This window comes from Stenotrophomonas sp. (assembly GCF_032099025.1).
Classification (GTDB): Bacteria; Pseudomonadota; Gammaproteobacteria; order Xanthomonadales; family Xanthomonadaceae; genus Stenotrophomonas.
On the sequence record NZ_DAMCID010000017.1, the window covers coordinates 1 to 91089 of the forward strand.

89 protein-coding genes and 1 tRNA gene are annotated in these 91089 nt (G+C 66.5%); 45 read left to right on the plus strand and 45 right to left on the minus strand.

Features of this window, described 5'->3' with window-relative positions:
- Positions 1 to 29: 29 nt before the first annotated feature.
- Positions 30 to 713 carry a response regulator transcription factor gene (locus tag RT456_RS12910; protein WP_313347281.1) on the plus strand — a complete coding sequence of 228 codons (684 nt, stop codon included), beginning with the start codon at positions 30 to 32 and terminating at the stop codon, positions 711 to 713.
- A 22-nt stretch (positions 714 to 735) separates the two neighbouring features.
- Positions 736 to 2160, plus strand: coding sequence for a sensor histidine kinase (locus RT456_RS12915; protein WP_313347282.1), 1425 nt, complete (start codon positions 736 to 738; stop codon positions 2158 to 2160).
- A gap of 29 nt (positions 2161 to 2189) precedes the next feature.
- Here RT456_RS12915 and RT456_RS12920 read toward each other — a convergent pair whose 3' ends face one another.
- Both RT456_RS12920 and RT456_RS12925 read right to left on the minus strand, forming a co-directional pair.
- Positions 2190 to 2972: a zinc-dependent peptidase gene (locus tag RT456_RS12920; RefSeq protein WP_313347283.1), complete on the minus strand. Its 783-nt coding sequence runs from the start codon at positions 2970 to 2972 to the stop codon at positions 2190 to 2192.
- Entirely contained in the window at positions 2939 to 3214 is a 276-nt protein-coding gene (locus tag RT456_RS12925) for a hypothetical protein (protein ID WP_313347285.1), read from the minus strand. Before RT456_RS12925 ends, RT456_RS12920 begins: the two co-directional genes overlap by 34 nt.
- A 132-nt stretch (positions 3215 to 3346) precedes the next feature.
- Between RT456_RS12925 and birA the strand changes: the two genes are divergently transcribed.
- The 4 genes from birA to RT456_RS12945 all read left to right on the plus strand — a co-directional run bounded on the left by birA (position 3347) and on the right by RT456_RS12945 (position 5980).
- On the plus strand, positions 3347 to 4312 hold the full coding sequence (gene birA, locus RT456_RS12930; protein ID WP_313347286.1) for a bifunctional biotin--[acetyl-CoA-carboxylase] ligase/biotin operon repressor BirA: 966 nt from the start codon (positions 3347 to 3349) through the stop codon (positions 4310 to 4312).
- The gene (locus tag RT456_RS12935; protein WP_313347288.1) at positions 4309 to 5046 is read left to right on the plus strand and encodes a type III pantothenate kinase; all 738 of its coding nucleotides are present in this window, start codon (positions 4309 to 4311) and stop codon (positions 5044 to 5046) included. Before birA ends, RT456_RS12935 begins: the two co-directional genes overlap by 4 nt.
- A gap of 9 nt (positions 5047 to 5055) precedes the next feature.
- Entirely contained in the window at positions 5056 to 5865 is an 810-nt protein-coding gene (locus tag RT456_RS12940) for an SPOR domain-containing protein (protein ID WP_313347289.1), read from the plus strand.
- A gap of 39 nt (positions 5866 to 5904) precedes the next feature.
- A tRNA-Thr gene (locus tag RT456_RS12945) sits at positions 5905 to 5980 on the plus strand.
- Positions 5981 to 6190: 210 nt separating this feature from the next.
- Here the strand turns inward: RT456_RS12945 and RT456_RS12950 are convergent.
- The 4 genes from RT456_RS12950 to RT456_RS12965 all read right to left on the minus strand — a co-directional run bounded on the left by RT456_RS12950 (position 6191) and on the right by RT456_RS12965 (position 8652).
- Positions 6191 to 6730: a GTPase gene (locus RT456_RS12950; protein ID WP_313347291.1), complete on the minus strand. Its 540-nt coding sequence runs from the start codon at positions 6728 to 6730 to the stop codon at positions 6191 to 6193.
- A complete protein-coding gene (locus RT456_RS12955; RefSeq protein ID WP_313347293.1) occupies positions 6727 to 7683 on the minus strand; it encodes a hypothetical protein in 957 nt (318 codons plus the stop codon). The genes RT456_RS12950 and RT456_RS12955 overlap by 4 nt, the downstream gene beginning before the upstream one ends.
- Positions 7684 to 7760: 77 nt before the next feature.
- A complete protein-coding gene (locus tag RT456_RS12960) occupies positions 7761 to 8120 on the minus strand; it encodes a hypothetical protein (RefSeq protein WP_068848577.1) in 360 nt (119 codons plus the stop codon).
- A 79-nt stretch (positions 8121 to 8199) separates the two neighbouring features.
- A complete protein-coding gene (locus tag RT456_RS12965; protein WP_313347295.1) occupies positions 8200 to 8652 on the minus strand; it encodes a roadblock/LC7 domain-containing protein in 453 nt (150 codons plus the stop codon).
- Positions 8653 to 8961: 309 nt separating this feature from the next.
- Between RT456_RS12965 and rocF the strand changes: the two genes are divergently transcribed.
- The 3 genes from rocF to RT456_RS12980 all read left to right on the plus strand — a co-directional run bounded on the left by rocF (position 8962) and on the right by RT456_RS12980 (position 10726).
- Positions 8962 to 9885: an arginase gene (rocF, locus tag RT456_RS12970; RefSeq protein ID WP_313347297.1), complete on the plus strand. Its 924-nt coding sequence runs from the start codon at positions 8962 to 8964 to the stop codon at positions 9883 to 9885.
- A 234-nt stretch (positions 9886 to 10119) separates the two neighbouring features.
- The gene (locus tag RT456_RS12975) at positions 10120 to 10257 is read left to right on the plus strand and encodes an entericidin A/B family lipoprotein (RefSeq protein ID WP_313347299.1); all 138 of its coding nucleotides are present in this window, start codon (positions 10120 to 10122) and stop codon (positions 10255 to 10257) included.
- 247 nt (positions 10258 to 10504) lie between these two features.
- Positions 10505 to 10726 (plus strand): CsbD family protein, encoded by a 222-nt coding sequence (locus RT456_RS12980; protein ID WP_095362579.1) that lies wholly within the window; start codon positions 10505 to 10507, stop codon positions 10724 to 10726.
- Between the two features lie 93 nt (positions 10727 to 10819).
- Here the strand turns inward: RT456_RS12980 and RT456_RS12985 are convergent, their stop codons facing one another.
- Complete coding sequence (locus RT456_RS12985; protein ID WP_313347301.1) at positions 10820 to 11644, minus strand: hypothetical protein; 825 nt, start codon at positions 11642 to 11644, stop codon at positions 10820 to 10822.
- 108 nt (positions 11645 to 11752) lie between these two features.
- On the opposite strand from RT456_RS12985, the gene RT456_RS12990 reads away from it, so the two are divergent.
- The 4 genes from RT456_RS12990 (at position 11753) to RT456_RS13005 (ending at position 16239) form a co-directional block, all read left to right on the plus strand.
- A complete protein-coding gene (locus tag RT456_RS12990) occupies positions 11753 to 13048 on the plus strand; it encodes a tryptophan--tRNA ligase (protein WP_313347302.1) in 1296 nt (431 codons plus the stop codon).
- 126 nt (positions 13049 to 13174) lie between these two features.
- Positions 13175 to 13513, plus strand: coding sequence for a hypothetical protein (locus RT456_RS12995; protein WP_313347418.1), 339 nt, complete (start codon positions 13175 to 13177; stop codon positions 13511 to 13513).
- A 57-nt stretch (positions 13514 to 13570) separates the two neighbouring features.
- Complete coding sequence (locus tag RT456_RS13000; protein WP_313347304.1) at positions 13571 to 14503, plus strand: MBL fold metallo-hydrolase; 933 nt, start codon at positions 13571 to 13573, stop codon at positions 14501 to 14503.
- An 83-nt stretch (positions 14504 to 14586) separates the two neighbouring features.
- Positions 14587 to 16239, plus strand: a complete 1653-nt coding sequence (locus RT456_RS13005; RefSeq protein WP_313347420.1) for a M28 family metallopeptidase — start codon at positions 14587 to 14589, stop codon at positions 16237 to 16239.
- A gap of 118 nt (positions 16240 to 16357) precedes the next feature.
- Here the strand turns inward: RT456_RS13005 and RT456_RS13010 are convergent, their stop codons facing one another.
- Positions 16358 to 17692, minus strand: coding sequence for an MFS transporter (locus RT456_RS13010; protein ID WP_313347306.1), 1335 nt, complete (start codon positions 17690 to 17692; stop codon positions 16358 to 16360).
- Positions 17693 to 17906: 214 nt separating this feature from the next.
- On the opposite strand from RT456_RS13010, the gene yedA reads away from it, so the two are divergent.
- The 3 genes from yedA (at position 17907) to RT456_RS13025 (ending at position 20738) form a co-directional block, all read left to right on the plus strand.
- Entirely contained in the window at positions 17907 to 18809 is a 903-nt protein-coding gene (gene yedA, locus RT456_RS13015) for a drug/metabolite exporter YedA (protein WP_313347307.1), read from the plus strand.
- Complete coding sequence (gene rarD, locus RT456_RS13020) at positions 18806 to 19720, plus strand: EamA family transporter RarD (protein WP_313347309.1); 915 nt, start codon at positions 18806 to 18808, stop codon at positions 19718 to 19720. Before yedA ends, rarD begins: the two co-directional genes overlap by 4 nt.
- Before the next feature lie 160 nt (positions 19721 to 19880).
- Positions 19881 to 20738 (plus strand): hypothetical protein, encoded by an 858-nt coding sequence (locus RT456_RS13025; RefSeq protein ID WP_313347310.1) that lies wholly within the window; start codon positions 19881 to 19883, stop codon positions 20736 to 20738.
- A 67-nt stretch (positions 20739 to 20805) separates the two neighbouring features.
- Here RT456_RS13025 and RT456_RS13030 read toward each other — a convergent pair whose 3' ends face one another.
- The 4 genes from RT456_RS13030 to RT456_RS13045 form a co-directional block, all read right to left on the minus strand.
- Positions 20806 to 22116: an ABC transporter permease gene (locus RT456_RS13030; RefSeq protein ID WP_313347312.1), complete on the minus strand. Its 1311-nt coding sequence runs from the start codon at positions 22114 to 22116 to the stop codon at positions 20806 to 20808.
- A gap of 15 nt (positions 22117 to 22131) precedes the next feature.
- On the minus strand, positions 22132 to 23289 hold the full coding sequence (locus tag RT456_RS13035) for an FtsX-like permease family protein (protein ID WP_313347314.1): 1158 nt from the start codon (positions 23287 to 23289) through the stop codon (positions 22132 to 22134).
- Positions 23290 to 23302: 13 nt separating this feature from the next.
- On the minus strand, positions 23303 to 23992 hold the full coding sequence (locus RT456_RS13040) for an ABC transporter ATP-binding protein (RefSeq protein ID WP_313347315.1): 690 nt from the start codon (positions 23990 to 23992) through the stop codon (positions 23303 to 23305).
- Between the two features lie 110 nt (positions 23993 to 24102).
- Positions 24103 to 25347 carry an efflux RND transporter periplasmic adaptor subunit gene (locus tag RT456_RS13045; RefSeq protein ID WP_313347317.1) on the minus strand — a complete coding sequence of 415 codons (1245 nt, stop codon included), beginning with the start codon at positions 25345 to 25347 and terminating at the stop codon, positions 24103 to 24105.
- A 303-nt stretch (positions 25348 to 25650) separates the two neighbouring features.
- Here RT456_RS13045 and RT456_RS13050 point away from each other — a divergent pair, with 303 nt between their 5' ends.
- Entirely contained in the window at positions 25651 to 26883 is a 1233-nt protein-coding gene (locus tag RT456_RS13050; protein WP_313347319.1) for a sensor histidine kinase, read from the plus strand.
- Positions 26880 to 27482, plus strand: coding sequence for a response regulator transcription factor (locus RT456_RS13055; RefSeq protein WP_313347321.1), 603 nt, complete (start codon positions 26880 to 26882; stop codon positions 27480 to 27482). Before RT456_RS13050 ends, RT456_RS13055 begins: the two co-directional genes overlap by 4 nt.
- Before the next feature lie 68 nt (positions 27483 to 27550).
- Here the strand turns inward: RT456_RS13055 and RT456_RS13060 are convergent, their stop codons facing one another.
- The 9 genes from RT456_RS13060 to RT456_RS13100 all read right to left on the minus strand — a co-directional run bounded on the left by RT456_RS13060 (position 27551) and on the right by RT456_RS13100 (position 35708).
- Positions 27551 to 28099, minus strand: coding sequence for a cytochrome b/b6 domain-containing protein (locus tag RT456_RS13060; RefSeq protein WP_313347322.1), 549 nt, complete (start codon positions 28097 to 28099; stop codon positions 27551 to 27553).
- Complete coding sequence (locus tag RT456_RS13065; RefSeq protein ID WP_313347323.1) at positions 28096 to 29208, minus strand: catalase family peroxidase; 1113 nt, start codon at positions 29206 to 29208, stop codon at positions 28096 to 28098. Before RT456_RS13065 ends, RT456_RS13060 begins: the two co-directional genes overlap by 4 nt.
- Positions 29209 to 29415: 207 nt before the next feature.
- Complete coding sequence (locus RT456_RS13070; protein ID WP_313347324.1) at positions 29416 to 30783, minus strand: leucyl aminopeptidase family protein; 1368 nt, start codon at positions 30781 to 30783, stop codon at positions 29416 to 29418.
- A gap of 23 nt (positions 30784 to 30806) precedes the next feature.
- Positions 30807 to 31517 (minus strand): HAD-IA family hydrolase, encoded by a 711-nt coding sequence (locus RT456_RS13075; RefSeq protein ID WP_313347325.1) that lies wholly within the window; start codon positions 31515 to 31517, stop codon positions 30807 to 30809.
- Positions 31518 to 31561: 44 nt separating this feature from the next.
- Complete coding sequence (locus tag RT456_RS13080) at positions 31562 to 32584, minus strand: AI-2E family transporter (RefSeq protein ID WP_313347421.1); 1023 nt, start codon at positions 32582 to 32584, stop codon at positions 31562 to 31564.
- Between the two features lie 219 nt (positions 32585 to 32803).
- The gene (locus RT456_RS13085) at positions 32804 to 33274 is read right to left on the minus strand and encodes a protein sip-5 (protein WP_313347327.1); all 471 of its coding nucleotides are present in this window, start codon (positions 33272 to 33274) and stop codon (positions 32804 to 32806) included.
- The gene (locus tag RT456_RS13090; RefSeq protein WP_313347328.1) at positions 33271 to 33777 is read right to left on the minus strand and encodes a phage holin family protein; all 507 of its coding nucleotides are present in this window, start codon (positions 33775 to 33777) and stop codon (positions 33271 to 33273) included. Before RT456_RS13090 ends, RT456_RS13085 begins: the two co-directional genes overlap by 4 nt.
- Positions 33778 to 33783: 6 nt before the next feature.
- Positions 33784 to 34146 carry a hypothetical protein gene (locus RT456_RS13095; RefSeq protein ID WP_313347329.1) on the minus strand — a complete coding sequence of 121 codons (363 nt, stop codon included), beginning with the start codon at positions 34144 to 34146 and terminating at the stop codon, positions 33784 to 33786.
- Between the two features lie 134 nt (positions 34147 to 34280).
- A complete protein-coding gene (locus RT456_RS13100) occupies positions 34281 to 35708 on the minus strand; it encodes a Do family serine endopeptidase (RefSeq protein ID WP_313347330.1) in 1428 nt (475 codons plus the stop codon).
- A 260-nt stretch (positions 35709 to 35968) separates the two neighbouring features.
- On the opposite strand from RT456_RS13100, the gene RT456_RS13105 reads away from it, so the two are divergent.
- The 4 genes from RT456_RS13105 (at position 35969) to RT456_RS13120 (ending at position 41957) form a co-directional block, all read left to right on the plus strand.
- The gene (locus RT456_RS13105; RefSeq protein WP_313347331.1) at positions 35969 to 39250 is read left to right on the plus strand and encodes an LAGLIDADG family homing endonuclease; all 3282 of its coding nucleotides are present in this window, start codon (positions 35969 to 35971) and stop codon (positions 39248 to 39250) included.
- 181 nt (positions 39251 to 39431) lie between these two features.
- Positions 39432 to 40400, plus strand: coding sequence for a histone (locus tag RT456_RS13110; protein ID WP_313347333.1), 969 nt, complete (start codon positions 39432 to 39434; stop codon positions 40398 to 40400).
- Positions 40401 to 40490: 90 nt separating this feature from the next.
- A complete protein-coding gene (locus RT456_RS13115) occupies positions 40491 to 41264 on the plus strand; it encodes an NrdJb (protein WP_313347335.1) in 774 nt (257 codons plus the stop codon).
- Positions 41265 to 41279: 15 nt separating this feature from the next.
- On the plus strand, positions 41280 to 41957 hold the full coding sequence (locus RT456_RS13120) for a hypothetical protein (protein ID WP_313347336.1): 678 nt from the start codon (positions 41280 to 41282) through the stop codon (positions 41955 to 41957).
- 45 nt (positions 41958 to 42002) lie between these two features.
- On the opposite strand, the gene RT456_RS13125 is transcribed toward RT456_RS13120, so the two are convergent.
- On the minus strand, positions 42003 to 42365 hold the full coding sequence (locus RT456_RS13125) for a DUF1428 domain-containing protein (RefSeq protein WP_313347338.1): 363 nt from the start codon (positions 42363 to 42365) through the stop codon (positions 42003 to 42005).
- A 699-nt stretch (positions 42366 to 43064) separates the two neighbouring features.
- On the opposite strand from RT456_RS13125, the gene RT456_RS13130 reads away from it, so the two are divergent.
- From RT456_RS13130 to RT456_RS13200, 15 genes are all read left to right on the plus strand, one after another.
- Complete coding sequence (locus tag RT456_RS13130; protein ID WP_313347340.1) at positions 43065 to 43637, plus strand: Ax21 family protein; 573 nt, start codon at positions 43065 to 43067, stop codon at positions 43635 to 43637.
- A gap of 93 nt (positions 43638 to 43730) precedes the next feature.
- Positions 43731 to 44024 carry a hypothetical protein gene (locus RT456_RS13135; protein WP_313347342.1) on the plus strand — a complete coding sequence of 98 codons (294 nt, stop codon included), beginning with the start codon at positions 43731 to 43733 and terminating at the stop codon, positions 44022 to 44024.
- 225 nt (positions 44025 to 44249) lie between these two features.
- Positions 44250 to 44750: a hypothetical protein gene (locus tag RT456_RS13140; RefSeq protein ID WP_313347344.1), complete on the plus strand. Its 501-nt coding sequence runs from the start codon at positions 44250 to 44252 to the stop codon at positions 44748 to 44750.
- 331 nt (positions 44751 to 45081) lie between these two features.
- Positions 45082 to 45561, plus strand: a complete 480-nt coding sequence (locus RT456_RS13145; protein WP_313347346.1) for a hypothetical protein — start codon at positions 45082 to 45084, stop codon at positions 45559 to 45561.
- A 141-nt stretch (positions 45562 to 45702) separates the two neighbouring features.
- The gene (locus tag RT456_RS13150) at positions 45703 to 47298 is read left to right on the plus strand and encodes an RHS repeat-associated core domain-containing protein (protein ID WP_313347348.1); all 1596 of its coding nucleotides are present in this window, start codon (positions 45703 to 45705) and stop codon (positions 47296 to 47298) included.
- Positions 47295 to 47597 (plus strand): hypothetical protein, encoded by a 303-nt coding sequence (locus RT456_RS13155; RefSeq protein WP_313347350.1) that lies wholly within the window; start codon positions 47295 to 47297, stop codon positions 47595 to 47597. Before RT456_RS13150 ends, RT456_RS13155 begins: the two co-directional genes overlap by 4 nt.
- 338 nt (positions 47598 to 47935) lie before the next feature.
- A complete protein-coding gene (locus RT456_RS13160; protein WP_313347352.1) occupies positions 47936 to 49402 on the plus strand; it encodes an RHS repeat-associated core domain-containing protein in 1467 nt (488 codons plus the stop codon).
- 352 nt (positions 49403 to 49754) lie between these two features.
- Complete coding sequence (locus RT456_RS13165) at positions 49755 to 50234, plus strand: hypothetical protein (protein WP_313347354.1); 480 nt, start codon at positions 49755 to 49757, stop codon at positions 50232 to 50234.
- Between the two features lie 502 nt (positions 50235 to 50736).
- Positions 50737 to 51012: a hypothetical protein gene (locus RT456_RS13170; protein ID WP_313347355.1), complete on the plus strand. Its 276-nt coding sequence runs from the start codon at positions 50737 to 50739 to the stop codon at positions 51010 to 51012.
- 348 nt (positions 51013 to 51360) lie between these two features.
- A complete protein-coding gene (locus tag RT456_RS13175) occupies positions 51361 to 51912 on the plus strand; it encodes a hypothetical protein (protein WP_313347356.1) in 552 nt (183 codons plus the stop codon).
- Complete coding sequence (locus tag RT456_RS13180; protein WP_313347357.1) at positions 51909 to 52433, plus strand: hypothetical protein; 525 nt, start codon at positions 51909 to 51911, stop codon at positions 52431 to 52433. The genes RT456_RS13175 and RT456_RS13180 overlap by 4 nt, the downstream gene beginning before the upstream one ends.
- Positions 52434 to 52739: 306 nt before the next feature.
- Positions 52740 to 52955: a hypothetical protein gene (locus RT456_RS13185; RefSeq protein WP_313347359.1), complete on the plus strand. Its 216-nt coding sequence runs from the start codon at positions 52740 to 52742 to the stop codon at positions 52953 to 52955.
- Positions 52956 to 53017: 62 nt separating this feature from the next.
- On the plus strand, positions 53018 to 53497 hold the full coding sequence (locus RT456_RS13190; RefSeq protein WP_313347361.1) for a hypothetical protein: 480 nt from the start codon (positions 53018 to 53020) through the stop codon (positions 53495 to 53497).
- Between the two features lie 64 nt (positions 53498 to 53561).
- Positions 53562 to 53975: a hypothetical protein gene (locus RT456_RS13195; RefSeq protein ID WP_313347362.1), complete on the plus strand. Its 414-nt coding sequence runs from the start codon at positions 53562 to 53564 to the stop codon at positions 53973 to 53975.
- 764 nt (positions 53976 to 54739) lie between these two features.
- On the plus strand, positions 54740 to 55165 hold the full coding sequence (locus tag RT456_RS13200; RefSeq protein ID WP_313347364.1) for an NUDIX domain-containing protein: 426 nt from the start codon (positions 54740 to 54742) through the stop codon (positions 55163 to 55165).
- A 10-nt stretch (positions 55166 to 55175) separates the two neighbouring features.
- Here RT456_RS13200 and RT456_RS13205 read toward each other — a convergent pair whose 3' ends face one another.
- From RT456_RS13205 to RT456_RS13230, 6 genes are read right to left on the minus strand one after another with little or no spacing between them, the layout of a single operon-like run.
- On the minus strand, positions 55176 to 56279 hold the full coding sequence (locus tag RT456_RS13205) for a sugar kinase (RefSeq protein ID WP_313347365.1): 1104 nt from the start codon (positions 56277 to 56279) through the stop codon (positions 55176 to 55178).
- Positions 56276 to 57457 (minus strand): GDSL-type esterase/lipase family protein, encoded by a 1182-nt coding sequence (locus RT456_RS13210; protein ID WP_313347367.1) that lies wholly within the window; start codon positions 57455 to 57457, stop codon positions 56276 to 56278. Before RT456_RS13210 ends, RT456_RS13205 begins: the two co-directional genes overlap by 4 nt.
- Before the next feature lie 30 nt (positions 57458 to 57487).
- Positions 57488 to 58243 (minus strand): glucose 1-dehydrogenase, encoded by a 756-nt coding sequence (locus tag RT456_RS13215; protein WP_313347369.1) that lies wholly within the window; start codon positions 58241 to 58243, stop codon positions 57488 to 57490.
- Positions 58244 to 58278: 35 nt separating this feature from the next.
- Positions 58279 to 59568 carry an MFS transporter gene (locus RT456_RS13220; RefSeq protein ID WP_313347371.1) on the minus strand — a complete coding sequence of 430 codons (1290 nt, stop codon included), beginning with the start codon at positions 59566 to 59568 and terminating at the stop codon, positions 58279 to 58281.
- Entirely contained in the window at positions 59565 to 61802 is a 2238-nt protein-coding gene (locus RT456_RS13225) for an oligoalginate lyase (protein ID WP_313347373.1), read from the minus strand. The genes RT456_RS13220 and RT456_RS13225 overlap by 4 nt, the downstream gene beginning before the upstream one ends.
- Entirely contained in the window at positions 61799 to 64006 is a 2208-nt protein-coding gene (locus tag RT456_RS13230) for a polysaccharide lyase 6 family protein (RefSeq protein WP_313347375.1), read from the minus strand. Before RT456_RS13230 ends, RT456_RS13225 begins: the two co-directional genes overlap by 4 nt.
- 358 nt (positions 64007 to 64364) lie before the next feature.
- Between RT456_RS13230 and RT456_RS13235 the strand changes: the two genes are divergently transcribed.
- Positions 64365 to 67256: a TonB-dependent receptor gene (locus RT456_RS13235; RefSeq protein WP_313347377.1), complete on the plus strand. Its 2892-nt coding sequence runs from the start codon at positions 64365 to 64367 to the stop codon at positions 67254 to 67256.
- 44 nt (positions 67257 to 67300) lie between these two features.
- Positions 67301 to 68044 (plus strand): FadR/GntR family transcriptional regulator, encoded by a 744-nt coding sequence (locus tag RT456_RS13240; protein WP_313347379.1) that lies wholly within the window; start codon positions 67301 to 67303, stop codon positions 68042 to 68044.
- A 2-nt stretch (positions 68045 to 68046) separates the two neighbouring features.
- On the opposite strand, the gene RT456_RS13245 is transcribed toward RT456_RS13240, so the two are convergent.
- The gene (locus tag RT456_RS13245; protein ID WP_313347381.1) at positions 68047 to 68436 is read right to left on the minus strand and encodes a DUF6165 family protein; all 390 of its coding nucleotides are present in this window, start codon (positions 68434 to 68436) and stop codon (positions 68047 to 68049) included.
- Positions 68437 to 68652: 216 nt separating this feature from the next.
- On the opposite strand from RT456_RS13245, the gene RT456_RS13250 reads away from it, so the two are divergent.
- A complete protein-coding gene (locus tag RT456_RS13250; protein WP_313347383.1) occupies positions 68653 to 69318 on the plus strand; it encodes a TorF family putative porin in 666 nt (221 codons plus the stop codon).
- Positions 69319 to 69439: 121 nt separating this feature from the next.
- On the opposite strand, the gene RT456_RS13255 is transcribed toward RT456_RS13250, so the two are convergent.
- Positions 69440 to 69910 (minus strand): DUF1456 family protein, encoded by a 471-nt coding sequence (locus tag RT456_RS13255; RefSeq protein ID WP_313347385.1) that lies wholly within the window; start codon positions 69908 to 69910, stop codon positions 69440 to 69442.
- Between the two features lie 155 nt (positions 69911 to 70065).
- Here RT456_RS13255 and RT456_RS13260 point away from each other — a divergent pair, with 155 nt between their 5' ends.
- Positions 70066 to 70551, plus strand: coding sequence for a hypothetical protein (locus RT456_RS13260; protein ID WP_313347387.1), 486 nt, complete (start codon positions 70066 to 70068; stop codon positions 70549 to 70551).
- Positions 70552 to 70622: 71 nt separating this feature from the next.
- Complete coding sequence (locus RT456_RS13265; protein ID WP_313347389.1) at positions 70623 to 71372, plus strand: SDR family NAD(P)-dependent oxidoreductase; 750 nt, start codon at positions 70623 to 70625, stop codon at positions 71370 to 71372.
- On the opposite strand, the gene RT456_RS13270 is transcribed toward RT456_RS13265, so the two are convergent.
- The 9 genes from RT456_RS13270 to RT456_RS13310 all read right to left on the minus strand — a co-directional run bounded on the left by RT456_RS13270 (position 71373) and on the right by RT456_RS13310 (position 78359).
- Complete coding sequence (locus tag RT456_RS13270; protein ID WP_313347391.1) at positions 71373 to 71729, minus strand: VOC family protein; 357 nt, start codon at positions 71727 to 71729, stop codon at positions 71373 to 71375.
- 406 nt (positions 71730 to 72135) lie between these two features.
- Entirely contained in the window at positions 72136 to 72984 is an 849-nt protein-coding gene (locus tag RT456_RS13275; RefSeq protein ID WP_313347393.1) for an SPOR domain-containing protein, read from the minus strand.
- An 18-nt stretch (positions 72985 to 73002) separates the two neighbouring features.
- A complete protein-coding gene (gene argS, locus RT456_RS13280) occupies positions 73003 to 74691 on the minus strand; it encodes an arginine--tRNA ligase (RefSeq protein ID WP_313347394.1) in 1689 nt (562 codons plus the stop codon).
- Positions 74692 to 74844: 153 nt separating this feature from the next.
- Entirely contained in the window at positions 74845 to 75543 is a 699-nt protein-coding gene (radC, locus tag RT456_RS13285; protein ID WP_313347395.1) for a DNA repair protein RadC, read from the minus strand.
- Between the two features lie 221 nt (positions 75544 to 75764).
- Positions 75765 to 76028, minus strand: a complete 264-nt coding sequence (locus RT456_RS13290) for a hypothetical protein (protein ID WP_313347397.1) — start codon at positions 76026 to 76028, stop codon at positions 75765 to 75767.
- A gap of 73 nt (positions 76029 to 76101) precedes the next feature.
- Positions 76102 to 76503, minus strand: a complete 402-nt coding sequence (locus tag RT456_RS13295; protein ID WP_313347399.1) for a DUF5655 domain-containing protein — start codon at positions 76501 to 76503, stop codon at positions 76102 to 76104.
- Positions 76504 to 76635: 132 nt separating this feature from the next.
- Positions 76636 to 76761, minus strand: a complete 126-nt coding sequence (locus RT456_RS13300) for a hypothetical protein (RefSeq protein ID WP_313347401.1) — start codon at positions 76759 to 76761, stop codon at positions 76636 to 76638.
- Positions 76758 to 77168 carry a hypothetical protein gene (locus RT456_RS13305; RefSeq protein ID WP_313347403.1) on the minus strand — a complete coding sequence of 137 codons (411 nt, stop codon included), beginning with the start codon at positions 77166 to 77168 and terminating at the stop codon, positions 76758 to 76760. Before RT456_RS13305 ends, RT456_RS13300 begins: the two co-directional genes overlap by 4 nt.
- A gap of 303 nt (positions 77169 to 77471) precedes the next feature.
- Positions 77472 to 78359, minus strand: a complete 888-nt coding sequence (locus tag RT456_RS13310; RefSeq protein ID WP_313347405.1) for an aspartyl protease family protein — start codon at positions 78357 to 78359, stop codon at positions 77472 to 77474.
- Between the two features lie 276 nt (positions 78360 to 78635).
- Between RT456_RS13310 and coaBC the strand changes: the two genes are divergently transcribed.
- From coaBC to RT456_RS13325, 3 genes are read left to right on the plus strand one after another with little or no spacing between them, the layout of a single operon-like run.
- Positions 78636 to 79892 carry a bifunctional phosphopantothenoylcysteine decarboxylase/phosphopantothenate--cysteine ligase CoaBC gene (gene coaBC / locus RT456_RS13315; RefSeq protein WP_313347407.1) on the plus strand — a complete coding sequence of 419 codons (1257 nt, stop codon included), beginning with the start codon at positions 78636 to 78638 and terminating at the stop codon, positions 79890 to 79892.
- Complete coding sequence (gene dut / locus RT456_RS13320) at positions 79889 to 80362, plus strand: dUTP diphosphatase (RefSeq protein WP_313347408.1); 474 nt, start codon at positions 79889 to 79891, stop codon at positions 80360 to 80362. Before coaBC ends, dut begins: the two co-directional genes overlap by 4 nt.
- Positions 80363 to 80376: 14 nt before the next feature.
- Positions 80377 to 82713, plus strand: a complete 2337-nt coding sequence (locus RT456_RS13325; RefSeq protein WP_313347410.1) for a phosphomannomutase/phosphoglucomutase — start codon at positions 80377 to 80379, stop codon at positions 82711 to 82713.
- Positions 82714 to 82770: 57 nt separating this feature from the next.
- Here the strand turns inward: RT456_RS13325 and RT456_RS13330 are convergent, their stop codons facing one another.
- Genes RT456_RS13330 through RT456_RS13355 form a run of 6 tightly spaced genes read right to left on the minus strand, consistent with a single transcriptional unit; the run spans position 82771 to position 90699 of the window.
- Positions 82771 to 83490: a response regulator transcription factor gene (locus tag RT456_RS13330; protein WP_313347412.1), complete on the minus strand. Its 720-nt coding sequence runs from the start codon at positions 83488 to 83490 to the stop codon at positions 82771 to 82773.
- Positions 83471 to 86131: a sensor histidine kinase KdpD gene (locus RT456_RS13335; RefSeq protein ID WP_313347413.1), complete on the minus strand. Its 2661-nt coding sequence runs from the start codon at positions 86129 to 86131 to the stop codon at positions 83471 to 83473. Before RT456_RS13335 ends, RT456_RS13330 begins: the two co-directional genes overlap by 20 nt.
- Positions 86132 to 86168: 37 nt before the next feature.
- Positions 86169 to 86807, minus strand: a complete 639-nt coding sequence (gene kdpC / locus RT456_RS13340; protein WP_313347414.1) for a potassium-transporting ATPase subunit KdpC — start codon at positions 86805 to 86807, stop codon at positions 86169 to 86171.
- Positions 86804 to 88855, minus strand: coding sequence for a potassium-transporting ATPase subunit KdpB (gene kdpB, locus RT456_RS13345; RefSeq protein ID WP_313347415.1), 2052 nt, complete (start codon positions 88853 to 88855; stop codon positions 86804 to 86806). The genes kdpC and kdpB overlap by 4 nt, the downstream gene beginning before the upstream one ends.
- Before the next feature lie 26 nt (positions 88856 to 88881).
- A complete protein-coding gene (gene kdpA, locus RT456_RS13350; RefSeq protein WP_313347416.1) occupies positions 88882 to 90594 on the minus strand; it encodes a potassium-transporting ATPase subunit KdpA in 1713 nt (570 codons plus the stop codon).
- 12 nt (positions 90595 to 90606) lie between these two features.
- The gene (locus tag RT456_RS13355) at positions 90607 to 90699 is read right to left on the minus strand and encodes a potassium-transporting ATPase subunit F (RefSeq protein ID WP_313347417.1); all 93 of its coding nucleotides are present in this window, start codon (positions 90697 to 90699) and stop codon (positions 90607 to 90609) included.
- Positions 90700 to 91089 lie beyond the last annotated feature (390 nt).

Consider the following 91089-nt stretch of genomic DNA (forward strand, 5'->3'; position numbering starts at 1 on the left):
GGCCACACCCAGGACACTAGGGAGATTTCATGCGTATCCTTCTGGTCGAAGACGAAGCCCCGCTGCGGGAAACCCTTGCAGCCCGGCTCAAGCGCGAAGGCTTTGCCGTCGATGCCGCACAGGACGGTGAGGAAGGTCTGTACATGGGCCGCGAAGTGCCGTTCGACGTAGGCATCATCGATCTGGGCCTGCCCAAGATGTCGGGCATGGAACTGATCAAGGCCCTGCGCGACGAGGGCAAGAAATTCCCCGTGCTCATCCTCACCGCCCGCTCGAGCTGGCAGGACAAGGTCGAAGGGCTCAAGCAGGGCGCCGACGATTACCTGGTCAAGCCGTTCCATGTCGAAGAGCTGCTGGCACGCGTCAATGCGCTGCTGCGCCGCGCGGCGGGCTGGAGCAAGCCGACGCTCGAATGCGGTCCGGTTGCGTTGGACCTTGCCGCACAGACGGTCAGCGTCAGCGGCAGCAACGTGGACCTCACCAGCTACGAGTACAAGGTGCTCGAGTACCTGATGATGCATGCCGGTGAACTGGTCTCCAAGGCCGATCTCACCGAGCACATCTATCAGCAGGATTTCGACCGCGACTCGAACGTGCTGGAAGTGTTCATCGGCCGCCTGCGCAAAAAGCTGGACGCGGACGGCGACCTCAAGCCGATCGAAACGGTGCGCGGACGCGGTTATCGTTTCGCGATTCCGCGCAACGAGGGCTGAGCCGTAATCCGGCGATTGGATGATGTCAGGCCGTCTGTGGTTCTTTAGACGCTGGCGGCCGCGCTCCCTGCAGGCGCGCCAGCTGCTGGCCGCCAGTGTGAGTCTGGTCGCCTTCCTGGCGATTGCAGGCTATGCACTGGATGCCGCGTTCGCCGATACGGCGCGCGCCAACCTGCGTGAGCGCCTGAAGAACTACGCCACCGCGTACGCGGCCGGCATCGACTTCACCCGCGACCGCTCGCTGTATATCCGCGAGCAGCCGCCGGATCCGCGCTTCGACGTTCCCGGCAGCGGCCTGTACCTGCAGGTGGTGATGCCGGACGGCAAGGGCAATTCCATGTCGGCCGAAGGCCCGATGCTGCCCACCGTGGGCGGTGGGCTGCTGGCACCGCGCCAGGAAGTGTTCGAAGGTCCGCTGCCGATGATCCAGATCGACGGCAGCCAGGGCTCGGTGTACCGCTACGGCCTTGGCCTGGTGTGGGACGCCGATGCGGACCCCGCCACCGAATTCCCGTACACCATCTACGTGATGGAAGACTCGCGTGCACTCGGTGCACAGCTGCGTGTGTTCCGTGGCCGGGTGTGGTTCTGGATGGGCGGTGCCGGCCTGATCCTGCTGCTGCTGCAGACCGTCATCCTGCAGTGGAGCCTGCGCCCCATGCGGCGCGTGATCACTGAACTGACCAAGGTGCAGCGCGGCGAGACCGAGCGCATGAGCGAGCGCCACCCGCGCGAACTCGAACCGCTTACCGACAGCATCAACGCCTTCATCGAAAGCGAGCGCGAGAACCTCGAGCGCCAGCGCAACACCCTGGCCGATCTCGCGCACAGCCTGAAAACACCGCTCGCGGTGCTGCGCACCCAGCTCGACAGCGGTGCGCAGGACCAGGACCTGCGCGAGGAATTCGACGTGCAGCTGCGGCGCATGAACAACCTGGTGTCCTACCAGCTGGCGCGTGCGGCATCGTCCGGGCACAAGCTGTTCTCCGCACCGCTGCCGATCGAGTCCAACGCCGAGGAGATCGTGCGCGGGCTGGAGAAGGTGTACGCCGGCAAGGGCGTGCTGTGCGAATTCGACATCGACGAGGCGGCACGCTTCCATGGCGAACCGGGTGACCTGCAGGAACTGCTGGGCAACCTGCTGGAGAACGCTTTCAAGTGGGCCAACCGCCGCGTGCTGCTGACCGCCAAGCCTTTCAGCGCGCCCGGCATGCGTCGCGCCGGACTGGTGTTGTCGGTGGATGACGACGGCCCGGGCATCGCGCCCGACGACATCGCCAAGGTGCTGCAGCGTGGCGTGCGCGGCGATGAGCGTGTGCAGGGCCATGGCATCGGCCTGTCGATCGTGCAGGACCTGATCAAGGATTACCGTGGCGAACTGCAGGTCAAGCGGTCCGCCGAACTGGGTGGCGCACGGTTTGAAGTGACGTTGCCGCCCGGACCGTGATTGGGTCGGTTGCCGACCAACAGTCGGCACTACAGCGCCGGCGGCACCCCATAAAACCGTCGTAGATGCGCGGCCACCACCGGCATTTCCTGCTCCAGCAGGTCCGGCGCGGAGAAGTGGTATTCGGTGGCCACCGCGAAGAACTCGTCCGGCGCCTCGGCCGCATACGGGTCGATCACCGTCTCGTGCCCGGCATCCACCTGCGCGCAGAGCGCGTCGAAGGCCTGCTGGAAATCGGCGGCCCATTGCTGCTGCCACGCGCGCGGCAACGGCGGCGTGCCATCGAGCACACCATCCAGCACGTCGATCCGGTGCGCCATCTCGTGCACGACCACGCAGGCCCCTTCGTGCGGGTGCTTCAACTCCGCCTGCACGTCATGCCAGGACAGCAGCAACGGCCCGTTGTGCGAGACCTGGCCGATCGCCTCTTCCTCCCACTCGTGCAGCACCCCGTCTTCATCCATTTCGCTCTGCGGCACGATGAAGCCCTCGGGGTACACCAGCACCTGCGACCAGCCGCGCAGCCCGGGCTCGCCCAGTTCCAGCAGCGGCAGGCAACACAGCGCGGCGATCAGTACCGCATCGTCATCGCCGAGCTGCAGCCCACCGATGGGCGTAATGGTCTTGTCGTGCAGGAAGGCCGCCGCCAATCCGCGCAGGCGCTGCACGCGCTCGGACGGCAGCCCGCGCAACCAGGCGACGCGTTGGCAGGTGTGCTGCCAGGCGATATCGGGAATCGGGCGCGGTGACGGCCGCAGCCAGCGCAACAACGACTGGATCAGCGGAACATGCCCGGCAGGAAGCTGTGCCATTTCGGCGCGCGCAGGCGCGGCAGCACGTCATCGTCGCCACCGCCGCCGGTACTGCCGGGCGCGCTCGCGCTGGGCGTCACGGCGGACGGGGCGGTGGCGGCCGGCGTTGCCGGCTGGCTCGTGCGCTCACCTTCGGCGGGCGAGTACACACAGCCACCCCTGGCCGATCCGGTCACCGCATCGGAAGCATGCGCGGCCAGCGGGGCCATCAGCAGGAGCAGGCAATGGGCGAACGGGCGCATCGTCAACATCCGGAGGGGCAAAGGGGTCAATCTTCGATTCTAGCCCGATTCAGCGCCTCAATTGGAAGCCCGCGGCGGGCGCGGGCGGTCGCTTTCCCGCATAATTTTCCCCATCAACCGATGGAAGCTGCCGTGGACGACCGCCAACTGCTGGCCAAACTGGGCGCCGGGCGACTGTCCGGCGACGCGCTGGCCCGCGAGCTGGGCCAGACCCGTGCGGCAATCTGGAAGCGAATTCAAGGACTTAGGGCAGCCGGCATCCAGATCGATGGGCGCGCGGGCGATGGCTACCAGCTGCAACAGCGGCTGGAGCTGCTCGACGCCCAGCGTATCCAGGCGCAGCTGCCGCCGGGGCTGGCACCGCTGCTGGACGCCCTGGAGGTCGGCTGGAGCGTGGGTTCCACCAACAGCGAATTGCTGCAGTGCAGCGCGCCGTCGCGCGGCTCACGGGTCCTGCTGGCCGAGCGCCAGACCGGCGGCCGCGGTCGCCGGGGCCGGAGCTGGGCCTCGCCGCTGGCCGCGCATGTGTACCTGTCGGTGCTGCGCGGATTCGCCGGCGGTCTGTCGAAGCTGGGCGGCTTGAGCCTGGTGGCGGGCGTGGGGGTGGCCGAGGCGCTGCGCGACCACGGGGTCGGCCAGGTGGCACTGAAGTGGCCCAACGACATCGTGGTGGACGGGCACAAGCTGGGCGGCCTGCTGGTGGAAGGCGGCGGCGAGTTTGCCGGCCCGGCGCGCGCGGTCATCGGGCTGGGCATCAACGTGCACATGCCGCCGGCCTTCGCCGCGGAGATCACCCAGCCGTGGACCGACTTGGCCACGCTGCTGGGCGACGACATCAGCCGCAATGACGTGGTGGCCTGGCTGCTGGCGGCGCTGCTGCCTGCGCTGGAGACCTTCGAGGCCGACGGGCTGGCGCCGTTCCTGCCGCGCTATGCCGCGCTGGACTGCCTGGCGGGCCGCAGCGTACGGGTCGAAGATGGCGGCACGCTTTACGAAGGGGAGGCGCTGGGCCTGGCCGACGATGGCGCACTGCGCGTGCGCATCGACGGCAGCGAACGGGTCTTCCATGCCGGCGAAGTCAGCGTGAGGGCGCAATGAGCGACTGGTTGTTCGATCTGGGAAATTCGCGCTTCAAGTTCGCGCCGCTGCAGGGCGTCCGTGCCGGCGATGTGCAGGCCTGGCCGCACGGCGCCGAAGCCATGCCGGCCGATGCGCTCGCGCAGCTGCCCAGCGGTGGCACCGCGTATGTGGCCAGCGTGGCGGCGGCCGCGCTTACCGCCAGCATGCTCGAGGTGCTGCGCGCGCGCTTTGATCAGGTGCGGGTCGCGCGTACCGAAGCCAGCTGCGCGGGCGTGCGCATCGCCTACGCGGACCCGGCGAAGTTCGGCGTTGATCGCTTCCTGGCACTGCTCGCCGCCGCCGAACGCGGCGAGCCGGTGCTGGTGGCAGGCGTCGGCACCGCGCTGACCATCGACCTGCTCGACGCCGGCGGCCAGCACCATGGCGGGCGCATCGCGGCCTCGCCCACCACCATGCGTGAAGCACTGCACGCGCGCGCGGTGCAGTTGCCCGCGCAGGGCGGTGACTACAGCGAATTCGCCAACGACACTGCCGACGCGCTCGCTTCGGGGTGCGATGGCGCCGCCGTGGCATTGATCGAACGCAGCCGGGTGCATGCGGCCGAGGTGCTGGGCACGCTGCCGGCGCTGCTCGTGCATGGCGGCGGCGCGCCGGCGTTGATGCCGTTGCTGGGCGATGCGCGATTCCAGCCGGCGCTGGTGCTCGATGGACTGGCACGCTGGGCGGTGCACCAGCCACCGGCGGCGCGGTAGGATCGCCGCATGCTTACCCGTGCCCTGATCGTCGTGCTGGCCATCCTCAACGTAGGTGTTGCGCTGTGGTGGATGCTGCGCGGCGAGCCCGCGCCCGTACCGCCCGCCATGCCGTCCGGCGTGGCCAGGCTGCAGCTGCTCGATACACCGCCCGCGGCGGCCCCCGCCGCAGCGCCTGCCGCCCGGAGCGCAGCGTTGGACGACGTTACGCCAACACCGCCAACATCCGCTCCCCCAGCGACCGCTGAGGTAGCGCCGGGCGCTGCCCGGCCGCCTGCAGCGACCGCAGCGGCCGCAACGCCAGCCTCGATCCCGGCGCCAACACCGCCAGCCGCCCCTGCGACGCCGGTCGCCCTGCGCTGCATCAGCCTGGGCCCGTTTGCTGATCGCGACACTGCGATGGCTGCCCAAGGCAAGGCCGGGGCACTGGTCCAGCGCTCGCGCCTGCGTGAAGTGCCCAAGCCGGGCGCCAGCAGCACCTACCGGGTGATGATGCCGGCCGCGGCCAGCCGCGACGAAGCGCAGGCGATGGTCAAACGCATCGCCGCCGCAGGCATCAGCGATTACTACATCATGGGCCAGGGCGATGACGCCAACGCCATCGCGCTGGGCCAGTACCGCAACCGCGAGGGCGCCGAGCGCCGCCTGGCCGCGCTCAGCGCGGCCGGTTTCACCGCCCGGCTGGTCGCCAGCGGCGGTGCCGAGGGTGCGCAGTGGTGGATCGATGCGGCTCTTGCCGACACCGCCAGCGCCGGCACGACCCGCCAGCGCAGTGGCGCGGCCCAGCAGCGCTCGCTGGAATGCGCAGGCTTGCGCTAGAATCGCCGTCCGCGTCGGCCATGCCGTCGCCGTGCCTTTGCCGGCATAGCTCAGTTGGTAGAGCAACCGCCTTGTAAGCGGTAGGTCCCCAGTTCGAATCCGGGTGTCGGCACCAAACGCTCAACCGTAGTGCCGGCCGCTGGCCGGCTCTTCGGCGGTGCCAGGCAACATGCAGAGCCGGCCAGCGGCCGGCACTACCCAGGTTGCAGGCGGCATGCGGAGCCGGCCAGCGGCCGGCACTACCTGGGGTTGCCAGAGCCGGCCAGCGGCCGGCACTACCCCGGTTGTCAGGCGGCATGCAGAGCCGGCCAGCGGCCGGCACTACCTAGTTGGTTTCCGCGTACCGGTACGACAGCAGCGACTTCACCAGGAACGTCACCTGCGTGGCCGAACGCGCATCCACGCGCATGACCGGCAGGCGGTGGCCGGCGTCGAACAGCGCGTTGCGGAAGTCTGGAATCATCAGCGCCGGATACTCGTCGGCACGGGTCACGCCGACCGCAAGGCTGGCCTGCGGGGCGATCTTCGAGAACTCCTGCAGCAGTTCCACCGTCGATGCGACCGGATCGGGATGACCGGCGCTGACCAGCACGATCACGCCGAGCGCGCCTTCGCAGACCATCGGCCACATGAAGTCCAGGTAGCGCTGGCCCGGCACGCCGTAGACGTGCAGCAGCTCGCCGTCGTCCAGCTCGATCGAGCTGTAGTCGAGCGCCACCGTGGTTTCGACCTTCTCGCCCATCGCGTCGCCGCTCATCGGCATTTCAGTGCTGACCGGCTCCACGTCGGAGATCGCGCGGACGGCGGTGGTCTTGCCGGCACCCATGCTGCCGACGAAGACCAGCTTGTTGGCGGGCATGCTCATGACGCGGCTCCCTGGAACAGATTCAGGCCGAAGCGGCGGGCCACCCACGAGAAGAAACGTGAGTCGCTGGCGTCTTTGCGGCGTTGCGTACTGGGCACGGCGGCGTCCTGGTTCAATGCGAGGCCACTGGCAACAGCAGCGCAGAAGAGCGATTGCACCGTGTGGCGCGGCATATGGCAAGCCGTAGCGAGCGCAGCGGCCTGCCAGGGCCGCGCGTGCAGGCACGCAATGGCCAGCAGCCAGGTGCCCGGCACGTCGTCGGCGTTGAGGTCCGGCCAGTGCCGCAGCTTCAGCGGCGCCTGTTCGGCGGGCATCGGCAGCAACTCGGGGCGGTAGCGCGCGATGCAGAAGTACAGGGCTTCGAACGAATGCCGTTGCGGCAGCCGGTAGGCGTACTGGTGCTGGAAGGTCGGCGCATCGATGGCGCTGGCCGACCACGCCACGTCGTCCAGCTGCGCCACCACCTCGGCCAGCGTGGTCGACGGCGGCAGCGCGATGCTGCGGGTCGCCGTGTCCACCAGCAGGGTGATCGCGCCGCGCTGCAGCAGATGCAGTGCCGGGGCACCGCCGGTGGCGGCCGCCAGCTGCAGCAGCAGCGGCGTACCCACTGCCGCGCGCTCCACGGTGGGCGCGGCCAGCAGCAGGCTGGACAGCTGTTCGTTGATGTCGCGCACGGTGGCACCGTGCGGCAGGCGTCCCGGTGCGGGCTCGGCGTAGCGGCGCGCGATCGACAGCATCGGCACGTTGACCGCATTGGCCTCGCTAAGTGCGCGGGCTGCGTCGGGATGGTCCAGGCCGATCACCAGCAGGTCGCAGCCATCGCTGTTCCATGGCTGCAGCGCCACGTCCATGCGCTCGGCGAGCAGCATCGAACAGGCCAGCTTCAGGCGGGTCTGGTGCAGCACGTCCAGCCCGATGGCGGAAATGCGGAAAGAACGTGTGGGGGTATTCATGGCGGGTGTCACGCGAAACGCCGACGCGGGCCGCAACGCGCCCGGTCAGGGGCGCGGCGCGGCCGGGTCGCGTGCGATCAGCTGAAGTCCAGGGTCTTTTCGAAGGCCTTCAGTTCGTGGCGCGACATGGCCAGGTTGGCCTTGCTGCGGTCCATCACCACGTACAGGAACAGCAACGGGTTGCTTTCCAGCGGGCGGATCAGGTGGTACTGGGTGGTCAGCGTGATCAGCAGGTCTTCCAACGTGTCCGACAGGCCCAGCTGCTCGGCCACGCGACGCTTGGCGCGCACCACTTCGGTGTTGCCGGCCGCCGCCAGTTCCAGGTTGATGTTGCCGCCGCCGACCATGGCCAGGGCCATGCCGCTGTCACCGTCGACCAGGGCCGCACCGACGAAACCAGCCAGCGAGTTGAGCTTTTCCAGATTGAGATTGGGCACGTAAATCCTTTTTGCTTCAGGCAGTGGGAGGGCAGGCCAGGGGCCTGCCGGAAGGGCACAACGAAAGGGGCGAAGCGGCTCAGCTGGCGCGCGGGCGCAGCACGGCGTCGAGGCGGGTGGCGCATTCGCGCGCATGGAACAGCAGCACGGCCATGTTGACCTCGTGACTGGCCACGGCGGTCAGGGTCAGCGGCTTGTCGGCCTGGATGCGGATCAGCACCACATTGCCCAGCTTGGTGCAGATGGTGGCGTAGTCGGCCTCGCTCAGCGCCAGCTCGCGGGAAACGGTCTCGCCCAGGGTCAGGAACGAATTGGCCATGGCCGCCAGGCGGCGACCGTCCACGCCCAGCGTGGAATCCTCGGCAACGGCGCGGCCGTCGGCGGTGGACAGCATCAGCAGGCTGAGGCCGCTCTCGCGCTCACGCGCGTGCTTGAAGGCCTGTTCGATGGCGGAAACGTCGTACATCTGGCGGGCCGGCTGGCTCTCGCCACTGGCATTCCGGACGATCTGGTGGATGCTGCTGCGCTGCACGTACTGCCCCCTGGAACACGACAAAAACGGACCAACCCCGATGGGGTTAGTCAATCAGTACTGCGAAGAAGTGTGAAATGTAGCACGTAAAATTTGCCAATATTGCCAACGTAAGCTAAACCGAGTCCCCCTTTCGTCTGTGTCAAAGCATTGACGCGCAAGGCTTTCCTGGCCTCCGTCGAGATGCGACGCAGTGGGGCAGGGAGCGTCGTTGCCGGTCACGGGGGACGGTCCACTGCTGCGTCGCCGCGAGTGTGCGGGGCGCGGGATGACTAGACTGGTCGGATTTTCCGTGTGTGTGGAGTCAGCATGAGCAAGCGTCAACCTGCGGTGTCCCTGATTGGCGTGCCGACCGATATCGGCGCCGGTCACCGGGGTGCCGGCCTGGGCCCGGAAGCCCTGCGTATCGCCGGGCTGGCCGAAGCGCTGGGTGCGCGCGGCGTGGATGTACGTGACTGCGGCAACCTGGATGGCCCGCGCAACCCGTGGACCCCGCCCGAGCAGGGCTACCGGCACCTGGACGAAGTAGTGGCCTGGAACCGCGCCCTGATGGACGCCACCTATGCCGAGCTGCAGGACGGGCGGATGCCGATCATGCTGGGCGGCGACCACTGCCTGGGCATCGGCTCGATCACCGCCGTGGCACGCTGGTGCCGCGAACAGGGCCGCACCCTGCGCGTGCTGTGGCTGGACGCTCACTCGGACTTCAATACCAGTGAGGTGACCCCCTCCGGCAACGTGCACGGCATGCCGGTGGCCTGCCTGTGCGGCCTGGGCCCGGACGCGTTGACCCGGCTGGGCGGCGACGCCCCGGCGATCTGCCCGCAGCAGGTGCGCCAGATCGGCATCCGCTCGGTGGACCAGGAAGAAAAGCGCCTCATCAAGCAGCACAAGGTGGATGTCTACGACATGCGCTACATCGACGAGGCCGGTATGAAGCGCACGGTGGAGGCGGCGCTGGAAGGCATCGACGAGAACACCCATCTGCACGTCAGTTTCGACGTGGATTTCCTCGACCCCAGCATCGCCCCGGGCGTCGGCACCACCGTGCCGGGTGGGGTGAACTACCGCGAAGCGCAGCTGGTGATGGAGATGATTGCCGACACCGGCCGGATGGGCTCGCTGGACATCGTGGAGCTGAACCCGCTGATCGACACCCGCAACGCGACCGCCGAGCTGGCGGTGGATCTGGTGGAAAGCCTGTTCGGCAAGTCCACCCTGATGCGCGATTGACCAGGACGGAGGGCGATTCCTGCGCGTGGCTGAACAGCCGCGCGCTGCGTTCACATCGATTGCACGCCGTAGCCGCCAGATTGCAACTCACGCGGCGGCAATGCCAGTAACGGCGGCGACGTCACCGCGATCAGGAAGAGGAGCACACGACGAAGCGGGTCACGCGCAACGTCATGCTCATCTGACAGGTGGGACCGGATTTCGGTAACGATTTGAATCACACAGGAGAACCCCATGAAGCGTGTTATTGCACTGATGCTGTTGTCGATGTTCTCGCTGGCCGTGCTGTCTGGCTGCAACACCGTTGCCGGTGCCGGCAAGGACGTGCAGAAGGCAGGCGAGTCGGTGGAAGACGCTGCCAAGGGCAACTGATCCACACCCTGCGTGACGGCCGATGGCCGACACGCGCTGGGCAACTGCTGAACGCTGTTCGGCAGGCACTTCAAGAAACGGCCGGGATGCTTCCCGGCCGTTTCTTTTTGCGTTGATGGTGTCCGCGCGATCTGAGCCGTTCAATGAAGTGAGCATGCGCTTCATCCATGCTTGACCGCCGCCGAACACCCGCTGCTGCACTCTGCATGTGCGGCGAAGGTGCCGTTGCAATCAAGGACGCGAACCCATGAACAAAGACATCATTTCCGGCAAGTGGACGCAGCTCAAGGGCAAGGCGCAGGCAAAGTGGGGCGACCTGACCGACGACGATTTCAAGGTGGCCGAAGGCAATGCCGAATATCTGGCGGGCCGCCTGCAGGAACGCTATGGCTGGGCGCGTGATCGCGCTGAAACCGAGGTCAAGGACTTCGAAGCGGCCATGCGCAAGGACTATCCGGACTTTCACTGACACCCATACGGGTGGCAGCGCGGCTTAGGGCCGCAGGGGTATGAAACCAGACGGGCCGCATTGCGGCCCGTCTGTTTTTGCGCGGATCAGGATTCAGCGCCCGCCGTAACCCGGCGGGTCCGGCACGAACGACTCCGGAAATGCCTGCGGGCCGGCATCACGGTGCGGCAGGCGCGCCGGCAGGATGCCGCGCGCGATCAGGTTGCGCTCGCTGTCATAGCGCACGTCCAGGCGCTGCGCAGGGGCGGTGCTGGCGCGCTCGAACCCGGTGCTGCCCGAATACGACTGCTCGCGCCGGCCGTGGCCCGTGCCCAGCGCCGGGGCGGGAGCGGCGGCCACCGAGCCGGTGGTCTTCGCCGAGGACATCGCGGCGTCGGCGGTCTCGCTCGCCTGCGGCTGCGGCTGCACGCGGCTGCCGGAACGCGCGACCGGCGGCGCGGGCCGCGCCAGCGCCACGTACCGCCGGGCCTCGTTGAAGACCGCAATGCCCACCACACCGATGTTGTCCGGCCGGTCGGTCCGGCCGGCATAGCTGCGGCCCGGGTCGGTGAAGACGAACTGCGCCACTTCCTGGGACGATTTGCGCCAGCCGGTGATGTCCGCGCTCTGCCAGGGGTCGAGCACGTAGCCGGTCTGGTTGGGGGCGGCCACATCGCCGGTGATCACGTTCAGCCCGTCCACCGACAGCACCACCAGCACGCGCGCGTCGCTGTTGTTGCGCAGGCGCACTGCATAGGGATGGCCCTGGCGGCCGGCCACCCAGCGCTGGCCACGGTGTGGGTAGGTGGGCAGTTCGAGGTCCTGGTCGCGGTCGACGATGCTCAGCGACACCGGTCCGGGATCAGCGCGAGGGGGCGCAAAAGGCTTGAAACCGCACAGGGCCAGCACGGCAAGCAGGGGCAGGGTCAGGTGCTTCATGGTGGGGCATCCGGGGTTGGGTACGGTGTTGAACGCACCGGGCCGGCCAACGGGGTTGCGCGGGGACAGGTAAACTGGGGGCGTTCAACTGTCCGTAATGATTCCCACATGACCACCCGCGTTCTTACCGGCATCACCCCCTCCGGCACGCCCCACCTGGGCAACTACGTGGGCGCCATCCGTCCGGCCATCGCGGCCAGCCAGGCGTCCGACATCGAGAGCTTCTTCTTCCTGGCCGACCTGCACAGCCTGATCAAGGCGCAGGAGCCGGAGCGGACCCAGCGTTCGACCCTGGAGATCGCGGCAAGCTGGCTGGCGTGTGGCTTGGACCCGGACAAGGTCTGGTTCTACCGCCAGAGCGACATTCCCGAGACCACCGAGCTGATGTGGTTCCTCACCGCCATTGCCAGCAAGGGCATCCTCAACCGTGCCCATGCCTACAAGGCGGCGGTGGACAAGAACCGCGAGGAACAGCTGGACGAAGACGCCGGCATCAGCGCGGGGCTGTTCATGTACCCGGTGCTGATGGCCGCCGACATCCTCATCTTCAAGGCCAACCATGTGCCGGTGGGCCGCGACCAGATCCAGCACATCGAAATGGCGCGCGACTTCGCGCAGCGCTTCAACCATGTGTACGGCAAGGAGTACTTCCCGCTGCCGGAGGTGGTGATCGACGAGCAGGTGGCGACGCTGGCCGGCCTGGACGGCCGCAAGATGAGCAAGAGTTACCACAACACCATTCCGCTGTTCGCGCCGCGCGCGGAGCTGAAGAAACGGGTGTTCTCGATCCTCACCGACTCGCGCGCGCCCGGCGAGCCCAAGAGCACCGACGGCTCGGCGCTGTTCCAGATGTACCAGGCGTTCGCCACGGCGGAACAGACGGCGGCCTTCGCCCAGGCGTTTGCCGATGGCATCGGCTGGGGCGATGCCAAGCAGCAGCTGTTCGAGCGCATCGATGCAGAGCTGACCCCGCTGCGCGAGCGCTACGACGCGCTGATGGCCGAGCCGGAGAAGATCGAGGCGGTGTTGCGCCGCCGCGGCCAGCAGCTGCGCGAGCAGTACGCCGTGCCCCTGCTGAAGGAGCTGCGCCATGCGGTGGGCCTGCGTGATCTTTCCAGCGCAGGCGACATCGCGGCCGAAGAGGGCGGCGTGGCGCGCGCGGCACCGCCGCTGTTCAAGCAGTACCGTGACAAGGACGGCCGCTTCTACTTCAAGCTGCTGGCCGGCGACGGCGCGCTGCTGATCCAGAGCGAAGGTTTCGATTCGCCGCGGGATTCGGGCCAGCTGATCGGCGTGCTCAAGCAGACCGAGCACGGTGATGGACTGCAGAGCGAACTGTTCAAGCTGGACGCCGAGGTGGATACGGTGTTGGCGGCATTGCAGGAACTGCGCGAGCAGGCCTGACACAACGGCGTACCGACCCACGGTCGGTACCTGCCGGAAACGCGGCAACCGCCGGCGAACGCCCGGTGGAACGAAACAGTGGTAGCCATCGACCGTGGGTCGATGGACACGTCAACGGAGGACACGATGGCCTGGTTGTCGTTGTTGTTGTTCCTGCCCTGGTTTCTGCTGCTGGGCACCCTGTACTGGCTGTTTCCGCGCCAACCGCGTGATGCCGCGCGGCGCCTGTTCGACGGCGCTGCGCTGCTGCTCGCCTTCGTCCTGAGCATCCTCGCCATGCTGTGGGGCCACCATATCGGCGTGGTGCAGAGCGATGCCGGACCGATCTGGCGCCAGGTGCTGGCCGTGCTGTACGCCTACGGTGCGTTCCTCGCGGTGATGACCGTCGCCATCCTGTTGCGTGGCTCCTGGCTGGCGCAGCGTGCGACCAAAGCCGCATCGAAGTCGCCGGGCCAGCGGGCCTAGAATTGGCGTGTATCGACCCACGGTCGCTACCTGCCCAACGCCGCCAGGGATGAGCCGATGTCCTCCGACCCCAGCATCTTCACCATCGATACCGCGTTCCAGCGCAGCGATTTCGATGCCGCTTACCTGATCGTCGAAAACGGCCGCGCCGCCTTCATCGACTGCGGCACCGGCCTGGCCGTGCCGGCGATGCTGGCCGCGCTGGACCGCGCCGGTTGCACGCCTGACCACGTCGATTGGCTGATCCTGACCCATGTGCACCTGGACCATGCCGGCGGTGCGGGCCTGCTGATGCAGCAGCTGCCCACCGCGCAGCTGCTGGTGCACCCGCGCGGCGCGGCGCACATGATCGACCCCACCCGGCTGATTGCCGGTGCCACCGAGGTCTATGGCGAGGCCGAGATCGCGCGCAGCTACGGACCGGTCCTGCCGGTGCCGGCCGCGCGCGTGGTGATCGCCGAGGACGGCCACAGCGTCGACCTGGCCGGGCGCGCGCTGCTGTGCCTGGACACCCCGGGACACGCCCGCCACCACCTGTGCGTATGGGACGCGCGCAGCCGCAGCGTGTTCACCGGCGATACCTTCGGCCTGTCCTACCGCGAGCTGGACAGTGACCGCGGCGCCTTCATCATTCCCACCTCGTCACCCGTGCAGTTCGATCCCGAACCTCTGAAGCACTCCATCGCGCGCCTGCTCGCGCTGCAGCCACAGGCCGCCTACCTCACCCACTACGGGCGCGTGGAAGGCGTCGCCACGCTGGGCGCCGACCTGGTCGAGCAGATCGATGCGATGGTGGACATCGGCCGCCAATGCGATGGTCGCCCCGATCGCCATCGCTGCTTGGTGGCCGCGCTCACCGCGCTGTATCTCGAACGCGCGCAGGCGCATGGCTGCCGGCTCGATGATGCAGCGGTGGTGCAGGTGCTGGCGATGGACATCGAGCTCAACGCGCAGGGCCTGGCCTGCTGGCTGGACCGCGACCGCCGCTGAGCCACGGCCTGCGTGCACGGTAACCGGAGTGTCACGTTACACTCTGGCATTCCGTTTTCCGCCTGGTGTCTGCCGTGAATCCGATGCGCATGCTGCTGTTGTCGTCCTGTCTGTTCGTGGGCGGCCTGGCCCACGCCGCCAATGACCTGCCCGGCGGTGGCATCGACCCGCAGGCACTGTCGCGGCACGTACGCATCCTCGCCTCGGACGAATTCGAGGGGCGCGCCCCGGCCTCGGCCGGCGAAGAGCGCACCGTGCAGTACCTCATCGAAGAGTTCGGCAAGTACGGTCTGCAGCCGGGCGGCACCGATGGCGGCTGGGTGCAGCCGGTGCCGATGGTGCGCGCGCAGGTGGACGGCAAGGCCCGCGTGCAGCTGCGCCAGAAGGGCGCGTCGCGCGACCTCAGCGTGGGTGAGGACGTTACCGTGCAGAGCCTGCGCCCGCAGGACGCGGTGGACATCCGCAACGCGCCGCTGGTGTTCGTCGGCTACGGCATCGATGCCCCCGAGCGCCAGTGGAACGACTACAAGGACCTGGACCTGCACGGCAAGATCGCCGTGGTGCTGATCAACGACGCGGATTTCGAGGCCGACCAGCCGGGTGCGTTCGATGGCAACGCGGTGACCTATTACGGCCGCTGGACCTACAAGTTCGAGGAAGCCGCGCGGCGCGGTGCGCAGGGCGTGCTGATCGTGCACGAGACCGCGCCGGCCGCCTACGGCTGGGCCACCGTGCGTGCATCGGGCACCTCGCCGCTGTTTGATATCGAGCGCCCGCGCGACCAGGCCCTGGCCCAGCACGTACCGCTTCGGGGCTGGCTGGCACGCAGCCAGGCCGAGCAGCTGTTCCGCGATGCGGGCCTGGATTTCGACGCGGAGAAGCGCAAGGCGATGAGCCCGGCGTTCAAGCCGGTCGCCCTGGGCGATGCCACCTTGTCGGCACAGTTCAAGCTCAAGCGCGAGCAGGTGATCAGCCGCAACGTGGTGGCCAAGCTGCCCGGTGGCGCGCATGCCGACGAGGCGGTGATCTTCTCCGCCCATTGGGACGCCTTCGGCATCGGCCAGCCCGATGCCAAGGGCGACCGCATCCGTCGCGGCGCGATCGACAACGCCACCGGCGTGGCCACGGTGCTGGAACTGGGCCGGGTATTCGCCGCCGGCCCGCAGCCGCAGCGCACGCTGTACTTCGTGGCGCTCACCGCCGAGGAGAAGGGCCTGCTCGGTGCCAGCTACTACGCCGCGCACCCGCTGGTACCGCTGGAGAAGACCGCCGCGGTGATCAACATCGAGATGTTCAGTCCAGACGGTGCCACCCGTGACATCGCGTCCTGGGGCAAGGGCCGGGTTTCGCTGGAAGGCGACCTGGAGCGCGTGGCCAAGGCGCGCGGGCGCAGCTACACGCCGGACCCGAACCTTGAAGCGGGCTTCTTCTACCGCGCCGACCACTTCGCCTTCGCCCGCCTGGGCGTGCCGGCGATCACCATCGGGCCGGGGCTGGACACGCTGGACGGTGGCGTGGAGGCCGGCAAGGCGCTGCGCGAGAAGTACTTCGCCGACTGCTACCACCAGGCCTGCGACGCCTGGACCCCGACCTGGGACCCGGCCGGGCACGCCGCCGACACCCTGCTGGTCTACGACCTGGGCGTGGAACTGGCCAACACCCGCCGCTGGCCGCAGTGGGAAGACGGCTCGGAGTTCCGCAAGGCGCGGGAACAAAGCGACGCAGCGCGCCGCTGATCGCGCGGGGTCACGACCAACGGTCGTGACGCGTGCAGCGTGACCCCACAAAAAACGCCGGGCAATGCCCGGCGTCATGGTGTGCGGCGGTTGCCGGCCAGCGGCCGGCACTACGCGGTCATTTCAGCGTGCCATCCAGATAGTTCGCGCCCTTGTTCTTCAGGAAGAACACGTACACGAACAGCGACACCGCGATGATCGCCGTGACATAGATGGCGAAGTCGCCCACGCGGCCGGTCTTCAGCGCACCCTGGTACAGCAACGGTGCGGTGCCGCCGAACAGCGAGTTGGCCATTGCGTAGCCAAAGCCCACGCCCAGCGCACGCACGTGGGTGGGGAACAGCTCGGCCTTCACCACGGCGTTGATCGAGGTGTAGCCGGTGAGGATCACAAAGCCCAGCGCCAGGGTCAGGAACGCGATCAGCGGGTCATGCTGGTTCGGCAGCTCGGTGATCAGGTACCAGCTGTACAGCACGCCGCCCACGCCGAAGAACACCAGCAGGCTCTTGCGGCCCACGATGTCCGACAACCAGCCGCCAATGGGCTGCAGCAGCATCAGGAAGGTCAGCACGCCCAGGTTGATCAACGTACCGGTCATCACGTCGGTACCGGCGAACGCGCTCTGGATCATCTTCGGCCCGTTGACCGAATAGGTGTAGAAGGCCACGGTGCCGCCGGCGGTGATCAGGAAGCACAGCAGCAGCGGACGCCACTGGTGCACGAACAGCTCGTACATCGAGCCGGAGGCCTTGGCGCGGCCTTCGCGTGCGGCTTCGATCGATTCCTGGCCGAGCGATTCGTCCATGGAACGACGCAGCCAGAACACCACGATCGCGGCCAGGCCGCCGATACCGAAGGCGATGCGCCAGCCCCAGGCCGAGATTTCCGGCTTTTCCCAGAACAGCAGCATGGTGAACAGCGTCAGCTGCGCCAGCACGTGGCCACCCACCAGGGTGACGTAATGGAACGAGGACAGGAAGCCGCGACGTCCGGGCAGCGCCGCTTCGGACATGTAGGTGGCGCTGGTGCCGTACTCGCCGCCCGTGGCGAAGCCCTGCAGCAGGCGGGCGAACAGCAGGATCAGCGCGGCCCAGCCACCGATGGACGCGGCGGTGGGCGTCAGCGCGATCATGAACGAGCAGGCCGCCATCATCGTCACCGACACGGTCAGCGCCAGGCGGCGGCCATAACGGTCGGCGAAGCGACCGAAGTACCACGCGCCGATCGGGCGCATCAGGAAGGTGGCCGCGAAGATGGCCCACACGTAAATGGTGGAGTTCTTGTCGGCGGCCGAGAAGAACTGCGACTCGAAATAGACCGCGAACACCGAGTAGACGTAGACGTCGTACCACTCGACAAGGTTGCCCGCCGACCCCTTCAGGGTGTTGGAGATCGAGCGTTTGAGCGCGGCCTTGTCGGTGGCGGGCGCGGAAAGGGAGGGGGAAATGCTCATGCTGGAAAACGGTCCTCGCGGTGGAGCGGTGATTCTGGACAGCGCCTGCCCGGTTCAGGATCCCGGGGCACCTGCTTTTTACCTTACCTCACGTGCATGACGGGTGGGCATTGCACCTTATGACTAGCCCCCTGCACGACAGCGTGCCAACGCGGTGCATGCTGGCCCGGCGGCAAACGCCTAGAATCGCCTCTCCCCCGCCTGCTGGTCGTGTATGGCCGTCTCCCCTGCAACCCCGCCGGCCGCTCCCCGCAGCGGCCTGGTCGTCCTGGCCCTGCTGCTGGTCTACGTCGTGTGGGGGTCCACCTATCTGGGCATCCGGCTGGCGCTGGAGGGCGGTGCACTGCCATTGACGACAGTCTCCGGGGCGCGCTTCATCATCGCCGGCACGCTGATGTACGCGGTGCTGCGCTGGCGTGGCATGCCGGCGCCGACACGTCGCCAATGGCGCAATCTGGGCATCATGGGCCTCACCATGCTGGTGCTGGGCAACGGCATGGTGGTACTGGCCGAACGCACGGTGTCCTCGGGCCTGGCCGCCACCGCCGTGGCCTCGGTGCCGCTGTGGATGGCGCTGTTCGGCGCCTTGCGCGGGCAGCACGCCAGCCGGGGCGAATGGCTGGGCATCGCCATCGGCTTCCTCGGGGTGGTCTGGCTCAATGCCGGCAGCAGCCTCACCGCCTCGCCGCAGGGCCTGATCCTGCTGCTGATCGCGCCGGTAGGCTGGGCCCTCGGCTCGGTCTGGGCGCGCAGCCTGGACCTGCCCAGCCCGTTCATGACCGCCGCCGGGCAGATGCTGTGCGGCGGGGTGATGCTGGTCGCGCTGGGCCTGGCCACCGGTGAGCGCCCCACTACCTGGCCCAGCATGGACGGCCTGCTGGCCGTGGCCTACCTGTGCATGTTCGGCTCCATCGTCGCGTTCACCGCCTACGTGTGGCTGCTGCAGAACGTGCGGCCGGCGCTGGCGGCCAGCTATGCCTACGTCAACCCGGTGATCGCGGTGATCCTGGGGGCGCTGATCGGCCATGAGCAGTTCGGCGCGCATGACCTGCTGGCCATGGGCGTGATCCTGGCCGGTGTGCTGGTGCTGACCCTGGCACGGACCCGCGGCCGATGAGCGCCGTGGACAGCACGACCCTGCAGGAGCAACGCCGGGGTCTGGCCATCACCGCCTTCACCTTCACCCTGTGGGGGCTGGTGCCGGTCTACTGGCATCTGCTGAAAGCGGTGCCGTCGCAGCAGATCATTGCCCACCGCATCATCTGGAGCACCGTGCTGGTGGTGGCCTGGCTGCTGCTCAGCAGCGGCACCGGCTGGTGGAGGCAGATCGCCGCGCAGCCGCGCGCGCTGCCCACGCTGGCGCTGAGCAGCCTGGCCATCGCGTTCAACTGGGGCCTGTACATCTGGGCGATCAATGCCGGCCACGTGATCGAAACCAGCCTGGGCTACTTCATCAACCCGCTGGTGAGCGTGGTGCTGGGCGTGGTGGTGCTCAAGGAGCGCCTGCGTGGCCTGCAGTGGCTCGCCGTGGCCTGCGCCGCGGCCGGTGTGGCGTGGCTGACCATCGACGCCGGTACGCCCCCGTGGATCGCGCTGGGGCTGGCCTGTTCGTTCGGCCTGTACGGCCTGCTGCGCAAGCTGATCTCGGTCGACCCGGTGGCCGGGCTGGGCATCGAAAGCCTGTACCTGTTCCTGCCGGCGATGGGCTTCGCGCTGTGGAGCGAGACCGGCCATGGCGGCGGCTTCTTCGGTGGTTGGGGCTGGCGCAACGACCTGCTGCTGATCGTCGGGGGCGTGGTCACGGCCCTGCCGCTGATTGGCTTCGCCTATGGGGTCAAGCGCATCCCGCTGTCGCTGGTGGGCATCCTGCAGTACATCGCCCCCAGCCTGGGCCTGCTGCTGGGCGTGTTCTTCTTCCGCGAACCCTTCGATACCGCCAAGGCCGTGGGCTTCGCCGCGATCTGGACCGGGCTGTTGCTGTTCATTGGCGACAGCGTGTGGCGTTCGCGGCAACCCATCGGGCGCTGACGCATTGCGCAGCCACGCAGGGCGTGGCTCTACCGAATGCATGATTGCGGTGGGTGTAACTGATCCTGCCCATTTCGCCGGATTCCGATAGGCGCATGCCCCGCCGCCTGCTGAACTGCCGGTGCCCGCGCGTGCGGGCTGTCAGGAGGAGAAGCAGATCATGAAACAGCTAGGCTGGTTGCTGCTGGCCGCGTTGCCGTTCCAGGGCATGGCCGAGTCGAGAATGGAAGATCCCGTTGCCATGGTGTGCTACTTCTGCACGCCTGATGAGATGTACGCGCGTGCACGATCGCTCGGGGTGGGGGAGCACTACATCTACGACGGCGAAAGCCAGACCAACATCCAGGGCTTCCGGGTCACCAGCGAGGGCGGGCAGCTCGTTGCCACGCATTTCGTGCCGCCGGCCTGGTTGAGGACGCAGTACACCGCGATGATGAGAATCTATTACAAGAGCCGAGGCGAGTTTGTCGACCAATGGGGCTCGGTATCGCTGCAGGCCCCCGGCTCGCCGCACGTGCTCAACGAGCAGGTGCAGAGCAACACGGTGCTCTGGGGCCACCATCTCACCGACCTGAATCCCCGGCACCTCGAGGCCAGGGAAATCGTGCGCCGCTTCGTGACGCCGGCACGGCGCTTCGAGTTTCTAAGCGCAGATACCGAGCACGGCCGCATCCTTCGCTTTGAATCGCAGCGGCTTGGCCACGCGCCCTTGATATCGCGGCTCAACACCGACAGCTCGCTGGGTTATATGGAGTCCTTCTTCGACTATGAAACCCGCCGATGGGAGTACCTGCGCTCCGGGGATAGCCTCACCACGATCCAGGAGAAGGCCGAAGACTTCCTGTACCCCGATGGCGGGCCGCGCGTGATGCGCTATCCACGCTCGCTGGTACCGTTCTTCAAGCAGCGCGCCGACTGGGCCGGGGTGGAGGTCATCGGGATGCCGGTGCCCGACGGCGGCGAAGTGCAGTACTACTGCGGCCGTGCCGCGGAAAAGATCCAGTGCCGCCTCCTCTGAAGTCCCTGGCCGCACCCTTCGTGTAATACCCCACCGTGTCCCTCCCGGGGCACGGTGGGTGTCCGCATCAGGTCTCACGCAGCGCCGTGGTGATCGGCAACCGCGCCGCGCGCAGCGCCGGGAACAGCCCGCCGACCAGGCCGATGCCCAACGCCCACTTCAAGCCGCTCCACAGCAGGTCCGGCGAGACCTTGAACTGGAAGACCACCTGGCTGAAGTTGCTGCCGATGGTGGACACGCTGTAGCCGTTGAAGATGGCCCACGCCACCAGCCCGCCCAACACCCCGCCGATCAAGGCCAGCAGCATGGTTTCCAGCATGATCGCGGTGACCACCGGCACGCCACGGAAACCGATCGCGCGCATGGTGGCAATCTCGCGCGCACGCGTGGCCACGGCGGCGTACATGGTGTTGAGCGCGCCGAACACCGCGCCGATGGCCATGATCGCGCCGATCACCGTCCCCAGCACACTGATCAGTTTGTTCAGGCCGCCGCCCTGCTTGGCGTAGTAGGCCCGGGTGGTTTCCACGTCCAGCTTCAGGCGCGGGTCGGCCGCCACGGCCGTCTTGAACTGCTCGAACCCGGGCGTTCCTTCGGTACGCACGCTGATCGACTGCCAGGCGCTGCGCTGGTAGGTCGTGGCCAGGGTCTGCGCGTCGGTCCACAGCTCCGAATCATGCGCATCGCCCGAATTGAACACGCCTACCACCGTCCAGTCCTGGTTGCCGAGCACCAGTGTGTGGCCCACCTCCAACCCGCGGAACTGGCCCTGCGCGCCCTTGCCGACCACGATCTCGCGCAGGCCGGCGTTGAAGCGGCGGCCCTGGGTGATCTTGACCTTGTCATGCACCGCCCACGCCATTTCACCCACGCCGCGGAACTGCGCGTTGACGTCGGTGCCGTCGCCCTTGGAAACCAGGTTGACCACCTGCGACAGCTCCGGCGAGATCAGCGCACGGCCGCGCTCGTCCTTGGCCACGCCGGGCAGGGTGGACAGCAGCGGCACCTGGTCGCGCATGATCACCGAGTTGGTTTCCGCCTGCGAGCCGCCGCGCAGCACGATCGCCGTGGTGTCATCGCCGGTACTGTTGAGCGTGGCCTGGAAGCCCTCGCCCATGGCCAGCATGGCGACCAGTACGCCGACCACGCCGGCAATGCCCACCACCACCACCGACGAGGCGCCCCAGCGCTGCGGCAGGCTGGCGATACCGATCCGCGTGGCCGCCAGCGCCAGCCGCCCACTGCGGGTGAGCAGCAGCCACAGCACCAGCAGCACCGCCACTACCAGCACGCCGATCCACGGCAGTGCAATCCAGATCCCCAGGCCAATCGCCAGCAGCAGGATCGACAGCGCATTTCCCAGCCATTGCTTCTTCATGTCGTTCTCCCGGGCTCAGCGGCCGGCCAATGCATCGACGATCTTCAGCCGCTTGGCGCGCAGCGCCGGCAGCAGGCCCACCACGATGCCGATCACCACGATCAGCCCGATCCCCATCATCCAGGTCTGCACCGGCACCTGCGGCGGCAGCAGCCCCATGGTCCTGGGCGCCAGCACCGGCAGGATCATCGCGGCCAGGCCCATCCCGATCGCACCGCCCAGGCCGATCAGCAGCACCGCTTCGATCATCACCAGCACCAGCACCGTGCGGTCGTGGAAGCCCAGCGTCTTCAGCGTGGCCAGTTCCGGCACGCGCTCGCGCACCGCCTGGGCCATGGTGTTGCCGGTCAACAGCAGCAGGGTGAAGAACACCGCGCCCATGATCGAGGTGACGATCAGGCCGATATCGGCGAACTGCTTGACGAACGCCTGCTGGAACGCCGATTCGGTCTGGGTCTTGGTTTCATGGTCCGAATTGGCCGAGATCGCATCGATGGCCTGGGCCACGCGCGAGGCATGGTCGGGGTTGTCGAGCGTCACCGTGTACCAGCTCACCTGGTTCTTGATGTAGTCGTTGGACTCATCGAAGTATTTCCAGTTCATCATCAGCTGGCGCTCTTCGTTGGCCGCCAGCGTGCGGTCCTTGGAGCGGTAGATGCCCACCAGCTGCAGCGGCCAGTCGTTGCTGCCGCCCCGCGGGAAGATGGTGGCCTGCAGCGGAATGGTGTCGCCGATCTTCCAGCCGAACTCCTTGGCCAGTGTTTCGCCGACCACCGCACCCGTGCGCGTGTCCTGGAAGGCCTTGGCCTGGTCTGGCGGCAACTGCAGCTCGCGGTACACGTCGAAGTAGTTCGGCGCCACCGAGAAGTTGGCGAAGAAGTTCTTCGGGTCGCGGTAGATGCCGCCGAACCACATGCCGTAGGTGACGTCCTTGACCCCGGCCACCTGCCGTACCTGCGGTTCCAGTCGGATGGGCAGGGACTGGGTGATGGACAGGCGCGAGGCGACGATCAGGCGGTTCGCCCCTTCCACGCTTCCGCCCGAGCTGAAGGCCACGCGTACCGAATCGAGCATGCCAAACAGCAGGAAGGCAGCCACCACCGAGAGCAGGGTCAACAGGGTCCGCGTCTTGCTGCGGAACAGCTGTGCCCAGATCAGCGAGAAATACTTCATCGCGGCATCTCCTTCAGTGGGCAGCGGGTGTTTCGGCCAGCTCACCCTTGTCCAGGTGCACCGTATGGGTGGCGTACTCGGCGGCCTTGGGGTCGTGGGTGACCATGATGATGGTCTTGCCGTGTTCGCGGTTGAGCTGCTGCAGCAGCCCCAGGATCTCTTCGGCGGACTGGCGGTCCAGGTCGCCGGTCGGCTCGTCGCAGATCAGGAAGGTCGGGTCGGAGACGATCGCGCGGGCAATCGCCACGCGCTGCTGCTGGCCGCCGGACAGCTCATTGGGGCGGTGGCTGCGGCGGTCGGCCAGGCCTACCAGGGTCAGCGCGATCTCGGCATTGCGCTTGCGCTGCGCCGCACCCAGGTGGGTGAGCAGCAGCGGCAGTTCAACGTTCTTCTGCGCGGTCAGCATCGGCATCAGGTTGTAGAACTGGAACACGAAGCCGACGTGGTGGCTGCGCCAGGTGGAGAGCTGGCCACCGGACATGCGGTCGATGCGCTCACCTTCGATCTCGATCTCGCCGCCGGTGGGCGTGTCCAGTCCGCCGATCAGGTTGAGCAGGGTGGTCTTGCCCGAGCCTGAGGGGCCCATCAGCGCGACGAAATCGCCGCGCTCGATGTCCAGGTCGATGCCGTGCAGCACCTGCACCTTCTCGGGGCCGCGCTGGTAGGTCTTGGTGATGTTGCGGAGCGAAACCAGGGTGGACATGGGTGGTTCTCCGTAGGCGGAAAGGCACGCACGACCAACGGTCGTGCGCTACCGGTGGAACGAATCAGTGGAACCCCCCGACAGGACACGACCGTTGGTCGTGTCGCCGGTTACGGTGCTTGTTTCTCCACCACCGCGCTGCCATCGCGCAGCTCCGGCGGCGGGTTGGTCACCACCTGTTGCCCGGCGGTGAGGCCGGCGGTGACCTGGCGGTCGTTGTTCAATGCCACGCCCACGGTGACCGGTACCTGCTGCACGCGGCGGTCGTCGGCCACCACGAAGGCCACCGTCTTCTGGTCACGTTCGACCAGCGCCGAGGCCGGTGCACGCACGCCCTTGGGCGCCGCCGCCTGGGCCGGCGTGGCCGACTCCAGGAAGCTCACCCGCACGCCCATCTCCGGCACGATGCGCGGGTCCTTGGTCTTCAGTGCCACGCGCACCTTGACCGTGGCCTTGCCGCGGTCGGCGGTGGGGATGATGGCGATCACCTCGGCCGGAATCTTCCAGTCCGGGTAGGCATTGAGCGTGGCCTCGACCGGCATCTTCGGCTGCACGCGGCCGATGAAGGCTTCGCCCACCTCGACTTCGATCTCCAGCGAATCCATGTCCACGATGGTGCCGATGCCGGTGCGGGTGAACCCGCCGCCGGCCGACAGCGGCGACACGATCTCGCCCGGCTGCGCGGCCTTGGCGGTGACCACGCCGGAGAACGGCGCGCGCACCACGTTGTTGTCCACGCCCAGGTCGGCGATGGCCAGCGCGTCGCCAGCCACGCGGGTATTGCGCTGCGCGGTGCGCAGCTGCGCGCGCAGGCTGTCGCGCTGGGCCATGGCCAGGTCGTACTGCGAGCGCGAGACCAGCTGCTGGCCGACCAGTGTCTGCAATCGCCCGGCTTCGGCATCGGCCTGGGCCACCTGCGCCTGCAACCCGGCGAGCTGGCTGCGGGCGGCTTCCAGCTGCGAGGCCGAGAGACTGCGCTGTGCGTTGGCATCGATGGGGTCCAGGGTGGCCATGACCTGGCCTTCCTCCACCCGCATGCCTTCCTCGATCATCACTTCGCGCACCTTGCCGGTGATCTTGGCCGACACGGTGGCCATGCGCCGGGCCACCACGTAGCCGCTGGCGTCGAGCACCGAGCTGCTGGACGTGCCCTGCTGGATGGCCACCACCGGCGCGGTGGTCACTTCGATGGGGCGTTGGCGACCGAACACGAACCAGGCAATGCCGCCCAGCACCAGCAGGACGATCACCGCCATCACGATCCACAGGCCGCGGCGTGGCGAGGACGGCGGCGGGGCCGACGCCTTCTTGCGGTCGATGCGGAGTTCCTTCAGAAGTTCAGCGGATGCGTTCATCATGACTCTGGGACGTGGAATCGGGCCGAGTGTGACCGCAACCCGGGTCGCGGGCAAACCGGCTGGGGAGTGGCTGGGGCACAGCATGCCCGTAGACCGGGCCTTCCGGGCAGTGACAGCTGTCACCTGCTTGAGGTGAGGCGCGACACTGGATGTGCCAATGCCGACCCGGGATCGTAGGGACACGCCGCGCGTGTCTGCCCTTCGCGTCGGGCCATGTGCACCCCGGGCACCGCGCAGCCACGCAGGGCGTGGCTCTACCTGGGAAACAACGCTGCATCCATTCCTGCTGAGGAAGCTGCCATGATCGCGCCTGATTACCCGCCACCGGAACCGACCGTGCTGCCCCACTGGCTTGCTGCATTGCTGCGCCCCGCCCCGGATTCGGCCGTGGCCGACAACCTGCGGCGCGGCAAACCGGCCTGGTCCGACGCCGTGCACCTGCTGTGGACCGGCTGGGTGTTCTTCACGCCCATCTTCGGCAGTGGCTACAGCCTCACCTGGCTGTGGCTGACCGTGCTGACCTACCCGGTGTTCGTAGCGCTGTTTGCCCGCCAGCTGCTGGCACCGCGCCGGCACGCACCGCGCTATGCACTGGCCATGGTGGTCATGGGGTTGGCGCTGCTGCCGTGGTACCCGTCGGGCATCAGCTATTTCATCTTCGGCTGCGTCACGCTGCGGGTGTGCCGCACCGGCAGCGTCCGGCGTTACCTGGCGCAGCTGCTGGTGCTCAATGCCCTGTTCGTCGGCATCGCGTTGTCGCTTGGCTACCACTGGCAACTGATGGTGTGGATTCCCTCGATGACCTTCATCATCGGCGTCATCATCACCGTGGAAAGCATCAACAAGGACCGCGATGCGGCGTTGAAGCTGTCCCAGGACGAGGTGCGCCGGCTGGCCGCCACCGCCGAACGCGAGCGCATCGGGCGCGACCTGCACGACCTGCTGGGCCACACGCTGTCGCTGATCACCTTGAAGCTGGAGCTGTCGCGCAAGCTGTTCGACCGCGACCCGGACCGCGCGCGGTTGGAGGTCACCGAAGCGGAGGGCATTGCCCGCCAGGCGCTGGCGGAAGTGCGCAGTGCGGTCACCGGCATCCGCGCCAGCGACCTGACGGCCGAACTGGCGGCCGCGCGGCTGCTGCTGGAATGCCAGCACGTGCACCTGGACTACGCCCCGCCACCGCCGATGCCGGTGGAGGTCGAACGCGCGCTGGCGCTGGTGCTGCGTGAGGCGGCCACCAACATCGTGCGGCATGCGCAGGCCAACCAGGCCTGGGTGCAGTTCGAGCAGGACACGCGCACGCTCAGCATGCAGATCCGCGATGACGGCCGTGGCGATGTGCAGTCCGACGGCAACGGGCTGACGGGCATGCGCGAACGCGTGGCCGCGTTGCGCGGTACGTTGCAGGTGCGGTCGGCGCGCGGGCAGGGCACCACCGTGACCGTGCAGGTACCGCTGCCGGCGGCCACCACGGTGGTACCGGCGCCGCCCCACGAACGCGTCGCGGCGCTGCCAGGCGGGGTGCTGCCATGATCCGCATCGTGCTGGCCGAAGACCAGGCGATGGTGCGCGGTGCGCTGTCGGCGCTGCTCGGGCTGGAGCCGGACATCGAGGTGCTGGGTGCGGCGGCCGATGGCGAAGCCGCGTGGCGGATGCTGCAGCAGCTGCAGCCGGACATCCTGGTCACCGACATCGAGATGCCGGGACTTTCCGGTCTGGAACTGGCCCAGCGCATCACCCGCCAGGGCCTGCCGATCAAGGTGGTGATCGTGACCACCTTCGCGCGCTCGGGATTCCTGCGCCGCGCGCTGGAGGCTGGCGTATGCGGCTACCTGCTCAAGGATGCGCCCGCCGAGAAGCTGGCCGATGCACTGCGCCAGGTACAGCACGGCGGTCGCGCCATCGACCCGCAGCTGGCACTGGATGCGTGGTCGCAGGCCGACCCGCTCAATGACCGCGAGCGTCAGGTGCTGCGGCTGTCCGGCGACGGCCGTTCGGCCGGTGAGATCGCCGCCCAGCTGGGGCTGTCGCACGGCACGGTGCGCAACTATCTATCCGAATGCATCGGCAAACTGGGCGTGGCCAACCGCATCGAGGCCTACCGCCTGGCCCGGCAGAAAGGCTGGCTGTAGAGCCACGCCCTGCGTGGCTGCGCGATGTCAGGCAACCCAGAAGCAGCCACGCAGGGCGTGGCTCTACGTTACTTGCCGGTGCTGTTGGGGCCCTTCGCCATGGCCTGGAACACCCCATCGCGCCGCACCCACAGATGGAACAACGCCGCACTCAGGTGCGCCACCACCGTGGCAAACAGCACATACGCCAGCAGGCTGTGCGCGCTGCGCAGTGCCGCATACAACGCCGGGTCATGCGGCACGATGGGCGGCAGGTGCACCCCGCTCCACATCTGGATGGGGTAGCCGCCGGCGGACAGCATCGCCCAGCCCACCAGCGGCATGGCCAGCATCAATCCATACAGCACCCAGTGCGAGGCATGCGCGGCAGCGGCCTGCCAGGCCGGCAGGTCGGCCGGCAACGGCGGCGGACGGTGGCGAAGGCGGTTGACCAAGCGCAGCAGCGCCAGCAGCAGGATCGCGATGCCCAGCGGCCGGTGCAGGTCTACCAGCATCGGCCGCCACTGCAGCGACGCCACCATGGTCACGCCCACGAACAACATGGTCAGGATCAGCGCGGCCATCAGCCAGTGCAGCACGCGCGCGGTGAGGTTGAAATGGCCCGTATCGCGGTTCATCGCGCCTGCTCCTTGCCGGTGGCCTGCTCGGCGGTGCCGCTGGCCACTTCGCGCTCGCGGCGGTTGAAGGAGACCGAATACACCGCCGACCGCGCGGCCAGGATGGGATCGTCGGTGCCGGCGATACCGCTGGGCAGGATCAGCGGATCGAAGTTGACGTTGTTGCACGCACCGCCGGCCTGCGGCTGCATCGCAGCCAGGCTCAGCGTGCCCACCTTCACCTGCCGGCGCGCGTCCGGCCAGGGAATGGACGGGTCGTTGATGGCATCGCCGTCGTCGGCAATGGTTACCCACATGTCCCAGCGCACCGGGCCTTGGGCCAGCCGCTGGCCGAATTCGTCGGCCAGGTAATCCAGGCTGGCCTGCGCGCGCTGCTCGGCGCTCATCGCTTCAAACGGCGCCTGCGGACGCATGCTCCAGCGCACCACCTGGGTCTTTCCGTCTGCCGCGGTGAAGCGGAAGCTGTTCACGCCGTTGTAGTCCGTGTTGGCCCAGCTGGTGGACCACGGCGCGGTCTTGGCCCACGCCCCGAACGCGCGCGCGGAGGGGTACTTGGCCGCGATGGCCGCCATCTTCGCCGGGTCCGGCTTGCCGGTGGCCGGGTCGGGAATGCCGGCGCGGGTCTGCTCGAGGAAGGCCTCGGTCGTGGGCACGGCAAAGAACGGGAAGCTGTTCATCGCGGTGCGCCATTCCTGCCCGTCATCGGTGACCAGCTGCAGGGCCATGCTGCGCACCCGTGCATTGGCATCGGGCCCGTGCGGATCGGCGCCGCCGATCGACAGCCGGCCCAGTACCGGCACCTGCTGCTGGCGGAAGACCCGCGCCGAGCTCAGTGCCGCGCCTGCCGGCGTACCGGCGAACGTGCCGCTCACGCACACGCCCTTGCTGTGCGCACGGCGGAAGCCGGGGTGGTTGGCGCCGGTGGCTTCGATGGTGTCGGTGAAGGTCTGCGCGGTGGCGCGGTCGCGGCCGATCCAGCCGGCCAGCCAGGCGAAGGCCAGCACCAGCAGGCCGGCAATCAGCGCGATCACCGCCAGCCAGAACAGCGGCGAATGCGGGCGCGGGGCGTCCGGCTCACGGCCGGCACGGGTGTAGCGGAAGAGCGACATGGGCGGATACCTGCCTTCACGAACCGTGAGTGGGTGGGTTGCCAGCGCATGGTGTCAGAACCATCCGCATGCCGATATTCACATTTTCGACAAGGTTTAACGGCAGATCCCCGCCGGGGCGGGGATCTGCGGGCGTAACGCACGCCGGGCAGGGCCCGGCGCTTCGGTCTCAGCACGTCGTAGGTCCGGCCGCTGGCCGGACACCCATTACGCGTAGCGACCCTTCAACATCGCCCACGCCGACCGCAACGCCAACGCCTCACCCCCGGCCGGACGGCCCGGGCGCTCGCCGTCATTCCAGGCGTACACATCCAGATGCGCCCACACCTGGCCTTCGCCGATGAACCGCTCCAGGTACAGCGCAGCGGTGACCGAACCGGCCATGCGCGAACCGGCGTTGGCCAGGTCGGCAATGCCGCTGTGCAGGTAGCGCAGGTACGGCCGCCACAGCGGCATGCGCCAGACCGGGTCGCGGCTGCTTTCACCGGCCTGCAGCCACTGCTGGGCGAGCGTGTCGTTGTTGCTGAACAGCGCCGGCAGGTCCGGGCCCAGCGCGATGCGCGCCGCGCCGGTGAGCGTGGCGAAGTCCAGCACGATCTCCGGCTGCTGCTCGCTGGCATAGGTGAGCGCATCGCACAGCACCAGGCGGCCTTCGGCGTCGGTGTTGTCGATCTCGATGCTCAGGCCCTTGCGCGTGGCGATCACTTCGCCCGGGCGGAATGCATCCGGCCCGATCGCGTTTTCCACGGCCGCGATCAGCAGGGTCAGCTGCACCGGCAGCTGCTGGGCCATGACCAGCCCGGCCAGGGCCAGCGCATGCGCGGCACCGCCCATGTCCTTCTTCATGTTGCGCATGCCGTCGGCCGGCTTGATGTCCAGCCCGCCGGTGTCGAAGCACACGCCCTTGCCGACCAGTGCCACGTGCGGCTGACCCGCCTGGCCCCAGCGCAGCGCGATCAGGCGCGGCGCACGGTGCGAGGCGCGGCCCACGGCGTGGATCGCCGGGAAGTTCTGCTCCAGCAGCGCATCGCCGGTGATCACCTCGACCTGCGCGCCATGCGCGGCGGCCAGTTCGCGTGCGGCGTCTTCCAGCTGCTGCGGGCCCATGTCTTCGGTGGGTGTGTTGACCCAGTCGCGCACGCGCAGGCTGGCGGCGATCACATCACGCACTTCCGCGGACGGCGTGGCCAGCAGCTGGGCCGGCGCGCGGTTGGGTTTGCGGTAACGCGCGAAGCGGTAGCTGCCCAGGCCCCAGCCCAGGTGCAGCAGGGGTTCGATGTTGGCCGGCAGGGCGCCTTCCACCCGCCACACGGTGCCTTCCGGCAGGGCGAACGGCGCATGCGCGTAGGCGTAGGCATCGCCTGGGTCACCCACGCCGACGACTGCCCCGGCCAGGCCGTGTTCGCCGGGCAGCAGCACCACGCTGCCGCCGCTGCCGTTGAAGCGCTGCGCATCCAGCCAGGCCACCACGGCCGGCGACTGCTGCGTGCGCCATGCGGCGAACTGCTCGCGTTCCATCACATGCAGGGGCAGGGCCCTGCTGGCATCGGTGGTGAAACCATTGATCTGGGTCATGCGCAATGAGGCTCCGTGCGTGGTCAGGCGTGCTGGGCCGATGCGTTCGCATCCAGCCAGTCGGCCAATCCGGTCAGGGTGTCGAACTGCAGGTCGGGCTGCAGCGAAGGATGGGTCCAGGTGTGCTCGACGCGGTTGATCCAGCAGCCGCGCAGGCCGGCCTGCATGGCGCCCACCACGTCCATGTCGACGTGGTCGCCCACGTGCAGCACCTGCGCCGGCGGCACGCCGAGGCGTTCGCAGGCGGCGTGGAAGATGCTGGCGGCCGGCTTGGCCGCGCCGTGTTCGCGCGAGCCCAGCTGGAAGGCGAAGTGATGGGACAGCCCGATCCGCTGCAGGTCGGCGTTGCCGTTGCTGAGCGCGGCCACCGGCACCCGCGCGGCGATGCGCGCAAGCGCCTCCAGCGCGTCCGGGTAGCACTCCACCTGGTTGCGCGCGGCGTAGAACGCCTCGTATGCCGGTTCCAGCAGGGCGAGGTCGGCGCCGCTCTTCTCCAGCGCTTCGCTCAGCGTGAGCCGGCGCAGCGCGCTCAGGTCGTGGTGCAGCTGCGGGTTGTCATGGAAGGAGCGCTCGCGCAGTTCGCGCATCGCCGCCACCGGGTACATCGCGGCGGTGGCGGGGCTGTGCTGGAGCATCCACTCGTACAACACCTGGTCAATGCGGGCGCCGATGGGGGCGAACGGCCACAGGGTGTCGTCGAGGTCGAGGGTGATGGCTTGGACTGGGAAATTCACCCGGGCATTCTACGCCTGTGGGGTCAGCCACGCAGGGCGTGGCTCTACTCCAACAGCTTGGCCCAGCCCTGGGTACCGTCCAGCCGCGCCAGCACCAGCTTGATGCACACCAGCAGCGGCACCGACAGCAGCAGCCCGACCATGCCCCAGAGCCAGCCGAACAGCATCAGCGCCAGGATCAGGATCAGCGGCGAAATCGCCATCTGCCGGCCCAGCACGATGGGGGTGACGATCTGCCCCTCGATGGTATGCAGGGCCAGGTAGCAGGCGGCGGGCAGCAGGGCCTTGAACGGGTCGCTGAACTCCACAAAGCCCATCAGCAGCATCAGCGTCACCCCGATCAGCGGGCCGACGTACGGCGCGAAGTTCAGCAGGGCGGCCACCGTGCCCCACAGCAATGCCTCCTGCAGGCTGATGCCCAACAGCAGCAGCACTCCTGAAAAAATCAGGCCCACCAGCGCGTTGATCACGGTGATGGTCAATACATAGCGCGAGACCTCGCGTTCGATCGACCGCAGGATGTCGGTGGTGAAGCGCTGCTGCTGGCGGCTGGGGAACAGTGCGATGGCGTGCTTCTGCAGGCTCTGCCCGTAGATCATGAAGAACAGGGTCAGCAGCACCACCGCCAGCACCGAGGCGGCCAGGCGTGGCGCGCGGGTGAGTACGCGGTAGGGGTCATCGAGCTGGGTACGCACCACCTGCACCTTGCGGCTGCTTTCACCGCCGGCCACCCGCGCGAAGTTTTCCGCGGCCAGGTTGGCCTGCTGCACCGGCTTGGTCAGGTTCTGCACCTGGCGGGCCACCTTGCGCAGCTGCTGCGGCGCTTCCTGCGCCCATTCCATGGCCGGGCCCACCAGCTGCACGCCCAGCGCGGCCGCACCACTCAGCCCGACCCCGATCACCAGCACGGCGGCCAGGAAACGCGGGACCCACAGGCGCCCGAGGAAGCGCAGGATCGGGTTGCCCACCAGCGCGAAAAACATCGCCAGCAGCACCGGCAGGATCACCTCCTGCGCGGCCCACAGCGTAAAGCCCACCGCCAGCGTGGCCAGCACCACCAGCGACATGGGCGCGCGCGGGCGCGGTGGAGTCGGTGCCGCCACCGTAACGGCATCGGCATCGACGGGGGAAGGCGCAGGGACGCTCATGCTGATCGCACGCTGGAGAGGAGACGCATTATTGGGTAACCCGGGTGCGTGCGGCGTGTTGAACCATCGGGAGCAGCGTTACCCGGTAAAGGGCGTCCAGATACATCGGTAGCGCCCTACCGTGGGTAGGGCGACCCCCTATCGCTCGGAAACATCCGTAGCCGCTTCCGCCGGTTGCGGCTGTGCCGCCTGCAGCGTGGCGGTCACGTTGGCACGCGGCGCGGCGGGCCGTGCAATGGGTGCCGCCGGCGCAGCCGACGCCTGCGCCACCGTCTCGCTGGCTTCGTCCACCTTGTCGGCGGCTTCTTCGGCGGTGTCCGCCGCCTCGCTGGCCTGCATCGAGGCGAACGCGGCCTGCGCGCTGGCCACCAGGTTGGAGGCCGAACCGATCATCTGCAGCCAGCGCGCACCGTGGAAGCGTGCGTTGCCGGGCTCCAGCTTGCCGGCCAGGAAGCCGCCGGCCATGCCGACGGTGATGATCCGCAGCGGGGTCCAGCCTTCGCGCCAGACCTGGCTCAGCGTGAACCAGTTGCACTGGGTCTCGTTGGCCCGGATCGAGACCACCTGTTCGGCGCGCTTCACGCGATGTCGCAGGGCTTCGAACTTCATGGCGTACGCTCCGTGGGCCCGACATGCGCATCGGGGTCCTCGTCGGTGGGCTCGTCAAACAACCCCAGCCGCGACAACTGGCGGCGGGTGGCGTGCATGCCGGTGTGGCGGAAGAAGAACGACACCCGCCAGATGGCGTAGCCGGTCATCGCCAGGCTCACCAGCGAGGTAATGAGCAGCGAATGGAACCACGACAGGCCCCAGCGCTGCATCAGCGCGATCAGCGTACCGGCCAGCAGCAGCCAGGCCGAGGCACCGAACACGATGGCCACGCCACTCCACGCCAGCGCCCGCCCGAACGCGCTGCGTGCCAGCGCGAACTCGAACGAGGCGAGGCGGCGCAGCGAGCGCAGCGTGTGCTTGGCCGAATCGACCGTGGCGCGGCCGGCCTGGCCGACCTCGCGAATGCTTTCATCAAGACGCGGTGCCTTGGGCGCCGCATCGCCCTCGGGTGGGGGCGTTGCCGCCCCACCGTCGGGCGTCGACTGTGCTTGATCGCTCACGCCGACTTACTTGTCGCTGCCGCGGGCCAGCTTGGCGATGATCCAGCCGGCCGCGAAGGCCACGCCGAACGAGGCCAGCGGGCGCTCACGGATCAGCTCGGCCGCACTGTCGACCAGGTCCTTGCCCTTGTCCATCAGCGCATCGACCTGTTCCTTGGCGGCGGCACCGCCGAACTCGGCAGCGGCCAGGCCGGACAGCGCGGTGTCGGACAGTTCGGCCTTGACGTTGGCCTTGCCGATGCGCAGCTCGTCGGTCGCGGCACCGGCCGCGCTCTTGATCGCGCCGCCAGCAGCGCTGGTGGCCGACTTCAGGTGCGAACCGGCTTCACCCAGGTGGTCCTTGAGGTTCTCGGTATTGGTGGGGCTCATCGTGTATCTCCTGTGTAAGCGATGGGGAAGGTGACCGCGGACGAACCCGTGGCAACGAACACAAGGTAATAGCATCGGCGGGGTGTAGAGGGTGTTAGCTGCCGTGAGCTGCGCGCGAAGGCCGGCTGAGCGGTTCAGCGCATGACCAGTTCGCCGCGCGCGTTGCCGCGCACGATGCGCAATACCAGCTGGGTGGGGCGTTGCTGGAAGTTGGCGCGCCAGCTGGCCAGGTCGGCGAATTCACCGGCGCTGGCGTCGGTGACCACGTCGCCGGCGGCCAATCCCGATGTCGCCGCGCGGCTGCCGCGCTTGACCTCGCTGACCTGCACGCCGCTGAAGCCCGCCTGGCGCATCGATTCGGGCAGGTCCACGAACGTGGCGCCGGTCAGGCGCGGGTCCAGCGATTCGCCGCTGACCGCACGCGCCTGCTCCTTCAGCGTGGCCTTGAGCTGCAGTGGCTTGCCATCGCGGCGCACCTCCAGGCTCAGCGCGCTGCCCACCGGGGCCAGCCCTTCCACGTTGTGCAGCGCCTGCGCGCTGTCCACCCGCTGGCCGTTGGCCGTGACCACCACGTCACCCGGCTTGAGTCCGGCCGCCGCCGCGCCCGACCCGGCCAGCACGCGCGTCACCAGCGCACCGCGGGTCTCGCTCAGCCCCAGGTTCTGCGCCAATGCGAGGGTCAGGTTCTGCGCCTCGATGCCCAGCGTGCCGCGCACCACCACGCCATGCTTGACCAGCTGGTCCACCACGTCGCGGGCCAGGTTGGACGGAATGGCCAGGCCCAGGCCGATGTTGCCGGCCATGCTGCCCTGCGGATTGAAGCTGGCGGTGTTGATGCCCACCAGCTGGCCCTGCAGGTTGACCAGTGCACCGCCGGAATTACCCGGATTGATCGAGGCGTCAGTCTGGATGAAGTTCTGGTAGCCCAGCCCGCGGATGCCGCTGCGGCCCACCGCCGAGACGATGCCCGAGGTGACCGTCTGGCTGAAGCCGAACGGGTTGCCGATGGCGACCACGAAATCGCCCACGCGCAGCTGCGTGCTGTCGCCCAGCTTGATTTCGGTCAGGTTGCCGGTGGGGATGCGGATCAGCGCGATGTCGGTGTCGGCATCCGAGCCGAGGAACTCGGCCTTGACCGTGCGCCCGTCCGACAGCGTCACCTGCACGTCGTCGGCGTTGTCGATGACGTGGTGGTTGGTCAGCACCAGGCCTTCGGCGGCGTCGATGATCACCCCCGAGCCCAGCGACTCGTTGATGCGCTCCTGCGGCACTTCCGGGAACAGGCGGCGGAAGAAGGGGTCGTTGAAGAACGGGTTGCGCACCCGCACCACCTGCTTGGTGTTGACGCTGACCACCGCCGGCATCACCCGCTCCAGCATCGGCGCCAGCGACGGCACCGGCTGCCCCGCCACGGAGGCCGGCAACGCGGCCGTGGCCGGAATGCCGATGGTGGCCGGCGCGGCTTCGGCGCGGTTGTCCAGGTGCGCGTTGATGGCGGAGGCGACGAAGCCACCGAAGGCGGCGGCAAGCGCAAGCGTGAGCAGGGTCGGGAGCGGTCGCATGGGGTTCGGCGGGTTCGGTGGAAACACGCATACGGTAAATCAAGCTGAATGAGTCTGTCCGTCCCGGCCGTGAACCGGCGACCGGATCGTCCGCGGCGGACCCCGCCCCTGCGACCATCGGGACCGTTGACACGCCCCGGTGCCGGCGTAAGCTGCAACCGTGTCGTCCACTAGATGTAGCGGTGACGACCGGGAGTGCCCCAAGTTGTTGGGTCTGCTTGCGGGCACACACACTGGCTACCCGATGGAGCCTGCCTGCCATGAGCACGCTGCGACTGGACGCGATCCGCACTGGCCTGCCGGACGGGCAGGTGCCGATGCAGCCGGCCTCCCAGGACATCTGGGACCGCAAATACCGGCTCAAGACCAAGCACGGCGAGCCGCTCGATGCCGATATCGACGCCACCTACCTGCGTGTGGCCAAGGCGCTGTCCGAGGCCGAGGTCACCGCCGAGCAACAGCAGTACTGGATGGAGCGCTTCACCTGGGCGCTGCGTCGCGGCGCCATCCCGGCCGGCCGCATCACGTCCAATGCCGGCGCGCAGGCGCACAAGCCGGCCACCAGCACCATCAACTGCACCGTCTCGGGCACCATCGAGGATTCGATGGACGACATCCTGCAGAAGGTCCACGAAGCCGGGCTGACCCTCAAGGCCGGCTGCGGCATCGGCTATGAATTCAGCACGCTGCGCCCGCGCGGTGCCTTCGTCGCCGGTGCCGGGGCGCACACCTCCGGCCCGATGTCCTTCATGGATATCTTCGACAAGATGTGTTTCACCGTGTCCTCGGCCGGCGGCCGACGCGGCGCGCAGATGGGCACGTTCGACGTCTCGCATCCGGACGTGCGCGAGTTCATCCGCGCCAAGCGCGAAGACGGCCGTCTGCGCCAGTTCAACCTGTCGCTGCTGATCACCGACGGCTTCATGCAGGCGGTGGAGCAGGACGCCGAGTGGCCGCTGGTGTTCCCGCTCAGCCGCCAGGAGGCCAGTGAGTTCGACCTGGCCGATCCAGCCCGCGTGCAGTGGCGCGATTGGCCCACCCAGCGCAATTACATCGTCCGCGAGGACGGCCAGGTCGCGTGCCGCGTGTACGGCCAGGTCCGCGCCCGGCATCTGTGGGACATGATCATGGTGTCCACGTATGACTATGCCGAGCCCGGTTTCATCCTGATCGACCGGGTAAACGAAATGAACAACACCTGGTGGTGCGAGGACATCAGGGCGACCAATCCCTGCGTCACCGCCGATACCTGGGTGCACACCGCCGACGGTCCACGCCAGGTGGCCGAGCTGATCGGGCAGGGGTTCCACGTGCGCGTGGAGGGGGAGGACCATGCCACTACCGATGCGGGGTTCTTCCGCACGGCGCGCAAGCCAGTGCTGGCCCTGCAGACCCGCGAAGGCCATCGCCTGCGGCTGACTGCGGACCATCGGGTTCGCCGTGTCACCCGCCGCACCCGCTGGGAGGTGCAGAGCGAATGGTGCGAGGCTGGCCAGCTGCGCCCGGGGGATGAGGTGCTGCTGCAGGACCATCGTGCTGCGTCGCACTGGCCGGGTGCGCTGGCGCATGAGCAGGGCTATCTGCTGGGGTTGTTGGTGGGCGACGGCACGCTCAAAGCGGAGGCGGCCGTGCTCTCCGTGTGGAGCCAGGCGGCAGTGGCCAATGGTGAGCCGGCGACGCCTGCGCCCGGCGTTCGAGCGCTGATGGGCGAAGCACTCCGTTGCGCGAAGACCTTGTCGCATCGCGCGGACTTCAATGGCTGGTCCGAGGTTGGCGGTCGACGCGAATGGCGGTTGAAGTCAGCGGCCCTGCGCGACCTGGCCCAACAGCTGGGCATGTCCGCCGGCCAGAAATCCATCACCCCGGCACTGGAAAAACTCTCCAGCGATGCCTGCCGTGGCTTTCTGCGCGGCCTGTTCGACGCCGACGGCAGTGTGCAGGGAACCCAGGGCAAGGGCGTATCCATCCGGTTGGCGCAGTCTGATCGCTCGCGTCTGGAGGCCGTGCAGCGCATGCTGCTCCGGCAGGGCATCCCCAGCACGCTCTACGCTCGCCGCGAGGCCGGGCACGCGGTGCTGCCGGATGGCCGCGGCGGACAGCGTGCCTACCCCACCCTGGCCCAGTTCGATCTGGTGATCAGCGGCGAGGGCGTGGCCCGCTACGACACGCTGATCGGGTTTGCCGACACGGACAAGGCCGCGCGGCTGACCCGAACCCTGGCCGCCTACCGCCGCGCGATGAACCGCAGCCGCTTCTTCGCCACCGTCGAAAGCGTGGATCCCGACGGGGAGGAAGACGTCTATGACGTCCAGGTGCCTGGCCTCAACTGCTTCGACGCCAACGGCCTGCATGCCCACAACTGCGGCGAGCAGCCCCTGCCGCCCTACGGCGCCTGCCTGCTCGGCTCGGTCAACCTGACCCGCTTCGTGCGCGACCCGTTCACCGACCAGGCCCGCTTCGACTGGGACGAGTACAAAGAGGTGGTGCGGGTGTTCACCCGCATGCTCGACAACGTGGTGGAGGTCAACGGCCTGCCGCTGGAGCGCCAGCGCCAGGAGATCCTGCGCAAGCGCCGGCATGGCATGGGCTTCCTCGGGCTGGGTTCGTCCCTGGCCATGCTGCGCATGACCTACGGTGCGCCCGACGCGTGCGACTTCACCGAGGCAATCGCCCGCGAGATGGCGGTGGCCGGGTGGGAGACCGCCCTTGACCTGGCCCGTGAGAAGGGGCCCGCGCCGATCATGCAGGACACCTTCGAAGTCACCGCCGCCATGCTGCGGCAGCGCCCGGAGATGGCGCGCGACGGCTGGCTTGCCGGCCAGCAGATCGAGGGCAAGGTGCTGCACGCGCGCTACAGCCGCTACATGCAGCGCATCGCCAGCGTGGCGCCGGAGCTGGTGGACGCGCTGGCCGAGGTGGGCGCGCGCTTCACCCACCACAGCTCCATCGCCCCCACCGGCACCATCAGCCTGTCGCTGGCCAACAACGCCTCCAACGGCATCGAACCGTCCTTCGCCCACCACTACAGCCGCAACGTGATCCGCGAGGGGCGCAAGACCAAGGAGAAGGTGGACGTCTTCTCCTTCGAGCTGCTGGCCTACCGCCACCTGGTCAACCCGCAGGCGATGCCGTTCGCCGAGGACCCGGCGGCCCGGCTGCCCGACTACTTCATTGCCGCCGACGACATCTCGCCCAAGGCACACGTGGACGTCCAGGCCGCCGCCCAGAAGTGGGTGGACAGCTCCATTTCCAAGACCGCCAACGTCCCCACCGACTACCCCTTCGATCAGTTCAAGGACATCTACCGCTACGCCCACGCGCAGGGGTTGAAGGGCTGCACCACGTTCCGTTTCAACCCCGCCGCGTTCCAGGGCGTGCTGGTCAAGGAGGTCGATCTGGAGAACACGACCTACCGCTTCGAGCTCGAAGACGGCGCAGTTGTGGAGGTAAAGGGCAATGAGGAGATCGAGTACGACGGCGAATTGCACACGGCCGCCAACCTGTTCGACGCGCTCAAGGAGGGCTACTACGGCAAGTTCTGATGGTGCGTCCAAAGCTGTTTTCAAGTGCTTTTCCGCAGCCTGCCGATCCGCGCCAGATCCTTGGCGGTGTCCTGACAAGCACACGCGCGGCTCACAGGCTGCGACAAGACCGTTCCACGAATGACCGCGCCGGTATAGCATCGCCAGCGAAATCACTGACTGGCCCCTCAGGAGGCAAAACATGAGCAACGGAAATGGTGTGACCGCGACCCTGTCGCAGGGTGTGGAGAATGTGAAAGAAACCGCCGGCAACGTCGGCGAGTCCATCGCCCACACCGCTGAAGAAGTGGTGGCCTCGGTGAAGAAGACCGCCAAGCGCGCGCGCAAGGCAGCGACCACCCAGGTTGCCAAGGTCAAGAAGGCCGTCAAGAAGGCCGAGAAGACCGTCGCCAAGAAGGCTGACAAGGCCGCCAAGTCGGTTGGCAAGACCCTGGCCAGCGCCAAGAAGAAGCTGGAAGCGGCCAAGTCCAGCGCCAAGGCCGAGGCCGCCTCGCTGAAGAAGCAGGTCGCCAAGAAGAAGGTTGCCGCCGAGAAGGCCGTGACCAAGACCACCAAGGCTGCCGGCAAGAAGGCCGCCGCTGCCAAGAAGACCGTGACCAAGAAGGTCGCCACCGCCAAGAAGGCCGTGACCAAGAAGACCGCCGCTGCCAAGAAGGTTGTGGGCAAGAAGGTCGCCGTGGCCAAGAAGGCTGTGGCCAAGAAGTCGGCCGCCGCCAAGAAGGTGGTCGGCAAGAAGGTTGCCGGCAAGAAGACCGTCGCCGCCAGGAAGACGGTCGGCAAGAAGGTCGCCGTGGCCAAGAAGGCTGTCGCCAAGAAGTCGGCCACCGCCCGCAAGGTCGCTGGCAAGAAGACCGTGGCCGCCAAGAAGGTCGTCGGCAAGAAGGCCGCCACTGCCAAGAAGGCCGTGACCCGCAAGACCGCGGCCGCCAAGAAGGTCGTCGGCAAGAAGACCGCCGTCGCCCGCAAGACCGTCGGCAAGAAGGTCGCCGTGGCCAGGAAGGCTGTCGCGAAGAAGTCGGCTGCCACCAAGAAGGCCGTCGGCAAGAAGACCGCCGTTGCCCGCAAGTCGGTCGCCCGCAAGGCCGCACCGGTGAAGCGCGCTGCCAAGACCGTGGCCCGCAAGGCCCCGGCCAAGCGCGCACGCAAGTAAGCAGGTAACGCACGGCGCCTGCCCCTGGGGCGGGCGCCGTGATGCGGTCGCAGACGGTTATCCCCTGCAAGCGCAACGAGGAACCGCACCATGGCTGTCAGGATCGATCAGAAGATCAAGGGCTACGCCGTCGTCACCCCCGAGGAGAAGACGCGCCAGGCCGCTGCCTCCGCAGCGCCCCTTCCCGACGCCCCCCAGGACGCCGCCAACGCCGACGACATCGTGCAGATGCACGAGCGCATCGAGCGCCCGGAGGTACTGGTCGGCAACACCTACAAGATCAAATCGCCGCTGGTGGAGCACGCCTTCTACGTGACCATCAACGACATCGTGCTCAACCCGGGCACCGAACACGAGCTGCGCCGCCCCTTCGAGGTCTTCATCAACTCCAAGTCGATGGAGCACTTCCAGTGGATCGTCGCGCTGACCCGCATCATGTCCGCCGTGTTCCGCAAGGGCGGCGACGTGACTTTCCTGGTCGAGGAAATGAAGGCGGTATTCGACCCGCGCGGCGGCTACTACAAGGCCGGCGGCGTCTACATGCCCTCGCTGGTGGCTGAACTGGGCAGCATCGTCGAGGACCACCTGAAGTCGATCGGCCTGCTGCACGACCCGGAGCTGAGCCCCGAGCGGCGCGCGCTGATCGCCGAGAAGCGCCGGCAGTACGAAGACCGGACCGCGACGCCTGCGCCCGCCGTCATGGCCAACAGCACCGCCGACCACGAAGAAGACCTCGCCATCACCGGCGACGGCGCCAGCTTCCCGCCCAGCGCCAGCATGTGCCACAAATGCAACACCAAGGCCCTGGTGCTCATGGATGGCTGTGCGACGTGCTTGAACTGCGGGTATTCCAAGTGCGGGTGAGCGGCGGCAACGCGCATGCGTAACCTCGACTTCAGTTCCTGGCAGGCCATGCTCTCCACCCTGGTCGGGCTGGCCGTCATCACCCTGATCGGCGTGGGCATCCGCCTGCTGGTGATGCAGACCCTGCAGCAGCGGCGCGAGCGCGAGAACCGGCAGATCAACGAGCGGTTGCGTACGCTGATTGCCGCCTACAAGACCTTGGGCGGGTCATTCACCGGTGCGCTGCACGTCGACCCGCGTCACCTGCGCGACCTGCGCCAGACGCCCGGCGCGGCTGACGATGCCCTGGCCGTGCCGGCCGACACCGGAAGCGACCGCGCACGCCGGATCCGCGACGCGGTGGAGGCGGCGCTGTCGGACATCGTGCTGCTGGGCACCGACGCGCAGGTGCGGCTGGCCGCACATGCCGCCACCGAACTGGCCGAAGGCCGTGCCGTGCCGACTGCCGAACTGGTGGTGTCGCTGCGCGACTTCATCCGCGAGGCATTGGACCTGGACCCCATTCCCGCCAGCGTGGTCATCCCACGCCAGGGCCCCGCACGGCCCGCGCCCGGCGCCAAGGGCAAAGGTGCCGAGGCGGGCGACAAGGGCAAGGGGGGTGGCGGTGGCGGTGGAATGGGCGGCATCGGAGGCGGCGCCGGTGGCATGGGCGTCGGCCATGCGGGCGACGACGACAGCAGCCACGCGCGCTGAGCCACGCGGTGGCTGCCTGTGTCGCACGCCGCGTGCGGTAGCGCCTTACTTCCCGTGCAGTTCCACGATCGGCACGAAGCCGGCGTAGATCATGCGCTTGCCGTCGAACGGCATCGGGTTGTTGGCCGGATCCATGCGCGGGTCCTTCATCATCTTCTCCATGCCCGCATCGCGTGTGGCCTTGTCCGGCCATTCGATCCAGGAGAAGACGATGGTTTCATCGTCCTTGGCGTCGACTGCGCGGAAGAAGTCGGTCTGTTTGCCGTGGGTGACATCGTCGCCCCAGCATTCGACCACGCGCGTTGCCCCGAATTCGATGAAGACCGAATCGCCTTCGTTGGCGTGTTTGATGAATTTGTCTTTGTTGGCGGTGGGTACGGCCAATACGAAACCGTCGATATAGGACATCTGCTGCCTCCGGGAGCGGTGCGCCGCACTGGGCACCTTCACTGACTACGACGCGTGGGGGCGCGGGGAATCGACACTGCCGCCATGCCCCGTGCGGCCGCGTGATGAATCCGTTTTGGCACGATCCAAACAATATCAATCAATGGCTTGGCCGCTATCTGCGCCGCACTGCAGCGCGAGCAGGGTCAGAAAACCCCTAACGACAATGAGGGACATCCTGATAGCAGCGGACCCGGGTTACCCCCAACATCGACGGGCCGGGCAGGATGCCTCACGGAACCTGCGGTTCGACGCCTGAGCTGCGTCGGCCGGTGCATTACGGAGGATGGACGCGTTAGCCGACTACTCCCCAAGAGCGGCTTCCCCAGCGCGTGACGCCCCGCAAGGGTATCGTCGTGACCAGATTCCTTTCGTACTGTCGACCGCGAGATCGTCATGCGCGTACCGACCTCTCATCATCGCCATGCGCCCGCGTCGTAAACGCGCGGTTCATCGTGCGGCGCGAACACGCGCAAAACACCTGAAAAATGCAGCGCGCGCGTATATGCCACGGCGTGACTGAATGGTTGCCCAAAATTCACGGAGCCGAAAGCGGCTTACTTCAGGGCGCGTTGTGTCGAATAACGGAGAATTTACATTCCCGATGCAGAAGCCGCTTGTGCCACTGCACGACCGAAACAACAGAAAAGGTGTACCCCCATGAAGACGTCCCTGTTTGCCCTGGCGCTCGCCGCCGCCCTTCCGTTCGGCGCTTCGGCCGCTGAAGGCCTGTCCTACAACTACGCCGAAGGCGATTACGTCAAGACCGATGCCGATGGTGGCAAGGCCGATGGTTGGGGCGTCAAGGGCTCGTACGGCTTCCTGCCGAATTTCCACGCGTTTGGTGAGTACAACCAGCAGAAGACCGACATCGGCGACTTCAAGGTTGACCAGTGGCGCGTCGGCGTGGGCTACAACCACGAAATCGCCACCAGCACCGACTTCGTGGGCCGCGTTGCCTACAACAAGTTCGACCCGAAGGAAGGCCTGGACTTCAACGGCTACAGCGCGGAAGCCGGTATCCGTACCGCGTTCGGCCAGCACGCCGAAGTCTACGCAATGGCCGGCTACGAGGATTACAGCAAGAAGCACGGCATCAATCCGGACGGCGCGTTCTACGGGCGCCTGGGTGGCCAGGTGAAGTTGAACCAGAACTGGGGCATCAACGGCGACATCAAGATGGATCGCCATGGTGACAAGGAATGGTCGGTCGGCCCGCGCTTCAGCTGGTAAGCAGCATCTGATCGAATCGCTGCGCGCCTGATCGGCGCGGCGGCAAAGGGCCCGGCAGTTTTGCCGGGCCTTTTTTTTTGCCCCGGGGTGGGTATGGCCGTACAGCGGCCCACCAGCGGCGGGCCGTATTCGTGGTTGACGGCAGACTTCACCTGGTTCTCCTGCACGCCATCGCGCCAGAACGCGGCCGGCGAGGGCTTCGTGGCCCACACGCCCGATGGCATGCGCTACACGTTCGACTGGGAGGCCGGCTTCTACGAGCCCCGTGTGGCCGCCGCCAACCTGATCAACCCGGCCAACGCCAGCCGCCTGCGCTCCGAGCTTTATGTCACGCGCGTGGAAGACCGCTTCGGCAACTGGGTGAGCTACCAGGCAGCTTTCTCATGACAGGTCTCTTGGGGTCCACCACATCTATGAGGTGATTGAGCGCGCTAATCCGGGAAAAGATCTGCAAGTCGCCGAAGAAACTCAAATTCGTGCTCATGGAGGACTTAGTAGGAATGGCGGAGGATTGGTGAATAAAAGGAACGATATGCGAGAAGAGAGGTATCGTGCAGGGGGAGGCAGTGCTCCGGCTCCGTTGGCATCGAAGATAAGAAGGTAGGTAGTGTGATGGCAAAGTTCAACGCAAAGTCGAAGTGGGAGATTGGCGATGTTTTTATCATTCCGCTCTTGGATGGCTCGGGCTGTATTGCTCAGGTCGTTGGGAGGGAACGTGAGATTCTTAACAGCGCAACGATCGCAATTTTCGATGTGAGACAGGAGTACTCGAGCGACAATCTCCCGGGCTTGACTAAAAACGACGTCTTCTCGTTGATCTTGGCAACGAAGGACCTGTTGGACTCTGGTCGGTGGCGAGTTCTATCTGATGGGAAAGGGCCGATCAAGGAGGTGAATCCTTACGAGCATCTCAGGTCGAACGGATTCATTGGCGCTAAAGTTCTCGGCTCGGGATTTATTGAAGATTTTATTAATGCATTTTATGGTTTGGAGGATTGGGATGATTGGTACTTGCCGAATTATCTTGATCAATTTTTAGTTTCGCTTGACAAGAAGCCTTTGGGACGCCTGAGGTTCTGCGGCCGACATGACGGTGCGGGCAGTGCAAGCTGAGAAATTCCCCGGCACCTCGGTGGACCCGGTGACGGCACACAGCCAGCCCGTGGGTAGCTTTCATCGTTGCCGATATGGGAGCGAGAATACTTACAAGTTTAATGATCCCGACGGGTGCCAAAGTGTGTCTGTCATCTACGCTGATTGCGCCGGGTTAGTGGGTGTTGCACTTGGAATTTGAGTCCAAGAGGTGCCTTTCAGCAGTTCACTCCAGACGGAAATGCTCCAGTACGAGGCGCTGAGGTGCGGAGTATATCGATTGATACAAAAACGCGTGATACAAAGCTAGAGCCAGATAGGCGGCTGGCGCCCACAGGATCTCACATAAAAAATGATCGCCGAAAAGGGGTTTGATATGCGTTTAAGAATCGTGCGTTTGATATTCGGAGTTGGGGTCGTTCTGGGTGTGGCGTCGTGCTCTGAGCAGGATGTCGAGAGCGCTACACCGGGTCAGCGCCACCGGCTGAATGAAGACCAGATCAAGCATGAGGAAACAAAGGCGAACGCAGGCGACGCTGGGGCTGCCACTCGGCTGGCGAATCACTACCAGTGGGCCGTGGGTGATGGTGATAGCGCTGACCGATGGCTTGAGAAGGCTGTTGACCTTGGAGATCACTATGCGATGATCAATCTGTCATCGAAGTTATCCGCAAAGCAGAACGAACCCGATTGCAAGAGAGCAGAGAAGCTGCTTGTTCTTGTGCTTGAGACCAATCCGAATAGGAAGGCGGAACAAGATGCTCGCCGTGATCTTCGGACGCTTCATGATGGCGTGGGTGGGGAAGGGTTCTGTACTCAATGGCTTCATTGATTGAGGTTTATGAGGTGCGCCTCCCAAAACAAAATCCGGCGAGACCCTAAGCCAGCAGCGACTGATTAGTGGTACAAGAACGGCCACCTCGCCGCGCAGACCTGGCCGCAGGGACTGCAGGTCACCTACGCCCCGAATGCGTTGGGCCAGCCCACCCAGGCCGGCACCTTCGCCACTGGCGTGCAGTACTACCCCAACGGGGCGGTGCAGCAGTTCGTGTACGGCAACGGCATCGTCCACCAGATGCAGCAGAACGCCCGGCTGTTGCCGGCGCGCAGCACAGACACCGGTACGTTGGATCTGCTCACCAGCTTCGACGTCAACGGCAACGTCAGCGCCATCAACGACCTGGTGCAGGGCAGCGGCCATGACCGCCAGATGCAGTACGACGCGCTGGACCGGCTCACTGCCGCCTACTCACCGGCCTTCGGTGGCGATGGCTGGTACCGCTTCGGCTACGACGCGCTGGACAACCTGCGCACCTGGACCCAGCCGGGCGAAGGACAGCGCCGCTATGACTACGACAGCAGCAACCGCCTGACCCTGGTGCGCAACGCGGCCGGCGCCGGCATCATCGGCCTGGGTTATGACGTGCAGGGCAACCTGTCGATCAAGAACGGACAGGCGTATCAGTTCGACTTCGGCAACCGGCTGCGGCAAGCCACCAACCTGGAGCGCTATCGCTACGACGGCCATGGCCGCCGCAGCTCGGTGATCGATGCGGGGAGTGGCAAGAACCGGCATTACCTGTACAGCCAGGGTGGGGCGCTGGCGTATCTGTGGGATCAGGGAACCGGTGAAACGACGCAGTACATCCAGTTGGCTGGAAGTCTTGTGGCGACGCGGAAGTTGGATGCGGGTGGTGCGGCAAGTGTTCGCTACCAGCACACCGATGCGCTCGGCAGCCCGGTGGCAGAGACCAATGAGCAGGCAGGGGTGGTGCAGCGGACGGCGTACACGCCCTATGGTGCGAGCATCGGGGCGCAGAAGGATGGTGTGGGGTATACCGGCCATGTGATGGATGGGAGTACCGGGCTGACGTATATGCAGCAGAGGTATATGGATCCCACGGTGGGTGGCTTCCTCAGCGTTGATCCAGTTACAGCTCACAGTAGCCCGGTCGGGGCATTCAATCGATACAGGTATGCCAACAACAGCCCATATCGGTTCTCGGATCCGGATGGACGTCAGGCAATCTCAATGCCAGCGCCTTACCTGTTTCCCGTGGTGGTAACCGGAGCTAGAGATAGTACTCAGAGAAGCGAAGCCTCGGATGGCGACAATCGAGGAAGCGGGCCAGACGGTGGACGACCTACGACTAGGCCCACTGGACGTCCGACAGGGCGAGATTCGGTCCGTAGAGGGCGAGATGGGGCTCCAATCGCTTCGTCGAACGGGAGGTCTGGGCCTGGTGATCTCCATGCTCCTGGTGATGTTCCTGACGGCACGGTAATCGTACGTGGAGGGCAAAGCGATATGCCCTCGCCCGGCACAACCTTTTCAGGATCGCAGGGAAACACTGTTAGTGAAGCGGGAGCTGCTGTTCCCCACGGCTCGATTCGTCCAACAACTGCTGGCAATATTCGGGCTGGCGGAGGCACAGTTGAGGTCTCGCCCGAAAAGACATCTGGCGGAAACGTCAATGGAAATCACGTGAACATAACAGAAGGAAAGAAGGGGAGCTCCTTCGGTCCAGTTCAACCAAATCCAGTTCCTAAGGCGGATAGAATCAAATGAAGATTCCGGTGAATCAGCTGCTAGAGATAGTTAAGTACAGGGATTTTTATGATATTCCACGGGTGATTCTGGCAAAAAGTGATGGGCCTATGTTCTGGATACTTGGAAGCGCGTTTGATGACGGTGCCGACGACTACAAGGATAGCTACTCGATATTTTTCGCAGGACAGAGTATCGAACACGCGGACGAAACTTTTCAGCGGCACTGCCAGGGCGTTGTGGGAGAGTCGATGGGAGAGCTGCCGGTCTCTCAGTTCGAATTCGATCGCACACGGCGTGCATCGTTCTTCATACGCTGAGTAACGCACCCATTCCCTTCATATTCGATAGAGCAGCCGTTGTGGCACTTTCATCACTTCTGGTCTCGCTTTCAGGATTCACGACGGTCACGTGATCAGCGTGGTTGCTGTCTATGGCGCGGTCAAGGAAGCCAAGCCTCCGTTCGGTCTGCGACCTGGTGCAGATGTCGTGGAAACAGTGAGTCGGACATTCCCGGTCGCAGGCGGCGAAGCTTTTGTGGTGCCAGATAGATCCGGTGCGGTCATTGTGAGAATTATCCGAGAGCCAGGGCTGGGTCTACCCGCCCGATGGCCTGCCGGCGCAGATCACCACCCAGAACGGCGACGGCACCCCGGCGGTGGTCAACACCTACGTCTACAACAAGCGCCGCCTGCTTACCGGCGAAACCCTCAGCCAGCAGGGCCTGCTGGATCTGAGCCTGGGTCAGGGCTACAGCAGCAACGGCCACTTGGCCGCGCAGACCTGGCCGCAGGGCCTGCAGGTCAGCTACTCCCCCAATGCACTGGGTCAGCCCACCCAGGCCGGTACCTTCGCCACCGGCGTGCAGTACTACCCCAACGGCGCGGTGCAGCAGTTCGTGTACGGCAACGGCATCGTCCACCAGATGCAGCAAAACGCCCGGCTGCTGCCGGCGCGCAGCACCGACAGCGGCACGCTGGACCTGCTCACCAGCTTCGACGTCAACGGCAACGTCAACGCCATCAACGACCTGGTGCAGGGCAGCGGCCATGACCGCCAGATGCAGTACGACGCGCTGGACCGGCTCACTGCCGCCTACTCACCGGCCTTCGGTGGCGATGGCTGGTACCGCTTCGGCTACGACGCGCTGGACAACCTGCGCACCTGGACCCAGCCGGGCGAAGGACAGCGCCGCTATGACTACGACAGCAGCAACCGCCTGACCCTGGTGCGCAACGCGGCCGGCGCCGGCATCATCGGCCTGGGTTATGACGTGCAGGGCAACCTGTCGATCAAGAACGGACAGGCGTATCAGTTCGACTTCGGCAACCGGCTGCGGCAAGCCACCAACCTGGAGCGCTATCGCTACGACGGCCATGGCCGCCGCAGCTCGGTGATCGATGCGGGGAGTGGCAAGAACCGGCATTACCTGTACAGCCAGGGTGGGGCGCTGGCGTACCTGTGGGATCAGGGTACGGGTGAAACGACGCAGTACATCCAGCTGGCTGGAAGCCTGGTGGCAACCCGCAAGACAGCAGCAGGTGGCGCGGTGAGCGTGCGCTACCAGCACACTGATGCGCTGGGCAGCCCGGTGGCCGAGACCAATGAGCAGGCGGGGGTGGTGCAGCGGACGGCGTATACGCCGTATGGCGCGAGCATCGGAGCCCAGAAGGATGGTGTGGGCTACACCGGACACGTGATGGATGGCAGTACCGGGCTGGCGTATATGCAGCAGCGGTATATGGATCCGACGGTGGGGGTGTTCCTGTCGGTGGATCCGGTGACTGCCCTTACCAATCCAGTCGGAATGTTTCACCGATATATGTATGCAAACGGAAATCCATCTAGATTTATCGATCCAGATGGTCGCGCAGCCTGTGGAAAGGACTGGGACTGTCGCATGGAGCAAAGGGCAGGCGGGGGTGGCTTAACCGGCGGGCAACTGGCTGCGATCTGGAAGAACCCGCAGGCATACATAGATAGGGTAAATGGCACCCAAATAGACAGCAATCTGAATCGAGTTCAGCGCGCTACTTCGCAGAGGTGGCCCGACCCGTCACAATCGCCACCCGGCTCGAGGTGGGCGCAGACATCGCAAAACTTGGTATCAAGTCCTTTTCAGTAGTGAACTTTGAGTTAGGGGACCTCACGTCTGGGCAGGGTGCAGGGAGTCTGATGCAGGCTCAGAGCAACTACAATGGCCCGGGCATAAGGGTCGCGATCGCACATACGCAGCCCGTAAATACGGCATTTAGCTACTGGCGAGGGTCATGCTATTGCGGTGGGCGATGGGAGGGAAGTTTGTATCGTGGAGACCTTGAGCGGGCTCGGTCAGCTGGAGTGAATAGTTACGTTGCCGCGCCAAGTGGGGCAGTTATGGGCTTCGACTTCAGGAGCATGAGCCACGCAGTGGAATCCCAAAGATCAAATCCGAACGCATACATATCAGCCGAAAGCTACTTCTTTGAGGTCAAGTGATGAACGTACATCGTTACTCCTCTGCAATGGCACTCATTCTTCTCGCACTCGCAGGTTGCGCTAATTCGTCGAGCGACAGTCAAAAGAATTCGGTGCCCGCGGCGTGTAAGATTCGTGGAAATAGTGCCGATTCAGTCATCTGTATGACGTCTTTCACCAGCGTTCTCGCGGATCCTCGCCATTTTGACGGAATGACAATCTCCATGGGTGCGTGGGTCGAAAGTGTGAATGATGTGGTGATAGCATTTCCTTCCCAGGACTCACTGCAGTTGCGGGACTCATTTAGCTCTGTCGTCGTCTATCATGCGGACAACCCCAAGGTCGTAAAGTTCCTTGCCGGTCTGCCTTCATCCGATCCGAAGTTCGTTCGGATAACTGGTGTTTTCCACTGGATTGCAGATGATGCTAAGGATTCGCGTGCCAATCCAATTGATGCGAATCGCGTCGGTGTTATGGAGAGGGTTGACGTCTCCCTTTAGTCTCGGTGCAAATCGCCTTCCCGCACAGTCATCATGCGCCACGCCTCTTAGTGGTATGTGGGGTACCACGCCTGGCTCTGAAGAGCATTCGCTGGAGGTGGAGAATGACATCAGGAAGGAAAACGGAATTCAAGGCAGAGAGACCTACTATCGTGAATCCGTCGAACCGTAATCGTCACGCCTGGGGTGTGCTGACGCTCGCTGCCGCTCTGATCTCGCTTCCGGCGAGGTCCGACGAGCAGGAGGTCAAGTGGTCCTTGGATGATGATCATTCCTACTACGCACGTCTGGCAGAGGGTCGTGGTGGGAGTGAGTACTCGGTCTTGCCGGCCTACTTGGCATCGGCCATGCAGTCGGCTCGCTACCTCAAGGGTGCGCAGGGTGCGGCGACCCTAACCTGTCGCCGGTGAATTGCATTCCAGAGCATTGAGGCAAACTCCTCTCGTTACAGTCTTTCGTTCTTGTGCGATTCGAAGCGGGGATGGGTGGAGCTTGGGGCCGGATGGAGGTCGTCGGATGCACTTCAGCGCAAGGGACTGCTAGCGCGGCGAAGCTAGATGAAATTATGGCTCGAGCTAAAGTCGCCGAAGGCGAGTTCGTTAAACCTAGCGTTTATGGCTTGCCAGCAAAATACTTGACTTCCTTCGACGGTGTGCGCGTACGACGGCTCGCTGTCTACTGGCTTACAGGTAGCGAGATCGAGGATGAGCAGTTATCTGCGGCAATGAGGGTTATTCGCGACCTGGAGGATGTGGTAGCTCACGACGATGCCGAATGAAGGCCGAAGGAGGCGGATCTTGCTCGGCGCGGGTGGGTATGCCGCATATCACCGTTACAACATGCACCGCTTGCTTACCCGCGAAACCCTCAGCCTGCGTGGCTCGATAGATCCATGAGGTTGATGATGCGGAGGCCAGGCAAATCATCGGGATGCTGCGAGAAAGCAGAAGATGACTCCCCTGTCCGATTGGGGGGAGTGGCTGTCTCGTGCGCCGCACCTGCCCCGCCTTCTGTCGCGCCAGTGGGCGTGTGGGAGTAGTGCGGCTGACGGCGCACCAGCAATGGTCAACAGGCGGCGGAAGGAAGTTCCCGCAACCACGATTCGGACACTCAGGAGTGTGATGCGATGGAAGAGGATCTAAGGAATCTGCTCGGGGTCTTTGTTTCGGATGCTCGGCCGCCCGACAGTCCTGTCATGGACGAGTCCTGGGCCGCACTTGCCTTCGACAGGAACCTATACGAGGATCTTGCGCCCTCTGACGTCTGGGAGGCTTGGCTTGCGACACACCGAGAACTGACCGATCCTGATTGCCGGGTATGGGTCATGTCAGTTGCGCAGCTCAGTAGCGGCGGTAGCCCATTGGGTGTTGTTCCCACCATGGATTCACTTAGGGAATACTGGTTGAAGGACGCGAACTTCCTCCGTGATCATTACGTGTTTTCGGTGTCGTCCAGGTCGCTGGTGCGCCTTGATCAGGACGTGACCCTTTTTGCGGCCACGAGCGCCTTTGTATCCAGGTGCGTAGATGGTCTTGGCGGACTGGATCTGATGATGTCCAGGATGGATGATGACTTCGGTTCCGGGGATGACGATTCTGAGGGGCTGCGAGCCTTTCTACGTGAGAACACCAAGGCGCTGAATGCCCGCGATGCCGGAGGAGCTTCCTGCGTCCCATGATGCACTTCACTACCAGCGTTCCCATTGCTGACGGCAGGATTCTCCTTCCAATGCAGGTTGAGGGGATCAAGAGGGAGAGCCTTGCATCGGCCTTGGCCGGACATCGCCTGCTGTCGATCTCGGTTCCACGTTCGCAATCTCTTGAGAAGGCGTGGTATGCGCAGGCCAAGCTGTCGTCCGGTAGGATCTTGGAGCTCTCTGGGTCCAGTACGGAGACCGAAAATTGGGCGGAGTACGGCACGATCAATGTGACGGTCTCAGGCGCTTCCATTGAAGTTGATGCAGCGTTGTCAGTGTTCTGTGTTGAAGGATTCGTGGTTGACTCGATTCAGCTGCTGGTGATGGATGAGGGTCGATATCACATTGAGGCGGGGCTGATCATCAAAGCGGCCGATGATCGCGTGCTCATCGTTGTTGCCGGAGAGATTCCTGGTGCATTTTCACTAAAATTACCAGACGGCCAGGACGGGCTGGACCCGCAGTTCCCGTGGCAGCGCTATGGGACCGAACCAGTCTATTGAGCCGGCGCATTCGCGAGTTCATTCAAGGCCGCTCGTGCTAGGCCTTGGTGCAGATCACTTTTGATCAGGTGAGGCGGTTCAAATGAGGAGGTCGATAGCTGTAGTGCTCGGCTGTATCATCGCTATCGGCCTTGTTCGGGTCGATTTTCCAACGTCGATTGGCGCAACTCTGCTCACCTTCGAGCCGCTGCCTCCGCCACACCGACCTTGGCGTCGCGCTGGTGTGTCGGTCAGCTCAGCGCTTTCAGTTCCGCGCTGGAGTCCATCAACCCTGCGATCGAATAGTGAAATCGGAGATGTCATACGATGAACCGAATCTTCGGGGTGCTGTTCGTCTCGGTCGTGGTCGCCCTTGGCGTTTGGATGCTCTTCTTTCTACCGGGGTGGGTAGGGGTCGTGATCTGCGGTGGTCTCCTGCTCTGTGCGACAGCTGTCACCGTCCTTGCGATCTTAGGCGCTGTGGGTAGACGTAAGGTCGCCAGACTCTGGAAGGAGTTCTTCGATTCTTTGTACGGTGTGTGATATGGAGCAGGGTGGACGTACCACGCACCGACCAACTGGAACTCTAGTGGGGATTCACATTCATGCTTGCCAAGCTGCTCTTGCCGTCCAGCCTACTGTTGATCTCAAGCTTCTGCGCTTCTGCGGATGAGCGGGTATCCGTCGGACGCTGCTACGCGATTCCGGATACGGACGCCGGGCGCTCGCCGACACTGGTCTGCAAGGCGATATTTCCAGAGCTGTGGAGTGAGCCGAGCGCCGCCGAGCGAAATGTGGAGCTGACAGGCTATGTGGCTGTCGTCGACGATCGGCCCTACCTCTTCGCATCAAGGGACCTCTACTTCTATTCTGGCGGCGCAGGTGGCGTTGCGCTGGACCTGCCGGCGCCTGAGAGGGATAGGTTCACTCGTATGATCCAGAAGGACGGCATCGTTACCGTCGCCGGACGCTACTACGCAGGCAGTCGCTGGGGTGGAGCTGATTCGATTGGAACGCTTGAGGTGATTGGACGACACTACTGGATGCAGGAGCGGCCTGGCGGCCCACCTCTCTTGCCTGAGTAGTGACCCTTCCACACCCAGCACGAATGGAGGGCAATGATCAGTGTGCAAGGCAGAAGGAAAGCCCGTGGATGCAATTGCACGTGAGATATGCCTGCTTGCCCGCAGCGCGACATTGGTTGAGGCGCTGGAGGCTCAGTCCTTGTTGCGGAAGGTTGCGGGCATCCATGGAGCGGATTGGGTTGCCTATCGATGGTGGGAGTATTTGTCGGTCAGCAGTAGCCTTGCCTACGGTCAGGACTTGGAGGTCTGGAAGCAAGGGATTACCGATCTTCTCGATGGCATGGGGCAGGGAGCGGTGTATGTCGCTGTAACCGACGATGAAGGTGCGCCTTGGCCGGTCGTCCGGATTGAGGAGCCAGCGTGCATAGTGGGGGTGCTGCAGGACATGCAGTTCTTTGAGTACTTCGTCTTCTCTGTGGATTGCTCGAGGATCTTCTTCGACACCCACCACAATGCCCTTGTAGCCTCCTTTCGATGAAGTGGCCAACTGATCCGGTCGTCCGTGAGACCGTCGTCTTGGGTAGCATTCGCGGCGAAACTCTCCGTTGTTGTTCGAACTGCATAACCTCTGGCTTGGTTGCGGTCGCGGTTGAAGATAGAAACGCAGGTGTCTCGTGGTAAAGCCAATGAATCGCCCAATGTAGGGAGTCGGCAGCGTATTCGTCATTCCGCTGATGGACGGGTAGGGCTCCATCGCCAAGGTTGTTGTGCGGGAGCGCCAGATCCTCGACAGTGTCACTGTTGCGATCTTCGATGCCCGGCAGGATTCTTCGGTAGACGAGGTTCCGGCGTTGCGTGCCGAAGATGTTTTTTGTTGCTGCTGGTCACAAAGGGCTTGCTTGACTCCGGTCGATGGAAGGTGCTTTCCGGGACAGGTGGCAATCCAGTTGGTGAGGCGGATCCATATGAAAATTTGCGATCAAAAGGATTCATCGGTGCCAAGGTTCGTGGATAGGCGCTTGTTGAAGAGTTCATCAATGCTTTCTACGGCTTGGCCTATTGGGACGATTGGAATGTTGCTGACTATCTCGATGGATACTTGATTGGGCCAGAGAAGAAGCCTTCCGCGCGCTTGAAGTTCTGCGGACGGTATGAGACTTCGTGATGAAGGAGCCCAACTAGGACAGAAGGATGAGCGGCTTTCGCTTGGTTCCGGCGGCCTGCAAGATGTCGACGTCACCCTCTAGGTCCGCGCCATCTGCCGCTGTCCGGCGATAATGCACCCGTCCCAGGAGAACCCCCATGCCCCCAACCACCCCCCAACAGCAGCCCCGCCTGGGCTGTGGTGCTGTCATCCAGCGCGCCGATGGCGCCGTGCTGCTGGTCAAGCGCGGGCGGCAGCCCGAGCAGGGCCACTGGGGCCTGCCCGGCGGCAAGGTCGACTTCATGGAGAAGGTCGAAGACGCGGTGGTGCGCGAAGTCCTGGAAGAAACCGGTCTGCAGGTAAGCATCGAGCGCCTGCTGTGCGTGGTGGATCACTTCGAGCCCGCCTTGCAGCAGCACTGGGTGGCGCCGGTGTATCTGGTGCACGCACCGGACGGCGCACAGGTGACGCTGCTGGAGCCGGACGCCATCCTCGCGTTGGACTGGTTCCCGCAAGACGCGCTGCCCGCACCGCTCACCGTCTCCGCCACCGAGGGATTGGCGCGGCTCCAGTCGCCGCGCTGACCCATACCCGTCAGCGGCGCGCCGCCGCGCCGTCGCCACGCGCCACGGCCTCCACTTCCTCGCGGCTGGTGCACGCCGCATCGCCGGGCGTGGACATCGCCAGCGCCCCATGCGCCGCACCCAGCTCCACGGCGGCCTGTTCGCCCAGGCCTTCCAGCAGCGCATGCACCACGCCGGCCACGAACGCATCGCCACCACCCACACGGTCCAGCAGCTCCACTTCGCGCGCGGCGGAAACGAACAGCGCGTCGCGGTTGCGCAGCGCACCGGCCCAGCCGTTGCGTGCCGCGTTGCTGGCATCGCGCAGGGTGAAGGCCACCGCCTGCAGGTTCGGGAAGCGCTCCAACGCGCGAAGCGCGGCGGCATCGGCCGGGCCCACATCCATCGGCGTTTCGCGACGGCCCAGGTCGGCCAAGTCCATGCCCAAGCACGCGGCAAAGGAATACTCATCGCCAATGAGCAGGTCGCACTCGGCGGCGATGGCGCAGTTGGCATGGCGCGCCGCGTCCGGGTCCGGGTGGCTGTTCCACAGGCTGGCGCGATAGTTGAGGTCGTAGGACACCGCCACCCCATGCCGGCGGGCGGCCTGCACGGCAGCAATGGCGGTCTCGGCGCTGTGTTCGGACAACGCCGCGAAGATGCCGCCGGTGTGCAGCCAGCGCACCCCGTGCACCCCGAACAACGCCTCCCATTCGTACTCATTGGCCCGTAGCTGCGACGCGGCCGAGTACGCCCGGTCGGACACCCCCAACGGCGCACGAACCCCGAAGCCACGCTCGGTGAAGTTCAACCCCATACGCGTGTTGCGGCCGATGCCGTCGTAGTCGCGCCACACGATCTGGCTGGTGTCCACACCACCGGCCTGGATCAGCTGCTGGGCCAGCAGGCCCAGCTCGTTGCGCGGCAGCGCCGTCAGCACCGCCGTGGCATGGCCGAACGTGCTGCTCAGCCCGCGCGCCACGTTGTACTCGCCGCCGCCTTCCCAGACCTGGAACTGGCGGGCATTGCGCACGCGGCCCTCGCCCGGGTCAAAGCGCAGCATCACTTCACCGAGTGCCATCGCCGCCCAGCGCGGGTTCGCGTGCGCGGCCAACCGGAAGTGCTGCGTGCTCATCGTGCGCTGCAGCCGAGCAGGGCGAGGTCCACGCCGTCGGCCATGCGCCGGTAACCTTCGTCGTTGGGGTGCAGGAAATCGCGGGTGATCACCTCGGGCAGGAACTCCGGCTTGGCCGGGTCACGCAGGATCTGGTCGAAGTCGATCAGCGCATCGAAGCCGCTGCGACCGCCGCGCATCCAGGTATTGAGGGTGGTGCGGGTCGCGGCGGACACCGGCTCGTAGCGGTCCGAGCCACCGAACGGGGTGATCGTCGCGGCAATCGCGCGGATGCCGTTGCTGTGCAGTCGCTCGGCCACCTGGCGGTAGCCCAGCACCATGTCGTCGGCGTTGCGGCCCGCCACCGGCGGCGTACCTCCGTCGTGGCGGATATCGTTGATGCCTTCAAACAGAATGACGCGGCTGACATTCGGCAATGCGATCACGTCGCGGTCCAGCCGCGCCAGCGCGCTGTGGCTGCGGCCATGATCCATTACCTTGTTGCCGCTGATGCCGGCGTTGACCAGCACCACCTGGTCCGGGCAGGCCTGCTGCAGGCGCGCGGCCAGCAGCGCGGGCCAGTCGCCATTGCTGCCGCGGGTGGCGGTGGCGCCTTCGGTGATCGAGTCGCCCAGGGCAACCACCACGACCGGCTTGCTGCTGCGCTCGGCCAGCACCGCCGAGACCACGTTCTGCCGGTAGGCCAGCTTGACCTTGTCGCCCACCTCGGCCTGGCGGCCGTCGGCGATGCGCAGCCCGGTGCGCCGCACGGCCGGCTGGGTGGGTTCGGGGAAATATACGGTGAGCGAAACATCGGCCAGCGCCGGCACCGTCATCGGCACCGGATCGCTGAGCAGCGCGGCGCCCGCCGGCACCACCACCTCGCTGCGGCCATTGAAGGTCACCAGCTTGGCCGGTGTGGCCGTGCCGGTGCGCTGGGCGGTGGCGCCACCGATATGCAGCGGCGCAACCCCCAGTTCATTGCTGATGCGGAAGCGCAGCGCCGTGGCCGAGCTGGCCAGGCGCATGTCCTGGCGCACCGTCTGGTGCGCGAACTGCACCGGGGCCTCGGGGGTGCCGTCCTGGCGGTCCGGCGCGGGTGACGCCGTCCAGGCCGGCACCCAGACCTGGGCCTGGGCGGGCAGCGCCGCGGCGCTGGTGGCAAGTGCAATCGAAAGTGCAGTGATCCAGCGCAGCATGGCAGCCCTCCCAGGCGGTCAGCGGGTCAATCAGGAGAAGTAGGTGCCGCCGTTGACGTCGACGTTGGCACCGGTGATGAAGCCGGCGGCGTCCGAGGCCAGGTACACCGCTGTATCGGCGGCTTCCTGCGGGCGGCCCTGGCGGCGCAGCGGCGTATTGCCGGCCACGGCGGTGCGCACTTCGGGCTTGGTGAACTCGTCATGGAAGCGGGTGGCGATCATGCCGCAGCACAGCGCGTTGACGCGGATGCCGCGCGGGCCCAGTTCCTTGGCCATGGCACGGGTGAAGGTCATCACGGCCGCCTTGGCGGTGGCGTAGATCGATGCGCCCGGGCCACCGCCATCGCGGCCGGCCTGCGAGGCGAAGTTCACGATCGCGCCGCCTTCGGGCATGTGCGGCACCACCGCATGCGTGGTCAGGTAGACCGAGCTCATGTTGAGGTCCATGACCTGGTGGAAGAACGCCGGGTCGATCTCGGCCAGCGGGCGGCGCTGGACCATGCCGCCGGCCACGTTCACCAGCACGTCGATCTGCGGGCCGAACGCGGCCTGGGTGGCGGCGACCATGCCGGCCACGGCCTGCGCATCGGTCACGTCGGCGCGGTGCACGATGGCGGTGCCGCCGGCGGCCTGCACCTGCTGCAGGGTGTCCTGCGCGCTGGCTTCGTCGTTGGCGTAGTTGATGCACACCTTGGCGCCGGCCGCGGCCAGCTTGAGCGAGATCTCACGGCCGATATCGCGGCCGCCACCGGTGACGATCGCCACCTTGTCCTTGAACTGATTCATTTGGTACTCCAGTGATGCGAGGGGGAAAAGAAACGTCAGCGGTGCGGCGGCGCGTCGACCTTCTCGACACGTCCGGTCACCAGCCACAGGGCGAGCAGGGAGGCGGGCACCAGCGCCGCCACCAGGATGAAAATGGGTGCGTAGGAGTCGCGGGTCATCACCGGCACCAGCCACGTGGTGATCAGCGTGCCGGCCACCGCGGCCATGCCGCCCAGGCCGGCCAGCGAACCGACGGACTTGCCGTTGAAGATGTCGCCGGGCAGGGTCTGGATGTTGCCGATGGCGATCTGGAAGCCGAACAGCACGAAGGCAATCGTCACCACCGCCCACACCGGGTCGGTGGCCAGCACCGCGCCCAGCAGCGCCGGCGCCATGATCGCGCCGCCCAGGGTGATCACCCATTTGCGGGCCCGGTCCACGCTCCAGCCCGCGCCGATCAGCCGGCCGGACAACCAGCCGCCACCCAGGCTGCCGATCATCGCGCCCACATACGGCACCCAGGCGAAGATGCCGATCTGCTTGATGTCGAAGCCGAAGGTGTCGGCCAGGTAGATCGGCAGCCACGACACGAACAGCCACCAGATCGGGTCGATGAAGAAGCGCGTCGCCAGGATGCCCCAGGTCTGCCGGTGGCCCAGCAGCTGGCGCACGTTGGGTGCGTATTCGACCTTGGGCACCGCCGGCTGTTCGGTGGGCGCGTCGAGGATCAACGCGCGCTCGGCGGCGCTCACCCACGGGTGCTTGTCCGGTCCGGCGCGGTAGATGATCAGCCACGGCAGCAGCCACACGAAGCCGATGGCACCGATCAGGATGAAGGTGCCGCGCCAGCCCAGCCACACGAACAGCAGCGCGATCAGCGGCGCCGAGATGATCGCGCCGATGGAGGCGCCGGCATTGAACACGCCCTGCGCCAGCGCCCGCTCACGCGCCGGGAACCATTCGGCATTGGCCTTCACCGCGCCGGGCCATGCGCCTGCCTCGCTGATGCCCAGCATCGCGCGCACGATGCTGAAGGACAGGATCGAGTGGGTGACCGAATGCAGCGCGATCGAGATCGACCACACCGCAATGGAGAGCGCGAAGCCGAGCCGGGTGCCGATGATGTCGAACAGCCGGCCGAACACGAACTGGCCGGCGGCGTAGAACAGCATGAACACCGTCACCAGCAGTGCGTAGTCTTCCTTGGTGGCGCCCACGTCCTTGGAGATCTCCGGCCACATCACCGCCAGTGCGTTGCGGTCGATGTAGTTGATCACCGTGGCCACTGCGATCAGGGCCACGATCAGCCAGCGGACGTAGGAACGGGTACGGGTGGAGACGTTCATTTGCCGCCCTTGCCGCTGGCGGTATCGAAGCGCTTCCAGCCGCCGGTCCAGTTCCAGCGCTGGCCGTCGGCGCTGACCTCATGGCTGCCGCCCCTGGACGGGTCATCGGCAATGCCCAGCGCCACGCGCTGGCCGCCGGCCAGGTCCAGCACCAGCACGCTGGCGTCCTTGCCGCGGTAGTGCGCGATGCGGTCGATGCGGCTGTTGGCCCCGCGCACGGTTTCAGCGGTGCCGTCGTACTGGCCATGCGGCTCCAGCACGCCGTAGAAGGTGGTGCTGGCCTGCCCGTCCACGCGCTGCAGCAGCATCGGCTCACGGCGCAGGTTGAACGAGGGATCGTTCGCGCCGCTCTCGCCGATCAGGGCGCGCGACGGTGCGGTACTGGCGAAGCGGTAGGTGTAGAAGCGCCCATCCAGCAACCAGGTCAGGCTGCGCGCCTCGGTGCCCGGTTCGCTCGATGCATCCACCCACACATGCTGGTAGCCGTTGGCCTTGCCCAGCACCGGGCGGGTGCTCACCGCGGACTGCGCCTTGAAGCCCACGTCCATGATGTGGCCGTTGAAGTGCAGCGGCAGGTCGTAGCGGGCCGGCTTGCTGCCGTCCACGCGCAGCAGGTCCAGCACCACCGGCTGGCCCAGCGACGGGTGCGAGAGCAGCGCCTGGGTGCGGGTGAAGGTCACCCCGTCGTACGCACCGTCCATGCGCGCCGAGGCGATCTGGGTGTCGTCGGTGACCGCGAACAGCAGCGGGGCCGGCGCCAGCGGCTGGCCCTTCTTCCAGTCGCCGCCGAAGTGGCTCTGCTCGTTCACCACCAGCGTGTTGTGGGCAAGCGTCTGCCGCGCCCAGCTGTTGTTCTCGGGCAGGTAGATGCCGCCGGCCTTCGCCTCGATGTTGAGGAAGCGGGCCGCGCCGTAATCGGTCACCACGCGCTGGCCGTTGTCGTAGAACAGCCAGTTGAGCTTGTCGAAGTGGCCGTGGCCCATGCCCTGCTTGGTGTTCTTCATCACCAGCGCCTGGCCGTCCTCGCCGCCCATGCGCAGGATGGCCAGCGCCCCTTCAGTGCCGTCCGGACCGTCGCGCAGCACCGTGGGCACGAAGGCGAACGGCTTGGCCTTGCCGTCGGCCAGTGCCTTGGCCACCTGCAGGCCTTCGGGCGAGAGCAGCACGCGCTTCTGCTGCTTGGCGACCGAGAGCAGGCGCGCGTCGCCGGTGTTGGCGTAGGCGATATCGATGCCGGCCACCACCTCTTCGGTATCCAGGCCCTTGTCCAGGATCGCGTCGTTGATGGGAATGAAGTAGCCGCCGTAGCTGCTCTGCACCAGTGCGTCCACCGCCTTGAGCAGCACCCCGTCGCGGCGCTTGAAGATGCCGCGCTGCGGGTCGTTGCGCTCCACCGCGTTGGCGAACAGGACGAATGGCGCCAGCGCGTAGCGCTGGTAGTAGGGGCCTTCTTCGTAATAACCGTCCGGCGAGAACAGCTGGTCCACCTGCTTGAGGAAGCCGGCGCTGCCATCGCGCTTGCTGCCCATCAACGCCTGTTCCACCAGTACCGGGTCGCGCAGCACGTACCCGGTCATGCCGGTGGCCGCGACCGCCCAGGTGGCGTGGTTGTGGATCTTGTCGAAGTTCTCCGGCGTGCCGCTCAGGAACTGCGCCATGGGCCGGAACACGTTGTCGTCGATGGTGCGGCGCTCGTCGGCAGTGAGGCTGTCGCGGATCGCGTCGTAGCCCTGCACCGCGTTGACCAGCCACACCGAATCATTGAGCGTCTGCCAGAACAGGCGGCCGGGAATCTGCCCGCGGCCCTGCGGGTGCGCGCCCAGCCCCGGGTAGAGTTTGGCGTACCCCAGCAGCAGGTCGCGGGCGAAGGTGGCGTAGGCCTTGTCGCCGGTGAGGCGGTACAGCGCGCCGGCGGCCTGGATGGCCTGGTAATTGCGCTTGTGCTGTTCATGGGTGTAACCACCCCCCTTGTCCTTGGGCACCGGCACGTCGATGCCGGCCTTCATCATCGCGCGCACCATCTTTTCGGCGCGCGCCTGTTCCTTGGCAAACATCGGGTAGGTCGCGCCATCGCGGCGCATCTGTTCCCACTGCGCGGCGGTGACCAGCACCGGTGCGCTGCCCGCTTCGCTGCTGCGCGCTGCCGCGCTCGGTGCCTGGGCGTGGGCGGCGGGAAGCGCGGCGGCGCTGAAGGTGGCCGCCAGCAGCAGCATCAGGGGCGTGGAACGCGTCATGGCAGGGTCTCGGCTGGGGTATCGGACTGCAGTGCCGCAGTAGCGGTGAAGGTGTTGCCGCGCAGGTGCAGCTGCGGCTCGCCGGTTTCATGGCTGAAGCGCACGCGGCCACTGCGGTTCCAGTGGGTGCGCTCCAGGCTGGCCAGCTGCACGCCGTGCAGGCGCAGGCTGGCATCGCCCTTCGCGCCCACCTCGTCCAGGGTGCTGCCGCGCAGGTGCAGCGCGGGCCCGAACGTGCTCTCGTCGGTGCCACCCCGGTACAGGTCCACCACTGCGCCGCCAATGCGACTGAAGCGCGAATCCAGGATGTCCACCACTTCCGCGTTGTAGGTGCCCAGGTCGTCGGTCTCGGCGGACGCGTTGATCACGCTGCCGCTGATGTCGTTCACCTGCACCTGTTGCAGGCGGATCGACCGTGCGAAGGTGCCCTTGCCGGTGTTGATCACATCGAACGCCTTGTTGCTGGTCAGGCCGTGAATGTGGCTGTGGGTGATGTCCAGCGTGTAGTTGAACGCCTGGCTGCCGGGCGGAACGCGCACCACGGCGTTGCCCGCCACGTCCGGGGCCAGGCTGCCATCGATGTCCAGCCGGGCAAGCCGCAGTGCACCGCCGGCGCGCAGCTCGAACAGCGACGGGCCGCTGAAGCGCACCCGGGCGGTGCCGTGCATCGGGCCCTCCACGCTGAGCGGGTGGGCGAGGGCGAGCACCTGGTTGACGCGGTAGTCGCCTGCCTTGAGCTGCAGGATGTCCCCCGGCGCGGTGTCGGCCACGGCGCGGGTGAGGGTGTCTTCGCCCGCCGCGACGGTGTGGCGGGCGCCGCTGTCCACGGATACCTGTGTGTGCTGCTTGGGATACCAGTCCACGCCGACCTGTTCGCGTGGGATCGGCGCCAGGTCACGCGGCGCGCCGACCTCGGTACCGGCCGGCGGATACAGCAGGCCGTTGGCCGCACGCTGCAGGGTGAGGGCACGGCTGCTGACCCCGCCCGGGAAGCCCGGCGATGCCGTGGGGCTCTGCACGTTGCCGCCGAAGGTGATGCCGGACAGGTCGCCCTGCACGCGCAGCGGGTCGTCGCTGCCATCGCCCACGAACAGGTTGCGGCTGATCCTGCTGCGCACCGGCATGGCGTTGCGCTCGGCGTCCAACCCGGCGCCGAGGAACAGGTGGCCCACCTGCACGAAGCTGTTGCTGCGGATCTGTGCGTTGTCCACCTGTTCGTAGCGGTTCAACGGGGCGTCGCGGGTGCCGGCCATGACCGCCAGCGCCGAGGCGAAGCCATCGCCCACCACGCCCTCGAAATAGTTGTCGCGCACGATCTGGTCGCGGTTGATCACGCGCACGCCGCCGGTATGCGCCTTGCCGTCGCCCAGGAACACGTTGCGTTCCACCACGTTGCCGTGGCCGTGGCGCAGCACCAGCGAGCCGCGTGACTGCTTGAACACGTTGCCGCGGTAAAGGTTGCCGCCGGACTTGTTGGAGACGATCTCCACTTCGCCGTCGCAGTGTTCAAACCAGTTGTTCTCCACCACCGTGTTGGACGCCGACTGCGAATCGTGGCTGGTGCCGACGCGGATCGTCTCGCCGCCATTGCTGCCCAGGTTGGGGCGCGGCCCGAACCAGTTGTGGTCGATGCGGTGGCGGTTGTCCAGCCCGCTGGTGGCGTTGCGCACCACCACCAGGGTGGTGCCGGCGTTGGTCTTGCCCACCAGCTGGTTGTGGTCGAAGCGGTTGTACGCGCCGTACATCCCTACCCAGTTGTCGGACTGGGCGCGGTCGGGCTTGTTGTAGCCGTCGATGACAATGCCGGTCACCCGGCTGTGCTCGGCCCACTCGCTGGAGGAGCGGCGGAAGCTCACCACCTCCCCGCCCGGCGCCCAGCCATCCCGGAACACCAGGTTGGACACCTCCAGGTAAGCCCCGGCCAGCCGCAGCTGCGACTGCCCGCTCAGGATCACCTTGCCCGGGGTCTGGGCCGTCAGTCGAATTGGTTGACCAATTTTGCCGGTCCCCGTCAGCAGCAGATCCACATCGCGCCAGGTCCCGTCGGCCAGGATCACCGTGTCACCCGGTTTCAGCGCGTTGGCAGCCGCAGCGTACCCGGCCGCGTCATGCACCAGATACTCGGCCGACCACGCAACGCCCGGCGCGGGCAGCAGTGCGAGAATGGCAGCGACGGTTCCGAAGCGTCCGCCCGTACGGCCCATCGGCGCTTCAACGCATGGACCCCACCAACGCCGCCGGTTCACCGCCCCACAAAAACAAACATCTTGTTGCTGTGCCACAGGCTAACCCTCCCAGATCACCGTAGACCTCAACGCGAGCCCGGATGGTAACAGCTCCAACCGCAACGACGTCAACCACAATCGCATACCACTTTCGGCGTATGTGGTCTGCGGTTTGCGCATATATCTGCTGCATCCGCACATAAAATTGGTCATTAGTGGGCTAGGTGGATCACCGGGGTAGACTTTAGTACCAATTCATTGACATTGGTCTTTGAACCGTGAATCTTCCGGATCGAATCCGTGTAGTCGGACGATCCATCCTGGGAGGGAGATCACGATGTTGCATGACCGCCGTACGGCCTCGCCACGAGGCCTTCGCCACACCGCGCTGCACAGCGCGCTGTTCTACGCCCTGTGTGCCACTGCGGCCTTGCCGCTGGCCCACGCACAGGACGCCGATGTTCCGGCCAGCGCACCCGCGCAGGCCACCACGCTCGACCAGGTCCAGGTGACCGGGACGCGCGGCACCATCCAGACCTCGATCGACAAGAAGCGCGAGGAGACCGTGGTCTCCGACGTGTTGTCGGCCGAAGACATCGGCGACCTGCCGGCGCTGTCGATCGGCGAAGCCATCGAAACCATCACCGGCGCGTCCACCCATCGCGAGAAGGGCGGTGCGTCGGAAATCTCGATCCGCGGCCTGGGCCCGTTCCTGGGCTCCTCCACCTTCAACGGGCGCGAGGCCACCAACGGCAGCGGCGACCGCTCGGTCAACTTCAACCAGTTCCCGTCGGAGCTGATCAACACCGTGGCGATCTACAAGACCCAGCGCGCCGACTTCGTCGAAGGCGGCGTGGCCGGTACGGTCAACATGGAAACCGTCAAACCGCTGGAGTACGGCAAGCGCACCATCCAGCTGGACGGGCGTGGCACCTGGCAGGAATACGACGACCGCCTGAAGGACGGCGACGGCGTGGGCTGGCGCGGTACCGCCAGCTACATCGACCAGTTCGAGTTCAGCAACGGCGGCAAGCTCGGCGTTTCCGTCGGCCTGCAGGCGCTCGAGGGCAGCAACCCGGAAGAGATGTTCTCCAGCAGCACCACCTGGGCGGCCTGCGACGGTCGCGAAGTGGTTGGCGCCACCCGCAACTGCACCCCGGTCAACGGCAACGACGTGGCCAACGGCGTGCCGTACTACCTGGCACCGGGCAGCCGTCTGTACCGCCAGTTCATTGAACACGACAAGCGCGATTCGCAGTTCGGCGCGCTGCAGTGGCGGCCCAACGACGCGGTGGAAGTGAACCTGGACTACCAGCACTCCAAGCGCGATTACACCGAAGACCGCTCGGACCTGACGTTGTCGTCGATGATGCGCAACCTCAACAACCGCGTGGTCACCGACGACGGCGCGCTGATCAGCCACACCGGCAGCAGCACCATCGATTCCACCGGCAACTTCCTGGAGCGCAACGAGGAATACACCGGCGGTGGGTTGAACCTGATCGTGCGGCCCAGCCCGGCGTGGATGCTCTCCACGGATCTGTCCTATTCCAACACCCAGCGTTCGCAGATCGAACGCTCCACCCGCCTGCGCGCCGGCCGTACCGATGTCAACGGCAGGCCGGTGGCGGGCATCAAGAACACCCGCTATGTCGACTACACCTACGACTACAGCGGCGACGTGCCCAGCATCTACCTGGATCCGGCGTTCGATGTGAACAACCCGGACAACTTCACCGACTCGGCGCTGATCCGCCGCCGCCAGCAGGACCGCGAGCACACCATCCGTGCCGGTCGCTTCGACGCGGCATTCACCCCGGAAAGTGGCTTCTTCACCGCACTGAAGGGCGGCCTGCGCCGTTCCGAGGCAACCTACACCGACTTCACCGACACCGTGGACGTCACCACCACGAACGTTGCCGCGATCCGCGCCGCCAACCAGGCCTGCCGCCAGGCGTTCCCGCAGGACGATTTCCTGGCCAATGCCAGCGGCAACACCATCGACCAGTGGGCCACCTTCGACAGCCGTTGCCTGTTCAAGGCCTTCACCGGCGCGGACGACACCGGCCTGAGCGCGGACCTGCGCGACCCGGCCAACAACGATGTGACCGAGAAAACCAGCGCCGTCTACCTGATGGGTGACTACAGCAGCGAATGGTTCGGCGTGCCGGTCACCGGCAACATCGGCGTGCGCTGGGTGCACACCGACGTGCGCTCGATGGGCCTGCGCAGCGGGCTGGATGTGGTCAACAACCCCGACGGCACCGTCACCTTGCGGCCCAATGGAGATTTCACCCGGCAGGTGCTCAAGTCCAGCAACAACGAATGGCTGCCCAGCTTCAATGCCGCCTTCGAACTGCGCCCGGACCTGCTCCTGCGCGTGGCCGCTTACCGTGCCATGTCGCGCCCGGACCTGGCCGCGCTCGGCTACGGCCGCAGCTTCAACCTGGATGAAGTGGACACCGAGTTCGACAGCGTTGCCGACGCGCTGGGCAACATCACCGCCACCGGCAACCCGCGCGCCACCCCGCTGATGTCCTGGAACGCCGATGTCTCGCTGGAGTGGTACGCCAACGCCGATTCCATGCTCTCCACCGCGGTGTACTACAAGCAGTTCAACGGCGGCTCGGTGCCGGTGGTGGTAGGTGAAAACTTCGACATCGACGGTGAGAGCGTCACCGTACCGGTGGAGCAGTTGGCCACCAGCGACCAGAAAAGCGACCTGATCGGTTTCGAGCTGACCGGCTCGCACAGCTTCTCCTACCTGCCTGGGATCTTCTCCGGGCTGGGCGTGAAGGCCAGCTACAACTACGCCCATTCCAACTTCAAGACCGAAGACCTGCGCCTGGGCGAGTCCACCGACCCGGCCACCGGCATCGTCACCCCCGGCATCGTGGAGCCGGCCAACATCTTCGGCCTGTCCAAACACGTGGCCTCGGCGCAGGTGTACTGGGGCCTGGGCAAGCTGGACCTGCAGGCCATCTACAAGTACCGCTCCGACTACTACCAGCAGTTTGTCGGCGACCCGGCGCAGAACCGCTATGTCCGCGACAATGGCTCGCTGGACTTCCGCGCCACCTACAAGGTGAACAACCACCTGTCGGTGTCGCTGTCGGCCAGCAACCTCACCGACGAGCCGCGGGTGTCGGATATGCCCATCCTGGGCAGCTTCCGCGAGTACACCACCTACGGGCGGCGGTATTATCTCGGGGTACGCTACCGGTTCTAAACAAGCGTGTTGGTTCCCAGCCACCGTACAGCCAGGCCTTGATGATGTCCGAACCCCGTCTTTACCAGTCCATTGCCGCTGAAATCGTCGCGCTGATCGAGAAGGGCGAATTCCCGCCCGGCTCGCGCCTGCCGGGCGAACGCGACCTGGCCGAACGGCTGGGGGTGAGCCGGGTCACCGTGCGTGAGGCGGAAATCGCGCTGGAAGCGCAGGGCCTGATCACCATCAAGACCGGCTCCGGGGTCTACGTGAAGGCACGTCCGGCGGCCGCCCCTGGCGCGCTGCCGGATGTATCGGCGTTCGACCTCACCGCCGCCCGGGCGGTGATCGAGGCCGAGGCGGCGGCCATGGCGGCCAGCCGCATCACCGATGCGGAAGTGCAGATGCTGGAAGGGTTGATCGCGGCGATGACCGACCCGGCATCGCCCGAGGCAGCGGCCAGCGAGGCCGACCGCCAGTTCCACCTGGCCATTGCGCGCATTGCCGGCAACCCGGTGGTGGAGCACTGCGTGCAGCTGATCTGGCGCATGCGCAATGAACTGCCGCGCGTGCGCCAGGTGTATGCCAACGTGTGCCACAACGACGGCGACACCCGCAACGACGAACACACCGCCATCCTCGATGGCCTGCGCATGCGTGACCCGGGTGCGGCGCGCACGGCGATGCGCAATCACTTCCAGCGTCTGTTCGAATCGATGCTGGAAGTCACCGAAAACGAGGCGCTGGCGGAGATCCGCCGGCGCACCCAGCAGGACCGCGAACGGTTCCTGGCCGCTACCGCGCGCTGACCTCATTCCCCCTGGTACTGCTTCTCTTCCACCAGCTGCGACCCGGCGATCCGGTTGATCTCGTTTTTCACCTTCACCCGCTCGCCATTGGTGCCGTAGACACCGCGCGCGAGCTGGATGAACTGATCATCGAACACCTGCGCCGCTTCCTTGTCACGCAGCTGGTCCTGGATATCCCACATGCGCTCGTTGATTGCCTTGAGCTGGGTCTTCAACGCATCCAGCCCTGGCTGTGCGGCCAGCTGTTCCTGCCACAGCGGCAGCAGCCCATCCAGTTCGGTGCGCACGTTGGCGACCTTGCCCGCATCGGTGATGCGCTCGGCCTTGATTTCCAGGATGGTGATCTTGTCGATCAGCTCGCCAATCGATACCGGGGTCAGGATCGCGTCCACGCCATTCTCGCTGCAGGTCAGTCAGGGTGCTCATGATAGCGCGGGCCGCCTGAAGGTCTGGTGGGCAGCTTTTACGCGGATTTTGCGCGCGCTCCCGCCATGGCGCATGGCGACTTTACGGGCGCGCTCACCACACTGTGCGCTTCAACGGCGCGGCCGTTTTCTTGAGTGGTGGACGTGGTGGCAAAGCAGCAGACACGGCGCGCGGTGCGCCGGATGGGCGGGGTGGTTCTGGGCCTGGCGATCAGTGGTTCGGCGCTGGCCGGCGTGGACGGCAACGCTACGTTGACCTCCGACTACGTCTGGCGCGGCAGCTCGCAGACGATGGAAGATCCCACCGTGCAGGCCGGGGTCAAGCTCAGCAGTGAATCGGGCTGGTACGCCTCGGCGTGGGGGTCAGGCGTGTCGTTCGAACCGGACGTGGGTGCACGCAGCGAATTCGACCTCGTCGCCGGCTGGAGCGGCGCGCTGGCGCCGGACTGGGCGCTGGACGTCAACCTCACCCACTACCTGTACCCGTCCACCGACGTGGACCTGGACTGGACCGAGCTCAACAGCACGCTGACCTGGAAGGAGCGCTACTGGGTGAGCGTCGGCGTGTCCGACGATGCCCTGGCCAGCGGCCGCACCGGCACGTACGCCCAGTTGGGCGCACGCATGCCGCTGGGCGAGCAGTGGCGCATCGAAGGTGCGGTGGGCCAGTACTGGCTCGACAGCGCCTACGCCGACGACTACCTGCACGGGCAGCTCAGCGCCATCTGGACCGTGCACGGGCCGTGGGAACTGCGCGTGACCGCGCACGACACCGACCGCGCCGCCAAGCGGCTGTTCGGCAGCAACGCCGGTTCCCGTGTCGAATTCGCGATCCAGACCACGTTCTGATCAATCCGGTGCCCGGCCCTCGCCGCCCGGGCACCGCGCGCAGCCACGCAGGGCGTGGCTCTACGCCGGAGACATCACCCACCAGACCTGACGGTAGAGCCACGCCCTGCGTGGCTGCACCTCACGCCGCGCGAACGCGCAGCGTCAAACCCTTCAGGAAATTACGCAGCAGCTGATCGCCGCAGGCGCGGAAATTCTTGTGGTCCGGCTGGCGGAACAGCGCCGACAGCTCCGGCTTCGACACCGGGAACCCTGCAGCGTTGAAGATCTCATGCATGTCCACGTCCTTCAGCTCGAAGGCAACACGCAGCTTCTTCAACACCAGGTTGTTGGTGATCCGCTTCTCCACCGGGCGCAGCGGCTGGCTCTCATCGCGGCCACGGAAATGCACGATCAACCCGTCCAGGAAGTGCGCCAGCGTGCGGTCGTCGCAGGCCACGAAGCCTTCCTCGTCTTCCTTGCGCAGCCAACCGGCCACATCGGCCTTGTCCACCACGAAGGCCGGGTCGGCCAGGGCACAGGTGTCGGCAATCATGCCGTCGCTGAGGTCGAGCATGTAGCGGATGCTGCGCAGTACATCGTTGTTGATCATGGGACGTCCAATACCGCCGACGCGGCTGCGTGGCTGGCCACCATTTTACCCCCAGCCGGCGGCCACGCCCGCCCAGGTCGCCGCTGCTGTCATCTGGCTGCCATGAAAGTGAAGCACAGTGCGGGCCTCAGCATCGACAGGCAGTGGAGCAGGCAATGCGCAGGTGGCAGGTTCTGGCGGGTGTGGGCATGGTCTGGCTGGCCGCGGCGGCCTCGGCCCAGGCCCCGTATGTGGCGATTGAACAGCGCGTGGACCCGCAGCAACTGGCGGACGTAGGCCTTACCCCCGCCCAGCTGCAGACCCTGAACCGGCTGCTGCGCGAGGCCGACGCCCGTGCCCCGGCAGCCGCCACCCCGGCCGCCCCGGCGCCGCTGCCCGGTGCGCCGACCCCGGCACCGATGTTCCCCGGACTGGATGACGGTCCCATCCACGCCAGCGTGACCGGCGAGGTCAGCGGCTGGCAGCCCGGCACCGTCTTCACCCTGGACAACGGCCAGCAATGGCAGGTGCTCAAGGGCGAAATGAAGCTCAAGGCCACCCGCGCCAACCCCGCCATCGTGGTGGTGCCGGGCATTGCCGGGCGCTGGTTCCTGCAGGTGGACGAGGACCTGCCCAAGGCCCGCGTCTTCCGCATCCGCTGAAGCCGCCCGTCGGGGGCAACACGCGCCGGCGGACGGTGCGAAAATAGTCGGGATTCCCACGGAGTACCCCGATGACCCGTACCGCTCTGATTACCGGCGCCACTTCCGGCTTTGGCGCTGCCGCCGTCCATCGTTTCGCCCAGGCCGGCTGGCGGGTGATCGCCACGGGCCGCCGCGCCGAACGGCTGCAGCCGCTGGTGGACCAGTACGGCCCCGAGCGCGTGCACGCGGCGGTATTCGATGTGCGCGACAGCGCCGCCATGGAAGCGGCCTTGGCCGCACTGCCGGCCGGGTTCGCCGACATCGACCTGCTGGTCAACAACGCCGGCCTCGCCCAGGGCACCGCCCCGGCGCAGAGCGCCTCGCTGGACGGCTGGCGCACCATGATCGACACCAACGTCACCGCGCTGGTCACGCTTACCCACCGCCTGCTGCCGCAGCTGGTGGCGCGCAAGGGCGCCATCATCAACATCAGCTCGGTGGCCGGCGTGTACCCGTACCCGGGCGGCAACGCCTACGGTGGCACCAAGGCCTTCGTCAGCCAGTTCTCGCTCGGCCTGCGCTCGGACCTGCACGGCACCGGCGTGCGCGTGACCACCATCGAACCGGGCATGGCCGAGACCGAATTCACCCTGGTCCGCACCCACGGCAACCAGGCGGCCTCGGACACGCTCTACACCGGCGCCAACCCGATGACCGCCGACGACATCGCCGAGCAGATCTTCTGGGTCGCCACCCTGCCGGCGCACCTGAACATCAATCGCCTCGAACTGATGCCGGTCAGCCAGTCCTACGCCGGCTTCCAGGTGGCCCGCGACTGATCACACCGCCGACCACACCGCCAATTCATACCCATCCGGGTCGCGGAAATGGAATCGGCGCCCGCCCGGGAAATCGAACGCCGGCGTGGAGATCTCCGCGCCGGCACGCTCGACCCGCGCCTGCGTGGCCACCAGGTCGTCGGCGTACAGGATCACCAGCGGCCCACCGCTTCGCACCGGCCCATCGGTGGTGAAGCCACCGCGCAACCGCCCGTCGTTGAATTCGGTATAGCCCGGACCGTAATCCGTGAACGTCCACCCGAACACCTCGCCGTAAAACGCCTTGCTGCGGGCAATGTCGGAAACGTTGAATTCGATGTTGTCGATGCGGTGGTTGTTGCCGTCTGAACTGCCCATACGTGCTCCGTGCTGAAGGAATAGGACGCATAACGTAGCGCACCCGGCGCACCCGGCGCACCGGGCGCACCTGACGGTCCGACGGATCGACAGACCGACAAATCGACGACCGACAAATCGACAAATCGACAAATCGACGGATCGACGGATCGACGGGCCGACAAATCGACGGGCCGACAAATCGACGGATCGACGCACGGGTGGACCGACAGACCGACGGATCGACGGGCCGACGGGGTAGAGCGGACTGTTAGTCCGCTGCTCCACGAGGCATGCAACGCGGGTCCAAACAAAAAGCCCCGCGATGCGGGGCTTTCTGTTTGTTGGCTGCAGCCGACTAACAGTCGGCTCTACCCAGTCGGCAATACCGAGTCGGCATTACCCAGTCGGCTCTACCCAGCCAGCGCTATTGCGCCTTGATCGCCATCGCCTGCAACCCGGTGCCATCCAGCTTCTGCTTGGCTTCGGCCAGCTCGCCCGCACTGCCATACGGCCCCATGCGCACGCGGTACACCGTCTTGCCGTTGATCTGCGCCGATTCCACCCGCGCCGCCAACCCGATCATCGCCAGCTTGGCCTTGGTCGCTTCAGCATCGCCGGACGCACCAAACGCACCCGCCTGCAGGATGTAACGCACATTGCTGGCCGCCGGCTCAGCCGCTGCCGTGGCGGCGACCGGTGCAGCAGCGACGGGTGCCGGCTTCGGCGTTGCCGCCGCCGGTGCCGGGGTGGCCGCCGCCGTCGCGGCCGGACGCTCACTCACCGGGGCCGGCAGTGGCGCTGCCACCGGTGCGGTGGACGCCACGCTGGTCGAGGTGGCCGCTGCGGCCGGCACCGGGCGACCTTCCAGCGCCGCCTGCGCGCGCTGTGCTTCCACCTTGGCGCGGCGCTGGTCTTCCGCGCGCGCGCTGGCAGCCAGCTCCGCATCGGACATTTCCACTTCCTTGCCGGGCAGCAGGGTGTAGAAGTCGTACTGCGTGGCCGCCGGCTTCGCCGGCTCGGCAGGCTTGGCCGCACCCGGCTTGGGCAGTTCCGCGCCCATGTCGGTCTCCGCGTCGCTGACCGGGGCCGGCTGCGCGTTCGGGTTCGGCTGCGGGCCTACCCGCAGGAAGCCATCGCCGTCGTTCTTGAACAGGTTCGGTGCCGCCAGGAACACCACGGCGGCAATCGCCACGCCGGCCACCAGCCACACCCATCCGGGCGTGCCTTGGCTGGTGTTGCGTCGGGCCTGGGTTTTGCCGCGTCGTGCTGCCATTTACTGCTTCTCCACTACTTACATTTTTTCCGGGGCGGAAACGCCCAGGATGTTCAGACCATTGGCCAGCACCTGGCGTGCCGCGCAGGCCAGCGTCAGCTTGGCATTACGCTCGGCATCGTCAGCCACCAGCACCTGCGTGCCGTGATACCACGTGTGGAACGCGTGCGCCAATTCACGCAGGTACTGCGCGATCAGGTGCGGTTCCAGTGCGATACCGGCGGCTTCCACCACTTCCGGGAAGCGCGACATTTCCACCATCAGCCACAGCGACGCCTCGTCGTTCAGGGACGCCAGCCCGGTCAGGCCTTCAGCCGGCGTGTACGCCAGCCCCTTCTCCTGGCCCTGGCGCAGCAGGCTGCACACCCGCGCGTGCGCATACTGCACGTAGAACACCGGGTTGTCGTTGCTCTGCTGGCGCGCCAGGTCGATATCGAAGGTCAGCTGCGAATCGGGCTTGCGCGCGATCAGGAACCAGCGGGTCGCATCGCGGCCGGCTTCTTCGGTCAGGTCGCGCAGGGTCAGGTAGCTGCCGGCACGCTTGGACAGCTTCACTTCCTCGCCGCCGCGCATCACCGTCACCATCTGGTGCAGCACGTATTCCGGCCAGCCCTTGGGAATGCCCACGTCCAGCGCCTGCAGGCCGGCGCGCACGCGTGCCAGCGAACCGTGGTGGTCCGCGCCCAGCTCGGTGATCGCGCGCTCATAGCCGCGCTGCCACTTGGAGAGGTGATAGGCCACGTCCGGCAGGAAGTAGGTGTAGGTGCCGTCGGACTTGCGCATCACGCGGTCCTTGTCGTCACCGAAGTCGGTCGAGCGCAGCCACAGCGCGCCGCCTTCCTCATAGGTGTGGCCGGCCGTCTTCAGCTGGGCCACGGTCTCTTCGACCTTGCCGTCCTTGTACAGCGAGCTTTCCAGGAAGTAGATATCGAAATCCACCCCGAACGCGGCCAGGTCCTGGTTCTGCTCGTTGCGCAGGTAGGCCACCGCAAAGCGGCGGATCGCATCCAGGTTGTCCGGGTCGCGCTCGCCCACCACCGAATGGCCTTCCAGCTCCACCGTCGCGCCGGCCAGGTAGGCCTTGGCCACGTCTTCGATGTAGTCGCCGCGGTAACCCGCTTCCGGCCAGCCAGCGTCATCGGGCTTCAGGCCCTTGGCGCGCGCCTGGGTGGACAGGGCCAGGTTCTCGATCTGCACGCCGGCGTCGTTGTAATAGAACTCGCGCTTGGCGTTCCAGCCGTTTACTTCGAGCAGGCGGGCCAGGCAGTCGCCGATGGCCGCGGCGCGGCCGTGGCCGACGTGCAGTGGGCCGGTCGGGTTGGCCGACACGTATTCCACGCCCACGGTGCGGCCATTGCCGCTCAGGTTGTGGCCGTAATCGGCGCCTTCCTTGAGCACGCTGGCCGCTTCACGCTGGTAGGCGCTGGGGGCGAGGTGGAAATTGATGAAGCCCGGGCCGGCGATCTCAACGCGCAGCACGTCGTCGCTCTTGGGCAGCGCGTCCAGCAGCGCCTGGGCCAGGGCGCGCGGGTTGCTGCGCGCCGGCTTGGCCAGCAGCATGGCGGCATTGGTGGCGAAATCACCGTGTTCACGGGTCTTCGGGCGTTCCACCACGAATTCCGGGGTCAGGGTATCGGCCGGCAGAGTGCCGTTGGCGCGCAAGGCTTCGATGCCTTGGCTGATCAGGGCGCGGAGGAGATTTTTCACAGGGCCTGCTTGAAGACTGGAGCGGCGGAATCGGCAATTTTAGCCCAGAAGCCGTCCCGATCCATTGAACCGGGGCCAAGCGGGGGTGGGAAGCCGGGACGGAGTGGGGTGGGAGGCCTTGAGGGGCGGGGGACGGCGGCTTGACCTGGCCGTTCAGGTGCGGGCGAACGGGTCATGCCTGAGCCAGCCGCGCTCGGCCATGGAGACCGGGGCGCCGTCGCCCACCACGATGTGATCCACCAGCCGCACCCCGACCAGCGCCAGCGCCTGGTGCAGCTGGTGGGTGATGTCCCGGTCGGCCATCGAGGGCTCGGCCCGGCCGGACGGATGATTGTGGCTGACGATGACCGCCGCCGCGTTGTGCAGCAGGGCACGGCGCACCACTTCCCGGGGGTACACGGTGGCCGCGTCAATGGTGCCGGTGAACAGCTCTTCATAGGCCAGCGTGCGGTTGCGGGTATCCATGAACAATGCGGCAAAGACCTCCTGCGGCCGCGCGCGCAGCCGCAGCTTGAAGTAGCGTCCGGCCGCCCCGGGGTCGCAGACGCTGTCGCCGCGTTCAAGATCGGCCAGAAGATGGCGGCTGGCCAGCTCCAACGCGGCCACCAGCTTGCAGGCGCTGGCCGGGCCGAGGGCCGGCAGCTTCTTCAGCTGCGTGGCATCCATGTCCATGAGTCTGCGCAGCGGCCCGTGGTCGTCCAGCAGGCGGCGGGCACTCTGCACCGCATCGAGCCCGTTGCACCCGCTGCCGATGAACAGCGCCAGCAATTCCGAGTCGGACAGTGCCTCGGGTCCCAGCTTCAGCAGCTTCTCGCGGGGACGGTCGTGCTTGGGCCAATGTTTGATTGCCATCCGGACAGTGTCCGCGCTCGCGCACGCCGGTGGCATAGGAAACCGCCGCGCGGTCTGGTGGGGAAGAGCGCCTGCTATAAACGGCATTTCAACAGCTTCAGCGGACATCGGATGGAATACTGGAAGCGATTCGCCCTGGCGTGGTTCGGGACGTTCCTGATCCTCGCGCTCTACACCATCGCGGCGTGACGGACCACCGTACTCTGCACGCGGCCCGCGCGCTACTTCCCAGCACACTGCGCCATTGAGGTGGCCAGCACGTTGGGGAAGTCATCGGGAGCATGCCCGTTGTTGAACTCCTCCATCCGCCTGTCGCCGTAGTGCTTGTGTACCGCATCGTAGGTGCACTCGCATCGCGCCTTGTTCGATCCGCTCGCCGTGCAGCTGCCAATGAACGAGGACTCGAGCGCATTCGGCTTGCGTGCACACGCGGCAACAAGCAGTGCGGATACCGTCAACAGGATGAGTGTGTGCCAGCGATTCATGCGCATTTTGCAGTCCTTTGTGATTCGCAATTCGGGGTATCACGTATCCGGTGGGTCATGCGGCCAGCCGCCGCTACGTAAGTGAATGCTCGTACGCTTCACGCAGGAACGGCAGCATCGCGTCGAGTTCGTCCAACCGGCGCAGTTTGGCCACCACGGTGACCTGACTGCCATCCTCCACCACCTTGATGAAGGCGCTGCGCTGCACCCTCCGTCCCAGGTGAATCGCCAGGCGCAGTGCGTCGGTCATGATCACGGCGTCGGCGAACACCCGCCGGCTGCGGAACAGGATGTAACGCTCGCGGGTCACGCATTCCACTGGCCCCAGTGACGTGGCGAACGCCTCGACGTGCTCATACAGCGCCACGAGGTGTGCCGGCCTGTCCCGTAACACCGCGCTCCGTTCACCGGTTCCGCATGCGTGCCGCTGATTGGCACGGGTGAACGTTCGGTCACATTCCGGGCAAGTCCACATACGCCATGGAGTCCTGTGCCAACGCGGGGTTTGGGCCTGCTGCCGATCAGCAGATTGCCCGGCAGAGAGTGTCAGGCCAAATGCGGCGGTTGCCAAGTGGTTCCGATTGGCCGCCGGGACTATTTCCGTGGATCAGTCTTCAGATGTGTGTGATTTGCGCTGCCGGACTTCTTTATGCGTCTGCACCATCGTCCAGGCCGCGTAGCCAAGGCCTGCGAGAGAGATCACCACGGTGGTTGCGATGAGGGCAGTTGTCATGGCAGATGCTCCGAATGGATCAGGTGATTTCTTGCGATTCGATTGAACAATGAGTAACTGATAGCAAGCGATGTGAGTGCGATGCTACCTACGCAGTACATGATCGCCCGCTGATCGATCGCGTCGCCTCCAATCAGGGTCAAACAGAAAAGAACCCCATGAACGGCGATGAAAAAGGCGGATATGCCATTTTGGGTCGTCTTCCACGACCTGTCGGCACCGACCAGATGTTCGATTTCGTTGATGTTGGAGATATGGAGAACCAGTCCGAACGCGATGAAGTCCTGTGGCGAAAACGGCTCGATGCTGCCTTCCTTGGTCACCAGCCAGACAAGAAATCGAGAGAAGATCGGAAGCAAGCCGACCAGGACCGTGTACGCGAGCCATTTTGTCCTGGCTGTCTGCATATTTTGCTCCCGGCAACGAGGTTGCGATGACCCTGTAGGGAGCGAAGACTACGGCCAAGTCCGGGGTGATTGTGGACAGTCTGTCTCAGTCCAGAAAGAATCTATCGCTGTCGATGACCCTATGTCGCAACTCACCTCGTCTCGCGGGTACTCCACGACAGCGAGCGGCAATGTTCCCTGGCAGGGGAATCACGGCTCCGCCAGTCAGTCGATGGTCGAGAAGCGCGCATGCAAGGCGGTTTGAGGGGCCAATCGAGGCCCACTGAGCACCGCAGGCAATCAGGTGCGCGGGCGCCCTTTCGATCAACGGCATACCGCTACGACATGGCTGCGGGAGTCGATCATCACCACCGCGTCCTGCAGTGCATGCGCTCCTACCAGCAGCTCGGGATACTTCGGTGACACGCGAACCTCCATCTCGTCATGGCTCACCTGTCCCACCCGGATCGGACCTTTGACTACGGCGCGCCAGCTTTCCAGTTGTCCATTGGTCAGCTGCGAGCGGACCGATTCGCCGAGGGGCTGGTCGGAGACCTGCTCGAACACAGTCTGCGGCAATACAAAGCCGATGTTGGCACCCGTATCCAGCTGGGCAACGAACGGGTGCCCATCAATCGATACCGGTATGCGGAAGGCGCGCGTATAGGGCAGCGCATTGGCTGAGGAGGCGGCCAGCTGCTCCGTACGCGAGAACGTGAGCAATCTTTTCGGATAGTCGATCCGCAGCAGGCCGTCGGCAAAGAAGTCGCGCGCGAGAATCCCGTCGAACGCAGCGTCTGGCGCATTGCGTGCGTTGTAATCGCGGGCTATCACGTCCACGTCGCGATGCACCAACTCACCCAGTTGCAGCGCTTCGATTCGCGCCGTATTCACCCGGGCCTGGGCGACTCCGTCCGATGTGGTGGTCTCTCCGTGCAGGGGCAGGCCGAGTGCCGACACCAGGCGCATGTCGGCGCGCCCGATGCCGCTGGCGCCGGTATCCACGGCGAACCGATAGTGCTCCCGACCGTTGACGCGCGCCTGCACATAGATGCGTCCGTCGACGCTTTCGAAGGGTATCTGAACCAGCGTGCCGGTCAGCGGCTGGTGGGCAAGCCCGCAGGCATCGCTTGGCGCAGGCGGCGGGGCGGCCACGGCCGACGTCATCAGCAGAAGCGAGGCGGAAAGCAGTAAGGGGAGTGCATGAGTCATGGCGCGGTCCCTGCGTGTGAATGGGTCTGGTCCGCGCCATGCTGGCCTGATCCCCTTTTGCCTGCATCCACCCTGCGACCAATCACCCCTGCGGCCGATGGAACCCAGGCAGGGCGGGGTGAAACGATGGCGCGGTTCCTGCATGCGCGCCTTTCCCGCGCTCGGCCTGCCCGCCCGGCCTCATGACCAAAAACCTACTCCTTATGCCCCTGGGGCATCAGCCCCGCACACCCCATCGGGTAAGCTAATCCCCTCGGTTCGACAGGAAATTCGCAGGTGGCTGACTCCCCCCAGGCTTCCCCGGCGCAGGCGCGCCCGCTGGAAGGCCAGAAGCTGTTGTTGTGCGTGGGTGGCGGCATCGCGGCCTACAAGTCGCTGGAACTGGTGCGCCGGCTGCGCGACGCCGGGGCCCAGGTGCAGGTCGCCATGACCGCCGGGGCCCAGCAGTTCGTCACCCCGCTCAGCTTCCAGGCGCTGTCCGGCCAGCCCACCCGCACCACCCTGTGGGACAGCGCCGCCGAACAGGCCATGGGTCACATCGAGCTGGCCCGCTGGGCCGACCGCGTCATCGTGGCCCCCGCCACGGCCGACCTGCTGGCGCGGCTGGCCAATGGCCATGCCGACGATCTGGTCACCACCCTGTGCCTGGCCACCACCGCGCCGCTTACCGTGTGCCCGGCCATGAACCACCGCATGTGGCTGCACCCGGCCACCCAGGCCAACATCGGCCTGCTGCGCGCGCGCGGCGCCCAGGTGATCGGCCCGGAAGACGGCCCGCTGGCCGAAGGCGAGTCCGGCCCGGGCCGGCTCACCGAGCCGCACGCCATCGTCGCCGCGCTGGCGGCGCTGCAGTCGCCGTCCACCGTGCCCGCCGCCGAGCAGGCACTGAAGGGGCTGCGCGTGGTCATCAGCGCCGGCCCCACCTATGAAGACCTGGACCCGGTGCGCTACGTGGGCAACCGCAGCAGCGGCAAGATGGGCTACGCACTGGCCGCCGCGGCCGTGCGCCAGGGCGCGCAGGTGGTGCTGGTCAGTGGCCCGGTGCATCTGGCCACGCCGGCCGGCGTGCAGCGGGTGGACGTACGCTCGGCCGCGCAGATGCGCAGCGCCGTGCTCGATGCGCTGCCGGCCGACATCTATATAGGCGCTGCGGCGGTCTCGGATTACACCCCGCGCCAGGTGGCCCCGCAGAAGCTGAAGAAGACCGCCGGCACCCAGACCCTCACGCTGGAACTGGTGCGTACCCCGGACATCCTGGCCGAAGTGGCCGCGCAGACCCAGTCGCTGAAGCTGGTGGTCGGCTTTGCCGCCGAAACCCACGACGTGGAGAAGTACGCGCGCGGCAAGCTGGTCGACAAGCGATTGGATCTGGTGATCGCCAATCAGGTGGGCATCACAAACGGCGGCTTCGAAAGCGATGAGAATGCAGCGACCGCCTACTGGCCGGGTGGGGAACAGGTGTTCCCCGGCACCACCAAGGCGCTGCTGGCCGAACAACTGTTGTCCCTGATTGCCCAGAGGTTGCACGCATGACCCACGCTCCGTCCCTGCAGCCGCTGCAGGTGAAGCTGCTCGACCCCCGCTTCGGCGACAGCTGGCCGCTGCCGGCCTACGCCACCGAAGCCAGCGCCGGGCTGGACCTGCGCGCGGCGCTGGAGACCGAACTGACCCTGCAACCGGGCGACACGGCCCTCATTCCCAGCGGTATCGCCATCCACATTGCCGATCCGAACCTGTGCGCGGTGGTGTTGCCGCGCTCCGGGCTGGGCCACCGGCACGGCATCGTGCTGGGCAACGGCACCGGGCTGATTGACGCCGATTACCAGGGCCCGCTGCTGATCAGCGCCTGGAACCGCGGCCGCGAGCCCTTCACGCTGCAGCCGGGTGACCGTATTGCACAGCTGGTCGTGCTGCCGATTGCACGCGTGGGCCTGCAGGTAGTGGATACTTTCACCGACAGCGCCAGGGGAACGGGTGGATTCGGCCATACCGGGGTGCGCTGACAGGGGGAACATCAATGAGCAAGGCAACGGCGGACGGACAACCGCGATTGACAAGCAAGCGTAACGGGCTGTTGCTGGTGGGGGCGTTGACTCTGCTGGCGGCGTGGTTTGCCTGGAGCGGGGTGCGGCAATGGCGGCAGGCCTCGGTGGGGCAGTCGCTGGAAGCTTCGCGCGACCAGATCGTGGAAGGCGTGCAGGCCGCGCTGACCAGCCAGAGCACGCAGTTGCGCACGCTGGTGAAGAGCGAGCGGGTGAGCGCCGCACTGGCCGCAGGCGATGCCGACGCCACCGCGTTGGCCGTGCGCGAAGGCTGGCCGGGCACCGAAGAGGTGGAAGTACTCGCCACCGGCCTGGAGCAGGCCTATGCCGACCCGAAAGCCTTCGGTTATTCGCGCCTGGCCCTGCTGGAAGCCGCCATCGCCGGCGATACCGTGGCCACGCGCGTGGTCCGCGATGCCGGCGGCCAGCGCCTCGGCCTGGCGATACCGGTGCAGCTGGGCACGCAGGGACCGGCCGTGATCTATGTGCGCCAGCCGTTGCTGCGCCTGACCGGCACCTTCGACCAGGTGCGCGTGCCATCCGATGGCTATCTGGCACTGCGCCAGGGCGGCCACAACATCATCGAGCAGGGCGACGCCGCGCTGTCCGAAGGGGCAGAGGGCCTGGCCCGTCCCATCGGCAAGAGCGGGCTGCGCCTGGCGGCCGCCGTGCCGGACATCGATCCGGGCCCGCTGGGCCTGGGCGCCATTTCCTGCCTGGTCGTCGCCGTACTGCTGCTGGCCATTGCCGGCATGCTGCAGTTCGGCAAGGGCCGCGTGAAGCTGCCGCGCCGCCGTGCCGCCGCCAGCGAAGGCGAAGAAGGCCCCACGCTGCGTGAAAGCCTGGTGCTGGAACCGGTGCTGGAGGCCGCGCCCGCTGCCGGTGCCGCACCGCCGCCGCTGCCGCCCGGCGAAGGCAACGAGGTGCCCGAAGGGATCTTCCGCGCCTACGACATCCGTGGCGTGATCGGCCGCGAGCTCACCCCGCAGGTGGCGGTGCTGATTGGCCAGGCCATCGGCTCGGTGCTGCAGGTCCAGGGCCTGCGCGACATCGTGGTGGGCCGTGATGGCCGCCTGTCCGGCCCGGAACTGAGCGCCAGCCTGATCGAAGGCCTGCGCCGTGCCGGCTGCGATGTCACCGACATCGGCCTGGCGCCCACCCCGGTGGTGTATTTCGCCGCCTATCACCTGCGCGCCGGCAGCTGCGTGGCGGTGACCGGCAGCCACAACCCGCCGGACTACAACGGCTTCAAGATCGTGGTCGGCGGCGAGACGCTCTCCGGCGACGCCATCACCGAGCTGTACCAGCGCATCCGCGACGGCCAGCTGCACGTGGCCGCCGAACCCGGCAACCTGCAGCAGCGCGACATCAACGCGGACTACATCCAGCGCATTGCCGACGACGTGCAGCTGGACCGCCCGCTCAAGGTGGTGGCCGATGCCGGCAACGGGGTGGCCGGCGAACTGGCCCAGCCGCTGCTGGAGGCCATTGGTGCCGAGGTCATTCCGCTGTACTGCGATGTGGATGGCACCTTCCCCAACCACCACCCGGACCCGAGCGATCCGCACAACCTGGAAGATCTCATCCAGACGGTGAAGCGGTTCGATGCCGATATCGGCCTGGCGTTCGACGGCGATGGCGACCGCCTGGGCGTGGTCACCCGCGAAGGCAAGATCATCTACGCCGACCGCCTGCTGATGTTGTTCGCGGCCGACGTGCTGATGCGCAACCCGGGCGCGCTGGTGATCTACGACGTGAAGTGCAGCGGCAAGCTGTCCGACTACGTGCTGCGCAATGGTGGCAGCCCGATGATGTGGAAGACCGGGCATTCGCTGATCAAGGCCAAGATGCGCGAGACCGATGCAGAGCTGGCCGGTGAGATGAGCGGCCACTTCTTCTTCAAGGAGCGCTGGTTCGGATTCGACGATGGCCTGTATGCGGCCTCGCGCCTGCTGGAAATCCTGGCCCAGCGCGAAGAGACGCCGTCGGAGGTGTTCGAGGAACTGCCCGACAGCATTTCCACGCCGGAGCTGAAGGTGCCGGTGGAATCGGGCACCCCGCACGCGCTGGTGTCGCTGTTCGTGTCGGCGGCGCAGGTGGAGGATTCGCCATTCGCCGGCGCGCGCCTGTCCACCATTGACGGCCTGCGTGCGGACTTCCCGGACGGCTGGGGCCTGCTGCGCGCGTCCAACACTACTCCGGTGCTGGTGCTGCGGTTCGAGGGCAACGACGAGGCTGCGCTGGCACGGATCAAGGCGCTGTTCCGCGAACAGCTGCAGCCCCTGCTGCCGGGTGTCGAACTGGGGTTCTGATCGGGTTGCCGACTAACAGTCGGCACTACCGGCTGAACATCGACCGCCGGTCGATGTTCAGCCTTTGAACCGCAACCCCACACCCGGTTCGGTGAACAGGTAGCGCGAATCCAGCGCCGAATCGCCCAGCTTGTGGCGGAGCTTGCCCACCAGGATGCGCAGGTAGTGCGTGTCGTGCTGGTGGGTCGGTCCCCAGATCTCCGCCAGGATCTGCGGCTGGGTCACCACCCGGCCGGCGTTGCGCAGCAGCAGCGACAGCAACGCATATTCCTTGCGCGTGAGTGCCACCGGCACGCCGTCCAGCTGCACCTCGCGGCGTACCAGGTCGATGTGCAGATGGCCGTCGTCGAAATGCGGCAACACCCCATCGGCCGACACCGTGCGCGAGCGCAGCAGCGCCCGTACCCGCGCCATCAACTCCTGCGTGCCGAAGGGCTTGGTCACGTAGTCATTGGCGCCGTTGTCCAGCGCCCGCACCTTCTCGGTCTCGCTGGCGCGCACGGTGAGCATGATCACCGGCACCTGGCTCCACTGGCGCAGCTCGGCCAGCACCTGGTGGCCTTCCATGTCGGGCAGCCCGATATCCAGGATGACCAGGTCGGCCCCCTCGCTGACCAGCTGCTCCAACCCGGCCTGGCCGCTGGCCGCCTGCAGCACGCGGTAGCCCTGCGCGCGCAGGCTGATCTCGAGGAAGCGGCGGATCTGCGCTTCATCGTCAATCACCAGCACGCGCGCCGGGGGCACGCCTTGGGAGGGGTCAGGTGTCGTCGTGATCATCGGCAGGGTGGGGTTGCAGCAGGGGGAGCGTGATGCGGATGAGGGTACCGCGTCCGTCGCGTCCGGGCAGGGCCTGCACGCTGCCGCCGTGCGCGCCGATCATGCCCTGGCAGATGGTCAGGCCGAGCCCGGTGCCATGACGGCCCCGGTCGCCGCGCTCCACGCTGTAGAACATGTCGAAAATGCGCGCCCGCTCGTCGTCGGGAATACCGGGACCTGCATCCAGCACGTCGATGCGCAGCTCGCCCTCGACCAGGCGCGCCTGTACCTCCACCGGCGCGCCGGGGGGGGAGAACTTCGCCGCGTTCTCCATCACGTTGAACACCGCCTGTTCCACCAGCGCCGGGTGCACCCAGATGGGGGCGAGCGTGCTGGGAATATCCAGCTGCAGCTTCACCTCGGGCTGGTACCGCTGCAGCCGGCGCGCGGCCGACCCCACCAGCTCGTCCACGCCGATCCAGTCGCGGTTGATCTGCAGCCCCTCATGCCCGAGCCGGGTCATGTCCAGCAGGTTCTGGATGTAGCGGTCCAGCCGCTCGCCTTCCACCAGGATGGTGTCGAGCAGCGCGCGGCGGTCGACGGCATCCATCGCATCGGCATAGCTGGAGAGGCTGTCGGCCGAACCGATCATGGCCGCCAACGGCGAACGCAGGTCGTGCGACACCGACGACAGCAGTGCCGAACGCAGGCGCTCGGTCTCGTTGCTGACGTGGGCCTTCTCCAGGTCCGCCACCAGCCGCGTGCGCAGGGCGGCCTGCGCGATGTCGTCCACCATCGCCTCGGCCAGCTGGCGCTGCTCCGGGGTCAGCCGCGCCACGCCGCGTGCGAAACGCATGCCGGCCACGCCGATGGCGCGGTTGTCACCATCCAGCAGCGGCAGGAACCACCACTCCGCGCCGGCCAGGGTGTCGGTGAAGCGGCCGCTGGGCTGGCCGTGGCGGTGCGCCCAGTCGGCGGCGGCCAGGTCGGTGTCGCCCGGCGCGGCGCTGCCGCTGGTGCTGGTGTCCGCGCCGATGCGCAGCCATGCCGGTGCATCCAACGCCTGCTCCAGCGCCTGGCGGCCTGCCTGCGCCACCTGCTCGTTGCTGGCCGCGCGGGTGAGCTGCCCGCCCAGCACCTGGCGGGCGTTGGCGTGCCGGTTGGCCGCGCGCAGCGCCAGCACCTGCATGCGCAGGCGCGAGGCCAGCCGGCCGGCCACCAGCGCGGCGGCCAGGAACAGGAAGACGGTGATCACCCCCTGGCGCGCGCTGATCGCAAACGTGAAGCGCGGCGCGATGAAGAAGAAGTTGTAGGCGAGGAAACACAGCGCCGCGGCGATCACCGCCGCACTGGTGCGGCTGCGCGCGGCCACCATCACCACCGCCACGATGAACACCATCGACAGGTCGTACAGCCCCACCCAGCGCTCGGCCACCAGCGCCACCAGACTGGCCAGGGCGGTGGCGCCCAGCGCCAGCACGGTGTCCCTGCCGGTACTCAGCGTGGGCATCGACAACCCATGCCGGCGTGCGCGGGCGCGCGCCTGCGGGGTGCCGATGATGGTGATCTCCAGGTGCGCACCCCGCTGGATCAGCTGCTGGGTCAGGGTGCGGTTGAGCATGCGTGCGAACGGCCGCTCGCGGGTGCGGCCCAGCACCACGGTGGAAACGCTGTTGTGCGCGGCGTGGTCGAGCAGGGCATCGGCGATGCTGGGGCCATGCAGCAGCTCGGCCTCGCCGCCCAGCCGCCGTGCCAGGGCGAACGCCGCATCGATCTCGCGGCGGGTGTTGTCGTCCTCGCGCCGGCGCTGCACGGTCACCACCGTCCACGGCGCATCGCGGCGCTCGGCGATACGCCGGCCCACGCGCACCAGGTATTCGCTCTGGCCGCCGCCATCGATCGCCACCAGCACGCGCCGCCGCAGTGGCAGGTTGCCTTCGCCGCGAGCTGCGCGGGTTTCGCGCAGGCTGGTGTCCACGCGGTCGGCCGCCTCCTGCATGGCCAGTTCGCGCAGCGCGGTGAGGTTGGCCGGCGAGAAGAACGCCTGCAGGGCCTGTGCCGCCTGTTCGGGCACGTACACCTTGCCCTGCTGCAGGCGCTCGATCAGCTCGCGCGGCGGCAGGTCCACCAGCACGATGTCGTGCAGGCGGTCGAGTACCGCATCGGGCACGGTCTCGCTGACCCGCACCCCGGTGATGCGCATCACCACGTCATTGAGGCTTTCCAGATGCTGGATGTTGAGGGTGGTCCAGACGTCGATACCGGCATCCAGCAGCTCCATCACGTCCTGCCAGCGCCGTTCATGGCGGCTGCCCGGCACGTTGCGGTGGGCCAGCTCGTCCACCAGCACCAGTGCCGGGCGGCGTGCCAGCACCGCATCCAGGTCCATTTCCTGCAGCGCATGCTGCTGGTAGTCGCGCTGCAGCAGCGGCACCTGCGGCAGGCCCTCCAGCAGTGCCGATGTCCCGGCGCGTCCGTGGGTCTCCACCAGCCCCACCACCACGTCCACGCCACGGCGCAGCTGCTCGTGCGCGCGGCCGAGCATGCTGTAGGTCTTGCCCACGCCGGGCGCGGCGCCCAGGAACACGGTGAGCTTGCCGCCGGCCTCGCGCTGCAGGCGTTCCACCAATGCGTCGGCCTGTCGGGTTCTGGAGTCGGTCATAGGGAGCGATTGTGCGCCCGGCAGCGCCATTGCCGCATCACGGCGTCGACGCATCCAGTGCCATGTTGAGTTCCATCACGTTGACCCGCGGCTGCCCGAACACGCCCCATTGCGGTCCCTGCGTATGCGCCTTCACCAGCGCCTGCACCTGTTCGCTGCCCAGCCCACGGCTGCGCGCCACGCGCGCCACCTGCACGGCCGCCGCCGCCGGCGAAATCTCCGGGTCCATGCCGGCGCCGGACTGGGTCACCAGGTCACCGGGCACCTGCGCCACCGCAATGCCCTCGCGTACCGCCGTTGCCTGGGTAGCCTCGCGCACGCGTTCCTGCAGGGCAGGGTTGCTGCGCGCCAGGTTGCTGCCGGCGGCTGCCATCGGATCGTAGCTGGCCGCGGACGGTCGCGACTGGAAGTAGCCATCGCCCACGAAGGGCTGGGCGATCAGGCGCGAGCCGCGCACCTGGCCGTCGCGGACCAGCAGGCTGCCATCGGCCTGCGCCGGGAACAACGCGCCACTGAGGCCGGTGGTGGCCACCGCGTAGGCCAGGCCCAGGACCAGCAGGCTGGCCACGCCCAGGCCGATGGCCGGGCGCAGCGCAGCACGGTGCTGCAGCGTGATGGCGAGGGCGGCGCGTGCACGTGCCGGGCGGGACAGCGGAGCAGCAGCGGAGCGGTTCATGCGCCAAATACCGAGTAGAGGAGGAGGTCGATCAACTTGATGGCCGCGAACGGCAGCAGCACGCCGCCCAGGCCGTACACCAGCATGTTCCGGCGCAGCAGCGCGGTGGCCGTGGCCGGGCGGAAACGCACCCCGCGCAGTGCCAGCGGAATCAGCGCCGGAATCACCAGGGCGTTGAAGATCAACGCAGCCAGCACCGCGTTGCGGGGGCTGGAGAGGTGCATCACGTTCAACGTGGCCATCGCCGGCAACGTCGCGGCGAACAGCGCCGGCAGGATCGCGAAGTACTTGGACACGTCGTTGGCCAGCGAGAAGGTGGTCAGCGCGCCGCGTGTGATCAACTGCTGCTTGCCCACTTCCACCACGGCCAGCAGCTTGGTTGGATCCGAATCCAGGTCCACCATGTTGCCGGCTTCCTTGGCCGCCTGCGTGCCCGAATTCATGGCCAGCCCGATGTCGGCCTGCGCCAGCGCCGGTGCGTCGTTGGTACCGTCGCCCACCATCGCCACCAACCGGCCGCCGGCCTGTTCGGCGCGGATGCGGGCCAGCTTGTCTTCCGGGCGGGCTTCGGCGATGTAGTCGTCCACCCCGGCCTCGGCCGCGATGGCCGCAGCGGTGAGCGGGTTGTCGCCGGTGATCATCACGGTGCGGATACCCATCGCACGCAGCTGCGCGAACTTCTCGCGCATGCCGTGCTTGACCACATCCGACAGCTCGATCACGCCCAGCACGTAGCGGCCCTCGCACACCACCAGCGGCGTGGCGCCATTGCGCGCCACCTGCTCCACGCGCCCGGCCAGCTCGGCCGGCACCGTGCCGCCCAGCTCACGTACGTAAGCCGTGATCGCATCGGCCGCGCCCTTGCGGATGCGCCGGCCGCCGTCCAGATCGACACCGGACATGCGGGTCTGTGCGCTGAAGGCGAAATACTCCGCGCGGTCCGGCTCGACCGTGGTGCAGCCCTGTTCGCGCGCCAGGCGCACGACCGACTTGCCCTCCGGGGTCGGGTCGGCCAGCGACGACAGCAGTGCCGCTTCACGCAGCTGGGCCGCATCGATCCCGGCCAGCGCATGGAAGTGGCTGGCCTGGCGGTCGCCGTAGGTGATGGTGCCGGTCTTGTCCAGCAGCAGCACGTCCACGTCGCCGGCCACTTCCACCGCCTTGCCGGACTTGGCCAGGATGTTGGCGGCCAGTGCGCGGTTCATGCCGGCAATGCCGATCGCCGGCAGCAGGCCGCCGATGGTGGTCGGAATCAGGCACACCAGCAGCGCGATCAACAGCAGCGGATCCACCTTCACCCCGACGAACGCGCCGATCGCCGGCAGCGTGGCCACCACCACCAGGAAGGTCAGCGTCATCGCCGCCAGCAGCAGCGTGAGCGCCACTTCGTTGGGCGTCTTCTGCCGGTTGGCGCCTTCCACCAGCGCGATCATGCGGTCCAGGAAGCTGTGCCCCGGCTCGGCCGTGACCTTGACGATGATCTGGTCGGACAGCACCTTGGTACCGCCGATCACACCACTGCGGTCGGTGCCGGCCTCGCGCAGCACCGGGGCCGATTCACCGGTCACCGCCGCTTCGTTGATGGTGGCCAGGCCCTGCACGATTTCGCCATCGGCCGGAATCAGCTCGCCGGCGCTGATGATGACGTGGTCGCCCGGGCGCAGCTCCGCCGCCGGCACCTGGGTTTCGCTGGCCCCGGCATGCGCCGCGGACAACCGGCGTGCACTGAGGTCCTGGCGGGCGCGCCGCAGCGACGCCGCCTGGCCGCGGCCGCGTGCTTCGGCCACCGCTTCGGCGAAGTTGCCGAACAGCACGGTGAGCAGCAGGATCGCGCTCACCGCCAGGCCGAAGCCCAGCGGCGCGTTGCCGGTCAGGGTCACCAGCAGGCTGACCACGGTGCCGGCCATCACCACGGCCATCACCGGGCTGTGCAGCAGGTGGCGCGGCGAGAGCTTGATCACCGCATCGCGCAGCGCGCGGCGCCAGCCGGCGCCGTCGAGCAGGCGCTGGCGGCGGTGGGAAGTCGCATTCAAAGGATAGGTACTCATGGGAGTGGCACTCATGACATCGGGTCTCAGCGCGAGGCCAGCGACAGGTGGTCGGCAACCGGGCCCAGCACCAGCGCCGGCATGAACTGCAATACGGTCAGGATGGCGATCAGCGCAATCAGCGTCAGCGCGAACGTCGGGGTCTCGATCTGCAACGTGCCGGCCGATTCCGGCGCGCGCCGCTTGGCGGCCAGCTGGGCGCAGACGATCAGGGGAATCACCAGCACCGGGTAGCGACCCAGCAGCAGCACCACGGTGCAGCTCAGGTTCCACCACACCGTGGCATCGCCCAGGCCTTCAAAGCCCGAGCCGTTGTTGGCGAAGGCCGACACGTACTCGTAGAACACCTGGCTCACGCCGTGGAAGCCCGGGTTGGAGGTGCCGGTGATCGACGGAATGGCCAGCGTGAACGCCGTGAACGCCAGGATCGTGATCGGCTGCAGCAGCACCAGCAGCGCGAGCAGGCGCACCTGCGGCGTTTCCAGCTTGCGGCCCAGCAGTTCCGGCGTGCGTCCGGTCATCAACCCGGCCAGGAACACGCCCAGCAGCAGGTACACGATGAACTGCTGCAGGCCGCAGCCGATGCCGCCCCAGATCGCGTTGACCAGCATGTTGATCATCGGCACCGCACCGGCCAGCGGGCTCAGCGAGTCATGCATGCCGTTCACCGAACCGTTCGACACCTGCGTGGTCACCGCGGCCCACAGCCCGGTGCCATCGGCGCCGAAGCGCACTTCCTTGCCTTCCATCAGCAGCGGGCTGGCGGCCGTTGCCGAATGGCCTTCCAGCCATACCGTCGCCGCGATCGACAGGCTCGACATGGCCAACATGCAGCCGAACACCAGCGCGGCCAGGCGCTTGCGCCCGGTGAAGGCGCCCAGCATGAACACCACTGCGATGGGGATCAGCAGGATGCCGATCAGCTCCAGCGCGTTGGACAGCGGGGTGGGGTTCTCCAACGGCATGGCGCTGTTGGGGCCATACCAGCCACCGCCGTTGGTGCCCAGCTGCTTGGCCGCCACCATCGCGGCCACCGGGCCGAGCGGAAGCTTCTGCGCGTCCATGCCGGCGGCCGCATCGATCGGCGTCGCGGTGGGGCCGCCGGCCAGCGTGGACGGCACGCCCTGGCTGGTCAGCAGCACCGCCCACAGCAGGCACAGCGGCAGCATGAAGCGCACGCACGAACGCACCACGTCGGCGTAGTAGTTGCCAACGTCGATGCGGCGGTCGGCGGGCAGGTCCGCCTCGGCGGCATCGCCCTCGGGCGCCTTGCCGAACAGTGCACGCAAGGTGGCCACCACCAGCGCCAGCCCCATCATCGGCGTCACCACCTGCAGGCCGGTAATGGCGGTCATCTGCGCGAAGTAGGACAGCTGCGCCTGGCCGGAGTAATGCTGCTGGTTGGTGTTGGTGAGGAACGACACCATCGTGTGCAGTGCCGTATCCCACCGCATGTTGGGAATCTGGTCGGGATTGAACGGCAGCCAGGCCTGGGTCATGAACACCGTCTGCACCAGCACGGCAATGACCACGTTGCTGAGCAGGAAGGCGGCCACGTAGCCGCGCCAGCTCATGCCGCGCGCGGGATTCACCCCCAGCAGGGCGTACAGCGGCTTTTCCAGCAGCGCGAACAACGCGTCGCCGCGCATCGGGCCACCGCGCATTACCCGGGCCAGGTACAGCCCAAGCGGAAAGGCCAGCACGATGCTGGCCAGCAGGATCAACAGGATCTCGGTCATGGTCGGCTCCGGTCAGAAGGTTTCGGGCCGAAGCACGACGTACAGCAGGTAGGCCGCAGCGACGAGCACCAGCACGCCGCACACCAGGGAAAGCCAGGCAGGCATCGTCGTGATCTCAGCAGCGGGAAAAGGAAGGCGTCGCGCGCAGGGCGGCGGCGATACGGACAGCGAACAGGGTCAGGCTCATGGGACGTCCAGGTGGAACCACTCCACGTCAGGGCGCCATGGTGGTCCTCACCGGCGTAAACGCTCCACGCCCGTCAGCGGCGTGCGGCGTAAAAAGAGCATAAAAAACGCTCGTCTTAGAAAGCGCTCGCGTTGAAGCAGACGCGGCTGCCGGCGGATCAAGCGCGGGGCCGCCATGCCCTTGCCGGTGAAGGTCGCTCAACAGCGGCTGCCGGTGGGGCGAGCGCGGGGCCGCCATACCCTTGCCTGCGACGCCCCCGGCGTCGGCCTGCGGCCGCCCCCTCCTCCTTTACTTCGCCGCAAGGGCAT

What these genes read in the sequence shown, in the direction of transcription:
- RT456_RS12910 (WP_313347281.1), top strand. Translation starts at nt 30, where the DNA reads ATGCGTATCCTTCTGGTCGAAGACGAAGCCCCGCTGCGGGAAACCCTT.
- RT456_RS12915 (WP_313347282.1), top strand. Translation starts at nt 736, where the DNA reads ATGTCAGGCCGTCTGTGGTTCTTTAGACGCTGGCGGCCGCGCTCCCTG.
- RT456_RS12920 (WP_313347283.1), bottom strand. Translation starts at nt 2,972, where the DNA reads ATGGCACAGCTTCCTGCCGGGCATGTTCCGCTGATCCAGTCGTTGTTG.
- RT456_RS12925 (WP_313347285.1), bottom strand. Translation starts at nt 3,214, where the DNA reads ATGCGCCCGTTCGCCCATTGCCTGCTCCTGCTGATGGCCCCGCTGGCC.
- RT456_RS12935 (WP_313347288.1), top strand. Translation starts at nt 4,309, where the DNA reads ATGAGCGACTGGTTGTTCGATCTGGGAAATTCGCGCTTCAAGTTCGCG.
- RT456_RS12940 (WP_313347289.1), top strand. Translation starts at nt 5,056, where the DNA reads ATGCTTACCCGTGCCCTGATCGTCGTGCTGGCCATCCTCAACGTAGGT.
- RT456_RS12950 (WP_313347291.1), bottom strand. Translation starts at nt 6,730, where the DNA reads ATGAGCATGCCCGCCAACAAGCTGGTCTTCGTCGGCAGCATGGGTGCC.
- RT456_RS12955 (WP_313347293.1), bottom strand. Translation starts at nt 7,683, where the DNA reads ATGAATACCCCCACACGTTCTTTCCGCATTTCCGCCATCGGGCTGGAC.
- rocF (WP_313347297.1), top strand. Translation starts at nt 8,962, where the DNA reads ATGAGCAAGCGTCAACCTGCGGTGTCCCTGATTGGCGTGCCGACCGAT.
- RT456_RS12975 (WP_313347299.1), top strand. Translation starts at nt 10,120, where the DNA reads ATGAAGCGTGTTATTGCACTGATGCTGTTGTCGATGTTCTCGCTGGCC.
- RT456_RS12980 (WP_095362579.1), top strand. Translation starts at nt 10,505, where the DNA reads ATGAACAAAGACATCATTTCCGGCAAGTGGACGCAGCTCAAGGGCAAG.
- RT456_RS12985 (WP_313347301.1), bottom strand. Translation starts at nt 11,644, where the DNA reads ATGAAGCACCTGACCCTGCCCCTGCTTGCCGTGCTGGCCCTGTGCGGT.
- RT456_RS12990 (WP_313347302.1), top strand. Translation starts at nt 11,753, where the DNA reads ATGACCACCCGCGTTCTTACCGGCATCACCCCCTCCGGCACGCCCCAC.
- RT456_RS12995 (WP_313347418.1), top strand. Translation starts at nt 13,175, where the DNA reads ATGGCCTGGTTGTCGTTGTTGTTGTTCCTGCCCTGGTTTCTGCTGCTG.
- RT456_RS13000 (WP_313347304.1), top strand. Translation starts at nt 13,571, where the DNA reads ATGTCCTCCGACCCCAGCATCTTCACCATCGATACCGCGTTCCAGCGC.
- RT456_RS13005 (WP_313347420.1), top strand. Translation starts at nt 14,587, where the DNA reads ATGCGCATGCTGCTGTTGTCGTCCTGTCTGTTCGTGGGCGGCCTGGCC.
- RT456_RS13010 (WP_313347306.1), bottom strand. Translation starts at nt 17,692, where the DNA reads ATGAGCATTTCCCCCTCCCTTTCCGCGCCCGCCACCGACAAGGCCGCG.
- yedA (WP_313347307.1), top strand. Translation starts at nt 17,907, where the DNA reads ATGGCCGTCTCCCCTGCAACCCCGCCGGCCGCTCCCCGCAGCGGCCTG.
- rarD (WP_313347309.1), top strand. Translation starts at nt 18,806, where the DNA reads ATGAGCGCCGTGGACAGCACGACCCTGCAGGAGCAACGCCGGGGTCTG.
- RT456_RS13025 (WP_313347310.1), top strand. Translation starts at nt 19,881, where the DNA reads ATGAAACAGCTAGGCTGGTTGCTGCTGGCCGCGTTGCCGTTCCAGGGC.
- RT456_RS13030 (WP_313347312.1), bottom strand. Translation starts at nt 22,116, where the DNA reads ATGAAGAAGCAATGGCTGGGAAATGCGCTGTCGATCCTGCTGCTGGCG.
- RT456_RS13035 (WP_313347314.1), bottom strand. Translation starts at nt 23,289, where the DNA reads ATGAAGTATTTCTCGCTGATCTGGGCACAGCTGTTCCGCAGCAAGACG.
- RT456_RS13040 (WP_313347315.1), bottom strand. Translation starts at nt 23,992, where the DNA reads ATGTCCACCCTGGTTTCGCTCCGCAACATCACCAAGACCTACCAGCGC.
- RT456_RS13045 (WP_313347317.1), bottom strand. Translation starts at nt 25,347, where the DNA reads ATGAACGCATCCGCTGAACTTCTGAAGGAACTCCGCATCGACCGCAAG.
- RT456_RS13050 (WP_313347319.1), top strand. Translation starts at nt 25,651, where the DNA reads ATGATCGCGCCTGATTACCCGCCACCGGAACCGACCGTGCTGCCCCAC.
- RT456_RS13055 (WP_313347321.1), top strand. Translation starts at nt 26,880, where the DNA reads ATGATCCGCATCGTGCTGGCCGAAGACCAGGCGATGGTGCGCGGTGCG.
- RT456_RS13060 (WP_313347322.1), bottom strand. Translation starts at nt 28,099, where the DNA reads ATGAACCGCGATACGGGCCATTTCAACCTCACCGCGCGCGTGCTGCAC.
- RT456_RS13065 (WP_313347323.1), bottom strand. Translation starts at nt 29,208, where the DNA reads ATGTCGCTCTTCCGCTACACCCGTGCCGGCCGTGAGCCGGACGCCCCG.
- RT456_RS13070 (WP_313347324.1), bottom strand. Translation starts at nt 30,783, where the DNA reads ATGACCCAGATCAATGGTTTCACCACCGATGCCAGCAGGGCCCTGCCC.
- RT456_RS13080 (WP_313347421.1), bottom strand. Translation starts at nt 32,584, where the DNA reads ATGTCGCTGGTGGTGCTGGCCACGCTGGCGGTGGGCTTTACGCTGTGG.
- RT456_RS13085 (WP_313347327.1), bottom strand. Translation starts at nt 33,274, where the DNA reads ATGAAGTTCGAAGCCCTGCGACATCGCGTGAAGCGCGCCGAACAGGTG.
- RT456_RS13095 (WP_313347329.1), bottom strand. Translation starts at nt 34,146, where the DNA reads ATGAGCCCCACCAATACCGAGAACCTCAAGGACCACCTGGGTGAAGCC.
- RT456_RS13100 (WP_313347330.1), bottom strand. Translation starts at nt 35,708, where the DNA reads ATGCGACCGCTCCCGACCCTGCTCACGCTTGCGCTTGCCGCCGCCTTC.
- RT456_RS13105 (WP_313347331.1), top strand. Translation starts at nt 35,969, where the DNA reads ATGAGCACGCTGCGACTGGACGCGATCCGCACTGGCCTGCCGGACGGG.
- RT456_RS13110 (WP_313347333.1), top strand. Translation starts at nt 39,432, where the DNA reads ATGAGCAACGGAAATGGTGTGACCGCGACCCTGTCGCAGGGTGTGGAG.
- RT456_RS13115 (WP_313347335.1), top strand. Translation starts at nt 40,491, where the DNA reads ATGGCTGTCAGGATCGATCAGAAGATCAAGGGCTACGCCGTCGTCACC.
- RT456_RS13120 (WP_313347336.1), top strand. Translation starts at nt 41,280, where the DNA reads ATGCGTAACCTCGACTTCAGTTCCTGGCAGGCCATGCTCTCCACCCTG.
- RT456_RS13125 (WP_313347338.1), bottom strand. Translation starts at nt 42,365, where the DNA reads ATGTCCTATATCGACGGTTTCGTATTGGCCGTACCCACCGCCAACAAA.
- RT456_RS13130 (WP_313347340.1), top strand. Translation starts at nt 43,065, where the DNA reads ATGAAGACGTCCCTGTTTGCCCTGGCGCTCGCCGCCGCCCTTCCGTTC.
- RT456_RS13135 (WP_313347342.1), top strand. Translation starts at nt 43,731, where the DNA reads ATGGCCGTACAGCGGCCCACCAGCGGCGGGCCGTATTCGTGGTTGACG.
- RT456_RS13140 (WP_313347344.1), top strand. Translation starts at nt 44,250, where the DNA reads ATGGCAAAGTTCAACGCAAAGTCGAAGTGGGAGATTGGCGATGTTTTT.
- RT456_RS13145 (WP_313347346.1), top strand. Translation starts at nt 45,082, where the DNA reads ATGATCGCCGAAAAGGGGTTTGATATGCGTTTAAGAATCGTGCGTTTG.
- RT456_RS13155 (WP_313347350.1), top strand. Translation starts at nt 47,295, where the DNA reads ATGAAGATTCCGGTGAATCAGCTGCTAGAGATAGTTAAGTACAGGGAT.
- RT456_RS13165 (WP_313347354.1), top strand. Translation starts at nt 49,755, where the DNA reads ATGAACGTACATCGTTACTCCTCTGCAATGGCACTCATTCTTCTCGCA.
- RT456_RS13170 (WP_313347355.1), top strand. Translation starts at nt 50,737, where the DNA reads ATGGAGGTCGTCGGATGCACTTCAGCGCAAGGGACTGCTAGCGCGGCG.
- RT456_RS13175 (WP_313347356.1), top strand. Translation starts at nt 51,361, where the DNA reads ATGGAAGAGGATCTAAGGAATCTGCTCGGGGTCTTTGTTTCGGATGCT.
- RT456_RS13180 (WP_313347357.1), top strand. Translation starts at nt 51,909, where the DNA reads ATGATGCACTTCACTACCAGCGTTCCCATTGCTGACGGCAGGATTCTC.
- RT456_RS13185 (WP_313347359.1), top strand. Translation starts at nt 52,740, where the DNA reads ATGAACCGAATCTTCGGGGTGCTGTTCGTCTCGGTCGTGGTCGCCCTT.
- RT456_RS13190 (WP_313347361.1), top strand. Translation starts at nt 53,018, where the DNA reads ATGCTTGCCAAGCTGCTCTTGCCGTCCAGCCTACTGTTGATCTCAAGC.
- RT456_RS13200 (WP_313347364.1), top strand. Translation starts at nt 54,740, where the DNA reads ATGCCCCCAACCACCCCCCAACAGCAGCCCCGCCTGGGCTGTGGTGCT.
- RT456_RS13205 (WP_313347365.1), bottom strand. Translation starts at nt 56,279, where the DNA reads ATGAGCACGCAGCACTTCCGGTTGGCCGCGCACGCGAACCCGCGCTGG.
- RT456_RS13210 (WP_313347367.1), bottom strand. Translation starts at nt 57,457, where the DNA reads ATGCTGCGCTGGATCACTGCACTTTCGATTGCACTTGCCACCAGCGCC.
- RT456_RS13215 (WP_313347369.1), bottom strand. Translation starts at nt 58,243, where the DNA reads ATGAATCAGTTCAAGGACAAGGTGGCGATCGTCACCGGTGGCGGCCGC.
- RT456_RS13220 (WP_313347371.1), bottom strand. Translation starts at nt 59,568, where the DNA reads ATGAACGTCTCCACCCGTACCCGTTCCTACGTCCGCTGGCTGATCGTG.
- RT456_RS13225 (WP_313347373.1), bottom strand. Translation starts at nt 61,802, where the DNA reads ATGACGCGTTCCACGCCCCTGATGCTGCTGCTGGCGGCCACCTTCAGC.
- RT456_RS13230 (WP_313347375.1), bottom strand. Translation starts at nt 64,006, where the DNA reads ATGGGCCGTACGGGCGGACGCTTCGGAACCGTCGCTGCCATTCTCGCA.
- RT456_RS13235 (WP_313347377.1), top strand. Translation starts at nt 64,365, where the DNA reads ATGTTGCATGACCGCCGTACGGCCTCGCCACGAGGCCTTCGCCACACC.
- RT456_RS13240 (WP_313347379.1), top strand. Translation starts at nt 67,301, where the DNA reads ATGTCCGAACCCCGTCTTTACCAGTCCATTGCCGCTGAAATCGTCGCG.
- RT456_RS13250 (WP_313347383.1), top strand. Translation starts at nt 68,653, where the DNA reads ATGGGCGGGGTGGTTCTGGGCCTGGCGATCAGTGGTTCGGCGCTGGCC.
- RT456_RS13255 (WP_313347385.1), bottom strand. Translation starts at nt 69,910, where the DNA reads ATGATCAACAACGATGTACTGCGCAGCATCCGCTACATGCTCGACCTC.
- RT456_RS13260 (WP_313347387.1), top strand. Translation starts at nt 70,066, where the DNA reads ATGCGCAGGTGGCAGGTTCTGGCGGGTGTGGGCATGGTCTGGCTGGCC.
- RT456_RS13265 (WP_313347389.1), top strand. Translation starts at nt 70,623, where the DNA reads ATGACCCGTACCGCTCTGATTACCGGCGCCACTTCCGGCTTTGGCGCT.
- RT456_RS13270 (WP_313347391.1), bottom strand. Translation starts at nt 71,729, where the DNA reads ATGGGCAGTTCAGACGGCAACAACCACCGCATCGACAACATCGAATTC.
- RT456_RS13275 (WP_313347393.1), bottom strand. Translation starts at nt 72,984, where the DNA reads ATGGCAGCACGACGCGGCAAAACCCAGGCCCGACGCAACACCAGCCAA.
- radC (WP_313347395.1), bottom strand. Translation starts at nt 75,543, where the DNA reads ATGGCAATCAAACATTGGCCCAAGCACGACCGTCCCCGCGAGAAGCTG.
- RT456_RS13290 (WP_313347397.1), bottom strand. Translation starts at nt 76,028, where the DNA reads ATGAATCGCTGGCACACACTCATCCTGTTGACGGTATCCGCACTGCTT.
- RT456_RS13295 (WP_313347399.1), bottom strand. Translation starts at nt 76,503, where the DNA reads ATGTGGACTTGCCCGGAATGTGACCGAACGTTCACCCGTGCCAATCAG.
- RT456_RS13300 (WP_313347401.1), bottom strand. Translation starts at nt 76,761, where the DNA reads ATGACAACTGCCCTCATCGCAACCACCGTGGTGATCTCTCTCGCAGGC.
- RT456_RS13305 (WP_313347403.1), bottom strand. Translation starts at nt 77,168, where the DNA reads ATGCAGACAGCCAGGACAAAATGGCTCGCGTACACGGTCCTGGTCGGC.
- RT456_RS13310 (WP_313347405.1), bottom strand. Translation starts at nt 78,359, where the DNA reads ATGACTCATGCACTCCCCTTACTGCTTTCCGCCTCGCTTCTGCTGATG.
- dut (WP_313347408.1), top strand. Translation starts at nt 79,889, where the DNA reads ATGACCCACGCTCCGTCCCTGCAGCCGCTGCAGGTGAAGCTGCTCGAC.
- RT456_RS13325 (WP_313347410.1), top strand. Translation starts at nt 80,377, where the DNA reads ATGAGCAAGGCAACGGCGGACGGACAACCGCGATTGACAAGCAAGCGT.
- RT456_RS13330 (WP_313347412.1), bottom strand. Translation starts at nt 83,490, where the DNA reads ATGATCACGACGACACCTGACCCCTCCCAAGGCGTGCCCCCGGCGCGC.
- RT456_RS13335 (WP_313347413.1), bottom strand. Translation starts at nt 86,131, where the DNA reads ATGACCGACTCCAGAACCCGACAGGCCGACGCATTGGTGGAACGCCTG.
- kdpC (WP_313347414.1), bottom strand. Translation starts at nt 86,807, where the DNA reads ATGAACCGCTCCGCTGCTGCTCCGCTGTCCCGCCCGGCACGTGCACGC.
- kdpB (WP_313347415.1), bottom strand. Translation starts at nt 88,855, where the DNA reads ATGAGTACCTATCCTTTGAATGCGACTTCCCACCGCCGCCAGCGCCTG.
- kdpA (WP_313347416.1), bottom strand. Translation starts at nt 90,594, where the DNA reads ATGACCGAGATCCTGTTGATCCTGCTGGCCAGCATCGTGCTGGCCTTT.
- RT456_RS13355 (WP_313347417.1), bottom strand. Translation starts at nt 90,699, where the DNA reads ATGCCTGCCTGGCTTTCCCTGGTGTGCGGCGTGCTGGTGCTCGTCGCT.